We start from the raw sequence: 111,429 nt of genomic DNA on the forward strand, positions 1-111,429 counted from the left end.
CTGGCTATTGAGCAGATTTTTATAGATTTAGCAAAGGCTCTGAAATGCCGTTCGAGCATGCAGAGCTGTACACGCTGATGAACGTAGATGCGGCTATTCAAGATGCCCGCAAATTTAAGTCGGAGGCATCTTGATCATGAACGGTAGGACAGACGCAAAGCTTCAGACGCAAAGAGCGGGCAAGGCACGTCCGAAGGGCAAGGGCTATCGGATGGGGAACAAGCTCCAAGTCACGGTGCTGTTCATGCCGGATCTGGTGGACCGGCTCGATGTCGTTGCTAGAAGGTTCGGGGAGGCGCGGACAGTCGTGATCAACCGCGCGGTGCGCGAGTTTCTAGACCGGGTTGAGGCTCGGTGAGCTGCGAGTGGTCTCGGTGTGGAATGTGCGCCGAGATCAGCTCCGGCGGTTCAACTCCGATCCCTCATCCGCACGCCGGCCCCGCCGCCATTCTCCGGGATGAACTGGACGCCTGCCGTCTCGAACGCCTGACGGATCACCGTCAGAGTAGCCGGACGGGGCTCAGCGCTGGCGCCCTCGAACTGACGCACGGTTACAACCCCCACCGAAGCGGCGGCGGCCAGCTCGGCTTGGGTCCAGTTCAGGAGGCCGCGAGCGGCCCGGCATTGTGCGGCAGAAATCATGGTTTAGTGTCTCAGATCCGTCGAAAAACGACAAGTCTGACCAATAAGGCTTGAAACTTCCTAAACCGTCGTTTATCGCTCGAACGATCGAAAAACGACGGATCAAGCGATGTCCTCCCACCGCTCCCTCTCTTGGTCATCCGCCCGCCGCGACATGCGCGCCGACCGCCTTCAGGTTCCGCCCGGCTTACTCGGCGCTCGTGGTCGCATCGAGCTTGCCGCCCGTGTCGGCAAGGTCGCGTTGGTGAAGGCTGATGGCTTCTTCGATCGCGCCGGCATCATGATCGCCGCCGTCGCTACCGCGAAGGCGCATCAGCTCTCCTACGGCTCGACGTGGGCCGTCGCGATGTCCGTCTCGCTCAGAGCCGCTTGGCAGGCCGCTCGACGCGCCAGGAGCCACTGAGATGCGCCAGCAGATCGAGGACGCCATCGAACGGCTCATCGCCATGCTCGACGCGCTCGACGGCGATGCCGACCTCGAGGACGGCGCGGATTTCGAACCATCGCTCGGTGCGCCGGAGGGCCACGACAGCCAGCTCATCTGGCTGCGCGGCAGCGATACCGACCGAGAGCTAGTGAACCTCTAAGGAGCCCCGACATGACCGAGCCCAAGACCGTTGCCGACGTGCTGGACGCTCTCCTGGCGCACTATGCCGTCCCTGGTGCCTGGATCCGCGACGGCGTTGCCGAGGACGCCGCCGGGCGCTCGGTGCCGGCTGACAGCCCGGAAGCCATCGCCTGGTCATTGGAGGGCGCGCTGGAGCGCGTCATCGGCGAGTGGGAAGGCGACGCGCACCGGTCTGCGCTGCTGTGCGGTGCTTCAGAGGCGTGCGGCGTCGACTTGTCGGACTTCAACGACACGGTTCGCCGCCAGGAGGTGGTCGTCGCGGTGCTGCAAGCTGGGCGCGACAACCCATCTTCTATGACGGTCCTGCGAGCAGCCATGCTGACGTGCTCAACCTAATACGGGTACGGGGAGCACGTGTGATGGGACACCGAGCATGATCGGAACCGTTGAACTCGTTCAAAAATGGCTGCAAGGCCAGCACGATGCCCTCATATCGGATGTGTGTGTATCTAAGGAGCATCCTCGTTGAAAAGGCCTGGAAAGGGCTTCAGCGAGAGGGGACAAATGTGGTAGGCGGGACTGCCACGAGCTTTTCTTAATGATCGTATGATCAAGGTCATGCGGCTTGGCGCTGAACGAGATTATGAGTTGAAACTTCGCCGGTTCGAAATCGATGGCTTCAAATCGCTGAACGAGCTTGATGTAGCTGTTCCGCGCGATCTGATGTTTTTGATAGGGGTCAATGGAGCTGGAAAAAGCACGCTGTTGCAAGCGCTGTCTTTTACGCGATCATTTATCAACCATAGAATTGGTGAATACTACACTGAGCGTGGATGGCAACCTTCGGATACAAGGCCCCGCATAGCACTTCGTACTGTACGTGCGCCGGGCAGGTCTGCTCCGTTGCGCCTTGCCACTCCTAAAAACTTGCAAATTACTTATCATCTGTCGTGCGAACAAGCCGACATTTTTTGGGAATTTGGTTGGAGTCACACTGCCAATACTGTATTAAATGAAAAAATTTGGGCTAAGTATGCTGGTGAGGACAAGCTCACACAGATTGTAAACTATGCAAGACCTAGCCGTTCCTCTTCGAGTGATGCTGATACGCCGCTCAGGATCGAAGACTTGCGCCTGCCGGGATCGATACTGTCGATCCTTCCTGCCAATCGCTTGGCTGAAGGCAGGGATATTGAAATATTAAATGAAGTCAAGCATTGGGCGGACGGCATCGTTTCTCTTGAGCTGTTAAGTCCAGCTGCGATGCGCAGAGGGATCAGAGGCCGCCCAAAAGACATCGGTGCACGAGGTGAACGCCTCGCGAGCTTTATAGCAGCACTACCTATAGCAAAACGCGCGGAGTTGGTGAAGCGTGTTTCTCAATTTTATCCAATTGCTGATCTGGAGGCTATCCGCAAAAACGCCGGCTGGATCGACATGAGAATACTGGAAAGTTACTCGAATATTGCTCGGATAAGTCCGGTGCATATGAGTGATGGTTTTATGCGCATTTTGGCTTTGTGTGCTATTCCCGAATTCGATGAAAATGTAAGCATCGTGCTGCTCGACGAAGTTGAAGACGGGATCGAACCGCATATCCTGCCTGAACTGATAAAGTTCATATCAGGCGCATCAAAGTGCCAATTCATAATGACCTCCCATTCTCCGTACCTCGTGAATTTCTTCGACCGGGACCAGGTTTGTTTCGTTGCACGCCGCGAAGATGGTCAGACCATCGTTGCCAAGTCGGACGAGATGGATCTGTTTCTCAAAGGTGCAGACTATTTCGGTGTCGGCGAGATATGGGCTAACGCTAGCCTCGAAACTGTCTCCAAGGCAGTTCGGCAGACTTACGAGTTGAGGTCGAAGTCTGTTCGGCCTGAAGGAGAAGCGGAAAGGGTCTCTTTGTTTCTGGAGGGAAAATGACAGCCGTTTTACTGTGCGGCGAAGGTCCTCACGATATTGGAAATAAGGATTGGGACAAGAAAACAGGCGAACATACGTATGTAGAAGGATGGATGCAGCCGCTCGTCCGAAAAATTTCTGGACCCAATATTACTTTCAAAACGAAACAACTGCGGGAACTGTTTCTCACGCGGAGACCCGCCGCGTTGAAGCCAATCCCTCACGGGCACAGTGATAAGGCAGCTATTGCAAGATTGATCGCGTCAACGGAAGGATGTGATGTAGTCATATTCATGACCGACGCCGATAGTAATGATGACAAAGAGCGGAAGAAAAAAGTCAAAGAAATTGCTGACGGCTTTGGACTTATAGTCAATGAGGTTGAAGGTGTTCCGTGTGTTCCACGTAGCGCCTCCGAGAGTTGGCTTCTTAGCGATGGTGATGCATGGGCTCAGTTGGGCCTAAAAGACAAAACCATCCTCCCTACTCAAAGCCCGGAAGAGCTTTGGGGCAATCGCGACGACCCTAAAGGCAATCATCCAAAGCACGCATTTTCTCGCGTTGCGTTAAGTGCTGATGCTGAAGATGGCCGTGAAACGCGCATGCGGGTTTGTGAACTCAGCTCACTCGACAAAATGAGGAAAAGGTGTCCAGTCAGTCTTGCGGATTTTGCTGATGAACTTGAGAACTGCCTCGGCATTAAGCCCTAACTTCAAGTAATAGATGGTCGCCTAATTCTCGGCATATGCTTTAAAAATATATAGCCTTTTTCGCCTTGGACATGCGGCTGGCCAATCACAAACGTGCGCAACGTTGCCTCGTCCTGCTGGCGGTCCTGGACTGGACGAGAGCGGCATCCGAGCGCGCTGAAACGGCTGGCAGGGTGATGAGGTTGGTCGGTGAAGGAGAGCGCCGATGTCCTCAGCCTTGTCCGTCGATCTGCGAGAGCGCGTGATCCATGCCGTTGAGGCTTGGGCGTCCCGGCACCAAGCGGCTGAACGCTTGGGGTCAGTCTGGCGAGCGCCAGCCGCTGGTGTGGGCAATGCGCCCGGGAGGGCCACGTCGCGCCCAAGCCGATGGGCGGAGATCAACGCTCGCACCGGATCGAGACGCAGACCGACCTGATCCTGTCGCTCTACGAGGCGCAGCCTGGCATCTACCTGCATGAACTCCGTGCGGCCCTGGCCGAGCGCGGCGTCAGCGTGGCTCAGAGCAGCCTCTCGCGCTTCTTCAAGCGCCATGGGATCTCGCGAAAAAAAGCAGGGGCCACGCGGCCTAGCAAGACCGGCCGGACGTGAGGGCTGCGCGCGAGGCGTGGTTCGAGGGCCAGCTCGACCTCCAGCCGGATGGCCTCGTGTTCATCGATGAGACGGCCGCCAACACCGCCATGGCCCGCCGCAACGGGCGGGCTCCGCGCGGCGAGCGCTGTCGGATGAGCGTGCCCCAGGGCCACTGGAAGACCACCACCGTCACGGCGGCCTTGCGCAGCAACGGCATCACCGCACCGTGGCTGCTCGACGGTGCGATGAACGGGCAGTCCTTCCGCACCTATGTGGCCGACGTGCTCGCCCCAACCCTCAAGGCCGGCGACACCGTCGTGCTCGACAACCTGCCGGCCCACAAGGTCAGCGGCGTCCGCGAGCGCATCGAGGCCGTGGGAGCCCGGCTGCTCTACCTCCCGGCCTACAGCCCCGACTTCAACCCGATCGAGATGGCCTTCGCCAAGCTGAAGGCGCTGCTGCGCAGCGCGGCGGCGCGGACCATCCCGGACCTCTGGGACGCCATCCGACGCAAGCTGTCCCGCTTCGCGCCGGCCGAGTGCCGAGCTTACCTCGCCGCCCCTGGCTACGATGCAACCTGATCGGATGCCGCTCTAAGGAGCAGAGAAATGGAGCCGTTCTTGGGGGGACTACCTACTTTTCTCGTTCCTCACGTGTCCGGGCAAGGGTGTGGTCGGGCCGGTGCGTCCAAAGGTGATGCCGGTTTTGCTCACCAGCAACAAGGTGTGAGCTACGTGGCTGGAGGCACCCGCCGATGAGGCGATGAGGCTTCGGCGTCCGCTGCGGGATGACACGAAGAAAGAGGTAACTCGCTGCGCCCGGAGCGATGGCGGTGAAGGCTGCGCCAGTTACCCCGCGAGATCGGCTGTCTGACGCTTATATCAATCCCTAGTCACAGCCAGGGTGCTTGCGCGCCGTCAGGCCCAGCCGGCTGCGACATTTTGGAACAGGTGGTGATTTGCTGGGGTTATCAGGCGGCAAGTTGGCCAACAGTCGAAGGATACCCTGCCCTCGCTCTAACCGCTTTGCTTCTCCTCCCACCCGCCGTCCTGGCGGCCGAAGGCGGATCGGGAGCGTCAGGAACAAGCCGCTCCGGTACCGCCAACAGCACCGGTCCGAACGATGCCGGCTCGGGAGCCTCGCCGGGTGCGGCCGGAAGCGGGCCCACGACAGGCGGCGGAAGTCGTTCCGGCACCGGGAACAGCACGGGAGCGAACGACGCGGGTTCCGGTTCCTCACCGCGATCGAAGGGGGCGGGCACGAGCGCTCCAACCCGCTGATCTTCGAACCCGCGGGCGCCGCGTATAAACGCGGCGTCACGCGTCAATTCAGGACGCAGAAGCCGCTGATGATGGTGCCATCTGAGCACCAAGGCATCTTCACCCTCGGTGCGGTCGGTTGCGACAGAGAGGCCACCGTCGCGGCAGGCACGTCCAACGGATCCGCCGAGGCTACGGGCACGGAGCCCCGATAGGTGTAGCTGCTACTGCCGCCCCGGTAGGACAGATTGTTGCTGAGGATGCCGTCTGCCTTGGTGCGGTAGTGAGGCGCCACGTAGGTGCCCCGGCTGTTCACATAGCCACCGACGCGGACAACCGTCCCGACCCCGTAACCGCCGCCGCCCCGCCCTCCCCTGGCTTCGGCAGCGCTGTGCCAGCTTGCGGCTGAGAGGATCGCGATCCCAAGCACGACAGCACCACGCATGTTTCACTCCCGCGACGGTCGAGAGCAGCATGCCGAATGCCGATTAAGCGTAGGCGAAGGGGATCGTTCAAATGCTCTCTGTCTCGGGCCAGGCGCATTCCAACGACCGGACGTGCGAGCTTGGGGAGCAGCATGCGCCAGTGCACCCCCAGTGCGACCCAACTCGTTGGGCTGGGGTGCAGCGTTCTCGATTTTGGGGGCTAAGTCCCTGAAGGGAATGGTGCTGCGAGAGAGGATTGAACTCTCGACCTCCTCATTACCAATGAGGTGCTCTACCACTGAGCTACCGCAGCGCGGTGTCGGGGGGCGGTGCCGCCGCCGAACTGGACGCGGCATTAGCCGATCGGATTTGGCTTGGCAACGCTCTTCCGTCGAACAAATTGCAGGAAAGGGTCGAAGAGGCCCCGGCGTGACGATTTGTTGACGGATCAGGGGGGCATCGCTATAGAGCGGCCTCCACGTCCGGCCGCAGCATTGCGCCCGGTCGTTTCGCCTTTGCTTATCATCAGGCTGCGCTGACCGACACCGGACGCTCCGGAGCTGGGTCGTTGCCGCCACGACCAGACGAGGATGCCCCATGGCCAACACCGTGTCGGCCAAGAAGATGACCCGCAAGATCGCCAAGCGCACGGCGATCAACCGCTCGCGCCGCTCCCGGATGCGCACCTTCGTTCGCAAGGTCGAGGAGGCGATTGCCACCGGCGATCAGGGCCAGGCCCTCGCTGCCCTTCGCGTCGCCGAGCCGGAGATCATGCGCGCTGCCCAGCACGGCATCGTTCACAAGAACAACGCCTCGCGGAAGGTCTCTCGCCTGGCCGCCCGCGTGAAGGCGATCGCCGCCTGAGCGGCGCCTGACGGCTCCCCGCCTTCACAGGAAGGCGCTGGAGAGCCGATCGACATGATGACGAATCGAGCCCGGTCCTGCGACCGGGCTTTTTTCGTGTCCGATCGCTGCGCGACTCAGGGCGATCGACGACCGCGACCGTGACGCCCCGATTGCGCTGCCAGCGACCACCGCCGGCCAGAACCGCTTGCGACGGTGAGGGGCTCGACCATGCGGCTCGGTTTTGCACCGACTCGTCGTTCTTCTCCACAGATCGCGCCGCGTTATCCCGAACCGCCTCTTGCTCAGGCCCTGCGCGGCCCTGGTCGGACTTCATTAACCAAGTCTCCAGTGCTTTTCGTTGCCTGCTGCCGCCGCTCCCGTGTAGCTTAACAAAACGTTGCCGAGCGGGCGTCTCTACAAGGTCAGCACCGGCGCTGCCCGAGTCGTCCCCAAGTTGCGGGCAGCCCTTCGACTCTTTGGCCCCAGGGCGACGACTCGACGGCGGCGCAGATGTTTTCCCCGATCGTCCCGTTGTTAGGAGAACGATAGAGGATTGTTGATACACAGCCATCTTTAGCGGCGGCCGGCGGCGCTGCTCTTGACAGCGCCGGAGGCCTTCTCGGCACCGCCCGACTCGGGCGGCGCCTCTCTCGTGTGGCGTATGCGTACGCGTCCCTTCCGGTCCGCCGGGGGAGGATGCGAGGAGACACGGTGATGCACCTCGACGGCAGCATGGCGGACGGCGATGGCGGAAACGGCAGGGGGAACACCGACATCCCCGCGGCCTGGACGCGGGTGAAACGGCGGCTGCGGGCGGAGCTCGGCGAGGACGTGTTCGCGAGCTGGTTCGCCCGCCTCGAACTGGAGGATGTGGAGGGCGGCGTCGCCCGACTCACCGTGCCGACCCGATTCCTCAAGAGCTGGATCGAATCGCACTATCTCGACCGGGTTCTGACGACCTTCCGGGCCGAGGCTGACGGCGTGAGCCGCATCGAAGTCGGCGTGCGCGGTGCCTCCGCTCCGGCGCGGCCGAGCGCCGGGACGCAGACGAAACCGAATCCGACGAGCGGGCCGCTGACCCGGCTCCACGCGACGGCGACCCCCGCCGCGCTTCAGGGCCCCGGCCCGATGGTGGAGACCGAGATCGCCGCGCCGCGTGGCGAATCGGGCTCGGTCGATCTCAACGGTGCTCCGCTCGATGCGCGACTCACCTTCGCGAGCTTCGTGGTCGGCCGCTCCAACGCGCTCGCTCATGCCGCTGCCGAGCGGATCGCCCGCAGCGACGGCGATGGCGCCCTCTACAATCCGCTCTACGTCCATGCCGGCGTCGGCCTCGGCAAGACGCACCTGCTGCACGCCGCCGGCCATGCCGCCCGTGAGGCCGGGCGCCGGGTGATCTATCTCACCGCCGACCGCTTCATGTATGGCTTCGTCAACGCCCTGAAGACGCAGAGCGCTCTGGCCTTCAAGGAGCGGCTGCGGGCCATCGACCTGCTGATCCTCGACGACGTGCAGTTCATCCAGGGCAAGTCGATCCAGACCGAGTTCGGTCACACCCTCAACGCCCTGATCGATTCGGGCCGTCAGGTCGTGGTCGCCTCCGACCGTCCGCCGACGGAGCTGGAGGCGCTCGACGAGCGCGTGCGCTCGCGTCTGGCCGGTGGTCTCGTCGTCGAGATCGGCGGCCTCGACGAGGGCCTGCGCGCCTCGATCCTCTCCGCCCGCCTCGACGCCGTGCGGCAGAGCCACCCGAATTTCGAGGTTTCGCCGGCCGTCTCGGCCTACGTGGCCCGGGCGATCACCGCCAACGGCCGCGATCTCGAAGGCGCGGTGAACCGGCTGCTGGCCCATGCCACGCTGACCGGCGCGCCGGTCACCGTCGAGACCGCCGAGACCGCGATCCGCGACCTCGTGAAGAACCGCGAGCCGAAGCGGGTGAAGATCGAGGACATCCAGAAGCTGGTGGCCTCGCGCTACAACGTCTCGCGCTCCGACATCCTGTCCGAGCGTCGCACCGCCGCCGTGGTGAAGCCGCGCCAGATCGCGATGTATCTGTCGAAGGTGCTGACGCTGCGTTCGCTTCCCGAAATCGGCCGCCGCTTCGGCGGGCGCGATCACACCACGGTGCTGCACGCGGTGCGCAAGATCGAGAAGCAGATCGGCGAGGACGCGGTGCTCGGCGACGAGGTCGAGCTGCTGAAGCGCATGCTGCAGGATTGAGCGTGACGGCGGGGCCGACGCGGCTCCGCCCACCTCCCCGCTTGCGCGCGGGACAGAGCCCGCGGCGCCCTTGCCTTCGGGGGGGCGCTTCGCCAAGCTGCCCAGCCCCGTTCCGCTCCCGTGCCCGGGCCGGACCGCGAGCGGACGGGGCCTTTGTTCAAGAGACGACGGGTTTTCCGATGAGAGTCACAGTCGAGCGCGCGGCCCTCCTGAGATCGCTCGGCCACGTGCACCGGGTCGTGGAGCGGCGCAACACGATCCCGATCCTCTCCAACGTCCTGCTGCGCACGGGCGAGAACGGCCTGCAGCTGAAGGCGACCGACCTCGACATCGAGGTGACCGAGACGGTCGCCGCCGACGTGCTCGATGCCGGTGCCACCACCGTACCGGCCCACGTCATCTACGACATCGTCCGCAAGCTGCCCGAGGGCGCGCAGGTCTCCCTGGAGACCTCCGGCGAGACGGGGCAGATGACGATCCGCTCCGGCCGCTCGCGCTTCGCGCTGGGCGCCCTTCCCGAGGGCGATTTCCCCGATCTCGCCGCGGGCGAGTTGCCGCATTCGTTCTCGATCCCGGCCTCCGAGCTGAAGCAGCTGATCGAAAAGACCCAGTTCGCGATCTCGACCGAGGAGACGCGCTACTATCTCAACGGCATCTACTTCCACACCGTCGAGGTGGAGGGCGCGCTGAAGCTGCGTGCGGTGGCCACCGACGGACACCGGCTGGCACGGGTCGAGACCGACGCGCCCGAGGGAAGCCGCGGCATGCCGGGCATCATCGTGCCGCGCAAGGCGGTCGCCGAGATCCAGAAGCTCGTCGACGACGGCGGCGAGAGCGTGCAGGTCGAGCTGTCGCCGGCCAAGATCCGCCTGACCTTCGCCGGAGGCGTGACCCTGATCTCGAAGCTCATCGACGGCACCTTCCCCGACTACCAGCGGGTCATCCCGACCGGCAACGACAAGCGCCTGACGGTCGAGCGCGATGCCTTCGCCAAGGCGGTGGACCGCGTCTCGACGATCTCGTCGGAGCGTGGGCGCGCGGTGAAGCTCGCCGTGGCCGAGGGGCGGCTCGCCCTCTCGGTCACGAACCCGGATGCCGGCTCGGCGACCGAGGAGCTGGACGTCGATTACGAGGCCTCCGCCCTCGATATCGGCTTCAATGCCCGCTACCTCCTCGACATCACCGCGCAGCTCCAGGGCGACACGGCGCTGTTCAAGCTCGCCGATCCCGGCTCGCCGACGCTGATCCAGGATCGCGACGGGGCGCCGGCCCTCTACGTTCTGATGCCGATGCGCGTGTGAGTCCGCTTCCGGCTCCGGCCGGATCGGATATATCGCTCGGATGGACACCCTGCCGGGAGGCACGCGCCTCACCCGACTGATCGCCCGCGATTTTCGCAACCACGTCGATCTGGATCTGGCCACGACGCGCCGCTTCGTGGCTCTGGTCGGCGAGAACGGTGCGGGAAAGACCAACATCCTCGAGGCGGTCTCGCTGTTCTGTCCGGGTCGCGGCCTGCGCCGGGCGGATCTCGCGACCATGGCGCGGGTCGGCGGGCCCGGCGGCTTCGCCGTCTCGGCGACGTTGGAGACGGCGGAAGCCGAGCATCGGCTGGGCTCCGGCTACGAGCCGCCGGGCTATGACGGCCGCGGCACCCGGGTCTGCCGCATCGACGGAGCCCCCGCCCCCTCCCCCGTCGCCTTCTCGGAGTTCCTGCGCATCGTCTGGCTCACGCCGGATTTCGACGGGCTTTTCCGCGGCGCGGCCGGCGATCGGCGCCGCTTCCTCGACCGGCTGGTGCTGGCCGTCGATGCCGGCCACGGCGCCCGTGTCTCGGCGATGGAGCGGGCGCTGCGCTCGCGCAACCGGTTGCTGGACGAGCGGCCGGATGACGGCCGCTGGCTCGACGCGGTCGAGCGCGAGGTGGCGGAGCTCGGCGTCGCCGTGGCCCTCGCCCGCCGCGAGACCGTGGAGCGGCTCGACCGGCTGATTGCCGAGACGCGGGACGACGCTGCGCCCTTCCCCTGGGCATCCATCCGCTTGGAGGGCGATCTCGACGACCTCGTCGCGGTCTGGCCGGCCTTGGAGGCGGAGGACCGTTTTCGCCGGGCGCTGATGCAGGGCCGCCACCGGGACCGTGCGGCCGGGCGGACCCTGATCGGGCCGCAAACCACCGACCTTCTCGTGCGCCATGGCCCCAAGGACGTGCCCGCCGCCACCGCCTCGACCGGCGAGCAGAAGGCGCTGCTGATCGGCCTCGTTCTGGCCCATGCCCGCCTCGTGCGCGCGATGAGCGGGCTCACCCCCCTGATCCTCCTCGATGAAGTCGCCGCCCATCTCGATCCGCGCCGCCGTGGCGGGCTGTTCGATGCGCTCGAAGCGCTGGAGGGCCAGGTTTGGATGACGGGCGCCGATCCGGCCCTGTTCGCCGAATTGGAAGGGCGAGCCGACCTGATCGGTGTTTCTGACGGGCGGATTCTGCCCGCGTCAACCTGAGTCTCAAGCCGTCGCGGATGCGATGTCCGTTTGCGAAAAATCGTTGCCGACGAAGAGAAGTGGAATGTTGCGCGTCCTCGCGCAGGCATAGGCGAAGCAGTCGCCCATGTTCAGTTGTGCGGGATGGCCCTGGCCTTTTCCGAAACGGGCAAAGGCGATGAGCGCCGCGTGGCCGTCGCGGGGCTCGATCGCTACAATCTCGATCGACGCCGCTTTGATAAACTCGCCAATGTCCTGCTGTGCCGTCTCGATGGAAATCCGCTTCTTGCGGCACACGGCCGTCGCGGTCTCGAAAATCGCGAGGGCCGACGTGATCGGCTCGCTGGATTGCTCAATTTGCTCTGTCAGGGCCTCGAAGCCGGCCTCTCGCGTCAGGATTGCGACCAGAGCAGAGGCATCGACGAACATCACTCGTCGTTCAAGCTGTCGAAGAAGGCCTTGTCTGCCTCTAGGCCGGTGCTGGGATAGCTGTCGATGCGATCCAGAAGCGGCTTGATGCGCTCGGCCAGTGGAAGCGACGCTTCGCGCCGTTGCAGTTCGTTGGAGAGTGCCATACGCACCGCCTCCGCCTTATTGACATGCGTCACCGCCGCCAGCCTTTCGGCCAGAAGCTCGATCTCCTCGCTTTCGATTGTCAGGGACATGGCTGCATGCCTCGCGGGACTGGGCTAGGGTAGGTGCCGCCCCGCTTCGCCGCAAGCTGTCGCTCCATTCCCACCGTTCATTTCAAGCCATCAGAGATCTCATGCCCGCTCGCCTCGACGAGGCCCGTGCCGCGCTGAAGAAGACCTTCGGCTACGACGATTTCCGCCCCGGTCAGGACGAGGTGATCGGTGCCGTGCTCGACGGCGCGGACGTGTTCGCGGTGATGCCGACGGGCTCGGGCAAGTCGATGACCTACCAGCTGCCCGCCCTGGTCGATGCCGGGCTGACCGTGGTGGTCTCGCCCCTGATCGCGCTGATGCACGATCAGGTGCAGCAGATGCACGCCTTCGGTATCGAGGCCGCGACCCTCAACTCGACCGTGGCCGAAGCCACCTCCCGCGAGACGTGGCGCAAGATCCGCTCGGGCGACCTGCGCCTCCTGTTCGTCTCGCCCGAACGCCTCCTGATGGACGGCTGCATGGACGCGCTGCGCGGCGCCGGGGTACGGCGGCTCGCGGTGGACGAGGCGCATTGCGTCTCGCAATGGGGCCACGACTTCCGCCCCGAATACCGCGAGATCGCCCGCGCCCGCGAGGCGCTCGGCAATGTGCAGACGCTCGCCCTCACCGCCACCGCCGACGCGGCGACCCGGGCCGAGATCGCCGAGCGGCTGTTCCCGGCGGGGCGGCCCCCGAGAACCTTCGTCCATTCCTTCGACCGGCCGAACATCCGGCTGACCTTCCAGCCCAAGGACAACCCGACCCGCCAGCTGGAGCGCTTCCTACGCGACCGGCGGGCCGAGAGCGGCATCATCTACTGCTCGTCGCGCAAGCGCGTGGAGCAATTGGCCGACACCCTGAAGGGCGACGGCTTCAACGCCCTGCCCTACCATGCCGGGCTCGACCAGAGCACGCGGGCGAGGAACCAGGACACCTTCCTGCAGGAGGACGGCGTGGTGATGACCGCCACGATCGCCTTCGGCATGGGCATCAACAAGCCCGACGTGCGCTACGTCTGCCACGCCGACATGCCGACCAACATCGAGGGCTACTATCAGGAGATCGGTCGCGCCGGCCGCGACGGGCTGCCCTCCGACACGCTGACCCTCTACGGCCTCGACGACATGGCGCTGCGCCGCCGCCAGATCGACGAAAAGGAGATCTCGGAGGAGCGCCGCCGTGTGGAGCGGCGCAAGCTCGAGGCGATGATCGCGCTCTGCGAGGGCGCCGCTTGTCGGCGCCAGTCGCTGCTCGGCTATTTCGGCGAGGCGAGCGAGCGGTGTGGCCGCTGCGATCTCTGCCGCAGCGGCGTCTCCCTCATCGACGGCACGGTGGCGGCGCAGAAGCTGCTCTCGGCCATCGTACGCACCGGCCAGCGCTTCGGCGCCGCCTATGTCTGCGACGTCGTGCACGGCAAGGAGAGCGAACCGATCCGCCGCAACGGGCACGCCGCGCTGAAGACCTTCGGCGTCGGCGCCGACAAGCCCGTCGCGGCGTGGCGCGCCCTCCTGCGCCAGCTCTTCGCTGCGGGGGCCGTGGCCGAGAACACCGACGGCTATGGCGGCCTCGTCATGACCGAGAAGGGCGAGGCGATCCTGTTCGGGCGCGAGACCATCGAGGTCCGCCCCGATCCCGAGCCGAAGAAGGCCGAACCCAGGAGCCGTCGCCCCGTCGCCCGCGACGACGAGGCGAACGCGCTGAACGAGGCGGACGAGGCCCTGTTCCAGCACCTGCGCGGCCTGCGGGCCACCATCGCCCGGGCCGAGGGCATCGCCGCCTTCATGGTGTTTCCAGATCGGACGCTGATCGAGATGGCGCGTGCGAAGCCGGTCGATCTCTGGGCGCTCCGCACGGTCCACGGGGTCGGCGAGCGCAAGCGCGAGGCCTATGGCCAGCGTTTCACCGATGCGATCAGCGAATTTCTGGCCGACGCCAAGAAGACCGGTTGAACGGGGTGCCGCGCGATCCGAGCGGGGGCCGCGTCAGCAAGCTCGCGCGACCCAGGTGTGAGGACCGAATCCGCGACCCGGAACGGATCGACCGGATATGGTCTGAACCGTCTCGATCACACGTCCGACGACTCGCCGCGACCGCCGGCCGCAGGACCGGCGATTTGCCATGCAAGCCTTATCCACATATTGTCCACAGGAAGAACATAACAGGAACATAGGCCGCTGGTGAAGCTGGCGCGCATCCGCTCACGGGCCCTGTCCACAGCCTTGGGACGAACCATGAGAACCGCCGACAAGCAGATCGCCGACATCCTCGTGCGCTACGGTGAGCCCTTCGCGGGCAATGTCTGGCGCGTGCAGGGCACCGCCGTCATCTACCACAAGACGCTGGAGCGGATTGCCGCCCACACGAAGATCCGCTTCGACTCGCCGACCCTGCTGCGCAGCGAGCGCGACGAGGCGGTGATTCTCGTCACCGGCCGCATGCCGGGCGAGAAGGCCGGCGAGGAGCGGATCGAGTGGTCGATCGGCGAGGCGCTGGTGAACGTGAACTACCGCGTCTCCGGGCGTCAGGCGGCCTACGTCTATGCCATGGCCGAGAAGCGGGCGAAGGACCGGGTGATCCTCAAGCTGATTGAGCTGCACGGTCTCGTCTATTCGGAGGAGGAGGCGGACGAGTTCCGCCAGAACCAGCCCATGGCGATCCGTGCCGTGGACGAGGATTTCGACGCCTCGCCCGCTTTCGACGAGGTGACCGAGCAGGAGGCCGACCTCAAGCGCCTGATCGATGAGGCGGAATCGATCAACGCGGTCACCGATCTGATGCTCGATGAGCGCACGCAAGGCATCCTCAACGCCATGCCGCACGGCACCCGCGAGGAGGTGCGCGATTACGCCAAGGCGCGCCTGCGGGCGCTTGGCTGGCCGCCGGCCAAGAAGGCCGGCCGCGGCAGCCGCGCCGCGTAACGGGATCCGGAAGGGCGAGCCCTTCGGCGGGGTCTCGGGGCAGAGCGCCGGCGCTCACCAGGGCTCTGCTCTGGACCCGCGAAAGGACTTGTCCTTTCGAAACCATGATGGGGTGAGCCTATGAACGCGCCGGTGCGGCCACCCGACCTCGACGTGTTGGCGGGCTCGGTCGAGCGCGTCACTTTCCACAGCGCCGAGACGGGATTCTGCGTCCTGAAGGTCCATGCCCGCGGCCGGCGCGATCTCGTGCCGGTGGTGGGCCATGCGCCGGCCATTGCCGCGGGCGAGTGGCTGACGGCGGCGGGCCGCTGGACCACGGATCGCGAGCACGGCCTCCAGTTCCGCGCCGAGACGCTCCAGGTCACACCGCCGACCGGCATCGAGGGGATCGAACGTTATCTCGCCTCGGGGCAGATGCGCGGCATCGGCCCGATGATGGCCAAGCGCATCGTCGCCGCCTTCGGCGAAGCGGTGTTCGAGATCATCGAGGCCGAGCCCGCCCGCCTCACCGAGGTCGAGGGCATCGGCCGCAAGCGCGCCGCCCGCATCGTCAAGGGCTGGGCCGAGCAGAAGGCGGTGCGGGAGATCATGATCTTCCTGCACGCCCACGGCGTCGGCACCGCGCGAGCGACCCGCATCTTCCACACCTATGGTGGGGATTCGCTGAAGGTCATGGCGGAGGATCCGTACCGCCTCGCCCGCGACATCCGCGGCATCGGCTTCCGCACGGCGGATTCCATCGCGCTGCGCCTCGGCCTCGCCCGCGACGCGCCGCAGCGGCTCGCCGCGGGCGTATCCTACGCCCTCCAGAAGGCGATGGACGAGGGCCATTGCGGGTTGCCCGTCGAGAGGCTGGTGCGGCTCGCCGCCGATCTCCTCGAAGTGGCGCCCGACCTCGTCCGGGTTGCGGCCGCGCTCGTCCTGCGCGAGGGCCGCGAGGTCGTTGCCGATACCCTGCGCGGGGAGCCCTGCCTGTTCCTGAAGGGACTGCACGGCGCCGAGCGCGCCATCGCCATGCGGATGGCCGAGCGGGCGACGGGAGCGCCGCCCTGGCCGGAGATCGACTTCGCCCTCGCTCGCCCCTGGGTCGAGGCGAAGACCGGCAAGACGCTCTCGGCCTCGCAGGCCGAGGCGGTCGGGCTCGTGCTGCGCTCGAAGCTCTGCGTGCTCACCGGCGGGCCCGGCGTCGGAAAGACCTCCACCCTCGACGCAATCCTGCGCATTCTCACGGCCAAGGGCGTGCGCGTGCTGCTCGCCGCCCCCACCGGACGCGCCGCCAAGCGCATGGCCGAGCAGACCGGGCTGGAGGCCCGCACCCTCCACCGCCTGCTGGAGGTCGACCCGCGCAACGGCGGCTTTCAGCGCGGGGAGGACAACCCGCTCGACTGCGATCTCCTCGTCATCGACGAGACCTCGATGGTCGACGTGCCGCTGATGCATGCCGTGCTCAAGGCGGTGCCGGAGAGGGCCGGCCTGATCCTCGTCGGCGACGTCGATCAGCTGCCCTCCGTCGGCCCCGGGCAGGTGCTCGCCGACCTGATCGCGTCCGGCCGCGTTCCTGTGGCCCGCCTGACCGAGATCTTCCGCCAGGCGGCGCAGAGCCGGATCGTCGTCAATGCCCACAGCATCAACACCGGCCGCATGCCGGTCACGGCGCCGAAGGGGGAGGAGAGCGACTTCTACCTCGTGGAGATCGAGGATGCCGAGGCGGGCGTGGAGACGCTGATCGACCTCGTGACCCGCCGCATCCCGCGCCGCTTCGGCCTCGATCCGGCCCGCGACATCCAAGTGCTGACGCCGATGATCCGCGGCTCGCTCGGCAGCCGCAACCTCAACCACGCCCTCCAGCGCGTGTTGAATCCCTCCCCCCCGGCGCAGGTGGAGCGCTTCGGCTGGCGCTTCGCCCCCGGCGACCGGGTGATGGAGACCCGCAACGACTACGACCGCGACGTGTTCAACGGCGATCTCGGCACGGTGAGCGCCATCGACGCGGAGGAGGAGGCGCTCGTGGTCGATTTCGACGGTCGGCCGGTGATCTACCCGTTCGGCGAACTCGACACGCTGGTGCCGGCCTTCGCTACGACGATTCACAAGGCGCAGGGGTCGGAATACCCGGCCGTGGTGATTCCGGTGGTCACGCAGCACCGCACGATGCTCGCGCGCAACCTCCTCTATACCGGCGTGACCCGCGGGCGCCGCCTCGTCGTGCTCGTGGGTCAACGCCGGGCGGTCGGCTTGGCGATCCGCGAGGGCGCGGCGCGGCGGCGCTGGACCAAGCTGCGGGAATGGCTCGAGACCGCCTGAGCCGCGGGCCACCGTTGCGTTTTGCCCTCGCCCCGGCCCCGCCGCATCGTGTAGGCAGCGGGCGAAGGGGCGGCTTGCCGAGGCGCCCCGCCCATCGCGAGAACGGCGGCCCGCTATTTCTGACCCCGACGACACGCAGCCGGTGCGGCAGGTCTTCTACCTGCCGGGTTTCGATCCGCGCGAGCCCGAGACCTATTGGGGCCTGTTCCGCCGCGAGAGCCGCATCACGGCGGAGCGGCGCGGCATGGCCCTCACGGTCGGCGAAGCGGTCCGTTCCGCCGACGGGATCAGCCTCGATTGGGACGTCGCAAGCGAAGTCGCCGGCGTCGAGACGCGGGTACGCTACAGCCTCCTGCGCTGGGACGACATCGTCCGCGACCGCTTCCCCCGCTCGAATCTGCGCCGGCTGACGAGCCTGCCGGGCTTGTGGTGGCGGCTCTGGCGCTCCGGCTATCTGCGGACGTTCCGGCGCGAGGCGCGGCGCTTCCACCGGGTCATCGTCAGCGTGCACCAGTTCTATTGGCTCTTCGTCCTGCTGAGCCTCGGCCTCGCCGTCGCGGCGGTGACGCTGACGCCGCTCGCAGCATTGCCATGGTTCGCCGACGCGATCCTCGTCCCGGTCCTCGCCTACGCGATCCTGAGCCTCATCACGCACCTGACGCGGGGGAAGCCGCTCTACGTCGCCCATCTCGTCGACGACACCGCCTTCACCCACGACCATGCCTCCGGCCGCGAGACCGCCATGCGCGAGCGGCTCGGCCCTTGGGCGGAGCGCATCCGCGCGGCGGAGGGGCGGGCAAACGAAATCGTAGTGATCGGCCATTCGTCGTCGAGTTTCCTCGCCTTCGAGTGCCTCGACCGCATTCTGAAGGCCGATCCCGGCTTCGGCCGGCGGGGGACGCCGGTGACCCTCGTGACCATCGGCAGCGTCATCCCCTGGATCACCCTCGACCCGCTGGCAAAGGAGACGCGCGGCTCGCTCGATCGGGTCGGGCGGAACACCGCGATCGGATGGCTCGACATCCGCGCCAATTGGGACTGGCTCTCGATCCATCTGCGCGATCCTGTCAGCGCCTCGGGCTTGCCGGCGCCGCCCTCAGGCCGCTTTGCGGTGATGCGGGTCGATATCGAGGATCTGATCGAGCCCGATCTCGTGGCGCGGCGGCGCTGGAACCTGTTCCGCATGCACTTCCAGCTTCTGATGTCGAGCCGCGACCGGGACGCGTTCGATTACGTTGCCTTCGTCGCCGGGCCCGAGCCGGTCCACGCGGCGGTGGAACGCTGCCGCACGCACCGCCTTGCACCGGCCGGCGAGGAGCTGGGCTGAGGGAAACACGGGATCGAATGGTGCACAATCGGATGGCGGGAGCGTGCGCCCTTTGCAGCCGCGGCTGATCCGCACTAGAGCGATGCACAAAGTCGGTTCGCGTCGCAGCGAGTGCACACGGCTCTCCGTCGGACGGCTCCGCTGGGGCCGGAACGACCTGCGGCAATGGTTTGGGACAGGGCCTTCGGATGTTTCGCAACGATGTTCCGATCACACCCGAGCTGGTGCGCCAGCACGGCCTGACACCTGACGAGTACGAGCGCTTCCGCGCCCTCGTCGGCCGCGAACCGACCTTGACCGAACTCGGCATCGTCTCGGCGATGTGGAACGAGCACTGCTCCTACAAGTCCTCGCGCAAGCACCTGCGCGGCCTGCCGACCTCGGCGCCGTGGGTGATCCAGGGACCGGGCGAGAATGCCGGCGTGATCGACATCGGCGACGGGCTGGCCTGCGTCTTCAAGATGGAGAGCCACAACCACCCGAGCTTCATCGAGCCCTATCAGGGCGCCGCGACCGGCGTCGGCGGCATCTTGCGCGACGTGTTCACCATGGGCGCACGCCCGATCGCGGCGCTCAATGCCCTGCGCTTCGGCTCGCCGGACCATCCCCGCACCCGTCATCTCGTTTCCGGCGTCGTCGCGGGCGTGGGCGGCTACGGCAATTCCTTCGGCGTGCCGACGGTCGGCGGTCTCGTCGGCTTCCACCGGCGCTACGACGGCAACATCCTCGTCAACGCCATGGCGGTGGGCCTCGCACGGACCGATGCGATCTTTTACGCGGCGGCGACCGGCGTCGGGAATCCGATCGTCTATCTCGGCTCGAAGACCGGCCGCGACGGCATCCACGGCGCGACGATGGCCTCGGCCGAGTTCGACGATGCCAGCGAGTCGAAGCGCCCGACCGTGCAGGTCGGCGACCCCTTCGCCGAGAAGCTGCTGCTGGAGGCCTGCCTCGAGCTGATGGCCTCGGGCGCCGTCATCGCGATCCAGGACATGGGCGCGGCGGGTCTCACCTGCTCGGCGGTCGAGATGGGCGCCAAGGGCGATCTCGGCGTCGAGCTGCACCTCGAGAACGTGCCGACCCGCGAAGAGGGCATGACCCCCTACGAGATGATGCTCTCGGAGAGCCAGGAGCGCATGCTCATGGTGCTCAAGCCCGGCATGGAAGCCGAGGCCGAGGCGATCTTCGTGAAATGGGGGCTCGACTTCGCCGTCATCGGCCACACCACGGACACGCTGCGCTTCGTCATCAAGCACAACGGCGAGACCGTCGCGGACCTGCCGATCAAGGAACTCGGCGACGAGGCGCCGCTCTACGACCGGCCGCATATCGCCAACACGCACCAGCCGGTCATCGCCGCCGCGAGCGTCGAGGCCAGCCTGCCGAATGCGGAGGCGCTCAAGCGCCTGATCGGCTCGCCCGAACTCGCCTCGAAGCGCTGGGTCTACGAGCAGTACGACCACTTCATCCTCGGCAACACCGTGCAGAAGCCCGGCGGCGACGCGGCGATCGTGCGGATCGAGGACGGGCCGAAGGGCCTCGCAATCTCCACCGACGTGACGCCGCGCTATTGCGAGGCCGATCCGGTCGAGGGCGGCCGACAGGCGGTGGCGGAAGCATGGCGCAACATCACCGCGGTGGGCGGGCGCCCGCTCGCGATCACCGACAACCTCAATTTCGGCAATCCGGAAAAGCCGGAAGTGATGGGCCAGCTCGTCGGTTGCTTGAAGGGCATCGGCGAGGCCTGCCTCGCCCTCGACTTCCCCGTCGTGTCCGGTAACGTCTCGCTCTACAACGAGACCAACGGCATCGGCATCCTGCCGACCCCGACCATCGGCGGCGTCGGCGTCATGGACGATGTCGAGCGCCACGCGACGATCGCGCTCAAGCGCGAGGGCGACGTGCTGGTGCTGATCGGGCGCACCGAGGGCTGGCTCGGCCAGTCGCTCTACCTCGCCGAGATCGCCGGCCGCGAGGAGGGGGCGCCCCCGCCCGTCGACCTCGCCGTCGAGCGACGCAACGGCGACTTCGTGCGCAGCCTGATCGTCTCCGGCATCGCCGATACCGTGCACGACCTATCCGATGGCGGCCTCGCCGTCGGCCTCGCGGAAATGGCGATCGCCGGGGGAATCGGCGCGGCGCTGCCCGCGGCGCCGGACGGCGTGCCGGCCCATGCTTATCTCTTCGGCGAGGATCAGGGCCGCTACCTGATCTCGGTCCCTGCAGAGGCAGCCGCCGACCTCCTCTACAGCGCCTCGGCGCAGGGGATCGACGCGGCGACCGTCGGCATCGTCGGCGGCGACGCCCTGGTGCTGCCGGGCGAGGAGACCATATCCGTGGCCGAGTTGAAGGCCGCGCACGAGGGCTGGTTCCCCGCCTACATGGCGAGCCAGCCGGCCGCACCTGCGGCGTAACGAGACGAAAACGAGCGGAGAGCCCCCATGCCGATGGATGCGCGCGAGATCGAGTCGATGATCCGCGAGGCGCTGCCCGACGCGCAGGTCGAGATCAAGGATCTCGCCGGCGACGGCGACCACTACGCCGCGACCGTCATCTCCTCCGCTTTCAAGGGCAAGACCCGCGTCGCCCAGCACCAGATGGTCTACGGCGCGCTCCAGGGGCGGATGGGGGGCGTGCTGCACGCCCTTGCACTGACCACGGGCGTCCCGCAGGATTGAGGCAGGCTTGAAATCTGCCCGGCAGACCTGACTTCAGAAGCGATCGAACGAACGAGGACCCGCGATGACCGACGTCAACACCGCCATCAAGACCGAGATCGACTCGCAGGACGTGGTCGTGTTCATGAAGGGCACGCCGCAATTTCCGATGTGCGGCTTTTCCGGTCAGGTGGTTCAGATCCTCAACTACCTCGGCGTGCCGTTCAAGGGCGTGAACGTGCTCGACGACATGGCCGTGCGCGAGGGCATCAAGGCCTATTCCAATTGGCCGACCATTCCGCAGATCTACGTGAAGGGCGAGTTCGTCGGCGGCTGCGACATCGCCCGCGAGATGTTCCAGTCCGGCGAGCTGCAGCAGTTCCTGTCCGAGAAGGGTATCCCGGTGAAGAGCGCCGCCTGACCGGCGGCCCTTTCACGAAACTCTTTCACGATCGCACGGCTTGTCTCCCGGCGGAAACGCCGGGAGACAAGCATGCATGACGTCATCATCGTGGGCGGCGGCCCGGCCGGGCTCAACGCCGCCCTGATCCTTGGCCGGGCGCGGCGCAAGGTCCTGCTCTGCGATGCGGGCGAGCCGCGCAACGCCGCGACCCCACGCACCTGGGGTCTGTTCACCCGCGACGGAACCCCGCCCTTCGATCTGCGGGCGCAGGGCCGGGCCGATCTCGAGCGGTACGAGACCGTCGAATGCCGCGCGGTCTCGGTGACCGAAGCCGCGCGCGAGGGTGATGGCTTCGCGGTCGTCCTCGCCGATGGCCGCCGTGAGCGTTCGCGCCGCCTGATCCTCGCCACCGGCCTTGCGCAGGACATTCCCGAAATCGAAGGCTTCGACACTTATTGGGGCACGGGCGTCCATTCCTGCCCCTATTGCGACGGCTTCGAAGTCCGTGACCGGCCGCTCGTCGTCTACGGTCGTGGGCATGGCGGCAGCGGGCTCGCCCTCGAACTGACCGGCTGGAGCCGTGACGTCACGCTCTGCACCAATGGCGGCGACGACGACCTGTCCGACAAGGATCGCGAACGCCTCGCGCGCAACGGCGTGCGGGTGATCGAGACGGAGATCACCCGGCTCGAAGGCGATGGCAGCCGTCCCACCTGCCTGCGCTTCCGCGATGACGGCAGCACGCCCTGCGCGGCTTTGTTCCTGATGCCGTTTTCCTGCAGCCCCTCCCCGCTCATCGCCCAGCTCGGCTGCGAACTCGACGAGACCCGCAGCGTGGTGCCCACCCGTGAATACGAGAAGACCAACGTGCCCGGCCTCTACGTGGCGGGTGACGCTTCGCGCCGTGTCCAGTTCGCGGTCGTGGCCGCCGCCGAGGGCGCGATGGCCGCCTTCGCCATCAACGCCGAGTTTGTCGCGGAAGCGACGCGGTAGCGCCGCCGCCGGCCGACCGACCGGTCCGACGGAGAAACAGCCGGACCTCTGCGTTGTTCAGGACGCCAGGGGCGAACCGTCCCTGCCCTATCCTGCCTTCCGGAGCCGTGATGACCCCGCCCGTCCATCCCCATACGCCGCGCGTCGCGGTCGCCTGCGGCTGTGCGCTCGGCGAGGAAGTCGTGTGGGATGCCCGCGACGGCTCGCTCCTCTGGGTCGATATCGAGAACCCGGCGATCTGGCGTCACTGGCCCGCGAGCGGCGAGACCGTGCATCTGCCCCTCGACGAGAAGATCGGCTTCGCCGTCCTGACGCCGGATCCCGATCGCGTCGTCGCCGGCTTCAAATCCGGCGTTGCAGCCCTGCGGCTCTCGGACGGGACGCGCGCACCGCTGGTGCGCCCCGACGCTTACCCGGACGGCAACCGGCTCAACAGCGGAAATGCAGGCCCCGACGGATGGCTGTATTTCGGGAGCATGGATGACGGCGAGGAGGTGCCGAGCGGCCGTTACCATCGCTGGGACGGAACGCGGCTCGAAACCTTCGGCGGACGCGCCGCGGTGACCAACGGTCCGGTCGTCAGCCCGGACGGCCGGTGCCTCTACACCATCGACACCGCCAACGGCATCGTGCGGGTTCATGATCTCGACGACGGTCGGATCGGCGAGGCCCGCCCGCTGATCCGCTTCGAGGAGGGATGGGGTAAGCCCGATGGTCTCACCCTCGACGCGGAGGGACACCTTTGGATCTGCCATTACGGCGCCGGCCGCATCACCCGCTTCGCGCCGGACGGGGGCGTGGAATACGTCGTGCCGATGCCGACGCCGCTGGTAACGAAATGCGCCTTCGGCGGGGACGACCTCACGACCCTCTACGTCACGACCTGTCTTCGAGGCCGGGATCCGACAATCGAGCCGATGGCGGGCCATCTTTATCAGGTCGAGACGGACTTTCGCGGCATTCCAGCCAATCTATGGAAATTGTCGCCGAGCTGAGACCGCCGACGACTGCTATTCTCGTGTGCGTCACCGCACCGCAGTAGAGTTCGCGGCGACGCAAAGATGAATGCGCGGTTAAAAGATGCGTGGCCGGCGGAACTTATCCTCGTTACGCTGGTTTTTCACGAACGGTCGAGCTTTCGCTCGTAGACCGCGTGTCCTCGATGAGGACGGGAGCGGGTCATGCCAGTCTTCGATGGGAAGCACCTGACGGAACAGAGTGAAGGCGAGGCTATGCTTGCCATGATCCTTCACCCGACGCCGAAGGCGCGGGCCGCGGCCTGCGAGCGCGGGCGGATGCGCCTGGAGCGGGCGACCATGCTGCCCGAGTTGGCGCATTCGGTGCCCGGCACGACGCTCGCCACCCTGCGGCCCAACAAGATTCAGCCGGTGACCTGAGGGTTCTGCTCGCTCTCTACCAAGCCTGGGGCGTGATGACGCCCTGACGGGTTACGACCACCCATTGCCGGCCTCGACGCTCGATCGCCTCGACCCGGCCGATGCCAGGCACGGCATCGCCCCTCCCGACCTCGACGAGACGACGGCGGCGATCCTCAAGGATCGCGACGCCGTCATAGACGTCGCGCAACGCCCAGCCGTCGAGGGTTTCGCTTTTCGGCTTGTCCGGCAGGCTTCCGGTCTGCGTCGGTTCCGGCAGGCGCGCTTCGGGCTTCGGCTCGGGCTTCGCGGAGACCGCCTGCACCGCCGCTACCGGCTGCGGCTTCTTCTCCAGCTGGGCGATCATGCCCGCGATGCGCTCGCTCTGCTCGCGCTCGCCGCGCGTCACCGTCTCCGACAGGGCCGTCAGCCGCTTGTCGAGCGTCTGCTCCGTGCGTCCGATCCGATCCGCCAGGCTTTGCCCGAGGGCCTTGGTCTCGCTGCGCGCCGCCTCGCTCGCCTCACGCAGGGCCGTCGCCGTGCGGGCCAGACGATCGATCTCCTGCGCGAGCCGGGCGGATTCCGAGCGTCCCGCTGAAAGCTCCGCCCGCATCTGGGCGAGCGCGTCGCCGGAGCGCTCCTGCGGGGCGGCCACGAGGCCGAGGGACAATCCGCCGATCAGCGCGGCGGCGCTCGCCGCAGCGAGACGGCCGTTGGCGCCGAGACGGAACGGCTTGCGGGGACCTGCCGTCGCCTCCGCCTTCGCACCGGTGACGGCCTGTCTCAGCAGATCCTCCGGTGAGATCTTTTCGGCCGGTTGCTTCGCCGCGCCCTTGCCCGCTTCGACTGTCTCCGACATGGCACAGGTTTCCCGCTGACGAGGTTTTCAGACCTCGAACGATGAATTTCGCGTGCGAAGGATCGAGAAGCGGCCCGCTTCGACCCGTCACCGCCTTCCGCTCGACACGGCTCCCGAACAACAGCGTCGCCCGACATGGGCCGGGACGAGGCGTTCATTGCTTCGACAGCGCGTCCAATGTTCAGGAAATCTGTTAACGATGTTTGTTTACCGAAAGGTTACCGGGGCGAATGCGCTCCCGCCGCGCGTCAGGATGCACTGACGCTAACTGGATTGCCCGGCTGCGCCCGCCCGGCAAGGCCGCTTTCAGAAGACGCCGCCGAGGACTCGGCCCCGGGTGCTGCATGGCGCAGACAATGACATCGTCCGTCGGCATGCCCACCGCCGCATCCCGAGGGATGATGCGCCGTGCCTCGATGCAGTCCGGCGCCACCGGTCGCGCGGTGCGGCATCTCGGCCGTGTTTGATCTTTCTCGCGTATCGGTGGTTTGCCCGTCGTACCGGCCTCGCTTCACCCAGCCGGTCTCGAGATCCGGAAGCTGGGCGTGATGTGGGAGCAACGATGACGCGCCATCGGTGAGGTCGAGAGAGACACGGAGGAACTTGATCGACCGAGTGACGTTTCCGCCTCTTGCACGAAAGTTCGTCAGTAGAAGTCGCAACAAACTTTGTTGTCGGCTCGCTTTCGACCATCAAAAACCATCCATGTTTGGGGAATTAGTTTCGAGCGGCTTCTGAATCTCGGCCTCTTTGCTTGCTTATCGGGGCGGTATCGGTCACTCTCGCCCTGGAACAATATGAAAGTGGGCGGGCGAAAGGCGTCTCTCGCGGGATGGTGCAGATCTTTCACCCGGGAGCGGACACCGTTGCCCGTGTCGTCCTCGCGTCGATCGGCGCCGCGCCGGTTCTGGCGATGGGCCTCGCCTACACGCTGTGGCGCTCGCCCTACGTGACGGCGCAGGACGTGACCCGCGAGCAGCCCGTGCCGTTCAGTCACGAGCATCATGTCGGCGGACTGGGGATCGATTGCCGCTACTGCCACACCTCGGTGGAGAAGGCGGCCTTTGCCGGCATCCCGCCCACGGAAACCTGCATGAGTTGCCACTCGCAGGAATGGACCAACGCCCCGATGCTCGCGCCCGTGCGCCAGAGTCTCGCCGAGGGGCGTCCGCTGCACTGGAACCGCGTCCACAATCTGCCGGCCTATGTTTACTTCAACCACTCGGTCCACGTGGCCAAGGGCGTCGGCTGCTCGACCTGCCACGGCGAGGTCCAGACCATGAAGCTGATGCGGCAGGCGGCGCCGCTCACCATGGGCTGGTGCCTCGACTGCCATCGCGACCCGGCACCGAACCTCCGCCCGCACGAGGCGGTGTTCGACATGACGTGGAAGCCGCCGGCCGATCAGGCCGCCATCGGTGCCCGCTTCATCGAGGAGCGCCACATCAAATCGCCCGAGCGGCTGAGCGAGTGCTCGATATGTCACCGCTGATCCCGCCTTCCCGCCGCGAGGCGCTTCGGCTGCTCGGTGCCGGCATCACGCTCGCTGCCGGCGGCTGCTCCCGGCCGGTCGAGGAGATCGTGCCCTATGTCCGCGCCCCCGAGCAGCTTCTGCCCGGCGTTCCGGCGCGCTACGCGACGGCGCTGTCGCTGAGCGGCTGGGCCCGCGGCGTGCACGCCATCGCGGTGGACGGGCGGCCGATCAAGATCGAGGGCAATCCGCTGCATCCCGGCAGCCTCGGCGCGACCGACCTGTTCGCGGAAGCCGCGATCCTCGACCTCTACGATCCCGACCGCTCGCGGACGGTGACCGAGCGGGTCAACGGCATCGCCTCCTGGGACATGTTCGAGCGGGCCCTGAGCGGGCCGTTCGCGACCGTCCAGCGCGTGCGGGGGCGCGGCCTCCATCTCGTCACCGGCCGCATCACCTCGCCGACGCTGGCACGCCAGATCGAGGGGCTGCTGCGCGCCCTGCCGGAGGCCACCTGGCACGTGCACGAGCCCGTCAATGACGGGAATGCCGAGCACGGCGCCGAACTCGCCTTCGGCCGTCCGTTGCGCGCGCTTCCTCGCCTCGACCGGGCGGAGGTGATCCTGTGCGTCGGCGCCGATCCGCTCGGGCCGGGGCCGGACCAGATCCGGCTCTCCCGCGCCTTCATCGACCGCCGTCGCGATCCGGCCCGGTTCGGCCGCCTCTACGTGGCGGAGGCCGCGCTGACGCCGACCGGCGTCAAGGCCGATGCACGGCGTGCCGTGCATCCGCTCGACCAGCCGGCGATCCTGGCCGTGATCGCCAACGCTCTGGGAGCCGGTTTGGCCCCGCCCGACCTGTCGGACGAGGCCCGGCGCTTCGCTCTCGCGGCCGCCGACGATCTCAAGGCGCAGGAGGGCCGCGCGCTTGTCCTGGCGGGACCCGCGCTCGCGCCGGAATGGCACGCGCTCGCCCACTGGATCAACGCGCGGCTGCGGGCGCCGGTCGACTTCATCGCGCCGCCCGACCGGATCGAGGGGCGCATGCCGGCGACGCTCGCCGATCTCGCCGGCGCCCTGGACCGTGGGTCGGTGACCTGCCTCGCGATCCTCGGTTCCGATCCCGTCGCGACAGCACCCGCCGATCTCGACCTCGGCGCGCGCATCGAGCGCGCCCGCTTCAGCGTCCATGCCGGCCTGCATGGGGACGAGACCGCGGGAAAGACCCACTGGCACCTTCCGCTCACGCACGAGCTGGAGAGCTGGTCGGACCTGCGCGCCACCGACGGCACCGCCAGCCTCGTCCAGCCGCTGCTGCGCCCGCTCTACGACGGGCGTTCGCTCCACGAGATCCTGCCACTGTTTGCCGGCCGCCCGGCGACCGCCGGCCATACCCTCGTCCGAGAGACGTGGAAGGATCAGGGCGGCGCCGATTTCGAGGGCTGGTGGCGCCGCTGCCTGCATGATGGCCTCATCGAGGGGACGGCGGCGCCGATCCTCGATCCGGGCGAGCCGCGCCTGCCTGCCCTGCCGACGCTGCGCCGCGGCGAGGGCTTCGCCGTCGAGCTGCGGCCGGACCCCTGCCTCTGGGACGGGCGCTTCGCCAACAATGCGTGGCTTCAGGAATGCCCGAAGCCGATCTCGAAACAGGTCTGGGGCAATGCCCTGGCTCTGTCGCGCAACGAGGCCGGGCGCCGCGGGCTGGAGGCCGGCGATGTCGTCCAGACGGCCGTCGGGGGCCGCTCCGTCGAGGTGCCCGTCGTCATCGAATCCGGCGTGGCCGAGGGCGTCGGCGTTCTGACGCTGGGCTACGGCCGCGAGCGGGCCGGCGCGATCGGTAACGGCATTGGCGCCGACGGCTACAAATTGGCGACGCAGGCGGAACCGCGGCTCCTGACGAACGTCGCACTGACGAAGACCGGCCGGACCGAGACGATCCTGCGCACGCAGAACTACGTCGAGATCGAAGGCGAGACCAAGACGCTGTTCCGGCAGATCGACCTCGCCGCGCTGAGCGAGGCCGAGCCGAAGGGGATCGGCGCGGATCAGCCGAGCCTGCTCGCCCCCTGGACCGGCGACAAGGACGGCCATGCCTGGGCCATGGTGATCGACACCGATGCCTGCATCGGCTGCAATGCCTGCGTCGTCGCCTGCCAATCCGAGAACAACGTCCCCGTAGTAGGTCCCGAGGAGATCGCCCGGGGCCGGATGATGCACTGGCTGCGCGTCGACATCTACGACGAGGGCAGCCCGGAGGCGCCGCGGGCCGGGTTCCAGCCGGTGCCCTGCATGCATTGCGAGCACGCGCCCTGCGAGCCGGTCTGCCCCGTCGCGGCCTCGATCCATGACGGCGAGGGCCTGAACCTTCAGGTCTACAACCGCTGCGTCGGCACCCGCTTCTGCGAGGCGAACTGCCCCTACAAGGTCCGCCGCTTCAACTTCTTCGGCTACGCCGACGGCCAGCCCTACGCCAATCTCGGCGCCGAGTCGGTCAAGGCGCAGCGCAACCCCAACGTCACGGTGCGCGCCCGCGGCGTGATGGAGAAGTGCACCTACTGCATCCAGCGCATCGCCACCGAGCGGCAGGCCGCTGAGCGCGACGGGCGGCCGATGGGCGAAGTCGTCACCGCCTGCCAATCCGCCTGCCCCACGCGGGCGATCCGTTTCGGCGATCTCGCCGAGCCGGGCAGCCCCATTGCCGAGCTGCGCAAGGATCCGCGCCACTACGCGCTGATGGAGGAGCTGAACACGCGCCCGCGCACCACCTACCTCGCCAATCTCCGGTCGCCGAACCCCGCGCTGAAGGAGGACCACGCGTGAGTGGGACGGCCCAGCCGCACCGGTGGATCGACCGCGAACGCCTCGGCTATGCCGAGATCTGCGCCGCCGTGGCCGATCCGATCCAGAAGCGTGGGCCGGGCCGTGCCTGGGCCATCGCCTTCCTCGGTGCGCTGCCCTTCGTGCTGGCGACGCTCGCGGCGATCGGTGCCGTGCTCACCCTCGGCATCGGCCTCTCGGGGGTGAACACCACGGTGGTGTGGGGTTTCTCGATCGCCAACTACGTCTGGTGGATCGGCATCGGCAATGCCGGCACGCTGATCTCCTCGATGCTGCTGCTGACGCGCCAGCACTGGCGCGCCTCGATCAACCGCTTCGCCGAGGCGATGACGCTGTTCGCCGCGGCGATCGCGGGCATCTTCCCGATCATCCATCTCGGGCGGCCGCTCTACGCCTACTGGCTCGCGCCCTACCCCAACACTATGGACCTCTGGCCGCAATGGCGCTCGGCGCTGGTCTGGGATTTCTGGGCGATCCTGAGCTACCTGCTGTTCTCGCTGATCTTCTGGTTCACCGGTCTGCTGCCCGACCTCGCGACCATGCGCGACCGGGCCGAAACGCGGATCGGGCGGCGCTTTTACGGCGCGCTGGCGCTCGGCTGGCGCGGTTCGGCCCGGCACTGGGCGCTCTACGAGTCGTTTCACAAGGCGATGGCGGCGCTCGCCGTGCCGCTGGTGTGCTCGGTCCATTCCATCGTCGGCCTCGACTTTGCCGCGAGCCTGATGCCGGGTTGGCAGGAATCGATCTTCCCGCCCTACTTCGTCGTCGGCGCCATGTATTCGGGCTTCGCCATGGTGGTGGTGCTGGCCATCACCATCCGCTGGGGCCTGAACCTCCAGGCTTTGATCACCCCGGCCCATTTCGATGCCATGGCGAAGGTGATGCTGTTCGCTTCGATCGTCATGACCTTCTCCTACGCCACGGAGTGGTTCATGGGCTGGTACGGCGGCGATCACGCCGACCGCTCGGTGATCGCTTACTTCTTCACCGGCGATTATCGCTGGCTCTATTACAGCCTGTTGTTCTGCAACTGCCTCGTGCCCCAGGCGCTGTGGTTCGCCCGCGTCCGGCTCAACCTGTGGGCGCTCGCGCTCATCGCGGTCGTGATCAATCTCGGGATGTGGCTCGAGCGCATCCTGATCGTCTGGAACACGCTCTCGCACGGTCACGCCGTCAGCCTGTGGCGGACCTACCATGTCAGCTTCTACGACGTGGTGATCCTCATCGCACCGCTCGGGCTCTTCGCCTTCGGCTTTCTCGTTCTGGCCCGCATCTTTCCGATCGTCTCGATCCACGAAGTCAGCCAGATCGCCCATGACGAGGGCGCCGCTGCGGCCGGGGTGCCGAAGGGAGGGGTGGCATGAGCGCGCCGCTTCTCGCCGAGTTCGCGACCCCGGAGGCGCTGGTGCGGGCGATGCGCCTGGCTCAGGCCGACGGCCACCGCGCGCTCGACGCCTTCACGCCCTTCCCCGTGCCCGATCTCACGGACGCCTTCGCACCGTCGCGCAACCCGGTGCGGCCGATCATGGCGATGGCCGGTTTTGGGGCGGCCGCCGCGATGTATGCCCTGCAATGGTATTCGTCGGTGATCGCCTATCCGCTCAACTCCGGCGGACGGCCGCTGCATTCCTGGCCGGTCTTCCTGCTCGTGCCGTTCGAGTTCGGGGTGCTGGCGGCGGCAATCGCCGGTCTCGTGGCGATGTTCTGGGCCTGCGGCCTGCCACGCCTGCATCATCCGCTCTTCGCGATCCCGCAATTCGAGCGGGCGAGCCAGGACCGCTTCCTCCTCCTCGTCGCAGCGAAGGATGCGGATGCGACGGCTTTGCGCGAGAGTCTGGAACGGGCCGGCGCGCTGCTCGTGGCGGAGATGCATGCATGAGGCGCCTCCTCCTCCCCTTCCTCCCGATCCTCGTCGGTCTCGGGGCCTGCGAGGACCAGTCGATGAGCCGGCAGGCGCGCTACGAGGTCTACGGCAAGGCGCCGCTCTTCCCCGACCGCGCCGAGGCGCGCCGGCCGCCCGAGGGCACCGTCGAAATCGGAGCGCTCGCCCGCGCGGCATCCCTGCGCGATCCGCCGCCGGTGGATGCCGCGCTGCTGGAACGCGGACGCCAGCGCTACGAGGCCATCTGCACCCCCTGCCACGGCTATACCGGCCACGGCGACGGCATGGTGGTGCAGCGGGGCTTTCCCGCACCGCCCTCCTACCACGAGGACCGCCTGCGGGCGGCGCCCGCCGCCTATTTCGTCGACGTCATCACACGGGGCTACGGTGTGATGTACGCCTACGCCAACCGGGTCGAGCCGCGCGACCGCTGGGCGATCGCCGCCTATATCCGCGCGCTGCAGCTCTCACAGGGTGCCCGCGTGGCCGAGATGCCCGAACTCGCGGAGAAGCTGCCGTGAGCGATGCCCTGTTCCGCGGCTGGCTGCTCGCCTGGATCGTGTGGAGTGCGGTGCCGGTCGGCGCGCTCGTCCTCACCCTGATCCATGCCGTCACCGGCGGACGCTGGGGCGAGGTGCTGGCGCCCGCCTTGCGGCCGGCGATCACCCTGGTTCCCCTCGTCGCCCTCACCTTCCTCGGCGTCGTGCCCGGGCTCGAGGCCGCCTTCCCCTGGGCCGCGGGCACGGGCGCTCAACCCGACGTGCTGCGATACTACCTCGACCCGGCGCTGTTCGGCGCGCGCGCCGCCGTCACTCTGGTAGGCTGGTCGGTGCTCGCATTCCTGTGCCTGACCGGACGGTGCGGCAAGCTCGCCGCCGGCCTCGGCCTCTCCTTCTACGGCCTGACCATCAGCCTCGTGGCCGTGGACTGGATCCTCTCGGTCGAGCCCGGCTTCAATTCCTCCGCCTTCCCCGCGGACGTCGCGCTCCACCAGATCCTCGCCGCGCTGGCCTTCGCCGCCCTGGCGAGCCCGCCGAGCCTCGATGCGCGCGGGGCCTCCGACCTCGCGGGGCTGATGCTCGCGGCCCTTCTCGGCGTGATCTACCTCGAACTGATGTCCTACATCGTCGCGTGGTACGGCGACCTTCCGCCGAAGGCGGCATGGTATCTGAAGCGGGGCGAAAGCCCCTGGAGCGCCGTCCTCGTCGCCAGCCTCGTCATCGGCGGCGTGCTGCCCTTCTTCGCCTTGCTGTTCGCCACGGTTCGAAAAAGCCCTGCCCTGCTGCGCGGCGTCGGCCTGCTCGTGCTCGTCGGCATCGCCGGGCACTTCGCATGGCTCGTCCTGCCCGCCTACGGTGCCGGGGCGGGCCCGGCCGCCATGGCGGCGCTGTTCCTCCTCGCCGGTCTGACGCTGCTTTCTTCGCTCGCCGGCCGGATCCTCGCTCGCCGCACGCGGAGGCTCCGTCATGTCTGACGCCGCCCGCGGCCAGCGCCATTCGCCGGTCTACGACGATGCCGTCGGCCACGCTCCGCCCGGCACCGAAGCGCCGGATGTCCGGCTGAAGCCCCTGTTGCTGACCGGGCTGTTCATCGTCGTCTTCACCGCCGTGACCATCGGGGGCCTGCGCTTCTACTACAACCGCCAGGATCTCGGGCCTCTCGTCCAGGCCGCGCGCACCTTCCCGTCACCCCGGCTGCAACAGAACCCCGAGGCGGACCTCGCGGCGATGCTGCAGGAGCAGCGCGCGAAGCTGGACGGGTACGCCTGGATCGACCGCGACAAGGGGATCGCCCGTCTGCCCATCAGCGAGGCGATGCGGCGTCTCGCCGAGCGGGGCAACGCCGCCTACGCAGCGCCGGTCCAGCCGGAGCGGACGCCGACGCTCGGAAGCCGCGGCGGCGCGTCGAGCGCCGTGCTCTCGCCCGGAGCCGGGCCGGGCGCTGTCAACACGCCCGCCACGATCGAGCCGGGGAAAGGGTTGCCCTGATGCTCGATGCCCTCATCCCCGCCTTCCTGCGACCGGAATCCGCCTCGGTTCAGGCGGCGAAGGTCGATGCGATCTTCATCGGGCTGCTGCTGATTTCCTCGGCCATCGTCCTGCTGGTGGTCGGGTTGGTGGTCACCTTCGCGATCCGGTTCCGCCGGGGCTCGTCGGCCAAGCGCGGCGAGATGCCGAGCCTCGTCTCGCGCGAGTTCGAGATCGGCTGGACGGCGGCGACGCTGTTCATCTTCCTTTTCATCTTCTGGTGGGCGGCCTCGATCGAGATCGGCGCCTTCTCGGCCCCGAAGGACGCCATCGAGATCCACGTCGTCGGCAAGCAGTGGATGTGGAAGACGCAAGGACCGAGCGGCACGCGCGAGATCAACGAGCTGCACGTTCCCGTCGGTGCCCCGGTGCGCCTGCTCCTGACCTCGCAGGACGTGATCCACTCGTTCTACGTCCCGGCCTTCCGCCTGAAGCGCGACGCCCTGCCCTATCAGCAGACCGAAACGTGGTTCCAGGCGACCAAGACCGGGACCTACCACCTGCTCTGCACCGAATATTGCGGCACCGACCATTCGCGCATGCTCGGCCGGGTGATCGTGATGGAGCCGCAGGACTACGCGCAGTGGCTCACCAAGCAGCCGGAGCGGGACGGGCTCGCCGAACTCGGCGAGCGGCTATTCTCCGAGCGCGGCTGCTCCGGATGCCATAATGCGGGCTCGAAGGTGCACGCGCCTTCGCTCGCGGGCATCTGGGGCCAGTCGGTGCCGCTGGAGGGCGGGCGCACGGCCACCGTCGACGAGGCCTACATCCGCGACTCGATCCTCCAGCCGCAGCGCGACGTGGTGGCCGGCTACGAACCGATCATGCCGAGCTACGAGGGCAAGCTCTCCGACGGCGAGATCCAGGCGCTGACCGCCTATATCCGCCACGGCACCGACCGGTTCGACCTGATCGGCTCGCTCAACCTCGCGCCCGCGCAGAACATCTGCGCACCCGGCGAGACGACGCAGGAGAGTGCGCCGAACCAATCCCTGCGCAGCCCCGCCATGGTGCCCGGCGCGCCCGCCTCGGGAGACACGCCGCCATGACGCGCAACCCATCCGTCGCCGGGAGCCTTCGATGAGCGGCGCCTCGTCCGATGCCTCGACGCTGGCCAATCCGCGTGAGCTGGATCTGGGGCTGCCGGTCAGCTACCTCGCCGAGGGGCACAGCGTGCGCTCTTGGCTGTTCACCACCGATCACAAGCGCATCGCGATCCTCTACGCGCTGTCGATCACGTTCTTCTTCTTCATCGGCGGCGCGGCCGCCACGCTGGTGCGGCTGGAGCTGTTCACGCCGCAGGGCGACGTCGTCGGGGCGGACACCTACAACAAGCTGTTCTCGCTGCACGGCATCGTCATGGTGTGGTTCTTCCTCATCCCGTCGATTCCGACGACGATGGGGAATTTCCTGCTGCCGCTGATGATCGGCGCGCGCGACCTCGCCTTCCCCAAACTCAACCTGATTTCGTGGTATCTCAACTTGGCCGGAGGGCTCCTGACGCTCGCCGCCGTGCTGGCGGGCGGCATCGACACCGGCTGGACCTTCTACGTCCCCTACTCGACGGTGTTCTCGAACACCTTCGTCACGCTCGCCGTGCTCGGCGTCTTCGTCTCCGGCTTCTCGACCATCGCCACGGGCGTCAACTTCATCGCCACGGTGCACTACCTGCGGGCCCCCGGCATGACCTGGTTCCGCCTGCCGCTCTTCGTCTGGTCGATGTACACGACGAGCCTGATCTTCGTACTCGCCACGCCGGTGCTCGCCCTGACGCTGATCCTCGTCATCGCCGAGCGGACCTTCGGCCTGCCGATCTTCGATCCGGCCCGCGGCGGCGATCCGATCCTGTTCCAGCACCTGTTCTGGTTCTACTCGCACCCGGCCGTCTACATCATGATCCTGCCGGCCATGGGCGTGATCTCGGAGGTCATCACCTGCTACGCCCGGCGGCGGATCTTCGGCTATTCCTTCATGGTCTACGCCCTGGTGGCGATCGCGGTGATCGGCTTCTTCACCTGGGGGCACCACATGTTCACCTCAGGCATGTCGCCCTTCGCCGCACTGGTCTTCTCGTTCCTGTCGTTCATCGTTGCGGTGCCCTCGGCCATCAAGGTGTTCAACTGGACCGCCACGCTCTACCGCGGCCAGATCGGCTTCGAATCGCCGATGCTCTACGCCCTCGGCTTCCTCGGCCTCTTCACCATGGGCGGGCTCACCGGCCTATTCCTGGCCTCGGTGCCGATCGACGTGCACGTGCAGGACACCTACTTCGTCGTCGCGCATTTCCACTACATCATGGTCGGTGCCTCCGTGTCGGCCTACTTCGCCGGCCTGCACTTCTGGTGGCCTAAGGTGACGGGGCGGATGTACCCCGAGAGCTGGGCGCGCTTTGCCGCCCTGCTGATGTTCTTCGGCTTCAATCTCACCTTCTTCCCGCAATTCATCGCCGGCTATCTCGGCATGCCGCGGCGCTACTATTCCTATCCGCCGGAGTTCCAGGTCTGGAACGTGCTCTCCTCCTCGGGCGCAGCGGTGCTCGCCGTCGCCTATCTGATGCCGCTCGGCTACCTGACCTGGTCGCTGTTCTACGGCAGCCGCGCCCTCAACGACCCCTGGAACGCCTCCGGCCTCGAATGGCGCACCACCTCGCCGCCGCCGCGGCAGAACTTCTTCGGCAATCCGCAGGTTCTTGCGCCGCCCTACGACTACCACCCGGAGGCGACGCCGCCGGGTGACGAGCCGCGCATCGCCGAGGAAGGGGCGCTGACGTGAGCGCGGGCGGCGACCTCCTCGACGAGACGGCCGCGCGGCACCTGCGCGAGCCCTGGGACCAACTCCGCCTCGCGGAGGGCCGCGCCTTCGCCCTTCAGCGCGCGGGGGCAACCTTCGGTATCTGGATCTTCATCGCCAGCGAAGTGCTCTTCTTCGGCGCTCTCTTCCTGCTCTACACCGCGATGCGGCTGGAGCACGCCGCCGATTTCGCCGCCGCCGCGCGCGAGACCAACATCGTCTACGGCACGCTCAACACTGCCCTCCTCCTGACCAGCGGGCTCTGCGCCGCGATCGCCTCGCAGGCCTCGGAGCGGGAAGGTTTGCGCCGCCTGACCCTCTGGTGCCTCGCCCTCACCGCCGGGCTCGGCCTCGCCTTCATGGTGGTGAAGGGGCTGGAATACCGCGAGGACATCGAGCGGCACCTCGTGCCCGGCGCCGGCTTCGCCCTGAAGGAGCGGGCGACCCAGCTCTTCTTCGGCTTCTATTGGCTCTCGACGGCAATCCACGCCATCCACCTGTCGATCGGCATCGGCCTCGTGCTGCGCCTGATCTGGAAGGAGTGGCGGGCGCCGGGTTTCCTGTTCGAGAGCCCGCAGGTCGAGGTGGCGATGCTCTACTGGGGGTTCGTCGACATGATCTGGATCGTGCTCTACCCGATGCTCTATCTCGACGGGCGCGGCGGATGAGCGGGCGCCCTCGAAAAGCCGCCGACGGAATCTGGCTGCGCGGCCTCGTCGTCTGGGCGCTGCTGCTCGCCCTTCTGGGCGCGAGCCTCGTCGCGGCCTACGCCGTGCCCGCGCCGTGGACGGCGGCGATCAACTTCGGCATCGCCGCGACCCAGGCCGGCCTCGTGGCCCTGCTGTTCATGCGGCTCGACCGGGCCGACGCCCTGGTCCGGCTCGCCGCCGCCTGCGGCCTGTTCTGGCTCGCCATCCTCTTCGTGCTGACGCTGACCGACACCCTGAGCCGTCTCGCCAACAGTTGAGTCCGCGGTATCGCCCCAGCTCATTGAACGCGACGCGGCGGAGACGGCGACGGCGTGGAGCGGATCGACCGTGTTGAACGACAGAGCAGTCGTCGCTTGATCCGTCCGGACAGGCGAGGGCCGCGCTGACGTTCGGGCCGGGCCCGTCGGGTTTGTCCAACACCGGATTGTAAACCGTGATTGCATGAAAGCGACGGTGAACAGAGTTTTTGCCTCACCAACACAGTTAATGGTTCGTCTCCAGAGCCGGTCGATTGCGAAAACACGCAGAGCGCTGGTGTCACTGACCTGCAGGCCGATCGCTTATGCAGAATTGTCCTCGATTTCTTGTGGTCGGCGGCCACGCACCGCGGTGAATTTAACATTCTTTAAGGGGCGAAACGGATCCTCGGGTGACTATGAGGACCCTCCCGATGTTGAAGATCGTTTCGGCTGTTGCCTTCAGCGCAGCTCTCATTCAGTTCGCTGCGCCCGCGAGCGCACAGGATCTGTCCGCCCTGATGGCCCGATCCGACGCGACGATGCAGGACTTCGAGAATTCGGCCCTGCGCAACACGATGAACCGCACATCGGCCAGCCTCGACACGCCCGCTCCGACCGGCATGCAAGGCAATGCCTTCTACGGCGTGCAGGACGGCCAGTATAACCGGATCGACGCGACCCAGACCGGGACCGGCAACCTGATCCGCATCACGCAGACCGGCTTGTCGAACGCGGCGGTCATGACGCAGTCGGGATCCTTCAACCAGATCATCCTGCGGCAGAGCCGCTGACACCGGACCCCGCGCGCGATCCCGCCCCGGGATCGCGTTCCACGACCGTCTTCGGAAGACACGGCGGCGCGATGCGGAGGACGGGTCAGTACCGGCTATAGTTCAGGCAGGGCGCGGCCGGGCTGAGCAGGGCGGCGCAGGGTCCTCCCACCCCGACCCTGAGGGCGCCGCCGGCTGCGGCGCGGAGTTGCGCCGTCGATAACGGTGCGTTGGCGCCGTCCGTCGCCCGCCCCGTCTTCTTCCCCTCGGCCGGAGCCTCCGGGCGCGTCGAGATCCGGGTCGTGGCCAGATCGGGCGTGCCGCCGAACAGGGAGAGGGACGTGGTGAAGGATGCGGTCTGGAGCGGCCAGCCGCTTCCGGCCGGGCGGTAAGTCGCCGTGTTCACGCCGGTGATGCTGGCGACGTAGTCCACCGTCTCCCGCGGCAGTTCCAGACGGCCGAGCAGCCACGCATCGACCCGGCCGGGCCCGGCATTGTAGGCGGCGGCGGCCAGGGCCCAGTTGCCGTAACGGAGCCGCAGATCCCGCAGAAGCTCGGCCGCCTTCGGAATCGCCTGGAAGGGATCGAACGGATCGCCGAGGCCGCGCTCGGCCGCCGTCGCAGGCATGAACTGGGCGATACCGAGCGCGCCCTTCGGGCTCACGGCGACCGGATTGAGCCCGCTCTCGCGCTTCAGCAACCGCAGCAGAAAGTCGGCCGGAACCCCGGTGCTGGCAGCGGCCTGATCGATCAGGGTCGAGATCGCGGAGACCGGAACCGTTGCCGGGCGCATGAGCGGAACGGCGGGCTCGATCCTCTCGACGATCGCCACGCCGCCGGGGCCAGTCGGCTCGATCGCGCTTGCGACCTGCATCGTCGCGGTCAGATCCAGCACCGGCATCCGGGCGCGGAGATCGGCGCGCGCCTGAGACCCCATCAAGACGCTCGCGGCGAGGGCCGGCCCGATCCATCGGTGCGCGCCGGACATGGTCTCAGTTCTTCGCGACGACGACGGCTTCCGGGACGACTTCGGCGCTCGCGCTCGCGACCGGCAGCGGCTTGTCCCGCTCGATGTATTCTTGAAGCAGGCGCTGGCCGACATCCTGATCGCGGAACTTCCAGAGTCCCTTGCGGACGCCCTCCATCAGGGTCGCGTAGACCGCCAGTTCGATGGATTCGCGGACGGCGAACTGCGTCGGCTCGTTGCGCGTCACGCCGGCATCGAACTCGAACAGCTTGTTGACCGCGACGTAGCGGAACGTGTTGGTGGAAAGTCCGATCGAGTAGATGGTTTTCGTCGTCGTGACGCTGGTCAGCACCTCGCCCGACTGGACGGAGACGATGCGCATGCCGACCGTGACCACATCGCGCCGATAGCGGATGTCGCCGCCGATGCCGAGATAGCGGGCGCCGATGCCGCCGGTGACGAAGTTGGCGTCGTAGGCGAGGATGCCGCCCTCGACCAGCAGGCCGGCGAAGCGAATCGGCGGAAGCGGCTTGGCTTGATCCTGATCGAATTCCTGGCGGGTGGCGCGGATGAGCTGCCGCTCCTGCAGGATGTTGGCGAGGCTTCCGCGCTCCACGACCCGGAACCAGCGCCCGCCGCCGGTGCGGCGCAGGGCATCGACGAGGAAGGCAGCGCCGCCCTGCGTCACGGCGCGGGAGAACTCCGCGAAGTTGTCGCTGGGCTTATTCTGCCCGGTCAGGTCCGGGAAGCTGTAGACCGCGAGATCAACGGCCTTGGCCGGGGGCGGCAGCAGGGCGAGGTCGAGCCCCGTCGGCGACGTCTCGGTGACCGAAGGCGCCTCACTGAGCGGTTCGCGCCCACCGACCGGCACGCAGCCGCCGAGACTGAGCGCGGCGGCGACCAACAGGCCGGCAGCGAGGGGACGAAGAGGGAGGGTTTCAGCCCACATCACGATCAGGATTCCGACCAAGACCAGGCTGCTTGGCGCAGCTTCCGGTCATCCTGTTGAAAGATTTGCATCGGTCGCTCGCACGCATCGATCGGACAAGGCCGCTTCACCGCGGGGCAGGGGCGACCATCGCGACGGCGTGCCCGCGTCAGGGCCCTGCCGGGACGACGACCTCTGTGTTCGTCTGCCCGTCATTGATCGTCACTCTGACGTTCGGTCCGATGCGCTCGAAGTTGATCGTCGTTCCCTGGAAGCTGAACGTGCCGCTCGGCTGCGCATTCTCCCCGAAAATTGCGCGGGTGATCTGGTTTGCGAGCGAACTGTAGAGCTGCGACTGCAATTGCTGGGCGAAGATCTGGCTCGGCGAGAGGTCGCTGAAACGTGAAAGACTGCTATTCGTGCTGAAGAGCTGCGTCTCGCGCTGCTGGCGCGCCTGAGGGATGTTCTGCGCCGAGGCCTCCGATTGCAGCCATGCCCCGTTGAGCGGGCTGCCGCCGAAAGCCGGGTTCACCGGCTGATAGATCAGGTTTCCCGCGGCGGCTGCACCGGCTGAACTCAGCAAGACGGCGAGGGCGAGCGGTAGGCACGTCTTCATGGTCAACGTCCAACTCTTTCGGAATGGAAGTGCCCGCGTCAACGGGTGCGAACCTGCATCACGGTGATGCTCTTGGCGGCGCCGGCTTGGCTCACGTCAGCCGAGAGGCCGCTGCCGAGCTGATTGACGACGACATCGCGCCCCGCCGGGAGCGTGCCGGTCGCGACGTTGCCGTTGCCGACCTGCTGCACCGCCAGACTCGTCCCCGGTCCGGAGCTCGAGGCTCCGATGACGGTGAGATCGGCTTGGTTGGCGTTGCCGACCTGCTGGAGATCGAAACGGATGGTGTTCCCATTCAGGCTGCCCTGGGCAACATTGCCCGCACCCTGCTGGACGATCCGGCCGGTATTGTCGTTCCCGATCGCTTGCAGCGCGGCGACGTTGCTCGGTCCGGTCTGGTCGATCAGCGTCACGTTACGATCGCCGGACTGCCGGTTGACGGCGACCTGACCGTTTCCGACCGCCGTCGCGCCGTCCGGGCGCAGGACCGGAATCGAGAGGCGAACGTCTCCGATCGTCGCGTACTCCACGACAACCTGGGTGGGCACCGATCCGGTGCCGACGACCGGTGTGCTGTCGAACGGCTGCGCGAACGCCAAGTTTGCAGTTACGGTGAACAGGAGCGCCGAGAAAACACCGATGATGAAAGCGTTCCGTGCTGAATGACCCGAAGCTCTGTTCATCCTTCGATTCTCCGCAGCGGCATCAACAATCCTGCAGGAGGCGTTGACGCGTGATATGTAGTATTAGACGATCTAACAGTCCGTTAAGCCACACTCCAACGGATGGTATGAAGTTTTGAACTGATCGTGGTCAATCTTCCATAGGGATGGTCCTGTCAGAGTCAACATGCCTTCCGGAGGGTTGGGCGGCCTAACGTATGATGGCTTTCTCGGCGTGACGCGGAAGTCACAGCGGCACCGGAGATCCCTCGACGTCGCCGACGCGGGTCACCTGGGACGCCCGGAGCCTCGGCATCACAATGGATCCGCAGCCTCGGGGCCGCTGCGCTCGCAGCGATAGGTGGCTTGGTCGCCGGCCTCGACGATGAGAATGGCGCGGTAGCGAGCCTGGGGCTCCATCGAAAGCGACACTCCATGCATTCGTGCGACGGCACCCGGTTCGAGGGAGAAGGCCGCCTGTTGGCTGACCTGGGTCCTCCCAGATGGGCCGTCCTTCATCACCCTGAGGCGGTAGAGGCCCCGCTGCACGCTGTTGGCCCGGATCTCGGCCAGGATCTCGACCTGCATGCCGGCGCGGTGTTCCGACAGGCTGCAGGCGAGAGGCGGCGGTGGAAGGTCGGCCGGCATCGTTCCGCCCTGCTGCGTCAGCCCATCTCCTCCTCGCGTGAGGCGGAAATGGAGAAAGGTGCAGCCCCTCGCCGAGGCGAGAGGCTGCATTCGTCTGCCTGACGGCGATTCAGCGCTGGCGGATGGTCGCGCTGTTCGAGTTGCCGGTCTGCGTGCTCAGGATGTTGCTCAGGTTGGCAGCCTGCGTCGCCGTGATCTGGTTGTAATCACCGACCTGGGCGACGGTCATGGTGCTCGCCGGGGCATTGTTCTGGGTCAGATTGGCCTTGTTCACGTTGCCGACCTGACCGAGGTAGATCCCGGAGCCGCTGGCGTTGGCCTGAAGCAGGGTCGCCACGTTGCCGGTTCCGTCAAGCTGCGTCACCTGGGCGGTCGCATAGTCGGAAGAGCGCTGCGTCACGGTTGCGGTGTCGCCGCTGCTTGCCTGCTCGACGAAGATGGTGCTGCCCGTGAGATTGCTCTGCTTCAACGTTGCGGAGTTGTTGTCTCCCCACTGGATCGCAAGGATATTGCTGCCATGCGCCTTGTTCTGCTCGCTGAACAGATCGTTGGCGTTGCCGAACTGATACGTCAGGCTCGACGAACCGGTCGAAGCGTTCTGGTTGATCCGAGCCCGGGAGTCATACCCGGTCTGCGCGATCCCGGCATACGAGTAATCCGATCCATTGGTTTGCAGGATCGAGGCTTCCGAAACCGTGCCGGTCTGCACGATGGCAGCCAGGGCACCCGCGCTGTTGATCTGCGCGACGCCGGCGAGGTTGTTGTCGCCCAGCTGTCCGATCTCGATGGCCGCACCCTTGGTCGTTCCCGACTGATAGGCTGAAGCGATTTGGAAGCTTACACCCTGCTGCCCAATGAAGATCGACGAATCGACCGCATTCCGCTGCTCCGCCAGGGCATCGAGCCTCAAGGAAGCGCCGTCCTGCTCGATCTTCACCGTGCTGAAGCGGCTATCGACCTGCTGAGAGGCTGCATAGTTATTGTCGTTGGACTGCTTGATGTCGATGCTGCTGTACTCGCCACGAGTCTGATCGGTCGCGAAGTTGTTCGTATTGCCGATCTGCTCGATGGTAAGGCTGTTGGCGTTGCCGGACTGCTTGGCCTGCGCGATGACGATATCACCCGTGCCGTTGCCGTTGTTGTTGCCTTCCTGGGTGATGTTGGCCGAGCCGTTCGTGCCCGACTGGGTCAGATCGAGGACGTTGCCCTCGCCGCTCTGGTTCGTGGTCGCGGTGTTCCACTCGGCTGCCAGAACCGGCGAGGCGATCAGGAGGGCCAGCGCGCTGACGGTCGCGATCGAAAGATGCTTCATAACGGATCCCCTTTGGTTGGTCTTCGAACCAAGAACCGGGCGGCTGCTTTTACCGGTCATCAACCGGTTCGGCCGCTTTGCCGGCTGCGTCGAGCTGTTGTTAACGAGGCGTTAAATACGAGAGGCGCGATCGAGCCGCATCCTTCATTCGAAGGATAAGATGCCGTTTTGAATGGAAACGGATCGTTTACGTTAATGTGATGGCAAAATTTGCGTCGATCCCTGCCTTTACTTCTTTAGATCCGTCCTCGATTGGCGATAGATTTGAAGCGATATCGAGCCGCACCGCATAGCATCTATTGGCTATTCATGGTGGTTTGTTCCACCTGAAGTGGTGTCACCTAAAATATCAAATGTTGCGAATTGCTTCCGTTTCACCGTCTTTGGCCGCGATTTGCTGGAAAAGACCTCATACGGTCGTTGATTGTTTTACAAACATAGAAGCCCATCGATTGCAGGTCTGCGATTTTATGCAAATCCCCATCACAGCTGCGCTTGTCGATGCGTAGTTTTCCGTTATGCGAAACCGCACTTCCGCTGTCATGGCAGAGAGTGGCGCCGGGGCATCACTGGATCTATATCGCAAATGCCACGGCTGATTGCGCTTGAAGGCTCCCATCTCGGACAGATATTGAGTATGGAGAATCGGGTTGCAGATATGCTCAGTCGAAAGAGTGAAGCCTGCATAATATGCCAGATAAGTATGCTCTGCTTGATGTTCTCGATAGAGTCGGTTCTGCCGCCGTACTGATACATTGCCGTGGGAGGACGACGGATTTCAACGTGCTCGCGCGGCGGATCATTTCGGAAGCCCCCCATGACCCGGCAGTTCCTGTTGCGGAGCCGTTCACAAGCCGGATGATCCAGAACGCACTGACGGAGCCGTTCGGCACGGTCGAACTCGAGCGTCCGCGGAGCGACCAGCGGCTGGTCTTCCAGGCGATGGACATCACGGCGATGGGTGAGCCCCATCGCCTGCTGATCCTAATCGATCTGGCGATCCGGACCGACGTCTATGCCCCCGCGCTCGAGAAGATCTTCGGGCTCACGGCGGCGGAAGGACGCTTGGCGGCGGAACTCAGCCGGGGCATCCCCCTGGCTACGATCGCGCAGAGCCGCAATGTGAGCATCACCACGCTCCGCACGCAGCTCGCGTCGATCTTTGGCAAGACCGGAACCTCGCGCCAGCCCGAGTTGGTGGCGCTGCTCTCGCGCGTCTGTCAGTTTTCGGCTGTGGCGGATGTGGTGCGATGAGGTGAACCGACCGGTGCTCACTTGCATTGCGCGCGGGTTCGTCCATCTACGGCCGCCTCGCAGTGACGGTTCGGCCGGCAAGACACCCATCGCAAGGCTTCCCGCGAGCATTTTTCGGTGCAAGGGCCTCGTCTCTCTTCGATGGGGCTTCGATCACCGCCGCTGCATTCGCATTTCGGCAACGGAGTCTGAAAATGCGCGGGACCATCCAGAAAAATGGCCGGGTACGACTGTCCGATAGTGGTTGAGGCGGAAAAACCCGGCTATGTCGGCGCTCCGCATCCCGTCTCCGGTTCGATCCGGGGAACGGGACACGGGCGGGTAAGGGGAGAGTTCGACGGATGACGCGGATTGTGGCGGGGCCTGCGGCGCACTCGGCCGTTCCCGGAGTTGGGCTCTCCTACGCCCTGGCCTGTCTCGGCTGGGCCGGGCTGTTTCTCTCCGCCGCGTCCGCCCAGGAGGCGAAGCCGGCTCCGGGAGAAGCGGCCAAGGCCGGGTGCGACGCCAACTGCGCCCGTCAGGCCATTCCGGCGGCGATCCAAGCCTGCGTGCCGGGGATCGAGCGCCAAGCGCCGACGGACTTCGAGTGGATGAACCGGCCGACCGGTACCATCTTCCAGGAAGCGGAGCCGCCGTCCGGCGCCGAAACCGTCGTGAAGTACCGCGGCGACTCGGTGCGCTTCCTCAATCCGCAGGGCCAATGGGTCCGCATCACCTATGAGTGCGAATACGACACGGCCGGAAAATCCGTCCGTGGCGTGAAGGTTCGCCTCGGGCGCATCGACGGGAAGGGCGCGAACACGGCCGCCGCCGCGCTGCCCGCCGGCTCGTCCGCTGCCGCCGCACGCCCTCCCGCTGCGACGACGTCGCCACCGCAGGTACAGGTCAAGCGGCCGCGCCCAAGCGAGCCGAGCGAGGTTGAAATTCGCCAAGTCGCGCCGTCAGCCGGGCGCTGAGTGAGATCCGGCTCGCTCGGATCGGTATCGCGGATCGGGAGGCCATCGATGCGACGAACCTTGACTGCTCTCGCCGCCCTGTCCGCGGTGGCGCCCGTGACGGCGATGGCGCAAGCCATCACCAATGTGAACGACTGCACCTTCATCACGGATCCGATCGCGGTCAGGCGCTGCATCGACGGGTTTCAGCTCCGCGGGCCGGCGGCGCAATACCCGCAATCGGCACCGATTCCGCCGATCGAAACGCCGGCCCAGGCGGAGCGCAACCAGCTCGACAGCCGAACCCCGCCGAATGCGAGCTACAAGGACTCGCCCGGATGGTTGGGGGAGAGCGGTACCCCGCCGGGCCCGCCCGCCAAGGCCTCACCCTCGAAGAGCAATGCCGCCAAGAGTTCGGCGCACGAGAACCCCGCGGCGAAGACCAACGTCATCGATCTGAACCAGTGATACGGCTCGCGCTCGATCGGAGCGGAAGCCGTAACGGCCAGCCCGCGCGGCGCTCGAGCGGAGACCCGATCTGCCACCCCGAACGGATCGATCGGTTTGAGTATGAGGACGGCTCAGACCCTCTCGCCGCCGAGTACCAACCGCAGTGAGCGGGCCAGCTCGTCGCGCCGATAGGGCTTGTTGAGCACCGGAAGTTCGCCGCGGCCGAGGACCTGGCCCTCGTCGAGATTCGCCACATAGCCCGAGGTCAGCAGGATCTTGATGTCCGGGCGCACCCGCCGCGCCTCGACGGCGAGTTGCGAGCCGTTCATCCCGCCGGGCATGACGACATCCGAGAACAGGATGTCGATGCGTTCGACGCCGTGCAGATGCTCCAGCGCCTCCGCGGCGTTGCGTGTGACGATGACCCGGTAGCGCAGTTCCTCCAGGCTCTCCACGGCCATGCCGAGAACCTGCTCGTCATCCTCGACGAGCAGCACCGTCTCGCCTTCGCCGGCCCGGCGCAGCGGGATGGCGCCGACCGGCCCTGTCCCGACCTCCTCGCCGGCCGGATCGGTCGAGCGCGGGAAGTACAGGCTCACCGTCGTGCCCCTGCCGACCTCCGTTTCGATCTGCGCGAAGCCCTTGGCGCTGCGGGTGAAGCCGTAGACCTGGCTGAGCCCGAGTCCGGTGCCCTTGCCGACCTCCTTGGTGGTGAAGAAGGGCTCGAAGACCCGCTGGAGCTTGTCCGGCGGGATCCCGCTCCCGGTATCGGCCACCGAGACGACGACGTAGGGACCCGGCGGCACGCCCCTGTCGGCGACCGTGGCGGTCCCGAGCCGGACGTTGCGGCTCGTCACCACGATCCGCGCAGGCCCGTCGCTGCCTTCCAGAGCGTCGCGCGCGTTGACGATCAGGTTCAGCACAGCCGATTCGAACTGCGCCGGGTCGATGCGAATCGGGTCCAGCGCCGGATCGAGATCGAAGGTCAGTTCGACGGCCCCCGTCGCCGCGCGCTCGGCGAGCGGGCGGAAGTCCAAGAGCAGGCGGTTCGGGTTGAGCGTCTGCGGCCGCAGCATCTGGCGGCGCGAGAAGGCGAGGAGCTGCTGGGTGAGCTGCTCGCCGCGGCGTGCCGCTCCCATCGCCGCCTCAGCCAACCGCTTCACCCGGTCGGTCTGCTCGGGGCGGCGCAGCATCATGTCGAGGCCGCCAACGATGACGGTGAGCAGGTTGTTGAAATCGTGGGCTACGCCGCCGGTGAGCTGGCCGATCGCCTCCATCTTCTGCGCTTGGCGCAGGGCCTCCTCGGTGATGTGCTGCTCGGTGCGGTCCATCAGGATGCCGGCGATGCGCAGCGGCCGGCCGTCGGCGTCGCGCTTGACCTGCCCGCGCATGGCGATCCAGCGGATCGCTCCGTCCACGCGCCGGATGCGGCATTCGAAGTCGAGCTTGCTCGTCTCAGCCACGCTCGCGAACGCCTCCGCGACGGTGTCGCGATCCTCCTCGACGACGTGATCGAGGAACGACTCGCGATCCCAGGCACGCCCGCTGCCCTCGTAGCCGAACACGGCGTCGAAGCCTGGCGAGCGGCGGTGGATGCCGGTTTCCGTATCGATGTCCCACGAACTCATGCCAGCGGCGTCGAGGGCGAAGGCCAGGGTCTCGTGGGCGGCTTCGACCTCGCGGGTCCGTTCGGCCACGCGCCGCTCGAGTTCCTCGTTGGCACGCCGAAGCTGATCCTGAGCCCGCTCCCGCTCCAGAAGGTGTTCCCGGGCTTGGTACTGGCGGCGGCGCGCGCGCAGCGACGAGACGACGGCGCTGGTCAGCGTCTCCGCGTTGATCGGACGCTCCAGCAGGACCACGTTGCCGAGCCGCTTCAGCGAATCCGCCGCGCGTTGGGTGCGCGGACCGGCCTGACGGGTCGCCAGAACGATGAAGGGAAAGTCCGACCAGGGTGGTTGCGCGTCGAGCCAACCCGAGAGGGGCTGCATGTCGCTGTCGGCCAGGGCCTCCTCGGTGACGATCGCGGACCCGGCGCCGGCCCGGAGGCAAGACACCCATTCCGTGACATCCGCGCAGACGGCGGCGGCGAGCCCGGCGCGGTCCAGCACCTGTTCGATCACCGCGGCGTCGCGTCCGCGGGGAGCCAGGATCAGAACCCGCTCCTCGGGCGACGGCATCAGGCGTCGTCCCCCGGCGCGTCCGGTCCGCGCAGCATCGCCACCCGGCCGCGATAGGCCGGCAGCCCGGTGAGCACGCCCTCGAAATCGGTCAGCGCCTCGCCGACGCGAAGCCCCTCCGCGGAGATCCGCAACTCGCGGATCGTCCGCTCGTGAACGTTGACGCGGCTCTTCACCACTGAGAGCGCGGTGCGGATCTCGCCGGCGGCCTCGAAGAAGCGGAACAGCAGGATGCAGTCGCTGAGATAGCTCAGGTCGATATCGGTGCGGACCTCGCCGACGACGCCGTGCTGGCCGAGAACCAGGAGCGTCGTCACGCCGGTCTGGTTCAGGTAGCTCAGAAGTTCGTGCATCTGCAGGACGAGATGTTCCTCGCCCGGCATCGCATGCAGGTAGGCGTTCAGGCTATCGATGGCCACGAAGGTCGAGCCGCGTTCCTCGACCGCCTCCCGGACCAGCGCCGCGAACTCGCCGGGTGACAGCTCGGCGGGGTCGATCTGCGTGAGCGTGAGCCGCCCGGCCTCGATATGCGGCGCGAGATCCATGCCGAGCATCGTGGAGCGCGCCAACACGGTCGCGAGCCCCTCATCGAAGAGGTAGTAGGTCGCCGTCTCGCCGCGTTCCAGGGCGGCCAGCATGCAGCGCACGCCTGTCGTCGTCTTGCCGACGCCGGAGGGGCCGAGCAGGAGCGTGTTGGTGCCGGGCACGAGGCCGCCGCCCAGCAACAGGTCCAGCTCGGCCGTGCCCGTGGAGCGCGCTCCGGGATCGAAGGCCGCGTGATGCTCGGCGGCGATGAGGCGCGGGAAGACCAGGATGCCGCCGGTCTCGACGACGAAATCGTGGTAGCCGCCACGGAATTTGATGCCGCGCATCTTCACGATGCGCAGGCGCCGACGTTCGGAGCCGAACTCGCGCGGCGCCTGGTCGAGAGAGATCACGCCGTGGGCGATGCTGTGAAGCTGGAGGTCGCCCGCTTCCGAGGTGCGGTCGTCGAGCATCAGCACGGTGCAGGATCGCCGGGAGAAGAATTGCTTCAGCGCCAGGATCTGGCGCCGGTAGCGCAGCGGGTTCTGCGCCAGCAGGCGCAGCTCCGAGAGGCTGTCGAACACCACGCGGTCGGGCTTGAGGCTCTCGACCCGGGCGATGACTTCGCGGACCGTCTCGCCGAGTTCGATCTCGGAAGGATGCAGGATGGATTGCTCGCTGTCCGGGTCGAGGCCCATCTCGTTGACGAGTTCGTAGAGTTCGACGCCGTCGAGCGACCAGCCATGGCTGGCGGCCGCCGCGCGCAGCTCGTCGGCCGTCTCCGACAACGTGACGTAGAGGCTGCGTTCGCCGCGTGCCGCGCCGTCGAGCAGGAACTGCAGGGCGAGTGTGGTCTTCCCGGTGCCCGGCGTCCCCTCCAGCAGATAGAGCCGGTCCGGCGTCAGGCCGCCGCAGAGAACTTCGTCCAGGCCTCTGAGGCCGGTTGAAATTCGGGTCTTCGAACCCGGTCGGGTCCCTACTCCCTCACTCATCGGCTCCGACGAAGCTCCTCTACCGTCTCGGCTTTCCCGCCGGGGGGCCGCAGCCGTCCATGCATGCTGGCGATAACACACGGCCGAAGCGGTCGCCCCATCGCCAGAAGGACATCTCTTTAACGAGGCAGTTTGCTCCCGGCTCCGCGGTCGTGGCGCGTCGGGCGGACCAGACCGGCGGCTTAGGCGCCGTCGCCCGTTCGCCCGGCCCGTCCGTGCCGCGGACTGATTGCCTTGCACAGCGCCTGCGAGACCTGCTCGGCCGAGTATGGCTTCTGCACGAGTTCGAAGCCGTGCGCGCCTTCAAGAGCGAGGACGTGGCTGTATCCGGAGGTCAGGATCACGGGCAGGTTCGGATGCGTGCGGCGCAGCCGCTTGGCCAGCTCGATCCCGCCCATGCCCGGCATCACGACGTCGGAGAACACCGCCTCGAACGCCGCCCCTTCCGTTCCGAGCGCGTCCAGGGCCTCCTCGGCATTCGCCGCCCAGCGCGTTTCGAATCCGAGATCCTGGAGGATCTGCGTCGCAAATCGGCCGACCTCGACATTGTCCTCGACGACCAGGATCCGCTGGCCCGCTCCGATCGGCGGCGCATCGCCCTCGCTCCCGGTCACCTCCCGATCCTGCACGGCCTCCGTCTCGGGCAGGTAGAGGGTGAAGGTGGTGCCGCGTCCCACGGCGCTCTCGACCGAGACATCGCCGCCGGACTGCTTGGCGAAGCCGAAGACCTGGCTGAGCCCGAGGCCGGTCCCGCGGCCCACCTCCTTGGTCGTGAAGAAGGGCTCGAAGATGCGGCCGATCCGGTCGGGCGGGATGCCCGAGCCGGTATCCGCCAGCGCGATCGCGGCGAACGGCCCGGGCCCACCCGCATGCCCGCGGATCGGCGGCATCGACACCGAGCAGGCGAGCCGCAGCGTCAGGGTCCCCTCCCCCTCCATGGCGTCGCGGGCATTCACCGCCATGTTGATGAGCGCCGTCTCGAACTGGCTGATATCCGCACGCACGAAGCAGAGCGTTTCGAGCCCCTCCGTCACCACCCGGATGCGGGCGCCGGTCACCGTATCGATCATGTCGGCGACGGCACGCAGCCGCGCGGCGACCTCGAACACCTCGGGCTTGAGCGTCTGGCGGCGGGCGAAGGCGAGGAGCTGCCCCGTCAGCTTGGCGGCACGGTCGACCGTCTCGGAGACGGCGTCGAGATAGCGCGCCTTGCGCGCCTCCGGCAGTTCCGGCCGGCGCAGGAAGTCGATGGACGAGCGGATGATGGTGAGCAGGTTGTTGAAGTCGTGGGCCACACCCCCGGTGAGTTGGCCCACCGCCTCCAGCTTCTGCGACTGGCGCAGGGCTTCCTCGGCCTGCCGCTGCTCGGTGATGTCGCGGCCGAAGCCGAAGAGCAGATCCTCCCCCGGCACGACGGTCCAGGAAACGTGGCGCGGCCCGCTTCCCTTGGTGAGGAGGGTCAGCTCGACATCGCCGGAGAGCGGCGTGGCGGCGCGCAGCATCAGGTCGGAGGCGGCCTGCTCCCGCTGCTCCGGGGCGACGAAGTCGAGCAGGTTGCGCCCGACGGTCTCCTGGTCCGTCCAGCCCAGCGAGCGGGTCCAGGACGGATTGACGGACCGGATCTCGCCGTCGTGGCGCGCGACGAACTTCAGGACCGGCGAGAGGTTCCAGATGCGGTCGCGGGCCTTCTCCTGCTCGGCGACCTGCGCCTCGAGCTGCTGCGCCCGCGAGGCGAGCAATTCCTCGGCGTGCTTGCGGCCGGTGATGTCCTGCACGAACACGTAGAGGCCGACGACCTCTCCGGCCTGGTTGCGGCTCGGCATGTAGCGCAGGTCGGCTTCGCGCGGCTGCCCATCCGGCCGCGGCCAGCTTCGCTCGAACTGCACGTCCGATCCGGCCAGGGCCCGTTCGATGTACGGGCGGCGAGCCTCGAACTCTTCGGTGCCGAGAAGGTCGGCGATGGTGCGGCCGACGACCTGCTCGGGCTTGCAGCCGAACCATGTCTGGTAGGCGGCATTGGCGAAGCGATAAGTGAAGCTGCGATCGACGAAGGCGATCAGCCCCGGCATCGCGTCGGCGATCAGGCGGAGCTCCGCCTCCCGTTCGGCGAGTTCGGCTTCCGTCTGCTTCCGGTCGGTGATGTCGATGACGAACTCGAAGCCCCGGCCATCCTCCAGGAGCGTGGCGCCGAACAGGGCCCAGAAGCGCGAGCCGTCCTTGCGGAAATACTGTTTCTCGTAAGGGCTGGTCCGCCCCGTCCGCTTCAGGTCCTCGAAGGCGCGCCAGGATACGTCGAGCCATTCGGGCGGCGTGAGCGCCTGCCAACTGAGCTGCCCGGCCTCCAGATCGCTGCGGCTGTAGCCGCACATGGTCAGGAAGGCATCGTTGGCGTCGAGAAGCCGGCCCTCCAAGTCGAAATAGATGCCGCCCACCATGGCGATGGTGAGCGCTTCCCGCAGACGAGCTTGGCTCGCCGCAAGGGGAGAGGCCGGCAGCGCGCTCGTATCGTGTGGCCGACCGTCCTTTCCCCCGAGTGCCGCGCGCAGGCGCGCATTTTCGGCTTCCAGCGTGGAGACGTGCTGGCGGAGCGCCTCGGCCTCGGCGTCGGTCACGCGCGGCGATCCTGGCTTGAGGGGGCGACGTGGATACGGGCGCCGCTGGCCACGTCGGATTCGGCTGACAAGCGCGGGTCGTCTTGATGCGCCGCGGCGTCGATCTGAGCGTGAATGGGGACGCTCCGATAGCGAGAGGACGGCTCCCAAACCGCTCTTGAAAAAAATTTGACGGCGATAGGCGGGCGCATTGCGTTCCGTCACATAGCAGCGCCGAAGATGTCAATCACGGCCAACCGTTGCGATCAAGACAGAGAGCCGTTGCGACGGGGGAAATCCGAGCTGCGTCTAGACTAACCTAGGTCACGGATCTCGCCGGATGCTGGGCGCCGGTGGTGAAAAGTCTTGAGATACAATCAAATCGCCAGCCTTCGTTGCCCGGTGGGAGTTCGGACCGGCACGAGGCCACCGCCAGCCGCTCGGCGCGGAAGGGCGATGAACGGTCGAAACCAAGGCGGGACCGCCGGGCTCAGCGACGGCCCGCGTCCTGCACGCCGCTCCGCGTTAACCCCGATTCCCGGCACGTCTTCAGCGTCGATTTAATCCCCTTCAGGGACGATGAGCCGCGCCCCCGGCACGCATCGACGCGCGTTTTTGCTGAGAGCCGCGGCGAGCGTCGGGCCATCGAGTGAAGGTGTGTTGATGCGCGTGAACCGAACCTATGGTCCCGAGGAGCGCGCGCTGGTGCTGGAGCGGCAGCGCACGCTCAAAATGGCACGGTCGGCCCACGCCTATGTCCGTGGCAATACGTTGAAGTTCTACGAGTGGCTGGACGGCCTCCCCCGCGGCACCCTGCCGGAGGGGCCGCCGGTCTGGATCTGTGGCGACTGCCATCTCGGCAATCTCGGCCCCCTCGCCGACGCCGACGGTCGCGTCGAGATCCAGATCCGCGATCTCGACCAGACCGTCATCGGCAATCCGACGCACGACCTCGTCCGCCTCGGGCTCTCGCTCGCGAGCGCCGCCCGCGGCTCGGACCTGCCCGGCGTCGTCACGGCGCGGATGCTGGAGGAGATGCTGCTCGGCTACGCCTCCGGCCTCGAAGAGCGGGACACGAACCGGCCGCCCGCCGAGCCGGACGTCGTGCGCTCGGTGCGCCGCCGTGCGCTCGGCCGGCATTGGAAGCATCTCGCGCGGGAGCGCCTCAAGGGCGAGGAGCCCGCCATTCCGCTCGGCCGCAAGTTCTGGGCGCTCGATGCCGAGGAGCGCGAGGCCCTCGATGCCCTCTTCCGGGAAGAGGCGGTGCGCCGCCTCGTGCTGGCGCTGAACGGGCGCAGCGAGGAGGCGGAGATCCGCCTCATCGACGCGGCCTACTGGATGAAGGGCTGCAGCTCGCTCGGCTTCCTTCGCTACGCCACCCTCGTCGGCGTCACCGAGCCCGGGACCAAGCAGCGGCTGGCCCTGGTGGATCTGAAGGAGGCGGTGGAGCCTGCCGCGCCGGCGGCGCCCGATGCGCGGATGCCCTCGGATCCGGCGGAGCGGGTGGTGGAGGGTGCGCGGGCCCTGTCGCCGAATCTCGGCGAACGCATGATGCCGCTGCACCTGCTCGGCAAGTCGGTCGTCATGCGCGAACTCGCGCCCCAGGACCTGAAGCTCGACGTCGATCAGTTCGGCCGTGAAGAGGCGGTGCGGGCGGCGCACTACCTCGCCTACGTGGTCGGCAAGGCGCATGGCCGGCAGATGGACGCGCCGGCCCGACGGGCGTGGCGGGCCGACGTAACCCGCGGCAGTGCGGCGGGCGATGGGACGCCCTCCTGGCTCTGGTCCAGCGTGGTCGAACTCGCCGGCCGCCACGAGGTCGGCTACCTTCAGCATTGCCGCCGCTATGCGGGGCAGCAGGCCGCCTGAAGCCGGGAGGACGCGGCGTCAGAATCGCCGCGTCACCCGTCCGCCGCCGAGGATCAGAGCGGCCGTCGCGGCAACCCCGATCGCGACTCCTGCCGTCGCGAGTGGATGCAGGGTCGCGCGCGTGTAGGCGCTCGTGCGCATCACCGGGACCGGCGGGTCGCCCCGTTCCCGGCCGGCGGACCGCGGCGCGTGCAGGGCGCCCTCCGGGTTCCGCGGCGGCTCCGACCGCTTCTGCAGAGCGATGATGGCCGGCGCGAGTTCGTCGTAGGCCCCCGGTGCGAACTCCTTGCCCATGACGAACAGCTTGCCGCCGCCGCCGACGAAGATGTCCCGTTGCGGGTGAACGGCGGCGCGCAGGATCGCGTTGGCGACCTCCTGCGGCGGGTAGATCGGCGGCGGCAGGGTCGGCTCGCGGTCCATGTAGTTGCGGGCTCTGGCCGGCAGCGGCGTGTCGATGGAGGCGGGTTTCACCAGCGTCACGGAGACCGGCGCCCCCTCTGCCTTCAACTCCATGCGCAGCGTATCGGTGAAGCCCTTCACCGCGTGTTTGGAGGTGGCGTAGAGGCCCTGGAACGGAAAGGCGAGGTCGGAGGCGATGCTACCGACATTGATGATGGCGCCGCCGTGCCGACGCAGGTGCTCGGCGGCGATGAGCGATCCGTAGACCGTGCCCCAGAGGTTGGTGCGGATCAGCCGCTCATGGTCCTCGGGATCGATCTCGCGCAAGGGGCCGTAGACGGTCAGGCCGGCCACGTTCACCCAGGTGTCGAAGCCGCCGAAGGTCGCGACGGCGTGGTCGGCGATCGCCTGGACATCCTCCCGTCGGCCGACATCGGCGGCCACGAACGTGGCACGAGGGCCGAACTCGGCCGCGATCCCGGCGAGCACGTCTCCGCTGCGGGCGGCAAGCACGACCCGGGCGCCGCGCCGCGCCGCCATCCGGGCGGTCGCCAGTCCGATGCCGCTGGACGCTCCCGTGATGACGATGACCTGCTCGCGCAGAGGCTTGTGTCCCATCGTCGGCCCTCTCCTTCCCCGCCGCTCCGATGCGGTGGCGATGGGGGTACGCGCGAGGAGCCGAACTGTTTCGGCCCGCGCTCAAACCGCGCAGGCTAGCCGTTTCACGTCACGTGCTGGCATGGTCCGCGACGTAGCGGCCGAGCGCGCTCGCGGCATTGAGCATGTGCGCGCGCATCCGACGCGCCGCGATGTCGCCGTCGCCCTCGGCGATCGCCTGGAGGATCTCGCCGTGCTCGGCACGCGAGCGCAGGATGCGCTCGCCCTGGCGCAGCTGCGTCCGGCGAAAGGCCGAGAGGCGGGAGCGGATCGCCAGCGCCTGCTCGGCCATGAAGCCGTTATGGGTCGCGCGGTACAGAGCCTCGTGGAAGGCGCGGTTGAGGGCGTCGTAGGTATCGTAGTCCTGCGCCGCGACCGGCACCGCCGATTGCTCGTGAAGGTCCATCAAGGCGCTGAGTTCGAGCGGCGTCATCCGGTAGGTCGCGAGCCGGACGCAAAGGGCCTCGAACTCGGCGGTCGTCTCGAACATCTCCATGATCCGTTCGGGCGTGGTGCGGGCGACGACGACCCCGCGCCGGGGCCGCATCTCGACGAGGCCGTTGGCCGCGAGCTGGCGCAGGGCTTCGCGGACGGGGGTGCGCGAAGCGCCGAAGCGGTCGGCGAGATCCTGCTCGTCGAGGGCGATGCCCGCGGCGAGGACGCCGGCGGCGATCTCGTCCGTCAGTGCGTTGCGGATCTGATCGGAGAGAAGGCCGCGCCCCTCCGGCGTGCCGTCCCTGTCGCCACCATCGCCCACACGCATCATCCCACCAAAGCCCGCACGGCCAGGAACAGAAGCGAAGGGCCGACGAGGCAGCCGATGCCGGTGTGGAAGGTCGCGGTCAACGCCCCGTAGGGAACGAGCTTGGGATCGGTGGCGGCGAGCCCGCCCGCAACGCCGCTGACCGTGCCCATCAGCCCGCCATAGGCCATCGCCGAGCGCGGATTGTCGAGACCGATCAGCCGGGCGACCAGCGGCGTGCCCACCATCACCATCACCGCCTTGGTGACGCCGGTGGCGATGGAAAGCGCCATCACGGTCGAGTCGGCGCCGAGCGCCGCGCCGGTCACGGGGCCGACGATGTAGGTGATGGCCCCCGCGCCGATCGTCGTGATCGACACCGCGTCGTGGTATCCGAAGGCGACCGCCGTCAGGGTTCCGACGAGGAACGGCAGCACCGTGCCGAGCGCCAGCGCCACGACGCCGAGGAGGCCGGCGCGACGCGCCTCGATCACATCCACCTCGAAGGCGGTGGCGACGATGGCGAAGTCGCGCAGCATCGCTCCGCCCATCAGGCCAATGCCGGCCAACGCCGGGATGTCGGCGAGCCCGTGTTTGCCGCCGGTGGCGAGCCCGCCGAGATAGGCCAACACGAGGCCGAGCACGATGGCGATGGCCGAGCCGTGGACCCGGCCGCCGGTGAGGCGCTTGCCGATGACGTTCGACACCAGCATCAGGCCGCCGATGACCGCGAAGGCGGCGACCAGGCTCTGCTCGACGAAGACGTGTTCCAGCATGTGCAGCATGGTCTACCTCCCGCCCGCGGTCGTGGGCCGCACGGGCGATGGCGCTTCGACGTCTCCGGCGATGACGGTAGCCGCCGGCTCGGCCTCGGCACCGTCCCGAGCCGGCCGCCCACCGATGCGTCCGAGCAGGGCGGTCGCGGCGAAGCACAGGAGCACGCTGCCCACGGCCGCGATGATCACGATCGGACCGCCGCTCACCGCCGCGACGACGTTCTGCTGCGCGGCCATGGCCACCACGATCGGGATGTACATGCTCGCCCAGAACTCGACTCCGAGCTTGGTCGCGTGACCGAGCCGGTCGTGCCGCATGAGCCAGATCCGGGCGGCGATCAGCAGCATCATGGCGATGCCGACGCCGCCGACATTGGCCTTCACGCCGAGCAGGATCCCGAGCAGGTCGCCGAGGAACACGCCGACCAGGGTGCAGAGCGCGAGGAGCGCGACACCCAAAACCGTCATCGGACGTCTCCTCGGTGCGAACCCGGCGAACGCGCGGTCGCGCGTTCGTCAATCCGGCGGCCTTCCGTGAGCCGTTTGCATGCAGCGCCCATCGCGCGCCTCCTGCCCGTATTCAGTGATTCGTTTTTGTAGGGCCATCGTATGCAAGATATTGACTTCGACGCAAGAAGGAATACAAAAACCGGAATTAGAACGCCGCATGGCATACGGTGCCGGCCAAGCGGCCGAGGCGTGTATGCGCAGCGAGGCCATCACAGGGAGCGGACCGGATGAGCGGCTGGCGTCGGGAACGGGAAGCCCGCGATGCGCGGATCGAGGCAGGCCGGGCCCATGCCGCGGGCAAGGTCGTGGCGGCCGCGGCCGTGGTCGATCTGCTGGAAGCGATCCTCCGGCCCGGCGACCGAGTCTGCCTCGAGGGCGACAACCAGAAGCAGGCGGATTGCCTCGCGCGGGGCTTGAGCCAGTGCGACCCCGGCCGGGTGCACGACCTGCACATGGTCCAATCCGGCATCGTGCTCCCCGAGCATCTCGACATCTTCGAGCAAGGGATCGCGCGTCGGCTCGACTATTCCTATTCGGGGCCGCAGGGCGGGCGCATCGCCCGGATGCTCTATGGCGGGCAGATCGAGCTCGGGGCGGTGCACACCTATCTCGAGCTGTTCGCCCGCTACTTCGTCGATCTCACGCCGAACGTGGCGCTGATCGCGGGCGTGTCGGCCGATCGCGAGGGCAACCTCTATACCGGGCCGAACACCGAGGACACGCCCACGGTCGTGGAGGCCACCGCCTTCAAGAACGGCATCGTGGTGGCGCAGGTCAACGAGATCGTCGATCGTGTGCCCCGCGTCGACATCCCCGGCGACCGGATCGACTTCGTGGTCGAGGCCGACAAGCCGTTCTACGTCGAGCCGCTCTTCACCCGCGATCCGGCGGCGATGACCGAGACGCAGATCCTGATGGCCATGATGGCGATCAAGGGGATCTACGCCGAGTACGGCATCCGCCGGCTCAATCACGGCATCGGCTTCGGCACGGCGGCGATCGAACTGCTGCTGCCGACCTATGCCGAGCGCCTCGGGCTGAAGGGCGAGATCGCCACCCATTGGGCGCTCAACCCGCACCCGACCCTGATTCCGGCGATCGAGTCGGGCTGGGTGAAACAGGTCCACTGCTTCGGCTCGGAAGTCGGCATGGACCGCTACATCCGCGAGCGCTCCGACATCTTCTTCACCGGTGCCGACGGCTCGCTCCGCTCCAACCGCGCCTTCTGCCAGACCGCCGGCCTCTACGCCTGCGACCTGTTCATCGGCTCGACCCTGCAGATCGACCTGAGCGGTCATTCCTCGACGGTGACGCAGAACCGCGTGGCGGGTTTCGGCGGCGCTCCCAACATGGGCTCGGACCCGCACGGCCGGCGCCATCCCTCCGACACCTGGATGAAGGCGGGCCGCGAGGCGCAGGTGACCGGCGACCCCGCCCTGATGCGCGGGCGCAAGCTCGTGGTGCAGATCGTCGAGACCTTCGGCGAGGGACTGGTGCCGGCCTTCGTCGAGCGGCTCGACGCGCTGGAACTGGCCAAGAAGATCGGCCTCGAACTCGCACCGGTGATGGTCTACGCCGACGACGTCACCCACATCGTCACCGAGGAAGGCATCGCCAACCTTCTCCTGTGCCGCACCGCCGACGAGCGTGAACAGGCGATCCGAGGGGTGGCCGGCTACACCGAGATCGGCCGCGGACGCGACCGGGCCATGGTCGAGCAACTGCGCCAGCGCGGCATCGTGCGCCGCCCGGAGGATCTCGGCATCGAACCCCTCGACGCCGACCGCTCCCTGCTCGCGGCGAAGTCGATCAAGGATCTCGTGCACTGGTCGGGCGGGCTCTACGAGCCGCCGGCCAAGTTCCGGAACTGGTGAGGCCGCGATGGAAAAGCTCAGCTTCCGACACACGACGCAAAAAGCCCTGCCCGGTGCGAAGGCGCAGGCCATCACCGGCGTCGTCGCCTCCGGCAACCTCGAAGTGCTGCTGGAGCGCGCGCTGCCAGCGACCGAATGCACGGTCGAGATCGAGACGCCGATCCGCGGCTACGGCGACGTGTGGGCGGCGGTGGTGGCCGACTTCGTCGCCCGCGCCCAGCCCGGGGGCCTGCGCATCACGGTCAACGATGGCGGCGCCCGCCCCGACACCGTGTCCCTGCGCCTGCTCCAGGGCGCCCGGCTGATGGAGGTCTGAGGATGAGCGAACGGATCATCGACCCCGCCGCCAGGGGCTGGGCCACCAGTTGGTACGAGGCGAGCGCCCGCGCCCGCATCGACGGCTTCCTCGACGCCGGATCGTTCCGCGAGATCATCGGCCCCGAGCAGCGCCGGATGAGTCCGCACCTGCCGCTGTTCGACCTGCCGCGTGCCTTCGACGACGGCATGATCATCGGATCGGGCCGCCTCGACGGCAAGCCGGTGCTCGTCGCCGCGCAGGAGGGCCGCTTCATGGGCGGCGCCTTCGGCGAGGTGCACGGCGCCAAGCTCGTCGGCCTGCTCCGCGCCGCCCTGCCGCTGAATCCTGACGCGGTGCTGATCCTTTTCGATACCGGCGGCGTGCGTCTCCAGGAAGCCAATGCCGGTGAGACCGCCATCGCCGAGGTGATGCGGGCGATCACGCAGGTGCGCGCGGCCGGCGTACCGGTGATCGGACTGATCGGCGGGCGGGCCGGCGCCTATGGCGGCGGCGGGCTGATCGCCGGCACCTGCTCGCGGCTCGTGGTCTCCGAGAGCGGGCGCATCTCCGTCTCGGGGCCGGAGGTGATCGAGACCAACAAGGGCGCCGAGGAGTTCGACTCCCGCGACCGCGCCCTGGTCTGGCGCACCATGGGCGGCAAGCACCGCCGGCTCACCGGAGGCGCCGACGCCTTCGCCGACGACACGGTCGAGGCGTTCCGGCAGGCAGCGCTCGACGCGATCGCGCGCGCGCCCGCCTTCGACCTGACCACCCTTGAGGCCGAGCAGAGGCGGCTCGAAGAGCGCCTCGCCCGCTTCGGCGATTGCCGCGACGCCACCGAGATCTGGACGCGGCTCGGCGTGAACGACCCGGAGGCGGTGCCGGCGCTGAGCACGGCCGACTTCGACGCCCTGCTCGCCAATCTCGGGGAGACGACCCATGACGCTCGTTGAGATCCTCGCTGCGCTGTTTCCCGAGGGCCATTCCGTCACCGTCACGGACGGTCTCGTCAGCGGCGAGGGCCCGTTCCGGGGCGGCCGGCTCGCGGTGATCGGCATCGACGGCGACACGGCGCTCGGCGTCGACGGCGCCTGCCGCCTCGCGCGCGACGTCCTCGATGTGGTGCGCCGGGGCGATCGAACGCCGATCCTCGTGGCGATCGATTCCGACAGCCAGCGCATGAGCCGGCGCGACGAGTTGCTCGGCCTCAACGAATATCTCGCCCACCTCGCCAAGACGCTGCTGCTCGCCGATGCGAAGGGCCATCCCACGCTCGGCCTGATCTACGGCCACTCGGCGGCGGGCGCCTTCATCGCCACGGCGCTGGCGACGCGCGCCCTCGTCGGCCTGCCGGGGGCGAACCCCAGCGTGATGGACCTGCCGTCGGTCGCCCGCGTCACCAAGCTGCCGCTCGACCGGCTCGAGGCGATGGCCAAGGACACGCCGGTCTTCGCGCCGGGCCTCGACAACATGGTGCGCACCGGCGCGGTGCAGGCGGTGCTCGACCCCGACCGGCCGCTCGCGGAGCAGATCGCCGCCGTGATCGACGCGCTCCCGGCGGACGACATCCGCGATCAGGCCGGACGCGCGCGCGGCGGACGCCCCGTCGCGGAGGAGATCGCAGCGCAGGTGGTACGGGACGCGCGCCTTGGCTGAGGCCTACCGGCGCCACGACCTCCTCGACGTGGAGCCGGGCGCTTGGGGAGCGGCTTTGTCCGAACGGCCGGACCTTGCCGAGGCGCCGCATGTGGCGGCCTGGGTGGAGGACGGGCGCCCGGTCATCCTGCGCCGCTCGTATCCGGGTGAGGCGCCACGGCTCGTACCGGTCGGCCTGCCCCTGCCGCCCCGCGACGGCAAGCGCCGCATCGGCCTCACGCTTCCGCCCGAGGCGGTCCGCCCGCGTCGTCCCCTGGACTTGTCGGACACGCGCCATGCCTGCCCGCCAGCCTGGAGCGAGACGGTGGAGGCGGCCATCGCGCTCGGCGAACGCCTCGGCCTCGCGCCGCGCCCCTTCGGCAGCCTGCTCTGGCAGAGCCTGACCGGCCTGCCTTATCTGTCGGACCGCTCGGATCTCGACCTGCTCTGGCCGATCGCCGGGGCGGTGCCGCCTGCGCTCCTCGACGGCCTCGCCGCGATCGGGGCGCGGGCACCGATGCGCCTCGACGGTGAGATTCTCCTCGCCAACGGCGGCGGCGTGAACTGGCGCGAACTCGACACCGCCGGTCCGCGCGGCACGGTCCTCGTCAAGCACCGCGATCGCCTTGCCCTGCGCGAGGCCGCTGCCATCCTCGCGGGAGATCCGGAATGAGCCCGCTCTCCGCGCGCCTTGTGCGTTCGCCCGAGGACGATCCCTGCCCGAGGGAGGCGGTGATCGCCCGGATCGCCGCCCGTGCCCTGCGGCTCGAACTCGAGACCTATCCGAAGCCCGGCCTCGTCAGCCACGTCGATGCGGGCAGTCACACCGACATGGATGCGGGCACCTTCCGCGCGAGCACCGCGGCGGTCGCGCCCTTCTTCCGCGCGCTCGTGGGTGCCGGGGCGGCGGGTGCGGCGATGCCGGCCCTGCGCCGCATCGGTCTCGATGCGGAGGTGGCGATGCGGGTGGCGACCGGTGGCGTGAACACCCATCGCGGCGCGATCTTCGGGCTCGGTCTCCTCTGCGCCGCCGCGGGCGCCCTGCCCAGGCCCGCGGCCGGGGCGCTCGGCGGCTTCGTGCGTGAACGCTACGGCGCGGCGATCCTCGACGGTCCGGTTCTGCTGCACGCCGCGGGCGCGCGGGTACGCCGCCGCCACGGCGTCGGCGGCGCCCCGGCCGAGGCCGCTGCGGGCTTCCCGAGCGTCTACCGCATCGGCCTGCCGGCCCTGCGCCGCGGCCGCGCGGCCCAACCCTGCGACGAGGAGGCCGCCCGCGTCGAAACCTGCCTCGCCCTGATCGCCCATGTCGAGGACACGAACCTTCTGCACCGGGGCGGCCCCGACGGTCTTGCCTTCGCGCGGGACGAGGCCGCCCGCTTCATCGGCGAGGGCGGCGTGGCGCAGCCGGATTGGCGTGACCGCGCCGAGGCGCTGCACCGCGCCTTCGTCGCCCGCCGTCTCAGCCCCGGCGGCAGCGCCGACCTGCTCGCCATGACGGTGTTCGTGGATGCCATCGAGGCGGCGCCGTGACGCTGGCGGTCCTCCTGTCCGGCCAGGGCGGCCAGCATCCGGGCATGTTCGACCTCACGGCCGACAGGCCCGCGGCCGCACCGGTCTTCGCGGCGGCCGAGCGCATCCTCGGCCGCGACCCGCGCAACCTCGTGCGCGAGCCGGGGGCGGACCTGCACGGCAACCGCACCGGGCAGATCCTCTGCTGCGTCGCCGCGCTTGCCGGCTGGACCATTGTTGAGGCGGCGGGCGCCGTCCGCACCGTCGTCGCCGGCTACAGCATCGGCGACCTCGCCGCCTGGGGCTGCGCCGGCCGCTTCGACGCGGCGGCGATCCTGCGCCTGGCCGCCGCCCGCGCCGAGGCCATGGACGCGGCCGCGGGCGATGGTGCCGGGCTCGCCGGCATCCGCGGGATCCGCCTCGCGGAGATCGAGGCCATCGCCGGGCGTTACGGCGCCCATCTCGCGATCCGCAACGCCGACGACAGCGCCGTCGTCGGCGGTCCGCGCCCGGCCCTGGAGGACATCTGCGCGGCCGCCCGCGCGGCCGGCGCGCAACGGGCCGTGATCCTGTCGGTGCGGACGCCCTCGCACACGCCGCTCCTGCGCGAAGCGAGCCGGCACTTCGCCGACGCGCTCGCCGCGGAGCACCCGCAGCGCCCTCCCCGCGGGGCACCGCGGCTCCTCAGCGGGCTCGACGGCGCGCCCGTCTTCGATGCCGGGGCCGGCCTCTCGAAGCTCGCGGACCAGATCTCGCAGACCATCGACTGGGCCGCATGCCTGACCGCCTGCCGGGAATATGGCTGCGACACTGTGCTGGAACTCGGCCCCGGTCACGCCCTCGCCACCATGGCCCGGAACGCCCTCCCCGGCGCGCGGGTCCATGCGCTCGAAGAGTTCCGCTCCGCCATCGGCGTCGCGCAATGGATCGGCGCCACCTGATCGAAATCGGATCGCCGAACAGACGCCACCCGGCATCCGACCGACCCACACTGTTCCATCTACCGCCCATCCCGCCCCTGCCGGTGAGCGTCGTTTCGACGCCTGCCGGGAGACTGATGCGGGCGAGACTCGTTGCCACTCGTTCGAGAGGCACGTTGCGCGACCGGACGGGCATGGCACCGCCGGAAACGCATCGGATGCGCGGAGACGATCGCAATGGATCAGGCCGGCGTCGCGAAGGACGGCATCATCGGGCATCCGCATGTCCGGATCGAGGGCCGTGCCAAGGTCACGGGAGCCGCGCTCTACGCATCCGATCGCCGGGGTGAAGGCGGGTCTGAGCCTGATGCGGCCCATGCCGCACTCGTCACCAGCACGATCGCACGCGGCCGGATCCTCGGCTTCGATCTCCCCACGGCGGCGCAGGCGCCGGATCTCCTGGCGATCTTCACGCATCGTGATTTCGGCGGCGAGATCGCGTCGGTCCCGCACCTGATGGCGGGCGGCTACGCCAATTCCTCGCATCTCCCGCTCGGGTCTGACCGCGTCGCCTATACGGGTCAGATCGTGGCCCTCGTCGTCGGTCGGACGCCGGAGGCGGCGGCTCAGGCGGCCGCACTGGTCCGCGTGCGCTACGCACCGGAGCCCGCTGCCGCGAGCTTCGACGATCCCGGCTCCGAGACCGTGCGGCTCGCCGATCTCAAGGCTCATCACGAGGATATCGCTGTCGGCGATACCGAGATCGGCTGGAGGGAGGCCCCGGCACGGATCGAGGCGCGTTACACGACGCCGATCCAGCACCACAATCCGATCGAGCTGTTCACCACCCGGTGCGCCTGGGACGGCGGCCGCCTCACCGTGCACGAGCCGAGCCGCTACATCGGCGCGGTTCGTCACGGGCTCGCAGCACAGCTCGGCCTTGACCCGGCCCAGATCCGGGTCGTCTCCGGATTGATCGGCGGGCATTTCGGTTCGAAGTTCGCGCTCTCGCAGCACACCGCCCCCGTGGCGCTCGCCGCCAAGCGTCTCGGTTGTCCGGTCTCGCTGGTGCCGACGCGGCGGCAATGCTTCACCATCGCCAACTACCGTCCCGAGACGCGCCACGACATCCGACTCGCCGCCGACCGCGACGGACGGTTCACGAGCCTCGTGCACGAGGCTGAGGTCATCGCCTCACGCTTCGATCCCTTCGCGATGGAGGGCGCGGACGTGACCGCGAGCCTTTATGCCTGCCCGGCGATCCGCACGGAGGAGCGGGCGGTGCGGGTGGATCGCAACACGCCCGGTCCGATGCGGGCGCCGCCCGAGGTGCCGTATCTGTTCGCGTTGGAGAGCGCGGTCGATGAGCTGGCGTGGCGGCTCGGCCTCGATCCGATCGAACTGCGCCGCCGCAACGACACCGCCCGCGATCCGGTCTCGGGCAAGCCGTTCTCCAGCCGGCCTCTGATGGCCTGCTTCGATGCCGGGGCCGCTGCCTTCGACTGGAAGCGACGTGCGCCGCAACCCGGGACGATGCGGGAGGGCGCGTGGCGCGTCGGCCTCGGCTGCGCCGCATCGGTCCGGCCCGTGAAGATCGCCGCGGCGACCCTGCGGCTGCGGCTCTTCGCGGATGGTTCGGCGGAGATCGGATGCGCCCATCACGAGATCGGCAACGGCATCACCACCCTGTTGGCGATGGGGGCGGCCGAACGGCTCGGCCTGCCGGTGGAGCGGGTGCGGGTGCAACTCGGCGACACCGATCTGCCTGCGGCCGGCCTTTCGGGGGGATCGAGTACGACGACGAGCCTGATGAACGCCCTCGCCCTCGCCTGCGAGCAGGTGCGGGCGCGGTTAGCGCAAACGGCCGTCGCGCCGGACCGTCCGTTCGCCGGGAGGGATCCGGCCGGCTTTCGTCTGGCCGACGGCCGGCTCGCCGCATCCGACGGGCGCGGGCTTTCCCTTGCCGATGCGGTCCGCTTCATCGACCCGATCCGCGTCGAGACGCTCGCCGAGTTCGTCCCGCCGGACAGCCTGCCGGACGCGCTGGAAACCCTGCGCGCCGGTCGTATCGGCCTGACGACCGGGGGCGATGCGCTGAATTGGGCGTTCGGGGCGCAGTTCGCCGAGGTGCATATCCATGCCGAGACCGGTGAGATCCGGGTGCCGCGGCTCACCGGCGCCTTCGCGGCCGGGCGCATCCTCAATCCGCTGACCGCGCGCAGCCAGCTTGTCGGCGGCATGATCTGGGGCCTGGGTTCGGCCCTGCTGGAGGAAACCGTCCTCGACGGCCCCGCCTACCGCAATCCCGACCTCGCCGAGTATCTCGTGCCGACCGCCATGGATGTCGGGGCGATCGAGGCCGTCCTCGTGCCCGATCTCGACGAGACCGTGAATCCGCTCGGGATTAAGGGGCTGGGCGAACTCGGCATCATCGGCGTCAACGCGGCGATCGCGAATGCGGTCTACCATGCCGCCGGCCGGCGCATCCGCGAGCTTCCGATCCGCATCGACGATATGATTTAGTCTTGCTCGCACACCGTTCCGGGCGCGGTCGCCCGTGTTGATCGAGCAACCCCTAAGGCGTCACGTGCCAGCTTGGCCCCGGCGCGGACACGCGGCCGGGACGCTCGCCCTCAGATGTAGGTCGATGCCAGGGCCGGCGAGCCTTCGAGGGCATGGGCGAGCACTTCCAGGCCGTGCGTGATCTGCTGCCGGGTCGAGGGGCCGCCGAGGCAGAGCCGCACGGCCTCCGGCGGCGTCCCGGCCACGCAGAAGGGATCGCTGCCGACCACGCCGAGCCCGGCCGAACGGCCCTGGCTGGCGAAGGCCGCGCGCGTCCATCCCTCCGGCAGGGTGATCCAGACATGGAAGCCGTGCGGATCGGCGGTGTAGGTCCCGGCCGGAAGGAGCGAGGCCGCAATGCGCTGGCGGGCGGCCGATTCCTCGCGGACGAACTGCACCACCGCGTCCGCCGTGCCATCCATGATCCAGCGCGTCGCCAGCGCGGTGGCGATCGGCGAGGCCATGACGGTCGCGGTCCGCAGCGCGCCCGCGAGCGGCAGAACGGACCGGGCGCTCGGGGCGACGAGGAAGGCCAGACGAAGCCCGGCGCCGAGGCATTTGGCCAAGCCTGCCACGTAGTACGTGATCTCGGGAGCGAGTTCGGCGAAGCTCGGTGGCGGAGCCGGGCAGAGGCGGGCGTAGGCGTCGTCCTCGATGATGCTGACGGCATAGCGCCGCGCCACCGCGATGACCGCCTGCCGCCGCGCGAGCGACAAGGTGGCGGTGGTCGGGTTCTGCAGCAGCGGGTTCAGATAGATGGCTCTCGGGGCGACCTTGGTGCAGACCGCCGCGAATGCATCGGGATCGACCCCGTGGCGGTCCATGGGCAGGTCGACGAGGCGCAATCCGAGATGGGCCGCGAGCGCGCGGATACCGGGATAGGTGATCCGCTCGGCGCAGATCGTGTCCCCCGGCCGGGCTACCTGACCCAGCACGCTGAACAGGGCGCTGTGCGCACCGGGGCAGATCAGCAGGCGCTCCCGCGTCGTGTCGATCCCGCGGCCGTTCAGCCAGCGCAGGGCCGCTTCCTTGTCCTCGTCGGTCCCGCCGAAGCCCTGATAGCGCAGCAGGTTGATGAGGTCGCCGGAGAGATCGGCGAGCGAGGCCTGCATGCGCGCCCGCAGGGCGGGTGCATCGGGCTCCGGAGGCAGGTTCATGGTGAAGTCGACCGGCCCGATCCGCGCCGCGCCGACGGGGCTGCCCGGACGGGTGGAGCGGGCGGGGTCGACCACGAAGGTCCCCTGGCCGACGCGCCCCTCGATGAGGCCGCGCTTGTGCGCGGCGACGTAGCCGCGGGAAACCGTGGTGAAGTTCAGGTCGAGCGCCTCGGCCAGCGCCCGCTGGGTCGGCAGGCGCGTGCCCGGCGTCAACCGGCCGGTCCGGATGTCGTCGGCCAGGGCCTCCGCAATGGCGAGGTAGTGCGGCTTGCCCCACCGTTTGAGGTCCGGTCTCCAGGCGCCGCTCATCCCGACCTGAGGGCCGGGGCGCCCATCGTACTCCGTCGCCGCCATCCGCTCCGCGTCCGCTCCATCAACATGCGATCAATACGCGATTGTATGGCTAGCAAGCGTCGTACCGACGTGTCCCCTGAAGCAAGCAGGCCCTCGACATCCATACAATGCCAGCAATTATCGCGCAGAGAACGTGCATCGGATGATTACGGAATACGCACGATATGCTTCGTGATGGATCTGCGTTTAGGAAAAAGGTTATAAGCATGCCGATTAGCTTGATCGGATAATTGTATGCATCATACTCTAGCGTATTGATGGCACCATTGATCGTCGGAGCATTGGCACACCGCTTGCCATGAAGGACCCGTGACCGTTCGCAGCCCCACCTGTCGCGGTCTCATCCTTCAAGGAGCGAGAGACATGCCTGCCGTGAACCGCGAGCCCCACAAGAAGGGCGATTTCCTGGTCGATTACGAGGAGAAGGTCTTCGAGGATGTGAAGGCGGAGCCGGGCCAGAAGGCGCTGGTCACCTTCCACACCGTCGCCTTCGAGGGCTCCATCGGCCTCGTGAACCTGCTCCAGGCGACCCGACTCCAGCGGAAGGGCTTCGACACCTCCATCCTGCTCTACGGCCCCGGCATCACGCTCGGCGTCCAGCGCGGCTTCCCGCGTCTCGGCGACGAGGCCTTCCCGGGGCACCTGAACTTCAACAACCAGCTCGAGAAGTTCATGGCCGAGGGGGGCAAGGTCTATGCCTGCCGGTTCTCGACCCAGGCCCTCTACGGCCACGGCGAAGCGGCCTTCATCGAGGGGATCCGCATGATCAACCCCCTCGACGTCCTCGACTGCATCCTCCTGCACAAGCGCGACAACGCGGTGATCATCGACACCTGGACGGTCTGACGCCCGCGCCTCGCATCCGGCGGCGGCCCGATGCCGCCGCCACAGCCGGAGGATCATCCATGTCGGACAACCGGATCGTGCGGGCTGCCGCCGTCCAGATCGCGCCGGACCTCGACCGGCCGGACGGCACTCTGGAGCGCGTGCTCAATGCCATCGCCGAGGCGGCTGCCAAGGGTGCGCGGTTCATGGTCTTCCCCGAGACCTTCGTGCCCTACTACCCCTATTTCTCGTTCGTCCTTCCCCCCGCGATGCAGGGCGCGGAGCATCTGAAGCTCTACGAGCGGGCGCCCACCGTCCCGGGCCCGCTGACGCAGGCGGTCGCCGCGGCCGCCCGCCGTCACGGCGCCGTGGTGGTGCTGGGCGTGAACGAGCGCGATCACGGTTCGCTCTACAACACGCAGCTCGTCTTCGACGCCGACGGCAGCCTCAAGCTCAAGCGCCGCAAGATCACCCCGACCTATCACGAGCGCATGATCTGGGGTCAGGGCGACGGCGCCGGCCTCGACGTGGTCGAGACGGCGGTCGGCCGCGTCGGCGCGCTGGCCTGCTGGGAGCACTACAACCCACTGGCCCGCTACGCCCTCATGGCGCGCCACGAGGAGATCCACGCCGCCCAGTTTCCCGGTTCGCTGGTGGGTCAGATCTTCGCCGACCAGATGGAGGTGACGATCCGCCACCACGCCCTGGAGGCGGCCTGCTTCGTGGTCAACGCCACCGGCTGGCTGACCGACGCGCAGGTGGCGCAGGTCTGTCCCGACGAGCGCCTGCGCGGCGCCTGCCGCGGCGGCAACTGCACCGCCATCGTCACGCCGGAGGGCCGGCATCTCGCCGATCCCCTCGGCCCCGGCGAGGGCATCCTGATCGCCGATATGGATCTCGCGCTCGTGACCAAGCGCAAGCGCATGATGGATTCGGTCGGCCACTACGCGCGCCCCGAACTCCTCAGTCTCGTCCACGACGACCGCCCGGCCTCGTTCGTGCACCGGCCGATCCGTTCTCAGTCCGCTTCCCGGAGCCTCGACCATGAGCAGTTCTCCGCTTCCGACGAGCCATCCGCCGGCGGCGTCGGTCCCGACGGGTTTGATCGGGATGCCGACGGAGCGCCTGATCAACGCGTTGCAGTCCTACGGCGTTAGGCTGGCCGACAGCCGCGCCGGCGCGCCGAGCCGCCGCGGCGGGGCCGGACCCTCGGACCACAAGGCGATGACCATCGCCGGCCGCACCGTGATGGTCCCGGTCCATACCGAGAGCGCCTTCGACTCGCCCTTCCTCGTGCGCCGCCCGGACGCGAACGGTGTCGCGGTGATCGAGCATGACGGCGTGGTGATCGGGCGGGCCACCTTTCCGGGCAAGCCGCGCTTCTACGCGCTCTCGACCTTCGACGGGGTGCCCTATTCCAAGATCGCCGTGCTGCACGGGCGCGACGTGCTCGCCACCACCGTGCTGCAGACCTGCATCCGCTACCAGAGCCGCACCAAGACCTGCCAGTTCTGCTCCATCGGTCAGTCGCTGGCGGCCGGCCGCACCGTGGCCCACAAGAGCCCGGAGCAACTCGCCGAGGTGGCCCGCGCCGCGGTGCTCCTCGACGGCGTCAAGCACATGGTGATGACCACGGGCACGCCGAACGCCACCGACCGGGGCGCCGCCGTGCTGTGCGAGAGCGCCTTCGCGGTGAAGGCGGCGGTCGATCTGCCGATCCAGGCGCAGTGCGAGCCGCCGGACGACGACCGCTGGTTCGGGCGCATGAAGGCGTCCGGCATCGACGCCCTCGGCATGCATCTCGAAGCTGTCACCCCGGAGGTCCGCGCCCGGATCATGCCCGGCAAGGCGAGCGTCCCGCTGGAGCGCTACCAAGCGGCCTTCGAGGCCGCCGTGCCGGTCTTCGGGCGGGGCCAGGTCTCGACCTACATCCTAGCCGGTCTCGGCGACACGCCCGAGGCCATCCTGGCGATGGCCGAGCGCTTGATCGCAATCGGCGTCTATCCCTTCGTGGTGCCCTTCGTGCCGATCTCGGGCACGCCGCTGGAGAGCCACCCGACGCCTTCACCGGCCTTCATGCATGCCATCCTCGAGCCGCTCGCGGCCATGCTGGCCGGCGCGGATCTGCGCTCGACCGACATCAAGGCCGGCTGCGGACGCTGCGGCGCCTGTTCGGCGCTCTCCACCTACGAGCGTGCGGGGGGCGCGGCCTGATGTTCGATCCCGTCCCGCCGTATCGGCCGAGCCATTTCCGCGTGAAGTTCGCGGTCGCACCATGGGAGCGACGGGCCTGCGCCGCCCTGCGTCGCCACGTCTTCTGCGCGGAGCAGGGTCTCTTCGAGGGCGACGATCGGGACGCCATCGACGCGCAGGCCATTCCGATCTGCGCCCTCTCGACGCTCGGCGGCGATACCGACGCCGTCGTCGGCACCGTGCGCATCCACGCGGTCGCGGAACGCCCCGGCGAGTGGTGGGGCTCACGCCTCGCCGTCGAGCGGTCCTTCCGCGGCACGGCCGCGCTCGGCGCCGGGCTGATCCAGGTCGCCGTCGCCTCGGCCCATGCCCGCGGCTGCACGCGATTCCTGGCCCACGTCCAGGCGCAGAACGCGCCGCTGTTCCGGACCCTGCACTGGGCGAGCCTTGCCGAACTGGACCTGCACGGACGCCCGCATCACCTGATGCAGGCGGATCTTGCGGCCTATCCGCCGATGCACGATCCCGAGCACGGGCTCGTCACCCTCGCCAAGGCCGCGTGATGACGGTCGCCCTCGACATCCCGGCGCTCGCCCGTCAGATCCGCGACGCCCGCGGCCTCGCGCACAAGCGCGACATCGACGCCGTGATCGCACGGCTCGGGCTCGGCAGCCGCCGGAGCACCGTGCCGGTCGGGGACGACTGCGCCGCGATCCCCGACGGTGACGGCCACCTGCTCTTCGCCATCGAAGGCTTCCTCGACAGCTTCGTCGCCGCCGACCCGTATTTCGCCGGCTATTGCGGGATCATGGTCAACCTCAGCGACGTCGCCGCCATGGGCGGGCGCCCGCTCGCGGTGGTCGATGCCCTCTGGAGCCGGGACCCGGCTTCGGCCGATCCGATCCTGGCGGGCCTGTCCGATGCCGCCGCGCTTTACGGTGTCCCGGTCGTCGGCGGCCACACCAACACCCGCGCCGAGACCGGCAATCTCGCCGTCGCCGTGCTCGGCCGCGCGGGCCCCCGCCTTCTGACGAGCTTCGACGCCGCGCCGGGCGACGACCTCGTCGCCGCCATCGACCTGCGCGGGCGCTTCCGCGATCCGCATCCCTACTGGGACGCCTCGACCGGCGCGCCGGGGGAGCGCCTGCGCGGCGACCTCGCACTGCTGCCGGGACTGGCCGAGGACGGCTTGGTCCGCGCTGCCAAGGACATCAGCATGGCCGGCGTCGTCGGAACGGCATTGATGCTGCTCGAATGCTCCAAGGTCGGCGGCCTCATCGACCTCGACGCCATTCCGAGGCCGGACCATGCTCCGCTCGCACGTTGGCTGACCGCCTTCCCGAGCTTCGGCTATCTCCTCAGCGTGCGTCCCGACCGGACGGCGGCGGTCTGCGCGCGCTTTTCCGAGCGTGGCATCGCGGCATCCCGGATCGGCAGCCTCGATGCCGGCCGGGTCGCTCGGGTCCGGGGCGGCGCGGGCGTTGAGGCCGTGGTCTGGGACTTTGCAGCCGGCCCGCTCATCGGCTGCGGCCGGGACGACGCGGGGACGAGCGCGTGACAGCTCTGCGCATCGCCATCCTGACCCACTCCACCAATCCGCGCGGCGGCGTCGCCCATTGCCTCGCCCTGGCCGAGGCCTTGTGCACCCTCGGCCACGAGGCGGTGGTCCACGCGCCCGATCCCACCGGCGCCGGCTTCTTCCGGGATGCGGCCTGTCCGACGGTCCCGGTGGCCGCCCGGTCGGTCGGCGGCACCACGGTCGACCTCGTGCGAACGCGCATCAACGACTACCTGCGCCATTTCGCGACGCCGGCCGCCTGCGACTTCGACCTGTTCCATGCCCATGACGGGATCGGTGGCAACGCGCTGGCGACCTTGAAACACCGGCGGCTGATCCCGGGCTTCGTGCGCACGGTCCACCACGTCGACCGCTTCGCCGAACCATTGCTTGCCGAGTGGCAGGACCGCTCGATCCGCGAGGCCGCGCGCCTGCTCTGCGTCAGCCGTTCCTGGGCCGATTGGATCGCGGACGACCTCGGGACGCGGGCCGACATCGTGGGGAACGGGGTCGACCTGTCGGTCTATCGCTGGGAGCCGACCGAGGCGGATGCGGTCCTGCGGGCACGGTGGGGCCTCGGCGCGGGGCCGGTGATCCTCTGCGTCGGCGGCTTCGAAGCGCGCAAGAACACCCTCGGCATCGTCCAGGCGTTCGCGCGCCTACGGGCGTACCACCCGGCGGCGCAGTTGGTCGTCGCCGGCGGCGCCTCGCTGCTCGACCACAGCGCGTACCGCGCCCGCTGCCGGGCCGCCCTCGCGGCGCACGGTCTCGCCGTCGGGGCCGGCGAGGCCGTGATCGAGACCGGTCCCGTTCCCCAGGGCGACATGCCGGCGCTCTACCGGATCGCGGATGTCCTGGCCTTCCCTTCGTGGACGGAGGGTTTCGGCTTGTGCGTGCTGGAGGCGATGGCCTGCGGCACGCCCACGATCGTCTCCCGGCAACCGCCCTTTACCGAGTACCTGGAGGACTCCGACGCCCTGTTCGTCGATCCGGCCGACCCCGACGCCATCGCCGGGTCCATGGCCGCGGCCCTGGCGGCGGACACCCGCGCCCGACTGCGGGCAGCCGGTCGCGTGCGGGCCGCCGCCCATTCCTGGCGCGCCTGCGCCGCGCGCCACCTCGATGCCTACGCGGCCTGTGCCCGCACCCGACAGGAGTCGATCCATGCCTGAAATGCGCTTCCATGTCCGCTGGCCCGACGGCCGGCGCGAAGCCTGCTACTCGCCCTCTCTCGTCGTGAAGGACTACCTCACCCCCGGCGCGAGCTACGCCGTCGACGAGTTCGTCGAAAAGACCCGCACGGCCCTGCACATCGCGAGCGAGCGGGTGCGCGAGAAGTACGGCTTCGCCTGCTCTTCGGCCCTCGATCAGCTCGCCCGGATCGAGGCCGCGGCCGAGAGGCAGGCGCCCGGCGGCCGGGTCACCGTCGAGACCTTCGAGCCCTGAGCCCGCACGCCTTCCCGCAGTATCACGGAGTGAGCGCCATGACGTCCGAGCCCCGTCACGTTCCGGTTGCCGTCGTGGGCGGCGGCCAAGCCGGCCTCTCGGTCAGTTACCACCTCAAGCAGCGCGGCATCGATCATCTCGTCTTCGAGAAGCGGTCCGCCGCGCATAGCTGGGAGACACAGCGCTGGGACACGTTCTGCCTCGTCACCCCCAATTGGCAGTGCGACCTGCCGGGCCATCCGTATGACGGGCCGGAGCCCGACGGCTTCATGCAGAAGGATGAGATCGTCGCCTATCTCAAGGCGTTCGTGACCAAGGTGAATCCGCCGATCCGCGAGGGCGTCGCGGTGACGCGGGTCGCACGACGCGACGACGGCCTGTTCTCAGTCGAGACCTCGGAGGGCGACTACACCGCCGACGAGATCGTCGTCGCCTCCGGCGGCTATCACACCCCGATCATCCCGCGCATGGCCGAGAGGCTGCCGGGGTCGATCACGCAGATCCATTCGAACCAGTACCGTAACCCGGCCCAATTGCCCGCGGGCGAGGTGCTGGTGGTCGGCTCCGGCCAGTCCGGCGCGCAGATCGCCGAGGACCTGCACTTGGCCGGCCGCCCGGTGCACCTCGCGGTGGGCGATGCGCCCCGCTGCGCCCGGTTCTACCGCGGCCGCGACGTCGTCACGTGGCTGGCCGACATGGGCTATTACGAGATGACGGTCGATGACCATCCGCTGCGCGACGGTGTCCGCGACAACACCAATCATTACGTGACGGGCCGCGACGGCGGACGCGACATCGACCTGCGCCGTTTCGCGAGCGAGGGCATGAGGCTCTACGGCGTTCTGGAGGATTACCGGGACGGCTCGCTGCACTTCCGCGACGGCCTGAAGCGCTCGCTCGATCAAGCCGATCGGACCTACAACGGCATCAACGCGGCCATCGACAAATACATTGCCGAGAACGGCATCGATGCCCCGGCGCAGGCGCATTATACGCCCGTCTGGGAGCCCGGCGAGCCGGTCACCCGCCTCGCCCTCGCGGAGACCGGCATCACCAGCGTCGTCTGGTGCATCGGTTTCACGCCCGATTTCCGCTGGCTCGACGCCTCCGTCTTCAACGGCGCGGGGAGCCCGAAGCACAGGCGGGGCGTCACGAGCGAGGAAGGCGTCTACTTCATCGGTTTGCCCTGGCTGAACACCTGGGGATCCGGCCGGTTCGGAGCGGTCGGACGCGATGCCGAATACGTCGTGCAGGTGATTCAGAAACGCCTCAGCGCCGAGCGGTTCGTGCTGAAGCGCGCGGTCTGACCCGGCCGACGCTCGGCCACGGATGCCGAAGGTCCTGTCCGGCCGTTCGGCTCCGTCGAGGCTCGGGACGAAGCCGCTCGGAGCCTGCGCATCCGTTGCATCGGAAAGACCGCAGGCGTGGTGCAAGCCGTTTGAATCGCTCCGGCCAATGAGACACCCGCCTTGTCATGGAAAGGGCGGGTGGAACTGACCGTGGCGAGGGATGAAATTCATTACCCGAAATGGGGACTCTCATCCCTCTCGCAGCCGGCGCTGTGCTTCAGGCGGGACACGGTCTGCACAGGTGCCGCTTCGTTCCCATCGGTCCGCCCTCGTCCTGGCACGAAAGCCACACCTCGGGGCCGACCACCTCAATGGGGGAGAGTCGATCGCAGTGATGGCCGCTCTTGCCGCCACTTCAGATAGGCCTGGTAGATCTCATCCTTCCCGGCCGGTCGCTGGGGTTGTGACTGGAAGAACCGGTCCAGATCCGGCTGGGCCTCGGCCTCCTGCTCCTTGTGGCGGTCGAGCCATTCCTGCGCCGGCCGGAAGCGCCGCCAGCCCTTCACCGAGGCCGCGAGATTGACCTCCCGCCATTTCGGGTGCCGCGGCGGAGCCAGGAACTTGTCGAACTTGCCGAAGAAGGCGTCGACGAACCGGACCAGCTTCTCATAGCGCGGAGACCCCTTCGGACTGTTGTAGACCCCGAGGACCGTGCCGACCGCGACCGTCTCCACCGCCTCGTCGCCGACAAACTTCGGATAATCGTTCCGTGTCAGGGTCGCCGGGACATAGGCTTCGTTCATCGTGTCCGGGTACGGCGCCGCCACGAAGTGGAAGCGCTCACCCGGATCGAAGCTCGCGATGAAAGCCACCGGCTTGGCCGCCACCGAGACGACAGCCTCGATCTCGCCGTTGCGCAGCATCTCGAGGGCGGTGGGCTGATCGACGTTGATCCCCTCCACAGCGACGCCGAGTTCGCGGAACATGGCCCGGCCGCTGTAATCGGTGCCGCTGCCCTTGACGTCGAAGCTGATCCGCTTGCCCGCGAGATCGCTGATGGTCCGGACCGATTTCGGCGCGATGATATGCATCTCATCGTTGAACAGCTTGGCGATGTAATGGATCTGCTGTTCGATGTTCTTCAGGCGCTTGTCTTGCCGCAACTGATCCAGGGTATCGGTGCGAACGAAACCCAGATCGACACCCTTCAGGAAACGGATGTCGTAGGCGTTCTCGCCCGCTCCCTTGCCGAGAATCGGCAGGATCCGAAGGCGATCGCCGTCATCCAGTACGAAGGCGAACTCGGCACCGACGCGGAAGTAGGTTCCGCCGGGCGTACCGGTCACCACCGTGACGGTGTTGGCGTTCATGCGCTCGCCGAGCGCGGCTTCCGTGGCGGGGCCGGTTTCAACTGGTGCGGAGTCTGGCGCGCCCGCAACTGGGTCGCTCGCGCATGCCATCAAGGCGATCCCGAGAAAGGCAGCGTATTGGGCAAGCCTCGACATGTGCGTGTCCCCCGGTGGTCGTCGGACCTTCTTCAAGGCGTCCCGTCAGCGGCCCGACGTGGCGAGCAGCCGCTCATCCGTCCGGTTCTGACCCGCGGCCTTCGCGTACAGGCTTCTGGCGAGATCCGGATCGGCCCGCAGGCCCCGCACATTCCAGCGCCGCAGCATGTCCGGATCCCAGGTCTGTGCGAGGAGGAAGGTCGCGTTCGATGCGTTGCGCGCCTGTGCACGCTCCAGCAGAAGTCGAGCCCCGCTGATATCGCCGAGCCGTATCAGGCCCCTGGCGCGCTCCACCAGAGGGTCCACCCGAGGCGTCGGCCGTGCTGTATCCGCGGAACGTGGGAGCCGCGCGGACGCGTTTTCAGCGGCCAGCTTTTCCTCTGTGAGCACGGGCGATGCCGGGCGATCGATCTCCGCCGTGTTCGTGAGAGCTGTGCCAGGGGCCGACGGCACCACGACAGCCTCGACCGTGGCGGATGTATCGGGCGTCGCAGCGTCGGCGACGATCTGACGGGGCGACGCTGTTCCGGGGATGGCAACTGCAGGGTTTTCGGGGCTGGGCGGCTTCTCGCCCGCGGCAATGGTCCGCTCAGGAGCCTCGGAGCGGAAACTCACATTGACAAGGCTCGTCGCGACATTGGTCTTCCCAGCGGACGCCGCAGTCCAGATCGCCGCAATGGCGAGGGAGAAGCGGTTCTCGCGCTCGTCGCTCTGCGAGATCTTGATGTTCGGGAGATCCCACGCCTTGATGTCGACGTCCCCGGTGTCGTCCAATGGCGAGAACGTGTTGTTCGAGTCGCTGATCGTCACACCTCGAGGCAGGCCGAGAAGGAGGATGGACTCGACAGAAATTGCGCCTGTACGGACAAGCTTTATTTCCAGGGGAAGCGGGGTGCCGAGCTTCCCCGAGACATCGTGCGTCGAAAAGAAGAGATCAGATGTCTCGCCTTGACCGGGATCCGCATCGCTTCTGCTGCCGGGCGTAGCAGTGTCGGCCAGAGGCTGACCGTCCGCGACTTGTGCAGTTGCCGGCAGTGAAAGACAGCTCAACGCAACAAGTGCTGCTAGCGCCAGCGTGTTGCCAAGCCTATTCGTGCGATGCGCTTCCATCGGATGCAATCCTTGTCAGGCGCGTTTCCGCTAGAGAGCAGCTTCGTATGCAGTACTCCGGCGTTTCTGTCAATTAATCTCGCTTAATCTGTGCCCAAAACGTGTCGGCAATTTTGACGAATTCATGCACATCCCGAGCGATGTCGATGCGGGATGTCATGATGCGGCCGGAATGCGTTCCGGTTCACCGCTGCTGCCGGTCACTTCTCTGCCCGTTCGCACCGTTCGACCCAACGGGTGCAATCGAGCCGGCCTTCGCATCGGAGGTACCCCGCCCGGCTCAGCCGCGGCGGGGCTTCTCGCGCATGCGAGGTATTGCTTGAAGTGGTGCCGGCGCCATGCATCGAGCGCCCAGGGCTGCCTGCGCCGTAATCGAGAGCGATCACCGAGACCGCATCGACCGATCACAGACGGACCGCATCAGCCCCCGCCCTGATGTCGGACGAGGCAACGCCGACGACGGACACGGTCACTGCGCAGGCGGCGTCCGTGCGGTCAGCTTGTTCCCGGTCGGGTCGCGGAGATAAGCGACGAATGAGCCGTTCGGACGCTCAACGGGCGGGCTCTCGATCGCGGTGCCCCCATGCGCAAGTCCGGCTCGATGCCAAGCGAGAACATGCTCGCGGCTCGCTGCTGCGATACCGATCGTCCCGCCGTTGGCCGCGGTCGCCGGCTTGCCGTCGATGGGCTTCGTGATCATCAGCCGGCCGCCTTCGTGGGAGTAGATCAGCCGGCCTCGGGCATCCATCTCACCGGGCTGGCCTCCCAGAGCGGCAAATGTGGCATCGTAGAAGCTCCGAGCCTGCTCCAAGTCGTTGCTGCCGATCATGATGTGCGTGAACATCGTCGCTCTCCTAAGAACAGGCCACACAAACAAATCGTGGCGTAGCGTCGGACCGGGCTGGTGCTGTTTGCATACGCGTATCTCAGGGTCCACCAGACGACTGCGTCCGCTACGAACGTCGCGGCGGGAAACGTCTAGCCTCGGAACGGTGCCGACGGGCGGCTGAAGGGATTTGAGCGACGTGTGGCCTCCGGGAGCGCGACCGCTTCCTGCGCAAGCCCGCTGTGCCGGCTGGCGACGATGCCGCGACCTGAGCCCTGATCGCTTTGGCAGCCGCGTAGGGGTCTACGGCTATCGCCGTGTCGCTGCGTGTTCGTAAGCTCGCGGGTGGGCGAGGACCGGTGCCAGCGCGTCTTGCGGCGTGAGGCGTCCAAGGTCCGACAGACGCATCGGCAGCGGCGATGCTCGGCGTCCTTACGCCGGTCTCGGCGTGGTGCTTCGTGTGGTGGGCGGATAGGGTTCGGACGAGCGGTGCCATCGCAACGAGGCCGGAAACGGCCGGCACCGCGAGCCACCACTGTGCTCCGTCCCTGTCGCACGGAGCAGCCAATGCCGGGTCATTACCCGCGGTGACACCACCGGACGCGCCGCAGCGTACCGCAGAGCACGCCGATAGGGATTTCGGGCATAGAAAAACCCGCCAAGTCATGGACCGAGCGGGTGAAATAAGTGGTAGCGAGGGAGGGATTTGAACCCCCGACACAAGGATTATGATTCCTCTGCTCTAACCAGCTGAGCTACCCCGCCACGCTCGCCGACGACGCCGTGGCGTCGTCCGCTGGGCGGCGATATAGGGAGAAGGGCGCGGGGGTGTCAACGGTCTGTTGCGATCCCCCGCACAGGTTCTCCGGCTCAGAGCGTCTGACCGAAGATCTGGGCCACCTGCGGGATGTCCTTGTCGCCGCGGCCGGACAGATTCATCACCATCAGGTGCTCCGCCGGCTTGGTGGGTGCGAGCTCCAGCACCTTCGACAGCGCGTGGGCGGGCTCCAGGGCCGGAATGATGCCCTCCAGCATCGAGCAGAGCTTGAACGCCCCCAGCGTCTCCGAATCGGTCGCCGACAGGTAGGTGACGCGGCCCATCTCGTGCAGCCACGCATGCTCGGGGCCGATGCCGGGATAATCGAGGCCCGCCGAGATCGAGTGGGCATCCGCGATCTGGCCGTCCTCGTTCATCAGGAGGTAGGTGCGGTTGCCGTGCAGCACGCCCGGGCGGCCGCCGGTGAGCGAGGCGGCATGCAGGCCGCTCTGCACGCCGTGGCCGGCCGCCTCGACGCCGTAGATCTCGACCTCGCGGTCATCGAGGAAGGGGTGGAACAGCCCCATGGCATTGGAGCCGCCGCCGATGCAGGCCACGAGCGAATCCGGCAGCCGGCCCTCCAGCGCCAGCATCTGCTGCTTCGTCTCGATGCCGATCACCGACTGGAAGTCGCGCACCATCGCCGGGTAGGGATGCGGGCCGGCCACCGTACCGATGCAGTAGAAGGTGTCGGCGACGTTCGTGACCCAGTCGCGCAAAGCCTCGTTCATCGCATCCTTGAGGGTGCGGGTGCCCGATTGCACCGGCACCACCTCGGCGCCCAGCATCTTCATGCGGAACACGTTCGGCGCCTGCCGCTCGACATCGACGGCGCCCATATAGACCACGCATTTCAGGCCGAACCGGGCGCAGAGCGTCGCCGTGGCGACGCCATGCTGGCCGGCGCCGGTCTCGGCGATGATCCGCGGCTTGCCCATGCGGCGGGCGAGCAGGATCTGGCCGAGCACGTTGTTCACCTTGTGCGAGCCGGTGTGGTTCAGCTCCTCGCGCTTGAAATAGATCTTCGCTCCTTGCCCGGCCGGAGCGCCGGCGCGCAGATGCTCGGTGAGGCGCTCGGCGTAATAGAGCGGGCTCGGCCGGCCGATATAGTGGGTGCCGTAGGACTCCATATCCGCCTTGAACGACGGGTCGGCCTTGGCCTCGGCATACGCCTTCTCGAGGTCGAGGATCAGCGGCATCAGCGTCTCGGCCACGAAGCGGCCGCCGAAGATGCCGAAGCGGCCGCGCTCGTCCGGCCCGGTGCGGAAGGAATTGGGAGCGGGGTTCAGCGTCACGGGGACGGTCCTTCGCGAAAACAGTTGTTGTTTGGCGTGCTAGACCCATGGAACGACGGCCGCAATGCGGCACAGCCGGACAAACCGACTGGATCGGCCGCTCGACGGGATCAGACGAGGATCGCGGGCGTTCAGGCTTGGCGGCGGGCGGCCGTCACGAAGGCCACGATCTTGGCCGGATCTTTCTCGCCCGGCCGCACCTCGACGCCCGAAGAGACGTCGACGGCGGAAAGACCCGTGCGGGCCAGCGCCGCCGCGACGTTGCCGGCGTCGAGGCCGCCCGACAGCATCGTGGCGCGGGGCAGCACCGCATTCGTCAGGATGCCCCAGTCGAAGCTGCGTCCATTGCCGCCGGGGAGATCGGCCCCGGGGGGCGGCTTCGCGTCGAGCAGAAGCCGGTCGGCGACGGCGGCATAGGCCGGGAGCGCACGCAGATCCTCGGCCGAGGCGATGCCGACCGCCTTCATGACCGGCCGGCCGGTGCGGGCGCGGACCTCCGCCACACGCTCCGGCGTCTCCCTGCCGTGCAACTGGATCAGATCGGGATCGAGCGCCGCGACGGCATCGCGAAGCAGAGTATCGTCCGGATCGACCAGCAGTACGACGCGCTCTGCCCTCCCCCGCGCCCGTCCGGCGAGGCGGCCGCCCCGGTCCAAAGCGACGTGTCGCGGACTCCGGGGGAAGTGGACGAAGCCGACGAGATCCGCCCCCGCATCGAGGGCGGCGTCCAGCGTCGCCTCGGTGCTGAGGCCGCAGATCTTGACGCGGACATCCGCCATCGGCCCGAGCGCTCCTGTCAGCGCGCCGCCGCCGGAGCCGGAAGCGCCGTATGAGTCGCGGCGCTGCCGTAACCCGGCTCGACGCCCGGGGTCCCGAAGGTCTTCAGCTCTGCCGCTTCCTTGGCAAGGCGGTCGGCCTCGCGGCGGTGGTAGCGCGCCCGCTGGCGGGTTCCGCTCTGTCCGAGCCAGCTCCCGATGCCGCCGACCAAGATCCCGAGGGCGACTGCGCCGAAGATCACGGCGTAGAGTGGCAGGACGACGGCGAAGACCGGCTCGGGCGAGAACGGATCGAAGGAGAGGGTCACGGCCTCGCGGTTGGCCACCGCGAGGAGGACGACCACAATTGCGACCGGCAGCAGAACCAGCGCCTTCAAAAAACGGATCATGCAAAGGGTCTCCGACGGACGGCAACGGCCTGGAACCGGCCCGGCCGTTTGCCGCTAGGGGCTTTCGAGCGACGGGCTTCTCGAGGCTCAGATCGCAGAACTAGAGCGCTCCCCGTCGAAGTGGATGGCGGCCGGGCTAAGAGGAGCACCGAAACGCAAGCCGGTGACTTCCCCGTGTCGGGGCGGCTGCCGATCAAGCGCTCGGCTGCTCGTCGCCGATGCCGGCGCGGTTGAGACGCAGGCGCATCTCCTTGCCGGTCTTGAAGACGGGGATCGCCTTCTCGGACACGGACACCGACTCGCCGGTGCGGGGGTTGCGCCCGCGCCGGGCCTCGCGGCGCTTGACCGAGAAGGCGCCGAAGCCGCGCAGCTCGACGCGGTCGCCCTGGGCCAGGGCATCGGCGATCGTGTCGAGGATCGCGTTGACGAGGGTCTCGACGTCGCGCTGGTAGAGATGGGGGTTCTGCTCGGCAATTTTGAGCACGAGTTCCGACTTGATCATGCGGCTCTCTTCCGGATGCAGGGCAGGCGCGGGCGGAGGGGGTGCCTCAGGGGGCCGGACGCCAGACGGCCAGGAGCCCGCCGCCCGCAAGCCCCGCGGTCTCGGCTTCGACCGCCCGCAGGCGGCCAGCCAGCCCATCGAGACCGAGAAGGTCCGCGCCGAGCCCGAGGGCCGACCAAAGCTTGAGCCCGCCCTCGGCCTTCGGCTTCCAATCCTTCACCGGAAGGTTGGCCGGAACCTTCCGCTCCTTCTCCAGCCATGCGACGGCTTGGCGCTCACCGCCGAGTTCGTCGACGAGCTTCAGGGGCAGGCTCTGGCGTCCGCTGAACACCCGTCCGTCGGCGACGGCGGAGAGCTGGCTGTCATCCATGCCGCGGCGCTCGGCCACCAAGCCCTTGAACCAGCCATAGGTGTCGAGCACGATCGAGGACAGGGCCGCGCGGGCCTCCGGCGAGGTCGGGCTGAAGCCCGAGGGCTCCGCCTTCAGCGGCGAGGATTTGACCGACTCGACCTTCACGCCGACCTTGTCGAGCAGGCCGGAGACATCCGGATACTGGAACAGCACACCGATGGAGCCGACCAGCGCGGTCTCGCGGGCGACGATGTGGTCGGCGGCGATGGCGGTGATGTAGGCGCCCGAGGCGGCGGTCCCGTCCACGAAGGCGACGATCGGCTTCTTCGCCGCCAGGGCGCGCAGGTTCCGGTAGAGTTCCTCCGATCCGGTCGTCGTGCCGCCCGGCGAGGAGATCGAGATCACGACGCCTTTCACGGCGTTCGATTCCCCCACGCGTTCGATCAGCTTGCGGGTCGATTCGCTGCCGGCGATGAAGCCGCCGATGGAGATCCGGGCGATCTGGTTCTCGGTGGCCGGGAACAGGCGTCCCTCGCCGACCCGCGCGCGGTAGCCCAAGGCGCCCACGGCAAGGATGGCGGCACCGATGCCGAGCACCCGCCACAGCGTCAGCTTGCGGCGCAGACGGCGGCGGTCGATGAGAAACTCGGCGTCTGCGGCCATCCGACGATGTACTCCTCTCCAAGCGGCGCTTCGCGGCCGTTGTTCTGTTGGGATCGTGCACGCCGCGCCGGGTCTCGCCGGGACGGGTGCATCCCGCAAGGTGTTGCGGCGCCGGTTCAGCCCGCCGATCCGGATGCCGGTCAAGTCCTTGATGGGCTTGGGTTCGATCGGGGCTGTCGAGTCCGGGACCGTGTTTAACGCCGCCCGAGGCAGGCCGGCAAGAGCCTGCTCCATTCGCGCCGGTACAACCCGCACCCGTCGTTGCCGAGCGCGAGGGTCTCCGGCGCCGGCCGGTTCAGCGCCGAGCGTAGATTTCCTCGACGTAGCCGTCGCGCATCCAGAACAGATTCCGACTCAGCCGCCGATAGCCGCCGTCCCGCGCCACGAGATCCGGCACGACGACCTGTCGGAAGGCATCGGTGTTCGGTGCCGCGGCCTCCTGGTTGATCGAACAGAACAGCGGGGCGATGGCGCGGATACGTGCGATGTACATGGCGGCCGTTTCCGGCGGCATCTCGGGCAGCGAATCCTGGTTGATCGCCAAGTCGTAAGTCTCGTCCCGCTCGATCTCCCACCACGGCAGAACCCGGACCGCGGCCTCGGGCTCGCCGGCCAGGGACACGTCGAGGCCGGCCTTCAGCAGGAACCAGCCCTGAAGGACGTTGGTGAAGGGCAAATCGAGGATCGTGTAGCGGCGGCCGGGGCGCCGCAGGAACCATGCGAGACCGCCGAAGCCGCCGCCGATCTCGACCACCCGCTCGAAGCTTCCCAGTTGCCCGATTCGCCACGCGGCGTAGGCATGGCTGAAGGCGTGTTCGGGCAGGATGCCGGCGCCGTAACGCACGCCGAAGGGCGCGCCGACATCGGGGAAGGCCAGAGGAAACCCGAGTTCGGCCTCGATACGCGCTGGCTCTCCATGATGGGCCAGCGTTCCGGCCAGCGGGGCGGCGAACTCGCCCTGCTCCGGCGAGCGGATCGGGGCCAGGCCAAGGGCTTCGGAGAGGCGCAGCAGCCGGTCGCACCAGCTTGCGGCGAACGGGTCCGGAGCGTGCCGGGCCAGCGTCGCCATCGTACGTCCCATGGCGATGCCGTGCGCGAGATGGGACTGGAAGAGATTGTTCAGCAGGTCGGCAAGGACCCCGGCATCGCCGTGCCGCAACGCGCCGTGAAAGGCGGAAAATCCCTGCGTCCGCGCCGCCCACATGCCCTCGCTGTCCGCCTGGACCGGCGAGCGTCCGGCGCCGGAGCGCCACGCCGCGATGAGACGGTGCGCGATGCGCGCGTCCTCCGGGCCGGGCCGGGGCGCCGCGAAGGCGATCGGCGGTAGATCCGGCCACGTGCCGTACGGGTAGCGGTAGGTTCCCGGCCCCGCGATGCCGCCGCCGAGTGCGGCGCTGGCCGCCGGCGGTCGATAGGGGCGGCCCTCACGGCGGCCGAAGAGGCGGTAATGCTCTTGTGCCGAGGCGATGGCGCCGGCCTCGATCGCCATCGCCACGTCGGCGTTCAGATCGAGGTACAGCGCAGGCTCGAAATCCGGGGGAAGCGGGTCGGGGCGCCGTCCTGCGGACTTTCCCCTCAACCATCTCAGGCCGGTGCCTAAGCTCGGGCGGCGGTACTCCATCGCGCGAACCTCGGGACGCTTCGAAATCGGGATCAAAACAAGTTCGGGGCCGGCAGAGCCGGCCCCGAGGCATCGTCGAACAGCGGCGAGGCTTACTCCTCGTCGCCGGTCTTCTTCTTGTTGAAGGCGGCACCCAGGATGTCGCCGAGCGAGGCACCCGAATCGGCGGAGCCGAACTGGGCCATCGCCTCACGCTCCTCGGCGACTTCCAGCGCCTTGATCGAGACCTGCACGCGGCGGGCCTTGCGGTCGAACTGGATGACGCGGGCGTCGAACTTCTCGCCGGCGGCGAAACGCTCGGGACGCTGGTCGCCGCGGTCACGGGCGAGTTCGGCGCGGCGGATGAAGGTCTGCATGTCGGTGTCGACGAGCTTCACCTCGAGGCCGGAATCCTTCACCTCGACGACTTCGCAGGTGACGACCTGACCCTTCTTGATCTCGCCGGCTTCCGCGAAGGGATCGCCGCCGAGCTGCTTCACGCCGAGCGAGATGCGCTCCTTCTCGACATCGACGTCGAGAACCTGGGCGCGGACCATGTCGCCCTTCTTGAACTCCTCGATGACCTGCTCGCCGGGACGGTTCCAGTCGAGATCCGACAGGTGAACCATGCCGTCGACGTCGCCCTCGAGGCCGATGAACAGGCCGAACTCGGTCTTGTTCTTGACCTCGCCCTCGACCTCGGAACCGACCGGGTGCTTCTCGGCGAAGGCCTCCCACGGGTTCTGCAGGGTCTGCTTGAGGCCGAGCGAGATGCGGCGCTTGACCGAATCGACCTCCAGGATCTGCACCTCGACCTCCTGGGAGGTGGAGACGATCTTGCCCGGATGGACGTTCTTTTTGGTCCAGCTCATCTCGGAGACGTGGATCAGGCCCTCGATCCCCGGCTCCAGCTCCACGAAGGCGCCGTAATCGGTGATGTTGGTCACGCGGCCCTTGAGCTTGGCGCCCTCGGGGTAGCGGGCGGCGATGCCCTCCCACGGATCGGCGAGGAGCTGCTTGATGCCGAGCGAGATGCGGTGCGTCTCGTGGTTGATCTTGATGATCTTGACCTTCACCGTCTGGCCGATGGTCACGACCTCGGACGGGTGGTTCACGCGGCGCCACGCCATGTCGGTGACGTGCAGCAGGCCGTCGATGCCGCCGAGATCGACGAAGGCGCCGTACTCGGTGATGTTCTTGACGACGCCGTCGATGACCTGACCTTCCTCAAGGTTGGCCACCAGCTCCGAGCGCTGCTCGGCGCGGCTCTCCTCGAGCACGGTACGGCGCGACACGACGATGTTGCCGCGGCGGCGATCCATCTTGAGGATCTGGAACGGCTGCGGCGTGCCGAGAAGCGGGGTCACGTCGCGCACCGGACGGATATCGACCTGCGAGCGCGGCAGGAACGCCACGGCGCCGTCGAGATCGACGGTGTAGCCGCCCTTGACCTGGTTGAAGATCGTGCCGGTGACGCGCTCGTTGGCCTCGAAGGCCTTCTCGAGCTTGACCCAGCTCTCCTCGCGACGCGCCTTGTCGCGCGAGATGACGGCTTCGCCCAGCGCGTTCTCGATGCGGTCGACATAGACCTCGACCTCATCGCCGACCTTGAGCTCGCCCTCGCGGCCCGGGCCGGTGAATTCCTTGAGGGGGACGCGCCCCTCGGTCTTGGCACCGATATCGATGACGGCGACATCCTTCTCGATGCCGACGACGGTGCCCTTGACGACCGAGCCCTCGGTGATCTCGTGCTGGAGGAAGGATTCCTCGAGCAGGGCCGCGAAATCTTCGCGAGCCGAGGGGCTTACGTTCAGACCAGCAGACATTCTCTCTCCTGAATGGCCTCATCGCGTGAGGCCGGCGTCGGCGGCTCGTGTTGCGAAATACCCCCGTCACCGCCGCCCGCCGGATGGACGATCCGGCCGGGCTCGCCTCCTTTCGGAGGGCCGACGCATGCTTGAAGCGATGGTCGAGGGCCGATTGCCCCGGCGATGCGTCCGCCGGGCAGAACACCCGGATCCTGACGGTATCGATGAGGAAATCGGTGCGAGCGATATCGGAATTGCGTCTCCGACGCAATGTCTTGGAGCGTCTCAAGTTCGGTCGCCCCGAACGCCGCCGACCGAGCGGCGTGCGCTCGGACGAATTCGATGCGCCGCAGCCAATCGAGAACGGCTCGAACTCAGTCCTGACCGCCGGATGGCCGGGTCAGGGCATAGAGTGTGATCGCCGCCGCGTTCGAGACGTTGAGGCTGCGGATGGCCCCCGTCGCGTCGATGCGCACGAGCAGGTCGCAGCATTCGGTGGTGCGCTGGCGCAGGCCCTTGCCCTCGGCGCCGAGCACCAGCACCGCCGGCCGGCGGGGGCCGACCGCATCGAGCGACGTGCCGGCGTCCGAATCGAGTCCGATCCGGGTGAATCCCCGCTCGCCGAGGGTGATGAGCGCCTCGGCGAGGTTGCGCACGATCACCAGGGGCACGTGTTCCAGGCCGCCGGAGGCGGACTTTGCTAGAACGCCGGTGGCGTTGGGCGAGTGGCGCGCGGTCGTGACGATGGCGGTGACGCCGAAGGCGGCCGCGGTTCGCACGATGGCGCCGACATTGTGGGGATCGGTGATCTGGTCGAGCGCGAGCAGCAGCGCATCGTCCGGCATGGCGTCGAGCGCCGGGGCGGCGAGCGGTTCGGCCTCCGCGTAGAGACCCTGGTGCACGGCATCGGGCCCGAGCAGCTTGTCGATGGCGCTCGGGCGGACCAGTTCCGGCTCGATCGGCAGCTCGATCCCGGCTTCCTTGAGTCGGGCCAGCGCGTTCTCGGTGGCCAGCAGCCGATGGAAGTGGCGGCCGGCATTGGCCAGCGCCTGCGACACGGGATGCCAGCCGTAGAGCACGACATGGTCCCGGCCCTCGCGGGCGGCGGGTCCCGGCGGCTGCTGCGGTCGCGGGCGGGGCCGGAAGCCGTACGGCTTGGCCGGGCGGTCGCGCGGCGGGGTCATGGGCTGGTCTTTCAGGGGAGGAAGCGGGGAGGTGTCTCGGATTTCCGAGAAACCGACGGGATCGTCCCGCGTCAAGCGTCGGATCGTTGCGTCGGATTCCTGCGGCATAGCCGTTGCCGTCGGCTGCGAACCCGACTATAGACCGGGCGCCGACGGACAGCGCCCTTCGTCTATCGGTTAGGACGTCAGCCTTTCACGCTGAAAAGGCGGGTTCGATTCCCGCAGGGCGCGCCATTCCACCTGATCGCTGAAGCCCGGCACAAGCGGCGATCGAGAACGTCATTCCAGCGAGCGCGAGCTGCGGCCCCCTGCGCAGGTGCGCCCGGCAAGACTTCCGTCCGGGCGCCTCAAAGCAGTCGACGGCCCCGACCGTCCGGTCATCGAGCCGGATCGGCAGTGCCGGGAACGAGCCTACCCGGCTTCTCCCCTCCATCCCACGGCGTAACTGAGGCTCCTGATCGGCACTTCGAAGGCCTGCGATCCTCGCGCAGAAGTCGGCGGAGGACCGAAGCGTGCTCGTTGCCGAAGACGCGACCAGAAAGATGCGCGGGACGCGCGCAGACCCCCCTCCCCAGCGGCGTCAGGCCAGCCGCATCTCGGAGGGCTGCACGGGGACGGCGAGAGGGCGTTCGGGTCCGGCTGCCTTGTGCGGCGCGACGACCCGAGCTGCGGCGGCGAGGCGCTTCTCGATGCGCGTGACCTGCATCGGGTACCAGCGGCTTCCCCGCGCCGAGGGGATGCCGAGGGCGTTGAGGGCGTTGGCGACCTGCTCCAGGGTGAGCGCGCCCGCGGCGCGGATTTCGCTGAGGATCGGCGCCACCTCCTCGGCTCGCTCCCGGCTCTTCGACGTGGTTTCTCCGCGCTCCAGGCTCTCCGCCAGGGGGCGCGGAGCGGCCGCGGCGGTGCCGAGCGCATCGGCGGTGGGCATTGCCCGTCGCTCGGCGGTGAAGCGGGCGTAGAATTCGCGCCGCCGCGCCATCGTCTCCGAGGTGCGTTGTACGCCCAGTCGATCCTCGGCTTCGGCCACCGCCGCCATGATGCAGAGGGTGCGCTCGCTGACCTCCGGCCGATCGGCGGCCGAGAATCGCAGTTCGCGGGCGTGCAGGTCGCGGCTGAGGCGCCGCAAGAAACCGGGATTCTCCGCGAGCGCTCCGAGCTCGGCCATGAGCAGCGTCGCGCCGTGGCGGCGGCACAGGGTGAGAGCCATTTGCAGACGAGGCCGCTGCGGATCGCCGACGCTCTCGATCATCTCACCGACCAGCCGACCGCGTCGGCCGAGATGACGCGAGACCGCCTCGCGCTGAGACGCTACGGTTCCGAAAGTTCCCTGCCCCACCAGGGCGGGACAAAGGTAGGAAACGAAGAAGTCTGAAGACATCTGCGGTGGGCCGCCCATGCGTCCTTGAGTGGGTCTCGGGCCGGCCGTGTTCCGGGGATCGTCATCTCAGGCCGGACCATGGCCCCGCGCCGGGCCGCTCTGCGGAAGATCATGTTGTGAACGACACCTTATCCACCCTCAATATGACGTCTACATCCGTTGAGGTCGCCCTTGGCCTTGGTGGTACGATCCGCCTCGAGGGAGGTGCCGTGGCGGTGTCCGACCTCATGGTGGTGTTCGAGGCGATCACGCGGACCGGATCGGTGCAGGGCTTCGCCGACGCGCTCGGCCTGTCGTACCGGGCCGCCTGGGCTCGCCTTCAGGTCTACGAGACCGCCCTCGGCCGGCCGTTGGTGCACAAGACGCGGGGCCACGGCACCGCCCTGACCCCGTTCGGAGCGTCCCTGGCGGAGGCCTTCGCTGCCGCCGCAGCCGGGCTGGAGGCCGGATTCGGCCGCGAAACCCGCGCCGTCGAGCGCCGTCTGCGCGAACTTCTAACCGGCCGGACCGGCGTCCTGACCTTAGCCGCCAGCCACGACCCGCTGCTGGTCGACGTGTTGGCCGAGGTCGGTGGCGTCGAGCTCACGGTGACGGGCAGTCGCGCGGCGGTGGAGCGGTTGCTCGAAGGTGGCGTCGATGCGGCCGGCTTCCATTGCGGCGCGCGCGGGCCCGCCGCCGCCGGTCCGCCGTTCTCGTCGATCGACCCGGCGGCCGGGCTCGCACTCTACCCGCTGTTCGAGCGCGAACAGGGGCTGCTGCTCGCCCCCGGCAACCCGCACGGCATCCGCAGCCTGAACGACCTGACCGTCGAGGGCGTGCGCTACGTCAATCGCCAGAAGGGATCGGGCACGCGCGACTGGTTCGACCGCATGCTCGCGGAAGCCGACCTGCCCGCCTCGGCCATCCACGGCTACGCGGTCGAGGAATTCACGCATCAGGCGGTGGCCGCCGTCATCGCCTGCGGTGCGGCGGATGCCGGGCTGGGAGCGCGGGCCGCGGCCGAACGGCTGGGCCTCGATTTCCTCCCGGTCGGCTGGGAGACCTACTACCTCGCCGCGAGCCGTTCCCTCGCCGCATCCGGGATCGATGAACTCGTCGCCGAGGCGCGAGCGCGGGCCGGCGGCCTATCCGGATACCGCCCGGTGGCCTCCGAAGCGAAATAGCCGGCGGCAGCTTGCTTCGGAAGCGCGGTTCAAAAACTGCGCCCGTTTTGGTGCATCCTGTCACGGTGCGGACCGGCCAACCCCGTGCTACAGGCGGCCTCAAAGGCGAACGGAGTCTGGTGGCCCTTCCAGTCTCCAAAACCGTTGCTACGCCAACAGCGTAGAGTGGGCTCGTGTCCGATCCGCTTCCGCCAGTCAGCCGCCAGTCCTGCATCAATTCCCGTCCATAGGGAGTGACGGCTCCGTCCCGCCGGCGCCCTGCACGGCGCGTCAGGCGTGAGCCATCGGGCATGAGGGCTTTTTGCGTCCCAGGACGGGTGTGGCGAGGCAAACCATGGGAACTCATCTCGGCCTCGCCTTTCTTGCCGGCGTCCTCTCGGTGCTTTCGCCTTGCGTCGTGCCGCTGCTGCCGCTGGTGCTCGGTGCGGCCACCGCGGAGCACCGGCTCGGTCCCGCGGCGCTCGCCGCCGGCTTGGCGCTCGCCTTCGTCGCGATCGGCCTGTTCGTCGCCACGCTCGGTTTCGCGATCGGTCTCGACGGCGACGTGTTCCGCAAGGCCGCGGCGCTGCTCATGGGGCTGTTCGGTCTCGTTCTGCTCGTGCCGGCGGCCCAAGACCGCTTCGCCGTGGCGGCGGGCCCGGTGGGCGACTGGACGCAGAGGCGGTTCGGCGGATTCGAGACCGGAGGGCTGGCGGGCCAATTCGGCGTCGGCCTCCTCCTCGGCGCGGTCTGGAGCCCCTGCGTCGGTCCGACCCTCGGTGCGGCCTCCCTGCTGGCCGCTCAAGGGCGCGATCTCGGCGGCGTCGCCGTCACCATGCTGCTGTTCGGTCTCGGCGCCGCCCTCCCCCTCGTCGTTCTCGGGATGCTGTCGCGCGGGATTCTGGTGCGCTGGCGCGAGCGGATGCTCGGGCTCGGAAAGAGCCTGAAGGTGACGCTGGGCGTGATCTTCGTCGCCCTCGGCGCGCTGATCCTCTCCGGCTACGACCGGCCACTGGAAACCGCGCTGGTCGAGGCCTCGCCGTATTGGCTGACCGCGCTCACGACCCGCTTCTGAACGGCGATCCGGCTAACGGCCGCCCGCGCTGCGGGCGCCCTCGCAGGTGTGGAGAGAAATAATCTCTCAGGATGGGGTGCTTGCAGAACAAGGATCTATCGGCGCCCGGTAATACAGAAAACACGTTCATGGCGGCCGGTTTATGCTGGGCATGATCCCATGCCGTCCGTTTGCGCCGCCCCTCTCGTCATGCGTCCTGTCCAGTACGATTCTTTCGGCGAGCCCATCGCTCAGCCCGTCCGGGACGAGCGCGTCGTGTCACGGATCGCGCTCCGCACCGGGGTCGGCCTGTTCTGGACATTGGTGGTCGTGATCGTCGCCGCGCGCGCCGCCTACTTCCATCCGCACTTCGCGGAACAGTTCGGCCACGTCGCCGCGCTGATGGATCGGTTGAGGGCGGTTCTCGGCGCCTGACGCGTCGTCCTCGCCGAGCGTGCATCGTGAGAACGGTTTGCTATGAGGGAGCCGCTACGGCGACCCTCGGCCTCGGGCCGGAACGTTCCCGCGGAAGAACCGAGACTTGAGGCGACTGCATCTCCCGCACCGGATATCGCCGCTCGCGGCGCTGGGTCCCGGCATTGCGCTCTGCCTCGCGCTGACGCTCGTTTCGATCGGCCTTCAGCATCTCGAAGAGGACGTCTTCGGGCATCCCTATGTCGAGGCGCTGGTGATCGCCATCCTGCTCGGCATGGCGATGCGCACGCTCTGGCAACCAGGCCCGCTCTGGCGCTCGGGCATCGCCTTCAGCGCCAAGCAACTCCTCGAAGTCGCGGTGATGCTGCTCGGCGCATCGATCAGCTTCGCGGCGATCCTCGCCTCCGGCCCGGTGCTGCTCGCGGCCATCGTCGCGACGGTCGCCGTCACGATCGCCGCGAGCTTCGCCATCAGCCGCCTGCTCGGGCTCGCCGTGCGGATGTCGATCCTGATCGCCTGCGGCAACGCGATCTGCGGCAACTCGGCGATCGCCGCGGTCGCCCCCGTCATCGGTGCCGGCAGCGACGACATCGCCTCCTCGATCTCCTTCACGGCGATCCTCGGCGTGCTGATGGTGCTCGGCCTGCCGCTGCTGATTCCGCTGCTCGGTCTCGGTGCCGGCCAGTACGGCATTCTCGCCGGGCTGACGGTCTACGCCGTGCCGCAGGTTCTCGCCGCCACCGTCCCGGCCGGCCTCGTCGCCACCCAGATCGGCACCGTGGTCAAGCTCGTGCGCGTGCTGATGCTCGGCCCCGTCGTCGTTGGGCTTTCCCTGCTGGCGCCCCGCTTCGGCGAGGCCGTCGCCGGGCCGAACCCGGCGGGGCGGCTGCGTCTGTTCAAGCTCGTTCCGTGGTTCATCCTCGGCTTCCTCGTGCTGGCCGCCTGCCGCTCGCTCGGGCTGGTGCCGGATCCCGCCATCGCGCCGATCACCCGGGTGGCCGGCATCCTCACCGTGGTCTCGATGGCCGCCCTCGGGCTCGGCGTCGATCTGCGGGTGATCGGGCGGGTCGGCAGCCGCGTCACCGCCGCCGTGACCCTGTCGCTCGTGCTGCTGCTCCTCGTCAGCCTGGGTCTGATCTACGCGCTTCGCCTCGGGTGAGGCCGCGACCGCCGCGGCGCATCGCTCCGTCCGGGCTCAACGCGGTGCCCGTTCGGCCCATGCCCGGTCGAGCCGGGCGGAACGATAGGCATCCGGGATCGACAGCGCCCAGACGAAGAAGCCACCCGCATGGCGCCCGATCAAACTCGCCTCGGGCGCGGCAAAGCGAGCGGTGAGCCAGCCGCCGATAAGGGCGAACAGGGCAAAGCCGAGCCCGCGGGCCGCGCGGCCCGTCCAGACATGGCCCATGCCGGGCAGCAGCGCCGCGACCAGCAGCACGCGGGTGGGATCAGGCAGCGCGCGCATGCCGGGTCTCCGGGTCGGTCTCGGACAGGACGAGCAGGAGGCGCCGAGCGGCGTCGAGGATGCCGTCGAACAGCTCCGGCGGGACCCGTTCGATCGGGAAACGACTGCCGCGCAGGAGCAGGTAGGTGCCCCGTGTCCCCTGGCTCGCCTGCAGCGTGAGGCGCAGGCCGTCGGGGGTGAAGAGCACCTCCTTCACCCGCGGATCCGCGAGGATCGGGGCGAGGACGGGCGCGAGGCGGGCATGCAGGCTGTCGGCGCCGGCCGTTCCGCGCACGAGGGTATCGGGCGGCCATGCCTCCGGAACGGCGTAGCAGTTCGGCAGGTGATCGGGCGCGTAGAACTCGGCGCCTGCCGGGCGCCGCAGGACGTCGAGGACACACCCTGTCGACAGCGGCGTCCGCAGGGTCACCTGGAGCCAGAGCTGCGGCAGCCGGCGATGCACCAGCGTGTCCGGTACGAGGCGGACATCGACGGCGGTGCCCGCGTATCGGCCGCGCAGGGTCGCGAAGCCGGCCCGGTCGCGCCCGAGCCGCGACGCCGCGAGCCGGCCGGCGCAATCGGACAGGAGGTCCGCCCGCCAGCGCCCTTCGCGCCGGCGCAGAATCGCGCCGAACGCGCCGCTCATTAGGACGAACACGGCGGCGAGGGCGACGAGCATCGCCGCGCCTCAATAGCCGCGGGGCTTCGGCCAGGGCATCGTGAACTGCTCGCCTCGCCGGACATACTTGTAGCGGTGCAGCACGAACCAGGCCGAGGCGGCGATGTAGAAGGCCATCATCGCCAGGAGCTGCGTGCCATAGCCGAGGAACACGGCAAGATAGGTGACGACGCACAGGACGAGCAGCAGCGCCGCCGGCAGCGGGTGGAGCGGGTGCACATAGCCGCGCTGGATCGAGCCGAGCGGCCATTTGCGACGGAACAGCACGATCGAGAGCGCCATCAGCGTGTAGCCGAGCAGCCCCGACAGGATCGAGAAGGTGATGGTCTGGTCGAGCGGCGTCGAGACCGCGAACAGGATCGCGATCGGCACGAAGAAGACGACGGCGCGGTAGGGCGTGCGGTAGGTGGGATGCACGGCGCCGAACCAGACCGGCATGTAGCGGTCACGCCCCATGGCGAACCATGCCCGCGAGGCGTCGTTGATGCAGCCGTTGGCCGAGGCCACCGTGGCGAACAGGGTACCGAGGAACAGGAACAGCTCGAGCCAGCGGCTGCCGGTGAGCCGGGCCGCGTCGTAGAGCGGCGTTACCGCCTGGCCGAGATATTCCCAGGGCATCAGGCCGGAGCACACGTACCACGTTAGCGTGGCGGCGATGAGCAGGGTCATCATGCCCGTCATCGTGCCGAGCGGCAGGGCGCGGGCGGGCGAGCGCACCTCCTCGGCGGCCTGGGTGGTGCCCTCGATGCCGAGATAGAACCACAGCCCGAAATGCATCGCCGCGAGGATGCCGAGCGCGCCGTAGGGCAGGCCGCCGAGCAGTGCCTCGTGCTTCAGCACCGTGCCGGGCGCCCAGGGCTGGGTGGCGACGAACAGCACGACGATCGCGGCGAAGGCGGCAGCGGTGATGACGAGGTTGAGCGTCAGGGTGGCGAGCACGCCGCGATAGTTGAGGAAGGCGAGCGCCACCACGGTGAGCACCATGAAGGCGCGCTTGTCGATCGCGCCTTCCAGGCCGAGGCTCTGCGCGAAGGCCTCGATCAGGTCGCCGGCGACGATGGCGTTCGAGACCTCCAGCATGGTGTAGGCCATGACGAGGTAGAGGCCGACATTGAAGGCCGCGAGCGGACCGATGATGTGCTTGGCCTGGGCGTACTGGCCGCCGGCCGCGGCGACCGTCGAGGTGATCTCGGAATCGATCATCGCGACGCAGGTATAGAGGATGCCGGCGAGCCAGCAGGCCGCCAGCGCGGCCACGGCGCCGCCCTTCCCGACCGCGAAGTTCCAGCCCATGAACTCACCGACGAGGACGATACCGACGCCGAGGGCCCAGACATGGCCCGGCCCGAGCACGCGAAGGAGCGCGACCTTCCGGCCCGCACTCGGCGGCGGCGCCGCGGCCTCTGCCCCGGCGGCCAGCTGAACGGAGGCGCGCTCCGCGATCGGTTGCACCGTCGTCATCACGACCTCGCCGCCGTCTCGCCGACCTCGGAGTCGACGATCTCACCCTCCTCGGACGAGAGGAGATAGCCCTCGTCGTAGGTCCGGTTGGTGCGCAGGAGGTCGAACCCCATCCACAGGGCGAGAGCGGTCGCAGCCGCCCAGGCGCCCCAGTTCATCACGGACACCATGATGTGCTCTCCCGACAGTGTTGGAAGACCCGAGATCCTCATCTCGGTGGCGGGACCGGCCCGGCCGCACGGGGCGGGGCGCGAGACCTCAGCCCTTCGACGAACCGTCGAAGTGCTCGGCGATGACCTCGCGGTACTGGCGGTCCGAGTACCGGAACATGACGATGAAGTAGCCGACGATGATCGCGGCGGTGAGCGCCACGAGGCCCCAGTTGAAGCTGTAATCGAAGCGCGTGCCGATGATCCCGGCCGCCTTCTCCGGCGTGAAGCCCAGCTTCTCCCACTGCCCGGCCATGGTCGCGTTCTGACCGAGCGAGTCCCAGGTCGGGTTCGGGAGTTCGGTGGTGCTGGTACCGCCGCCCGCGAGCTTGAACAGCAGCGGCAGGTAGAGCGTGATGAAGACCAGCACCAGCATCAACACGGCATCGACGATCTGGCCGAGGACGGACTGGATCGGCGGTTCGTAAGGGGGGCGCCCGGCCATCTCAGGCGTTCCCCCGCCGACGCATCGCCCGCGCCTGATCGAGGTAGTAGAGGTCCGTGCCGTAGATCGCGTCACGATCCTCGCGGTAATGCCGGATCATCGCCGCGATCGCGGCGGTGTTGAGCAGCACGACGCAGGCGCCGACGCCGAGCACGAGCAGCGTGACGCCGCATGTGTCGCAGGCCTGTCGCATGGTCCAGAAGGTGAAGGCGTAGACGAGCCAGACCAGTCCGACCGCGAGAATGGCGGCCGCTCGATCACGGCCGAACATGGCTGCGACGCGTGCATCCTGCATGGCACATCTCCTCCCGGGAGATCATTCTTGGAAGGAATTCTGGCTTCCTTTCGAGAAATATCCTGCCGTTTATGGTGCGGGTCAAGCCGGATTCGGCGCCGCATTGCACCATATCGCATCATCTTTCTTTCAAAGGGACGATCCGGGAGCGACGGACGGCGCCGGGCGTTTCCCAGTCCGCACCGTTTCGATCCAGGGAGTGAGATGCTCGACGCCGCCCTGTACGACCGTCTGCTCGGCGTGGCCGCTGAGGTCTCGGAGCCGTTGCGGACCGCCATCGCGGCAATCGGTGTCATTGAGATTGCACCGCCGCCTCATGCCAGCCTCGCCGAGCGGCTGTTCGTCGAGGTGGTGAACCAGCAGCTCTCCACCAAGGCTGCCCTCTCGATCTGGACGCGGATCGAGGCGGCCGCTGCGGCGCAGGTCGTGACACCGCGCGATCTGTTCGTTCCCGGTCACGAGGCGGTGCTGCGCGGCTGCGGCGTCTCGGCAAACAAGGTGCGCGCGCTTCACGCCATCCGCGAGGCCGAGGAAGCCGGCCTGCTCGGACCGGATCTCGCCGCGCTGCCGCACGCGGAGCGCTCGGCCGTGCTCTGCCGCATCCGTGGCGTCGGTCCATGGACGGCCGACATGGCCGGCATCTTCCATTTCCTCGATCCCGACATCTGGCCGGCCGGCGACGTGGCCGCGGTCGGCGTGCTGCGCCGGCTGACAGGCATCGAGGACACGGTCGCCGTCGCCGCGCGCTTCGCGCCGTACCGCTCGATTCTTGCCCGCTACATGTGGCGCAGCCGGGACGCCGCTCCGGTCGCGGCCTGACGACGATCAGCGCCTCGCTTCGAAGAAAGGCCGGAAATTTTCGAGCCATTCGCGCAGCCAGACTTCGGCAGCCTGCTTGGCTCCGTCGGCGTCCTGGGCGTGGCCCCAGATGTCCTCCGAGAGCGGGCTCCACCACGTCCAGAGCCGGTTCGAGCCGTCATACTCGACGGTGGCGACCTCGATGGCGCCGACCCGGCCGGAAAATCGCTGCAAGGGCACCTCGGAGATGCCGCCCTGGGTCCAGGTGATCGTATCCGTCGACATGGGTTCACAACGCGAGCGGCGCCGCCCGCGTTCGCCGGCGCCTGAGCGGAGCGTCGGCAGATGCACGGTTGCCGCGCTCCAAGCCATTCCCGTCGCGCATCCGGCTTCGGACTTGACGGAATCGAACCGTTCCGGCATGCGCGCGTTGTCTGCCCATCGTCGCCGTGCGTCCGATGTGCGGCTCCACAGGAACTCTCTACCCCCATGCCCGACGACAGTAGTCGATCGACCACGCCGCCTTCGGCCCTTCGCGTGATCTGCGCCTGATCGTCTGATCCGGCTCACCCGCGACCGGCCTTTGGCGGCTGGTCCGACAAGAGGTGAGCCATGACTGACTCCAACGTCATTTCCCGGCGTGCCCGCTCCCGCGCGGCGAAGTCCGGCCGCAACGGCAGCGTCGTGCTCGTCGTCGCGCTCATGATGGCACTGGTCTTCGTACCGGTGCTCGCCCTGCATGCTGCCGCACTCTCCGGCGCCGTCGCCGTCGGCGACGAAGCGCGTCCGGACGAAGTCGCCACGGCCCTGACCCACAAGAAGGTGCCGGGGTAGGATCCCTCCCCCGGTGGTCGCCGATCGTCGACGACCACCGCCTCGGGCTCACCTTCGGCGGACGAAAAAAAAGGGGGCACCCTCGGGGTGCCCCCTTTCTTATGGCAGGTCCGCCCGGCTCAGGCCGCGCGCACCGTCGCGAGGAAGCGGGCGACTTCCGACCGCAGATGCTCGGATTGGCGCGACAGTTCGGAGGCGGAGGCCAGCACCTGAGTGGCGGCGGCGCCCGTCTCCTCGGAGGCCTGCGCCACGCCGGCGATGTTGCTCGTCACCTCGCCCGCGCCGACCGCCGCCTGGGACACGTTGCGCACGATCTCCTGGGTTGCCGCGCCCTGCTCCTCGACCGCCGCCGCGATCGTCGCCGTCACGGCGTTGATCTCGCGGATCCGTCCGGTGATGCCGCCGATCGCCGTCACCGCCTGCCCGGTCGCCCCCTGGATCTGAGCGATCTGCCCGGAGATCTCCTCGGTCGCCCGCGAGGTCTGCGCCGCAAGCTCCTTCACCTCGCTCGCGACGACGGCGAAGCCCCGTCCTGCTTCCCCTGCCCGCGCGGCCTCGATGGTGGCGTTGAGGGCGAGCAGGTTGGTCTGGCTGGCGATGTTGGCGATGAGGTTCACGACATCGCCGATCCGGGCGGCGGCCTGACTCAGATCGTGGACGAGAACGGCGCTCTGGTCCGCCTCGCCCACCGCGAGTTGGGCCATGCCCGACGAAGTTCCGACCTGTCGGCCGATCTCGTGCACCGAGGCCCCGAGTTCCTCCGCGGCAGCGGCGACGGTGCTGACGTTCGAGGCCGCCTCCTCCGCGGCAGCCGCGACGGTGGTCGATTGGCTGGCGGTCTCGGTTGCCGTCGCGGTCATCTGCTGGGCGGTGGCCTGCAGCTCGGTCGCTGAGGACGACACCATGCCGACGACGCCGCCGACGGCGCGCTCGAACCCGTCCGCCAGCTCGATCATGGTGCGGCGGCGCTCGACGGCGGCGGCTTCGTCGGACACGCGCTTGAGTTCTGCCTGCTCGGCCGCCTTGCGCGCCACCAGGGCCTTGATGCCCTCGACGGCGCGGGCGACGGCGCCGATTTCGTCGCCGCGGCGCGCCTCAGTGATCTCGGCCTCGATCTCGCCATCGGCCATCCGCTCGAGCACGCGCACGAGCCGGCCGATGGGGCGGACGACGCCGGCCACGGTGATCAGGCCCAGCAGGCCGAAGGCGACGAGGAGCCCGGTCGCCGCGATGAGGGTCAGCGCCAGGGCGGCGGAGTTGCCGACCGCCACGGCCTGTTGCTTGGCCTCTTCGAGATCGCTGATGTTGGCCGCGACGCGCTTCTGGATCGCATCGATCGCCTTGATCCGGACCGGACGCACCTCCTCGGCGGAAACTCGCGCTGCCTGCTCGTTCTGGTTCTTCAGCCCCAGGGCGACCGAGCGCTCGGCGGTCGAGAAGAAGCCTGCGACGGTGGTCTTGACCCCCGTCAGCATCGCCCGGCGCGCATCGGTGTCCGCCATTGCGATCAGGCGGTCGACGCCGCCGAGGGCGCGATCATGCGCCTCGACGAAGCGCCGGTGCTGAGCCGAGAGGACCGCCGCGTCGGTTTCGAGGATGACGTTCTTCTCGCTGATGACGGCCTCGTCGATGGCGAGCGCGATCTGAAGGGCGGTGATGACCCGTGCGGCGCGCACATCGACGACGTCCTGGGTCGTCCGCTGCAACTGGTCGAGTGTGTCGCGCGCCAGGACGACGACGCCCGCGGCCACCAGAGCGACCAAGGCCGCCGGAATGGCAAGCTTCCCGAGGAGTCTGAGATTTGTGAACCAGCGCATCTGTCTGCGTCACGGGGACAGTGTCGAAGCATCCACGAGCCGCCCCGGCCACCGCGGATCACAATTCTGTGAGGAAGAGACAGTTAATAAGATGCAACCGAGTGAATAAATTTCGAGTTGTATCATTATAAACATATGTTGCTTGGCTATTGGGTACGAATAGCCACAAGGCGCACCGGTTAGCTTGCTGCGAAAAAGTGTTGTTCGATATTTTTCAGCGTAACGTGGTTTGTCAGCAGCCGCGGGTCGCCCTCGCCTGCGCTCATGGGGCGGATCTGACCTGAGGCAGCCCTGCTTCCGCTCGCGCCGGCCTTCGCGTAAGGCCCCGACTGAGTTCACGGCATACCCGCCCTACCCCACTCCCATTCGGGCCTCGCGGACGCATGATTCGCCTCGACAAGATCGGCAAGCAGAACGGTCGCCAGATCGTCTTCATCGAGGCGTCGGCCGCCCTGCAGAAGGGCGAGAAGGCCGGCCTCGTCGGCCCGAACGGCGCCGGCAAGACCACGCTCTTCCGCCTGCTCACCGGCCAGGAACAGCCGGACGAGGGACAGGTCTCGTCGGAGCGCGGCATCACCATCGGCTATTTCAGCCAGGATGTCGGCGAGATGGCCGGCCGCTCCGTGGTCGCCGAGGTGATGGACGGCGCAGGCCCGGTCAGTTCCGTGGCGGCCGAACTTAAGGAGCTCGAGGCGGGATTGGCCGATCCCGACCGAGCCGACGAGATGGATGCCCTGGTCGAACGCTACGGCGAGGTGCAGGCCCGCTTCGAGGAACTCGACGGCTACGCGCTCGAGGGCCGCGCCTACGAGGTTCTGGCCGGCCTCGGCTTCTCCCAGGAGATGATGGACGGGGATGTCGGACGCTTGTCGGGCGGCTGGAAGATGCGCGTGGCGCTCGCCCGCATCCTGCTGATGCGCCCCGACGTGATGCTGCTCGACGAGCCGAGCAATCACCTCGACCTGGAGAGCCTGATCTGGCTCGAATCCTTCCTCAAGGGCTACGACGGCGCACTGATGATGACCTCGCACGACCGCGAGTTCATGAACCGCATCGTCTCCAAGGTCATCGAGATCGACGGCGGCACCCTCACCACCTATTCCGGCGATTACGCCTTCTATGAGCAGCAGCGTGCGCTGAACGAGGCGCACCAGCAGGCGCAGTTCGAGCGCCAGCAGGCGATGCTTGCCAAGGAGATCAAGTTCATCGAGCGCTTCAAGGCGCGGGCCAGCCACGCCGCCCAGGTCCAGAGCCGGGTGAAGAAGCTCGACAAGATCGAGCGGGTCGAGCCGCCGCGCCGCCGCCAGACCGTCGCCTTCGAGTTCCAGCCGGCGCCGCGCTCGGGCGACGACGTCGCGATGCTGAAGGGCGTGCACAAGCGCTACGGCAGCCGGATCATCTACGAGGGGCTCGACTTCTCGATCCGCCGCAAGGAGCGCTGGTGCGTGATGGGCGTCAACGGCGCCGGAAAGTCGACCTTGCTGAAACTCATTACCGGCACGGCACAGCCCGACACCGGGACGGTGACCGTCGGCGGCAGCGTCAAGCTCGGCTACTTCGCCCAGCACGCCATGGATCTGCTCGACGGCGACCTCACCGTGTTCGAGGATCTGGAGAGCAGCTTTCCCCAGGCCGGCCAGGGCTCGCTGCGGGCGCTCGCCGGCTGCTTCGGCTTCTCCGGCGACGATGTCGAAAAGCCGTGCCGGGTGCTGTCGGGCGGCGAGAAGGCGCGGCTGGTGATGGCCAAGATGCTCTACGACCCGCCGAACTTCCTCGTCCTCGACGAGCCGACCAACCACCTCGACATCGCCACCAAGGAAATGCTGATCAACGCGCTGGCGGGCTTCGAGGGAACGATGCTGTTCGTCAGCCACGACCGGCACTTTCTCGCCGCGCTGTCGAACCGGGTGCTCGAAGTGACTGGTGACGGAATCCGGCAGTACGGCGGCGGCTACTCGGAATACGTGGCGAGCACCGGCCAGGAAGCCCCGGGGCTGCGCAGCTGATCGCCCCTCAGGGATCGAGCGCGAGATCGTCGTAACGGGCGACGAGGCCGGGCGGCGCGACGATCCGCCAAGCCGTCAGAAGCGACGCGCGAAGCATCTCCTCTTCGGCTGCGTCGAGATCGAGGCTCGTCCAGCCGCGCACACCCCATGTGCCGGGCACGGGCTCGTACGCGTCCGGCTCGTCCTCCAGCACCCGTGCCTGTGCCTCGGGCGTCAGCCGCACCACCACGCGCGCCTCGTCGGTCCAGAGCGTGGCGAAGATCCGTCCGCCGACCCGGAAGTCGGGGTGGCCCTGATGCGCGCCCTCGATCGTCTCGGGCAGCAACAGCGCAAGGGCCCGCACGTCCTCGGGCAGGCAAGACATGGCGGCGCGCTAGGCCCGGCTCGTCGGAGCCTGCCACGTGGTGCCCGGATGCTCACGCACGTCGCCGTTCCGGGTGCCGGTGTCGCTGTCGCTCACCCACTCGCCGGGTTCGGCGATCTCCACCACCTCGTCCTCCGGATAGGCCGCCTCCACGAACAGGCGGGCCTCGCCCTCGGCTGCTGCCCGCACCGTGATCATCGGGCGCTCGCCGCCCGCGCCGCGCACCCGCGCGATGAAGAGCTTCGTCATGGTTCGGTGTCCTCCGCCTCGGCCGTAAGAACCGGTCAACGTCCGCGCGGCGGAAGGGATCATCGAAAAACGTGAGGACGAGATTGCGGCGGTCCGCGCGGGAGCAAAGTCGGGCACGCGGTCGTGTCGTTGCCCCTTCCGTCGAGCGCCTCACGTGGATGAGGAACGGGGCCGCCTGCCAGCGTTGATACAGACCCTTACCGGCGGCGCGCCACTTCGCGTGATTCCGAGGCCGTCGGGGATTTGCCGCGATCGTTCGCCGAAGCTCCTCAGGCAACGTCGTCGCGTTCGGCCTGTGCGCTCCGATCGGAGGCTCTCGCGCGACCACGAGCCTCAGTTTGTGGTTCGGAAACGAGAAATCCAAGCATCCAAGAAAATCCCTGCAAGAAAACACAGTGTCATCGAAGATTACGAGGAGCATGTCCGAGGATCCATCCTCCGACGGCAAACTGATCGTTCACCGGATAGATCTCGTCGCAAGCGCCTCGCCCGGCCGATCGTCCTGTCGGGGGCGGTGGGATCGCAATTGACAGCCCCTGCTGAAGCCGAATAGCTAAGCTTCGACGGTTCCCCTCGGGATCAAAAGGGAACGCGGTGAGGGGGAACCCGATGCCGCGGCTGCCCCCGCAACTGTAAGCGGCGAGCCTTCCGCCACCATGTCACTGGGCAACTGCCTGGGAAGACGGTGAGAGGGCCGTGACCCGCGAGCCAGGAGACCTGCCGTCAGTCGTGGTCACACGCGAAACGCGTCGGGCGGGGTGTCCTGGCGGGTGTCGAAGGTCCGCCGATCCTGCGAGGAGGCGGCTCCCGAGGCTTCGTTCGCGGTGACGTGCCACTGACGTTGCCCGAGGCGCCTCGCTTCATGTCATCCGCTGATCGCACCCGCTCGCTTGCCGGGCGCATGCCTGCTGCCCTGTTGTTCTCCACCGGCGCACTGGCCCTTACCACGTTCCCGTCGGCGGCCCAGGAGGGTGCCGAGACGACCACCGGCCCCCACGCCATTGCGCTCGAGGAACTGGCTGTACAGGGGGCGGGGTCCGGCACACGGCTCCTGGCACAGACCCCCTACACGGCGGCGGCGACCGGCCTCAATCTCACCACGCCGAACCGCAGCGGCAGCCGCCTCGACCTGTCACCGCTGCAGACGCCTGCCAGCATCGAGGTCATTTCCGGCCAGAAGATCCGTGAGCGCGGCCAGCAGACGGTGCAGGAGGCCATCACCCAGAACGCCGCCGGCATCACGACCATCGGCTCACCCGGCAACGGGTTCGGTGCCTACACGTCCCGGGGCTTCGCTGGCGTGAACTCGGTGATGCAACTCTACGACGGCACCCGCCTCTTCGTCGGCGTCAACACCACGACCTATCCGTTCGACACCTGGAACGTGGACCGAATCGAAGTGCTGCGTGGGCCGGCTTCCGTGCTGTATGGCGACGGCGCGATCGGCGGCGTCATCAACGTCGTGCCCAAGAAGCCGGTCGCGGTTCCGGTCAACGCCGCCCGCGCCGCCCTCGGATCCGATGGCGTCAAGCGCCTCGCGGTCGACAGCGGCGGACCGGTCGGCGAGAACCTGTTCTACCGCCTCAACGTCAGCGGAAACCAAGTCGACGGCTGGCTGAACCAGAACGGAAACTTCGCCAATCTCGCCGTCTCCGGCTCGCTGCTGTACCAGGCGACACCGGATCTCGCGGTGACGCTCTCGCACGATTACGGCTATCAGGAGCCCCTGCGCTACTTCGGAACGCCTCTGATCGGCGGGCGCATCGATCCGCGCCTCCGCTTCCAGAACTACAACATCGACGGCAGCCGCATCGTCTTCGAGGATAACTGGACGCAGTTGAAGGTCGAATGGTCGCCGAGCGACGACATCGTCATCCGCAACACCGCCTACCGCCTGCTCTCGGACCGCCACTGGCGCAATCTCGAAAGCTACGCCTTCGTTCCGAGCACGGGCCTCATCCGGCGGACCAGCCCGATCGAGATCTTTCATCACCAGGAGCAGATCGGCAATCGCTTCGACGCAACGGTCAAGGGCACGCTCTTCGGCTTCCGCAACGAGTTCGTCGCCGGCTTCGAGGTCAACCACATCGATTTCGGCGTGCGGAACAACTCGCCCTATCGCGGCGAGAACAGCGTCGATCCGTTCTTCTTCAATCCGGGCTTCTTCAGCAGCCCCGACAGCGTCCGCCCGCTCTACAGGTCGAGTACGGATCAGTATTCGCTCTTCGCGGAGGACCGGCTGATCCTGACTGATCAGCTCTCGCTGATCGCCGGTCTGCGCTACGACGCGCCGACGGTGCGGCGCGAGGATCTGGTCACGCCGTCGCAGAGCTTCACCAAGGCGTTCAACGCGCTGAGCTACCGCGTCGGTGCCGTCTTCAACCCGACGCCGGACAGCTCGCTCTACGCGAGCTACGCGACCGCGGTCGATCCGGTGACATCGTTGATCACGATCCCGATCACCCAGAAGGACTTCAAGCTTTCCGCGGGCGAGCAGGTCGAGATCGGTTACAAGCAGGTGTTCTGGGACGGGCGCGGCGAATTCACCCTCGCGGGCTACCGCATCAACAAGCGCGATCTGCTGACCGTGGATCCGCTGCGGCCGCAGGTCCCCGTCCAGGTCGGCAGCCAGTCGTCGCACGGCGTCGAGGCGTTCCTGTCGCTCGGCCTGTGGGAGAACTGGCGCGCGGAGGGCAATCTCGCCCTGCTGCACGCGCAGTACGACGACTTCCAGCAAGCCGTCGGCGGCATGGCCGTCAACTTCGCCGGCAATCAGCCGGTCAACGTGCCGGAGCGCATCGCCAATCTCTGGCTGTCCTGGGCCTTCGCGCCGCGCTGGGAGGCGCGGGCCGGCGTTCAATTCGTCGGAGAGACGTTCAGCGACTTCGCCAACACGGTGCGGCGCCCAAGCTACGAGGTCGTCAACGGCAGCCTCGACTACCGTGTCAGCGACACGTCCCGCTTCAGCGTCCGGGTCTACAATCTGCTCGACACCATTTACCCGGTGACCGGCAGCGCCAACACTTGGCTGCTGGGCCGCCCGCACTCAGTCGAAGTCGCCTACAACCTGACCTTCTGAGGGCGTCCGCAGATGCAAGACGAGCAGGGCGCACGATTCCAGCCGCAGGCGAACCATGCGGGAGCGGCCAGCCACGGGGTGGCAAGGCGCGCCCGCGCGTGCAACCCTGTCGATGACCGCCGCCCGCGCACGCCGATCGGACCCGCGACCGGCCCTGCAGGGTGCCATCGATGATGCGCCCGCTGATCAAGCGCGGGAAGCGCTGGCTCTATCTCGCCCATCGCTGGCTCGGCATCGTGACCTGCCTGCTGTTCGTGACGTGGTTCGCGTCGGGCCTCGTTATGATGTATGTCGGCTTCCCCAGCCTGACGGAGGCGGAGCGCCGGGGTGGCCTGCCGCTCCTGGCCTGGGATCAGGTGACGGTGACGCCGCGCGAGGCGCTCGAAGCCGGCGGGCAGACCCGGTTCCCGCGCGACCTGCGCCTGACGATGCTCGACCGGGAACCGGTCTACCGCATGGTCGGCTGGGACGGCCGGCAGGCCACCGTCTCCGCTGTCGCGCCTCGTCCGATCACCGGCATCGAGGCCGGTCAGGCCCTCGCCATTGCGGAACATGATCGGCGCGCGGTCCGGACCCGGCTCCTCGGCACGGTCGATCGCGACCAGTGGTCGGTGACCGCGCGCTACGATCCCCTGCGGCCGTTCCATCTCGTCGCCCTGGGTGATCCGGACGACACCCAGCTCTACGTCTCGGCCCGCACGGGTCAGATCGCCCTCAACACGACGGGGCGGGAGCGGTTGTGGAATTGGTTCGGCGCCATCCCGCACTGGATCTACCTGACGCCGCTGCGGGCGCAGGCCGCGTTGTGGCGGGACGTGGTCCTGTGGGTCTCGGGCGTCGCGATCGTCGGTGCGGTCACCGGCCTTTGGGTCGGCCTGCTCCGCGTGCGGCTACGCCGCCGCTACGCGTCGGGCTCGGTCTCGCCCTATCGCGGCTGGGCGGCGTGGCACCATATCGGCGGCCTGATCGGCGGCCTGACCCTGCTGACCTTCGTTGCCAGCGGCTGGCTGTCGATGAATCCGAACCACTGGTTCGGTCCTCGTACTCCGAGCCAGGCCATGCTCGAACGCTATGCCGGCATGACAGAAGCCCGCTGGGACCTCGACCTCGCGGCCCTCCGCGCCGCGGCCTGTCCCGACGCGGTCGAGGCGCGGCTCGGCTGGCTGGGCGGCCGAGCGCAGGCGGTCTTGGTCTGCCGGGATGGCGCGGTGTCGGTTTGCTGTGCCGCGGTGTCCGCTGCTCCGACGATGTCCGACCTCGTTACGGCCGCCCGGCGCCTGCTCCCCGACGCCTCGCTCCGCGAAGCCACGCTGCTGACCGAGGAGGACGCCTACTGGTACGCTCACCACGGGTTGCGCCGCCTGCCGGTGCTGCGGGTGGCGTTCGACGATCCGGATGCAACTTGGTTCCATCTTGATCCGGCCACGGGCGAGGTGCTCACCCGTGCCGACCGATCCTCCCGCACCTATCGCTGGCTGTTCAACGCTCCGCACAGTTTCGACTTCCGCTTCCTGCTGCAGCGGCGCCCAGCCTGGGACGCCGTGCTCTGGCTGCTCTCGGCCGCCGGCCTGATCATCTCGATCTCCGGCGTGGTGATCGGCTGGCGCCGCCTCAGGTGACGTTCCGGGCGCCGTCGGTCCGCGGCCGACGCGACGCGGCCGAATGCCGTGCGGATCGGATTGACGAGGCTGCGTGTAATCGAAATCGGCAGCACATCTTTGTCGCGCAACATCATCGATGCTCGCGCCTTGTCCGATGTCAGAATTACGTCTAACCCTTGCTGGCCTGGACCCATAAACGGGTCCTTAGTTCAAAATCGTGATAGTTAGAACGAACGTTTCTATCGGCTCATGCCCGAGACGGCGAGCCCATCCCGATGCCTCCTCTTCGGACAGCCGGGACGATGATTGCCTCGGACGTGTTGATGCAGGGGCGACGCGCGGTCGTGATCGTCCATGACGGCGCGACTTATCGCCTTCGCGTCACGAGCAACAACATGCTGATCCTGATGAAATGATCCCCACCGTCTCTTCGCCGCGCCTGTCCCGCCGGGCGATGCTCGCTACCCTGCTCGGCGTCACCGCCGACATCGAGATGACCTCGATCGAGCAGTGCGAAACGGCGTACAGCCGCATGCTGAAGAGCGACGTGAAGGACCGCTTCGTCATCGACATGGCGAGCCTGCCCAGGGCCGCCTGATCCATTCCCCTCGTTCGACACAGGATCTGCCCTGCATGGCCAAGCTCACCCGCACCCGTTTCCTGGCCGGTCTCGTTGCCATCACCCTGGCTGGCACACTCCCCGCACCGGCGGCGGACGCGCCGACGGTCTTTGCCGCTGCCAGCTTGAAGAACGCCCTCGACGACATCGCCGGAAGCTACGCCAAGGACGGCAAGCCGGCCCCGAAAGTTTCGTACGCGGCCTCGAACACGCTGGCCAAGCAGATCGAGCAGGGCGCGCCCGCCGACCTGTTCTTCTCCGCCGATCTCGACTGGATGGACTATCTTGCCACGAAGGATCTCATCCAGCCCGGCACGCGGGTGAGCCTTCTGGCCAACACCATCGTGCTGATCGCCCCGAAGGAGTCGAAGGCCGAGGTGAGGATGGGCCCCGGCCTCGACCTTACCGCGGCCCTCGGTTCCGGAAAGCTCGCCATGGGTAATGTCGATGCGGTACCCGCCGGCAAATACGGCAAGGCGGCCCTGGAGAAGCTCGGTGGCTGGGCGGGTGTGAAGGACAGGATCGCGCAGGCCGAGAGCGTGCGCGCGGCCCTGCTCCTCGTCTCGCGCGGCGAGGCGCCGCTCGGCATCGTCTACGCCACCGACGCGGCGGCGGATGCGAATGTGAGAATCGTCGCCACCTTTCCGGCCGACAGCCATCCGGCGATCATCTACCCGGTCGCGATCATCAAGGATTCGCGCAATCCGGACGCAGCGGCGCTGCTGAGCTATCTGCGCGGCCCCGCCGCCAAGGCCGCCTTCGAGAAACAAGGTTTCACCGTGCTGAACCGCTCGACTGCCGCCGCGCAGTGACGCACTGGCCTGCTGCCGGTTCGGTGCACACCGTCCCGCGCTCATCGAAGTGGCTTTCCGCATCGGACCGGGGCGGAATAGCCCCGGGGATCGAGTACCGCTGCCGCAACTCGTTGATCTCGGCCAATCTAGAGAAGGCACACCTTCAGGGCACGAAACCTTTGTAAAGCTCGGACAACGGAATGTGCCGGTCAACCGTCGGCAGATCGGCCGGGTGAATATAAGTCTCTCCGAAGAAGGGATAGAGTCCCGCATCGAAGGAGGACTTGATCCAGTTGATCGTCTGGCGCACCCGCGGGATCACCTCGACTTCCGGATGGTACGTCAGCCAGACGTCGAAGCGAAAGTTGAGGCCGCAATCGACGGGCAATAGACCCGTTTGGAGTGAACTGACGTATGTCGGGAGCCAGCCGATGCCCGCTCCGTTCGCGATCGCCAGGGCAAGCGCGCTGCTGGTGTTCGTGGTGATCGGGACGGTGGGTGGGTAGGGGAACCGGGGCAGCATGTCCCCGAAGATCGATAACTGCGAGGTCTGCTCGGCGATCTGCAGGATGAGACGATGCTCGATGAGCTCGTCCACGTTCGTCGGAAGGCCGTTGCGAGCCGCATAGGCCCGCGACGCGAACGGCATGGTGTGGAGGTAGCCGAGCCGGACGAGCTTCACGTCGGCCGCCTCTGGGCGTGTCAGCTGCACGGCGATGTCGGCTTCCATGCGGAGGACGTCGGCCGAGTTCATGGCGCAGTTCAACGCCACCCGGAGGTTCGGGAAGGCATTCTGAAACTCGACGAGTCGCGGCGTCAGCCACGCCGTGCCCAGACCCTCCGTCACGGCGATCCGCACCTCCCCCTCGATGTCGTTCGAAACGCTTCCTCGGGCTCGCAGGACCCGGAAGGCGGCCTGCTCCATCGCCTCGGCGGCCGCCAGGATGTGCTCGCCGCCGGCCGTCGGTCGGATCCCGTCAACGGTGCGGAAGAACAATGGGAGCTGAAGCGCAGCCTCGAGCGCCTCGATCCTCCGCCGCAGCGAATTCACCGAGATATCCAGGGAAGCAGCGCAGGCTCGGAAGCTACCGGCCCGGTACAACTGAAGGAAGAGCCGGAGGCTGTGCCAGTCGAGGTCGTCGGCGGCCCGGTCTACAGGCAGGCGTTCCGCCCGTGGAACGCGGCGTTCGCGGCGTGTCGGCATACATCAGCCTCGGGCGATGGCAATTGCTTTGCAGTAAGTTTTCATCTTGACGTGGAAAACTCGTCAATGACGCGGCACGAAACCAACTTCACCAACGCAGCCCCCTTCAACAGCCTTGTTTCGGTCAGGCGGCATCCCCTCGACGAGCAAGCCTCCCATAAACTGTCGACCCGCGTCGTCGCCTACACCCCCGGCTTCGAGGAGGTCGCCCGCCTCTTCGAGCGGGCCAGCAACGATCTCGGCACGGAAACCAACCTCGGCGTGATCCGCCGCATCATGTCAAACAATCCGGCCAGTGTCCTGGCCTTCGCTCGTCGCGAGGGGTTCGACTGCGCCGCCCCCCATGCGGAGGGCATCATCGCATGGCTTCCGCTCACGGCGGCCGGTCACGCAGCGCTCCTCAACGGCACGTTCAACGTGCAAGACCCGGATCCTTTCCATCTCACCGCTCAGCACGAGCCCTCGACGGCCATCTATGTCTGGGCGATCTACGCGCCCGGCTTGGCGGGCGGGGTCGGGATCGCGTTCGACCAGATGTCGAGCCCGCTCCACCGTCACGCGGACCTTTATGCCCGCGCCGCGTCGACAAGCGGACGACGGCTCATCACAACGCTGGGATTCGAGCCGCTCGACACGATCCAGCCGACCGCCCCCTCCGGCTTGTACGTGTTCCGCAAGCCCGGCTCGCCTCTCGGTCGGCCGCTGTACGACAGCTATCCGACGCCGGGTCAGCACTACACCGTCACGGTCGTGCGCACCCATGATGACCTCGCCAAGGTGATGGCGATCCGCAGCGCGGTCTACATCGGTGAGCAAGCCTGCCCGTTCGAGGAGGAGTTCGATGGCAACGACTTCTCCTCGACGCATCTCATCGGCTACGCCGGTGACGAGCCGGCGGCCTCGCTGCGCGTCCGCTGCTTCGCGACCTTCGCCAAGGTCGAGCGGCTCGCCGTGCGACAAGAATACCGGCGGTCCCGCTTGGCCCCGCTCATCGTCAAGGCCGCGCACGAACTCTGCCGGATGAAGGGCTATGCGCGCGTCTACGGGCACGCGCAGAAGGGGCTGGTGAATTTCTGGCGGCGCGCCGGCGCACGTCCCTTCCCGGGCGCCCGCGAATTCGCCTTCTCGGACTACGACTACGTCGAGATGCTGGCGGAGATCGAGCCACACCCCAACGCCATCGCGGTCGGTGCCGACCCCTATGTTATCATCCGCCCGGAAGGCCGTTGGCACACCACCGGCGTCTTGGAGCGTTCCGGCGATCGTGCCGCCAAACGGCCGAAGGAAGGCCGGTGATCCGGCCCACGGCCACCGACTCCCTCAAGACATCGTCACGGATAGGCGCCTCCATGGCTACAGAACTCATCCAGACCGCGGACCTGCATTTCAGGAGCTACATCCACACGGTCATGCCTCTCCACGAAAGCTTGGTGGCGGAGATGTGCGCTCAACCCAAGCCTCCCCTGGAGCTGGCGACGATCCTCGAGGACATCGGGCAGCAATACATGGCACTCGCCGACCGGCTCGCCCGGGCACTGATCGAGAAGGACCACCTCGTCGAGGAGGCCGACACCGATGCCGCGACGGAAGCGCAACTCGATCGGTTCGTCGAGGCCGTGATCGCGAAGGCTGACGTCGTGAGCTTTCGAGACGGAACCACCGTCACCGGCAGCGAAGCTTTGAACGCCTTTCCCTTCGTCGCCGGGGCGATCCGCACAGCCGTCCTCCTGGCCCGATCCGGTAAAACCAAATCAACCGCCTGAGGCGCAGGTTGGCGGACCCCGTCTCGATCGAAGGGACGGGATCCCTCGCCTCTCGGTCGTCTGAACGGTCTTCCGAAAAGAAGCCGGCGAGGCCCGAGAGCGCTGCCCTATGGCGTGCGTCCGGGCGGTAGGATCATCGCCGTATCGGGATCTGAGACATCGCCTTCCTGCTGCTGCTCGACGGTCAGCTTCGCGGCCAACTCCGGTGTCCCTCCGTCCCGCAATTCCCGAGCCGCGGCGATCTGTTTCTCGCGCGCCTGCTCGGGGGTCAGCTCGCCCCGCACCACCGCGCGGGCGAGGTTCAGGCTCAGGACGTTCTCGGCTTCACTCCCGCCATAGGCCGTGAGCGTGCCCCGCGTCCGGTCCGGGATCACGCTCCCGTTGAAGGTCGCGACCGCATTGTAGAGATTGAGCGGCACCTTGTAGGGCAGGCTCTGCTCCACCACGTCGCTGT

108 protein-coding genes, 3 tRNA genes, 2 pseudogenes and 1 riboswitch (1 of these 114 only partly in view) are annotated in these 111,429 nt (G+C 67.9%); of the genes and pseudogenes, 68 read left to right on the top strand and 45 right to left on the bottom strand.

Annotation, left to right across the window (positions count from 1 at the left end; translation table 11 throughout):
- Positions 1-408: 408 nt before the first annotated feature.
- Positions 409-642, bottom strand: a complete 234-nt coding sequence (locus tag HNR51_RS06675) for a helix-turn-helix domain-containing protein (protein WP_182554392.1) — start codon at positions 640-642, stop codon at positions 409-411.
- 154 nt (positions 643-796) lie between these two features.
- Here HNR51_RS06675 and HNR51_RS06680 point away from each other — a divergent pair, with 154 nt between their 5' ends.
- The 7 genes and pseudogenes from HNR51_RS06680 to HNR51_RS26930 all read left to right on the top strand — a co-directional run bounded on the left by HNR51_RS06680 (position 797) and on the right by HNR51_RS26930 (position 5,675).
- On the top strand, positions 797-1,045 hold the full coding sequence (locus tag HNR51_RS06680; protein WP_239681530.1) for a hypothetical protein: 249 nt from the start codon (positions 797-799) through the stop codon (positions 1,043-1,045).
- 1 nt (position 1,046) lies between these two features.
- Complete coding sequence (locus HNR51_RS06685) at positions 1,047-1,229, top strand: hypothetical protein (RefSeq protein WP_210279858.1); 183 nt, start codon at positions 1,047-1,049, stop codon at positions 1,227-1,229.
- Positions 1,230-1,240: 11 nt separating this feature from the next.
- Positions 1,241-1,606 (top strand): hypothetical protein, encoded by a 366-nt coding sequence (locus HNR51_RS06690; protein ID WP_182554394.1) that lies wholly within the window; start codon positions 1,241-1,243, stop codon positions 1,604-1,606.
- A 210-nt stretch (positions 1,607-1,816) separates the two neighbouring features.
- The gene (locus tag HNR51_RS06695) at positions 1,817-3,136 is read left to right on the top strand and encodes an AAA family ATPase (RefSeq protein ID WP_182554395.1); all 1,320 of its coding nucleotides are present in this window, start codon (positions 1,817-1,819) and stop codon (positions 3,134-3,136) included.
- Positions 3,133-3,825: a hypothetical protein gene (locus tag HNR51_RS06700; RefSeq protein WP_182554396.1), complete on the top strand. Its 693-nt coding sequence runs from the start codon at positions 3,133-3,135 to the stop codon at positions 3,823-3,825. Before HNR51_RS06695 ends, HNR51_RS06700 begins: the two co-directional genes overlap by 4 nt.
- Before the next feature lie 205 nt (positions 3,826-4,030).
- A pseudogene (locus tag HNR51_RS06705) lies at positions 4,031-4,976 on the top strand (IS630 family transposase).
- 375 nt (positions 4,977-5,351) lie between these two features.
- Positions 5,352-5,675, top strand: coding sequence for a hypothetical protein (locus HNR51_RS26930; protein ID WP_373325210.1), 324 nt, complete (start codon positions 5,352-5,354; stop codon positions 5,673-5,675).
- Positions 5,676-5,718: 43 nt separating this feature from the next.
- Here HNR51_RS26930 and HNR51_RS06710 read toward each other — a convergent pair whose 3' ends face one another.
- On the bottom strand, positions 5,719-6,099 hold the full coding sequence (locus HNR51_RS06710; protein ID WP_182554397.1) for a hypothetical protein: 381 nt from the start codon (positions 6,097-6,099) through the stop codon (positions 5,719-5,721).
- A 218-nt stretch (positions 6,100-6,317) separates the two neighbouring features.
- Positions 6,318-6,392: transfer RNA gene (locus HNR51_RS06715), tRNA-Thr, on the bottom strand.
- 284 nt (positions 6,393-6,676) lie between these two features.
- On the opposite strand from HNR51_RS06715, the gene rpsT reads away from it, so the two are divergent.
- The 4 genes from rpsT to recF all read left to right on the top strand — a co-directional run bounded on the left by rpsT (position 6,677) and on the right by recF (position 11,641).
- Positions 6,677-6,943, top strand: a complete 267-nt coding sequence (gene rpsT / locus HNR51_RS06720) for a 30S ribosomal protein S20 (RefSeq protein ID WP_012451962.1) — start codon at positions 6,677-6,679, stop codon at positions 6,941-6,943.
- Between the two features lie 696 nt (positions 6,944-7,639).
- A complete protein-coding gene (dnaA, locus tag HNR51_RS06725) occupies positions 7,640-9,145 on the top strand; it encodes a chromosomal replication initiator protein DnaA (protein WP_012451963.1) in 1,506 nt (501 codons plus the stop codon).
- Positions 9,146-9,324: 179 nt separating this feature from the next.
- Positions 9,325-10,446, top strand: a complete 1,122-nt coding sequence (gene dnaN, locus HNR51_RS06730) for a DNA polymerase III subunit beta (RefSeq protein WP_141949593.1) — start codon at positions 9,325-9,327, stop codon at positions 10,444-10,446.
- Between the two features lie 40 nt (positions 10,447-10,486).
- The gene (gene recF / locus HNR51_RS06735; protein WP_182554398.1) at positions 10,487-11,641 is read left to right on the top strand and encodes a DNA replication/repair protein RecF; all 1,155 of its coding nucleotides are present in this window, start codon (positions 10,487-10,489) and stop codon (positions 11,639-11,641) included.
- Positions 11,642-11,644: 3 nt separating this feature from the next.
- On the opposite strand, the gene HNR51_RS06740 is transcribed toward recF, so the two are convergent.
- The gene (locus HNR51_RS06740) at positions 11,645-12,049 is read right to left on the bottom strand and encodes a type II toxin-antitoxin system VapC family toxin (protein WP_182554399.1); all 405 of its coding nucleotides are present in this window, start codon (positions 12,047-12,049) and stop codon (positions 11,645-11,647) included.
- Entirely contained in the window at positions 12,049-12,285 is a 237-nt protein-coding gene (locus HNR51_RS06745; RefSeq protein ID WP_152278985.1) for a type II toxin-antitoxin system VapB family antitoxin, read from the bottom strand. The genes HNR51_RS06740 and HNR51_RS06745 overlap by 1 nt, the downstream gene beginning before the upstream one ends.
- A gap of 101 nt (positions 12,286-12,386) precedes the next feature.
- Here HNR51_RS06745 and recQ point away from each other — a divergent pair, with 101 nt between their 5' ends.
- The 10 genes from recQ to HNR51_RS06795 all read left to right on the top strand — a co-directional run bounded on the left by recQ (position 12,387) and on the right by HNR51_RS06795 (position 24,284).
- Positions 12,387-14,234, top strand: a complete 1,848-nt coding sequence (gene recQ, locus HNR51_RS06750; protein WP_182554400.1) for a DNA helicase RecQ — start codon at positions 12,387-12,389, stop codon at positions 14,232-14,234.
- A 282-nt stretch (positions 14,235-14,516) separates the two neighbouring features.
- Positions 14,517-15,203 carry a trna delta -isopentenylpyrophosphate transferase gene (locus HNR51_RS06755; protein WP_182554401.1) on the top strand — a complete coding sequence of 229 codons (687 nt, stop codon included), beginning with the start codon at positions 14,517-14,519 and terminating at the stop codon, positions 15,201-15,203.
- Positions 15,204-15,323: 120 nt separating this feature from the next.
- The gene (gene recD2, locus HNR51_RS06760) at positions 15,324-17,507 is read left to right on the top strand and encodes an SF1B family DNA helicase RecD2 (protein WP_182554402.1); all 2,184 of its coding nucleotides are present in this window, start codon (positions 15,324-15,326) and stop codon (positions 17,505-17,507) included.
- A gap of 142 nt (positions 17,508-17,649) precedes the next feature.
- Positions 17,650-18,834: a hydrolase gene (locus HNR51_RS06765; RefSeq protein ID WP_182554403.1), complete on the top strand. Its 1,185-nt coding sequence runs from the start codon at positions 17,650-17,652 to the stop codon at positions 18,832-18,834.
- A gap of 188 nt (positions 18,835-19,022) precedes the next feature.
- Positions 19,023-21,248: a phosphoribosylformylglycinamidine synthase subunit PurL gene (purL, locus tag HNR51_RS06770; RefSeq protein WP_182554404.1), complete on the top strand. Its 2,226-nt coding sequence runs from the start codon at positions 19,023-19,025 to the stop codon at positions 21,246-21,248.
- 27 nt (positions 21,249-21,275) lie between these two features.
- The gene (locus tag HNR51_RS06775) at positions 21,276-21,512 is read left to right on the top strand and encodes a BolA family protein (RefSeq protein WP_012451972.1); all 237 of its coding nucleotides are present in this window, start codon (positions 21,276-21,278) and stop codon (positions 21,510-21,512) included.
- A gap of 64 nt (positions 21,513-21,576) precedes the next feature.
- Positions 21,577-21,912, top strand: coding sequence for a Grx4 family monothiol glutaredoxin (gene grxD / locus HNR51_RS06780; protein WP_012451973.1), 336 nt, complete (start codon positions 21,577-21,579; stop codon positions 21,910-21,912).
- 72 nt (positions 21,913-21,984) lie between these two features.
- On the top strand, positions 21,985-22,887 hold the full coding sequence (locus HNR51_RS06785) for an NAD(P)/FAD-dependent oxidoreductase (protein ID WP_182554405.1): 903 nt from the start codon (positions 21,985-21,987) through the stop codon (positions 22,885-22,887).
- Between the two features lie 110 nt (positions 22,888-22,997).
- Entirely contained in the window at positions 22,998-23,882 is an 885-nt protein-coding gene (locus HNR51_RS06790; protein WP_182554406.1) for an SMP-30/gluconolactonase/LRE family protein, read from the top strand.
- A gap of 246 nt (positions 23,883-24,128) precedes the next feature.
- Positions 24,129-24,284, top strand: a complete 156-nt coding sequence (locus tag HNR51_RS06795; RefSeq protein WP_239681531.1) for a hypothetical protein — start codon at positions 24,129-24,131, stop codon at positions 24,282-24,284.
- Between the two features lie 16 nt (positions 24,285-24,300).
- Here HNR51_RS06795 and HNR51_RS06800 read toward each other — a convergent pair whose 3' ends face one another.
- The gene (locus HNR51_RS06800; protein ID WP_182554408.1) at positions 24,301-25,122 is read right to left on the bottom strand and encodes a hypothetical protein; all 822 of its coding nucleotides are present in this window, start codon (positions 25,120-25,122) and stop codon (positions 24,301-24,303) included.
- A gap of 832 nt (positions 25,123-25,954) precedes the next feature.
- Here HNR51_RS06800 and HNR51_RS06805 point away from each other — a divergent pair.
- From HNR51_RS06805 to HNR51_RS06860, 12 genes are all read left to right on the top strand, one after another.
- Entirely contained in the window at positions 25,955-26,614 is a 660-nt protein-coding gene (locus HNR51_RS06805) for a cytochrome c3 family protein (RefSeq protein WP_182554409.1), read from the top strand.
- Complete coding sequence (locus tag HNR51_RS06810; RefSeq protein ID WP_182554410.1) at positions 26,602-29,412, top strand: 4Fe-4S dicluster domain-containing protein; 2,811 nt, start codon at positions 26,602-26,604, stop codon at positions 29,410-29,412. The genes HNR51_RS06805 and HNR51_RS06810 overlap by 13 nt, the downstream gene beginning before the upstream one ends.
- On the top strand, positions 29,409-30,794 hold the full coding sequence (nrfD, locus tag HNR51_RS06815; protein WP_182554411.1) for an NrfD/PsrC family molybdoenzyme membrane anchor subunit: 1,386 nt from the start codon (positions 29,409-29,411) through the stop codon (positions 30,792-30,794). The genes HNR51_RS06810 and nrfD overlap by 4 nt, the downstream gene beginning before the upstream one ends.
- Positions 30,791-31,309, top strand: coding sequence for a DUF3341 domain-containing protein (locus HNR51_RS06820; RefSeq protein ID WP_182554412.1), 519 nt, complete (start codon positions 30,791-30,793; stop codon positions 31,307-31,309). The genes nrfD and HNR51_RS06820 overlap by 4 nt, the downstream gene beginning before the upstream one ends.
- Positions 31,306-31,833 (top strand): c-type cytochrome, encoded by a 528-nt coding sequence (locus HNR51_RS06825; RefSeq protein WP_012451982.1) that lies wholly within the window; start codon positions 31,306-31,308, stop codon positions 31,831-31,833. Before HNR51_RS06820 ends, HNR51_RS06825 begins: the two co-directional genes overlap by 4 nt.
- Positions 31,830-32,786: a hypothetical protein gene (locus tag HNR51_RS06830; protein WP_182554413.1), complete on the top strand. Its 957-nt coding sequence runs from the start codon at positions 31,830-31,832 to the stop codon at positions 32,784-32,786. The genes HNR51_RS06825 and HNR51_RS06830 overlap by 4 nt, the downstream gene beginning before the upstream one ends.
- The gene (locus tag HNR51_RS06835; RefSeq protein WP_182554414.1) at positions 32,779-33,300 is read left to right on the top strand and encodes a hypothetical protein; all 522 of its coding nucleotides are present in this window, start codon (positions 32,779-32,781) and stop codon (positions 33,298-33,300) included. The genes HNR51_RS06830 and HNR51_RS06835 overlap by 8 nt, the downstream gene beginning before the upstream one ends.
- Positions 33,300-34,388: a cytochrome c oxidase subunit II gene (coxB, locus tag HNR51_RS06840; RefSeq protein ID WP_152279001.1), complete on the top strand. Its 1,089-nt coding sequence runs from the start codon at positions 33,300-33,302 to the stop codon at positions 34,386-34,388. The genes HNR51_RS06835 and coxB overlap by 1 nt, the downstream gene beginning before the upstream one ends.
- Before the next feature lie 31 nt (positions 34,389-34,419).
- Positions 34,420-36,111, top strand: coding sequence for a cytochrome c oxidase subunit I (gene ctaD, locus HNR51_RS06845; protein WP_012451986.1), 1,692 nt, complete (start codon positions 34,420-34,422; stop codon positions 36,109-36,111).
- The gene (locus tag HNR51_RS06850; RefSeq protein ID WP_182554415.1) at positions 36,108-36,797 is read left to right on the top strand and encodes a cytochrome c oxidase subunit 3; all 690 of its coding nucleotides are present in this window, start codon (positions 36,108-36,110) and stop codon (positions 36,795-36,797) included. The genes ctaD and HNR51_RS06850 overlap by 4 nt, the downstream gene beginning before the upstream one ends.
- The gene (locus HNR51_RS06855) at positions 36,794-37,096 is read left to right on the top strand and encodes a cytochrome C oxidase subunit IV family protein (protein WP_182554416.1); all 303 of its coding nucleotides are present in this window, start codon (positions 36,794-36,796) and stop codon (positions 37,094-37,096) included. The genes HNR51_RS06850 and HNR51_RS06855 overlap by 4 nt, the downstream gene beginning before the upstream one ends.
- Positions 37,097-37,596: 500 nt before the next feature.
- A complete protein-coding gene (locus tag HNR51_RS06860) occupies positions 37,597-37,869 on the top strand; it encodes a curlin repeat-containing protein (RefSeq protein ID WP_182554417.1) in 273 nt (90 codons plus the stop codon).
- 85 nt (positions 37,870-37,954) lie between these two features.
- Here the strand turns inward: HNR51_RS06860 and HNR51_RS06865 are convergent, their stop codons facing one another.
- The 6 genes from HNR51_RS06865 to HNR51_RS06890 all read right to left on the bottom strand — a co-directional run bounded on the left by HNR51_RS06865 (position 37,955) and on the right by HNR51_RS06890 (position 43,041).
- Positions 37,955-38,785, bottom strand: coding sequence for a lytic transglycosylase domain-containing protein (locus tag HNR51_RS06865; RefSeq protein WP_239681532.1), 831 nt, complete (start codon positions 38,783-38,785; stop codon positions 37,955-37,957).
- A gap of 55 nt (positions 38,786-38,840) precedes the next feature.
- Positions 38,841-39,764: a CsgG/HfaB family protein gene (locus HNR51_RS06870; RefSeq protein ID WP_182554533.1), complete on the bottom strand. Its 924-nt coding sequence runs from the start codon at positions 39,762-39,764 to the stop codon at positions 38,841-38,843.
- A 148-nt stretch (positions 39,765-39,912) separates the two neighbouring features.
- A complete protein-coding gene (locus HNR51_RS06875; RefSeq protein ID WP_012451992.1) occupies positions 39,913-40,359 on the bottom strand; it encodes a curli assembly protein CsgF in 447 nt (148 codons plus the stop codon).
- 38 nt (positions 40,360-40,397) lie between these two features.
- The gene (locus HNR51_RS06880; RefSeq protein ID WP_182554418.1) at positions 40,398-41,042 is read right to left on the bottom strand and encodes a hypothetical protein; all 645 of its coding nucleotides are present in this window, start codon (positions 41,040-41,042) and stop codon (positions 40,398-40,400) included.
- 294 nt (positions 41,043-41,336) lie between these two features.
- Positions 41,337-41,759: a curli-like amyloid fiber formation chaperone CsgH gene (gene csgH, locus HNR51_RS06885; RefSeq protein WP_306424258.1), complete on the bottom strand. Its 423-nt coding sequence runs from the start codon at positions 41,757-41,759 to the stop codon at positions 41,337-41,339.
- 19 nt (positions 41,760-41,778) lie between these two features.
- Complete coding sequence (locus tag HNR51_RS06890) at positions 41,779-43,041, bottom strand: hypothetical protein (RefSeq protein ID WP_182554420.1); 1,263 nt, start codon at positions 43,039-43,041, stop codon at positions 41,779-41,781.
- A 723-nt stretch (positions 43,042-43,764) separates the two neighbouring features.
- On the opposite strand from HNR51_RS06890, the gene HNR51_RS06895 reads away from it, so the two are divergent.
- From HNR51_RS06895 to HNR51_RS06905, 3 genes are all read left to right on the top strand, one after another.
- Positions 43,765-44,235, top strand: a complete 471-nt coding sequence (locus tag HNR51_RS06895; protein WP_182554421.1) for a helix-turn-helix transcriptional regulator — start codon at positions 43,765-43,767, stop codon at positions 44,233-44,235.
- 353 nt (positions 44,236-44,588) lie between these two features.
- Positions 44,589-45,191 carry a hypothetical protein gene (locus HNR51_RS06900; protein WP_182554422.1) on the top strand — a complete coding sequence of 201 codons (603 nt, stop codon included), beginning with the start codon at positions 44,589-44,591 and terminating at the stop codon, positions 45,189-45,191.
- Positions 45,192-45,239: 48 nt separating this feature from the next.
- Complete coding sequence (locus tag HNR51_RS06905; protein WP_182554423.1) at positions 45,240-45,638, top strand: hypothetical protein; 399 nt, start codon at positions 45,240-45,242, stop codon at positions 45,636-45,638.
- A gap of 113 nt (positions 45,639-45,751) precedes the next feature.
- Here HNR51_RS06905 and HNR51_RS06910 read toward each other — a convergent pair whose 3' ends face one another.
- From HNR51_RS06910 to HNR51_RS06920, 3 genes are all read right to left on the bottom strand, one after another.
- A complete protein-coding gene (locus HNR51_RS06910; RefSeq protein ID WP_182554424.1) occupies positions 45,752-47,797 on the bottom strand; it encodes an ATP-binding protein in 2,046 nt (681 codons plus the stop codon).
- Positions 47,797-49,314, bottom strand: a complete 1,518-nt coding sequence (locus HNR51_RS06915; protein WP_182554425.1) for an ATPase domain-containing protein — start codon at positions 49,312-49,314, stop codon at positions 47,797-47,799. The genes HNR51_RS06910 and HNR51_RS06915 overlap by 1 nt, the downstream gene beginning before the upstream one ends.
- A 182-nt stretch (positions 49,315-49,496) precedes the next feature.
- Positions 49,497-51,926, bottom strand: coding sequence for a hybrid sensor histidine kinase/response regulator (locus HNR51_RS06920; protein ID WP_182554426.1), 2,430 nt, complete (start codon positions 51,924-51,926; stop codon positions 49,497-49,499).
- Positions 51,927-52,568: 642 nt separating this feature from the next.
- Between HNR51_RS06920 and HNR51_RS06925 the strand changes: the two genes are divergently transcribed.
- Positions 52,569-53,774, top strand: coding sequence for a DUF2252 family protein (locus tag HNR51_RS06925; protein WP_182554427.1), 1,206 nt, complete (start codon positions 52,569-52,571; stop codon positions 53,772-53,774).
- Positions 53,775-53,792: 18 nt separating this feature from the next.
- Here the strand turns inward: HNR51_RS06925 and HNR51_RS06930 are convergent, their stop codons facing one another.
- The 4 genes from HNR51_RS06930 to madL form a co-directional block, all read right to left on the bottom strand.
- Positions 53,793-54,791, bottom strand: a complete 999-nt coding sequence (locus HNR51_RS06930) for an SDR family oxidoreductase (protein ID WP_182554428.1) — start codon at positions 54,789-54,791, stop codon at positions 53,793-53,795.
- 109 nt (positions 54,792-54,900) lie between these two features.
- The gene (locus HNR51_RS06935; RefSeq protein WP_041370909.1) at positions 54,901-55,593 is read right to left on the bottom strand and encodes a GntR family transcriptional regulator; all 693 of its coding nucleotides are present in this window, start codon (positions 55,591-55,593) and stop codon (positions 54,901-54,903) included.
- Positions 55,593-56,357, bottom strand: a complete 765-nt coding sequence (gene madM, locus HNR51_RS06940; RefSeq protein WP_141949660.1) for a malonate transporter subunit MadM — start codon at positions 56,355-56,357, stop codon at positions 55,593-55,595. The genes HNR51_RS06935 and madM overlap by 1 nt, the downstream gene beginning before the upstream one ends.
- Positions 56,358-56,360: 3 nt before the next feature.
- On the bottom strand, positions 56,361-56,816 hold the full coding sequence (madL, locus tag HNR51_RS06945; protein ID WP_182554429.1) for a malonate transporter subunit MadL: 456 nt from the start codon (positions 56,814-56,816) through the stop codon (positions 56,361-56,363).
- A gap of 269 nt (positions 56,817-57,085) precedes the next feature.
- Here madL and mdcA point away from each other — a divergent pair, with 269 nt between their 5' ends.
- From mdcA to HNR51_RS06985, 8 genes are all read left to right on the top strand, one after another.
- Positions 57,086-58,732, top strand: coding sequence for a malonate decarboxylase subunit alpha (gene mdcA / locus HNR51_RS06950; RefSeq protein ID WP_182554430.1), 1,647 nt, complete (start codon positions 57,086-57,088; stop codon positions 58,730-58,732).
- A 7-nt stretch (positions 58,733-58,739) separates the two neighbouring features.
- Positions 58,740-59,048 (top strand): malonate decarboxylase acyl carrier protein, encoded by a 309-nt coding sequence (gene mdcC, locus HNR51_RS06955; RefSeq protein WP_012452008.1) that lies wholly within the window; start codon positions 58,740-58,742, stop codon positions 59,046-59,048.
- Positions 59,049-59,050: 2 nt separating this feature from the next.
- On the top strand, positions 59,051-59,983 hold the full coding sequence (locus tag HNR51_RS06960; RefSeq protein ID WP_182554431.1) for a biotin-independent malonate decarboxylase subunit beta: 933 nt from the start codon (positions 59,051-59,053) through the stop codon (positions 59,981-59,983).
- Complete coding sequence (mdcE, locus tag HNR51_RS06965) at positions 59,970-60,686, top strand: biotin-independent malonate decarboxylase subunit gamma (protein ID WP_182554432.1); 717 nt, start codon at positions 59,970-59,972, stop codon at positions 60,684-60,686. Before HNR51_RS06960 ends, mdcE begins: the two co-directional genes overlap by 14 nt.
- Complete coding sequence (gene mdcG, locus HNR51_RS06970) at positions 60,679-61,338, top strand: malonate decarboxylase holo-[acyl-carrier-protein] synthase (RefSeq protein WP_182554433.1); 660 nt, start codon at positions 60,679-60,681, stop codon at positions 61,336-61,338. The genes mdcE and mdcG overlap by 8 nt, the downstream gene beginning before the upstream one ends.
- Positions 61,335-62,195 carry a triphosphoribosyl-dephospho-CoA synthase MdcB gene (mdcB, locus tag HNR51_RS06975; RefSeq protein ID WP_182554434.1) on the top strand — a complete coding sequence of 287 codons (861 nt, stop codon included), beginning with the start codon at positions 61,335-61,337 and terminating at the stop codon, positions 62,193-62,195. The genes mdcG and mdcB overlap by 4 nt, the downstream gene beginning before the upstream one ends.
- Positions 62,192-63,115 (top strand): acyltransferase domain-containing protein, encoded by a 924-nt coding sequence (locus HNR51_RS06980; protein WP_182554435.1) that lies wholly within the window; start codon positions 62,192-62,194, stop codon positions 63,113-63,115. The genes mdcB and HNR51_RS06980 overlap by 4 nt, the downstream gene beginning before the upstream one ends.
- A 216-nt stretch (positions 63,116-63,331) precedes the next feature.
- Positions 63,332-65,617: a xanthine dehydrogenase family protein molybdopterin-binding subunit gene (locus tag HNR51_RS06985; RefSeq protein WP_182554436.1), complete on the top strand. Its 2,286-nt coding sequence runs from the start codon at positions 63,332-63,334 to the stop codon at positions 65,615-65,617.
- 110 nt (positions 65,618-65,727) lie between these two features.
- On the opposite strand, the gene HNR51_RS06990 is transcribed toward HNR51_RS06985, so the two are convergent.
- On the bottom strand, positions 65,728-67,167 hold the full coding sequence (locus HNR51_RS06990) for an aminotransferase-like domain-containing protein (RefSeq protein ID WP_373325208.1): 1,440 nt from the start codon (positions 67,165-67,167) through the stop codon (positions 65,728-65,730).
- 363 nt (positions 67,168-67,530) lie between these two features.
- Here HNR51_RS06990 and HNR51_RS06995 point away from each other — a divergent pair, with 363 nt between their 5' ends.
- From HNR51_RS06995 to HNR51_RS07030, 8 genes are read left to right on the top strand one after another with little or no spacing between them, the layout of a single operon-like run.
- Entirely contained in the window at positions 67,531-68,013 is a 483-nt protein-coding gene (locus HNR51_RS06995) for an MSMEG_0572/Sll0783 family nitrogen starvation response protein (RefSeq protein WP_012452016.1), read from the top strand.
- A gap of 59 nt (positions 68,014-68,072) precedes the next feature.
- Entirely contained in the window at positions 68,073-69,149 is a 1,077-nt protein-coding gene (locus HNR51_RS07000; protein WP_182554437.1) for a Nit6803 family nitrilase, read from the top strand.
- The gene (locus tag HNR51_RS07005; RefSeq protein WP_182554438.1) at positions 69,103-70,206 is read left to right on the top strand and encodes an MSMEG_0568 family radical SAM protein; all 1,104 of its coding nucleotides are present in this window, start codon (positions 69,103-69,105) and stop codon (positions 70,204-70,206) included. Before HNR51_RS07000 ends, HNR51_RS07005 begins: the two co-directional genes overlap by 47 nt.
- Complete coding sequence (locus HNR51_RS07010) at positions 70,206-70,748, top strand: MSMEG_0567/Sll0786 family nitrogen starvation N-acetyltransferase (protein WP_373325209.1); 543 nt, start codon at positions 70,206-70,208, stop codon at positions 70,746-70,748. The genes HNR51_RS07005 and HNR51_RS07010 overlap by 1 nt, the downstream gene beginning before the upstream one ends.
- On the top strand, positions 70,748-71,743 hold the full coding sequence (locus HNR51_RS07015) for a sll0787 family AIR synthase-like protein (protein ID WP_182554439.1): 996 nt from the start codon (positions 70,748-70,750) through the stop codon (positions 71,741-71,743). The genes HNR51_RS07010 and HNR51_RS07015 overlap by 1 nt, the downstream gene beginning before the upstream one ends.
- On the top strand, positions 71,740-72,915 hold the full coding sequence (locus HNR51_RS07020) for an MSMEG_0565 family glycosyltransferase (RefSeq protein ID WP_182554440.1): 1,176 nt from the start codon (positions 71,740-71,742) through the stop codon (positions 72,913-72,915). The genes HNR51_RS07015 and HNR51_RS07020 overlap by 4 nt, the downstream gene beginning before the upstream one ends.
- A complete protein-coding gene (locus HNR51_RS07025; RefSeq protein ID WP_182554441.1) occupies positions 72,908-73,189 on the top strand; it encodes an MSMEG_0570 family nitrogen starvation response protein in 282 nt (93 codons plus the stop codon). Before HNR51_RS07020 ends, HNR51_RS07025 begins: the two co-directional genes overlap by 8 nt.
- 38 nt (positions 73,190-73,227) lie before the next feature.
- Positions 73,228-74,496, top strand: coding sequence for an MSMEG_0569 family flavin-dependent oxidoreductase (locus tag HNR51_RS07030; RefSeq protein WP_182554442.1), 1,269 nt, complete (start codon positions 73,228-73,230; stop codon positions 74,494-74,496).
- A 350-nt stretch (positions 74,497-74,846) separates the two neighbouring features.
- Here the strand turns inward: HNR51_RS07030 and HNR51_RS07035 are convergent, their stop codons facing one another.
- The 12 genes from HNR51_RS07035 to rlmB form a co-directional block, all read right to left on the bottom strand.
- Positions 74,847-75,983 (bottom strand): TAXI family TRAP transporter solute-binding subunit, encoded by a 1,137-nt coding sequence (locus HNR51_RS07035; protein ID WP_182554443.1) that lies wholly within the window; start codon positions 75,981-75,983, stop codon positions 74,847-74,849.
- 45 nt (positions 75,984-76,028) lie between these two features.
- Entirely contained in the window at positions 76,029-77,093 is a 1,065-nt protein-coding gene (locus tag HNR51_RS07040; protein WP_182554444.1) for a hypothetical protein, read from the bottom strand.
- Positions 77,094-77,562: 469 nt separating this feature from the next.
- Positions 77,563-77,937 (bottom strand): VOC family protein, encoded by a 375-nt coding sequence (locus HNR51_RS07045; RefSeq protein ID WP_182554445.1) that lies wholly within the window; start codon positions 77,935-77,937, stop codon positions 77,563-77,565.
- Between the two features lie 670 nt (positions 77,938-78,607).
- Positions 78,608-78,684 (bottom strand) — tRNA-Met (locus tag HNR51_RS07050).
- 105 nt (positions 78,685-78,789) lie between these two features.
- Positions 78,790-80,031 (bottom strand): tryptophan synthase subunit beta, encoded by a 1,242-nt coding sequence (trpB, locus tag HNR51_RS07055; RefSeq protein ID WP_182554446.1) that lies wholly within the window; start codon positions 80,029-80,031, stop codon positions 78,790-78,792.
- Between the two features lie 131 nt (positions 80,032-80,162).
- Positions 80,163-80,810, bottom strand: a complete 648-nt coding sequence (locus tag HNR51_RS07060) for a phosphoribosylanthranilate isomerase (protein ID WP_182554447.1) — start codon at positions 80,808-80,810, stop codon at positions 80,163-80,165.
- Between the two features lie 17 nt (positions 80,811-80,827).
- On the bottom strand, positions 80,828-81,196 hold the full coding sequence (locus HNR51_RS07065; protein ID WP_141949913.1) for a LapA family protein: 369 nt from the start codon (positions 81,194-81,196) through the stop codon (positions 80,828-80,830).
- Between the two features lie 193 nt (positions 81,197-81,389).
- Positions 81,390-81,698 (bottom strand): integration host factor subunit beta, encoded by a 309-nt coding sequence (locus tag HNR51_RS07070; protein ID WP_012452156.1) that lies wholly within the window; start codon positions 81,696-81,698, stop codon positions 81,390-81,392.
- Positions 81,699-81,744: 46 nt separating this feature from the next.
- Complete coding sequence (sppA, locus tag HNR51_RS07075; protein WP_012452157.1) at positions 81,745-82,713, bottom strand: signal peptide peptidase SppA; 969 nt, start codon at positions 82,711-82,713, stop codon at positions 81,745-81,747.
- A gap of 295 nt (positions 82,714-83,008) precedes the next feature.
- Positions 83,009-84,292, bottom strand: a complete 1,284-nt coding sequence (locus HNR51_RS07080) for a putative sugar O-methyltransferase (RefSeq protein ID WP_239681534.1) — start codon at positions 84,290-84,292, stop codon at positions 83,009-83,011.
- A 134-nt stretch (positions 84,293-84,426) separates the two neighbouring features.
- A complete protein-coding gene (gene rpsA / locus HNR51_RS07085; protein WP_012452159.1) occupies positions 84,427-86,139 on the bottom strand; it encodes a 30S ribosomal protein S1 in 1,713 nt (570 codons plus the stop codon).
- 356 nt (positions 86,140-86,495) lie between these two features.
- On the bottom strand, positions 86,496-87,305 hold the full coding sequence (gene rlmB, locus HNR51_RS07090; RefSeq protein ID WP_182554449.1) for a 23S rRNA (guanosine(2251)-2'-O)-methyltransferase RlmB: 810 nt from the start codon (positions 87,303-87,305) through the stop codon (positions 86,496-86,498).
- Between the two features lie 159 nt (positions 87,306-87,464).
- Between rlmB and HNR51_RS07095 the strand changes: the two genes are divergently transcribed.
- A tRNA-Glu gene (locus HNR51_RS07095) sits at positions 87,465-87,539 on the top strand.
- Between the two features lie 346 nt (positions 87,540-87,885).
- On the opposite strand, the gene HNR51_RS07100 is transcribed toward HNR51_RS07095, so the two are convergent.
- Positions 87,886-88,701, bottom strand: coding sequence for a recombinase family protein (locus HNR51_RS07100; RefSeq protein ID WP_306424262.1), 816 nt, complete (start codon positions 88,699-88,701; stop codon positions 87,886-87,888).
- Positions 88,702-88,826: 125 nt separating this feature from the next.
- Between HNR51_RS07100 and HNR51_RS07105 the strand changes: the two genes are divergently transcribed.
- From HNR51_RS07105 to HNR51_RS07120, 4 genes are all read left to right on the top strand, one after another.
- Positions 88,827-89,846 (top strand): substrate-binding domain-containing protein, encoded by a 1,020-nt coding sequence (locus tag HNR51_RS07105; protein WP_182554535.1) that lies wholly within the window; start codon positions 88,827-88,829, stop codon positions 89,844-89,846.
- A 334-nt stretch (positions 89,847-90,180) separates the two neighbouring features.
- Positions 90,181-90,900: a cytochrome c biogenesis CcdA family protein gene (locus HNR51_RS07110; protein WP_182554451.1), complete on the top strand. Its 720-nt coding sequence runs from the start codon at positions 90,181-90,183 to the stop codon at positions 90,898-90,900.
- Positions 90,901-91,155: 255 nt separating this feature from the next.
- Complete coding sequence (locus tag HNR51_RS07115) at positions 91,156-91,314, top strand: hypothetical protein (protein ID WP_239681535.1); 159 nt, start codon at positions 91,156-91,158, stop codon at positions 91,312-91,314.
- A gap of 106 nt (positions 91,315-91,420) precedes the next feature.
- Positions 91,421-92,473 carry a YeiH family protein gene (locus tag HNR51_RS07120; RefSeq protein WP_182554452.1) on the top strand — a complete coding sequence of 351 codons (1,053 nt, stop codon included), beginning with the start codon at positions 91,421-91,423 and terminating at the stop codon, positions 92,471-92,473.
- Between the two features lie 36 nt (positions 92,474-92,509).
- Here HNR51_RS07120 and HNR51_RS07125 read toward each other — a convergent pair whose 3' ends face one another.
- From HNR51_RS07125 to HNR51_RS07150, 6 genes are all read right to left on the bottom strand, one after another.
- The gene (locus HNR51_RS07125) at positions 92,510-92,779 is read right to left on the bottom strand and encodes a hypothetical protein (protein ID WP_182554453.1); all 270 of its coding nucleotides are present in this window, start codon (positions 92,777-92,779) and stop codon (positions 92,510-92,512) included.
- Positions 92,763-93,437, bottom strand: a complete 675-nt coding sequence (locus tag HNR51_RS07130) for a hypothetical protein (protein WP_182554454.1) — start codon at positions 93,435-93,437, stop codon at positions 92,763-92,765. The genes HNR51_RS07125 and HNR51_RS07130 overlap by 17 nt, the downstream gene beginning before the upstream one ends.
- A 9-nt stretch (positions 93,438-93,446) precedes the next feature.
- Positions 93,447-94,898: an APC family permease gene (locus HNR51_RS07135; RefSeq protein WP_182554455.1), complete on the bottom strand. Its 1,452-nt coding sequence runs from the start codon at positions 94,896-94,898 to the stop codon at positions 93,447-93,449.
- Positions 94,898-95,068, bottom strand: a complete 171-nt coding sequence (locus HNR51_RS07140) for a hypothetical protein (protein WP_182554456.1) — start codon at positions 95,066-95,068, stop codon at positions 94,898-94,900. The genes HNR51_RS07135 and HNR51_RS07140 overlap by 1 nt, the downstream gene beginning before the upstream one ends.
- An 88-nt stretch (positions 95,069-95,156) precedes the next feature.
- Positions 95,157-95,552, bottom strand: coding sequence for a hypothetical protein (locus HNR51_RS07145; protein ID WP_182554457.1), 396 nt, complete (start codon positions 95,550-95,552; stop codon positions 95,157-95,159).
- Between the two features lies 1 nt (position 95,553).
- Positions 95,554-95,847, bottom strand: a complete 294-nt coding sequence (locus HNR51_RS07150) for a hypothetical protein (protein ID WP_141949938.1) — start codon at positions 95,845-95,847, stop codon at positions 95,554-95,556.
- A 204-nt stretch (positions 95,848-96,051) separates the two neighbouring features.
- Here HNR51_RS07150 and HNR51_RS07155 point away from each other — a divergent pair, with 204 nt between their 5' ends.
- Positions 96,052-96,666 (top strand): DNA-3-methyladenine glycosylase family protein, encoded by a 615-nt coding sequence (locus HNR51_RS07155; RefSeq protein WP_141949939.1) that lies wholly within the window; start codon positions 96,052-96,054, stop codon positions 96,664-96,666.
- Positions 96,667-96,672: 6 nt separating this feature from the next.
- Here HNR51_RS07155 and HNR51_RS07160 read toward each other — a convergent pair whose 3' ends face one another.
- Complete coding sequence (locus tag HNR51_RS07160; RefSeq protein ID WP_141949941.1) at positions 96,673-96,930, bottom strand: hypothetical protein; 258 nt, start codon at positions 96,928-96,930, stop codon at positions 96,673-96,675.
- A gap of 327 nt (positions 96,931-97,257) precedes the next feature.
- On the opposite strand from HNR51_RS07160, the gene HNR51_RS07165 reads away from it, so the two are divergent.
- Entirely contained in the window at positions 97,258-97,479 is a 222-nt protein-coding gene (locus HNR51_RS07165) for a hypothetical protein (RefSeq protein WP_012452174.1), read from the top strand.
- 119 nt (positions 97,480-97,598) lie between these two features.
- Here the strand turns inward: HNR51_RS07165 and HNR51_RS07170 are convergent, their stop codons facing one another.
- Complete coding sequence (locus tag HNR51_RS07170; protein WP_182554458.1) at positions 97,599-99,296, bottom strand: methyl-accepting chemotaxis protein; 1,698 nt, start codon at positions 99,294-99,296, stop codon at positions 97,599-97,601.
- Between the two features lie 383 nt (positions 99,297-99,679).
- On the opposite strand from HNR51_RS07170, the gene HNR51_RS07175 reads away from it, so the two are divergent.
- Positions 99,680-101,302 (top strand): ABC-F family ATP-binding cassette domain-containing protein, encoded by a 1,623-nt coding sequence (locus HNR51_RS07175; RefSeq protein ID WP_141949944.1) that lies wholly within the window; start codon positions 99,680-99,682, stop codon positions 101,300-101,302.
- 7 nt (positions 101,303-101,309) lie between these two features.
- On the opposite strand, the gene HNR51_RS07180 is transcribed toward HNR51_RS07175, so the two are convergent.
- Complete coding sequence (locus tag HNR51_RS07180; RefSeq protein WP_182554459.1) at positions 101,310-101,666, bottom strand: MmcQ/YjbR family DNA-binding protein; 357 nt, start codon at positions 101,664-101,666, stop codon at positions 101,310-101,312.
- Between the two features lie 9 nt (positions 101,667-101,675).
- Positions 101,676-101,915 (bottom strand): hypothetical protein, encoded by a 240-nt coding sequence (locus tag HNR51_RS07185; protein WP_012452178.1) that lies wholly within the window; start codon positions 101,913-101,915, stop codon positions 101,676-101,678.
- A gap of 547 nt (positions 101,916-102,462) precedes the next feature.
- Positions 102,463-102,654, top strand: a riboswitch (cobalamin riboswitch).
- A 123-nt stretch (positions 102,655-102,777) separates the two neighbouring features.
- On the opposite strand from HNR51_RS07185, the gene HNR51_RS07190 reads away from it, so the two are divergent.
- The 5 genes and pseudogenes from HNR51_RS07190 to modA all read left to right on the top strand — a co-directional run bounded on the left by HNR51_RS07190 (position 102,778) and on the right by modA (position 108,026).
- Positions 102,778-104,994: a TonB-dependent receptor gene (locus HNR51_RS07190; protein ID WP_182554460.1), complete on the top strand. Its 2,217-nt coding sequence runs from the start codon at positions 102,778-102,780 to the stop codon at positions 104,992-104,994.
- 173 nt (positions 104,995-105,167) lie between these two features.
- Positions 105,168-106,613, top strand: a complete 1,446-nt coding sequence (locus tag HNR51_RS07195) for a PepSY domain-containing protein (protein WP_182554536.1) — start codon at positions 105,168-105,170, stop codon at positions 106,611-106,613.
- 284 nt (positions 106,614-106,897) lie between these two features.
- On the top strand, positions 106,898-107,011 hold the full coding sequence (hemP, locus tag HNR51_RS07200; RefSeq protein ID WP_210279859.1) for a hemin uptake protein HemP: 114 nt from the start codon (positions 106,898-106,900) through the stop codon (positions 107,009-107,011).
- 56 nt (positions 107,012-107,067) lie between these two features.
- A pseudogene (locus tag HNR51_RS07205) lies at positions 107,068-107,193 on the top strand (NAD(P)-dependent alcohol dehydrogenase); the annotation flags it as partial.
- A gap of 35 nt (positions 107,194-107,228) precedes the next feature.
- Positions 107,229-108,026 (top strand): molybdate ABC transporter substrate-binding protein, encoded by a 798-nt coding sequence (modA, locus tag HNR51_RS07210; protein WP_182554462.1) that lies wholly within the window; start codon positions 107,229-107,231, stop codon positions 108,024-108,026.
- Between the two features lie 145 nt (positions 108,027-108,171).
- On the opposite strand, the gene HNR51_RS07215 is transcribed toward modA, so the two are convergent.
- Positions 108,172-109,212 (bottom strand): LysR family transcriptional regulator, encoded by a 1,041-nt coding sequence (locus tag HNR51_RS07215; protein WP_182554463.1) that lies wholly within the window; start codon positions 109,210-109,212, stop codon positions 108,172-108,174.
- On the opposite strand from HNR51_RS07215, the gene HNR51_RS26655 reads away from it, so the two are divergent.
- Together HNR51_RS26655 and HNR51_RS07225 are read left to right on the top strand one after the other, a co-directional pair.
- Positions 109,132-110,508: a GNAT family N-acetyltransferase gene (locus tag HNR51_RS26655; RefSeq protein ID WP_239681537.1), complete on the top strand. Its 1,377-nt coding sequence runs from the start codon at positions 109,132-109,134 to the stop codon at positions 110,506-110,508. The two genes, HNR51_RS07215 and HNR51_RS26655, sit on opposite strands and share 81 nt — an antisense overlap.
- The gene (locus HNR51_RS07225) at positions 110,505-110,975 is read left to right on the top strand and encodes a hypothetical protein (protein WP_182554464.1); all 471 of its coding nucleotides are present in this window, start codon (positions 110,505-110,507) and stop codon (positions 110,973-110,975) included. Before HNR51_RS26655 ends, HNR51_RS07225 begins: the two co-directional genes overlap by 4 nt.
- Before the next feature lie 107 nt (positions 110,976-111,082).
- Here HNR51_RS07225 and HNR51_RS07230 read toward each other — a convergent pair whose 3' ends face one another.
- On the bottom strand, positions 111,083-111,429 hold the 3' portion of the coding sequence (locus HNR51_RS07230) for a hypothetical protein (RefSeq protein ID WP_182554465.1). The gene runs 244 nt beyond the window's last position; only the last 347 of its 591 coding nucleotides appear in the window; its start codon lies off the right edge, out of view; its stop codon occupies positions 111,083-111,085.

This window comes from Methylorubrum thiocyanatum (assembly GCA_014138645.1).
In the GTDB taxonomy this organism is placed as follows: Bacteria; Pseudomonadota; Alphaproteobacteria; order Rhizobiales; family Beijerinckiaceae; genus Methylobacterium; species Methylobacterium thiocyanatum.

Excerpts from the sequence above, each read along its gene's own strand:
- HNR51_RS06675 (WP_182554392.1), bottom strand. The coding sequence starts at position 642 with ATGATTTCTGCCGCACAATGCCGGGCCGCTCGCGGCCTCCTGAACTGG.
- HNR51_RS06680 (WP_239681530.1), top strand. The coding sequence starts at position 797 with ATGCGCGCCGACCGCCTTCAGGTTCCGCCCGGCTTACTCGGCGCTCGT.
- HNR51_RS06685 (WP_210279858.1), top strand. The coding sequence starts at position 1,047 with ATGCGCCAGCAGATCGAGGACGCCATCGAACGGCTCATCGCCATGCTC.
- HNR51_RS06690 (WP_182554394.1), top strand. The coding sequence starts at position 1,241 with ATGACCGAGCCCAAGACCGTTGCCGACGTGCTGGACGCTCTCCTGGCG.
- HNR51_RS06695 (WP_182554395.1), top strand. The coding sequence starts at position 1,817 with ATGATCAAGGTCATGCGGCTTGGCGCTGAACGAGATTATGAGTTGAAA.
- HNR51_RS06700 (WP_182554396.1), top strand. The coding sequence starts at position 3,133 with ATGACAGCCGTTTTACTGTGCGGCGAAGGTCCTCACGATATTGGAAAT.
- HNR51_RS06710 (WP_182554397.1), bottom strand. The coding sequence starts at position 6,099 with ATGCGTGGTGCTGTCGTGCTTGGGATCGCGATCCTCTCAGCCGCAAGC.
- rpsT (WP_012451962.1), top strand. The coding sequence starts at position 6,677 with ATGGCCAACACCGTGTCGGCCAAGAAGATGACCCGCAAGATCGCCAAG.
- dnaA (WP_012451963.1), top strand. The coding sequence starts at position 7,640 with ATGCACCTCGACGGCAGCATGGCGGACGGCGATGGCGGAAACGGCAGG.
- dnaN (WP_141949593.1), top strand. The coding sequence starts at position 9,325 with ATGAGAGTCACAGTCGAGCGCGCGGCCCTCCTGAGATCGCTCGGCCAC.
- recF (WP_182554398.1), top strand. The coding sequence starts at position 10,487 with ATGGACACCCTGCCGGGAGGCACGCGCCTCACCCGACTGATCGCCCGC.
- HNR51_RS06740 (WP_182554399.1), bottom strand. The coding sequence starts at position 12,049 with ATGTTCGTCGATGCCTCTGCTCTGGTCGCAATCCTGACGCGAGAGGCC.
- HNR51_RS06745 (WP_152278985.1), bottom strand. The coding sequence starts at position 12,285 with ATGTCCCTGACAATCGAAAGCGAGGAGATCGAGCTTCTGGCCGAAAGG.
- recQ (WP_182554400.1), top strand. The coding sequence starts at position 12,387 with ATGCCCGCTCGCCTCGACGAGGCCCGTGCCGCGCTGAAGAAGACCTTC.
- HNR51_RS06755 (WP_182554401.1), top strand. The coding sequence starts at position 14,517 with ATGAGAACCGCCGACAAGCAGATCGCCGACATCCTCGTGCGCTACGGT.
- recD2 (WP_182554402.1), top strand. The coding sequence starts at position 15,324 with ATGAACGCGCCGGTGCGGCCACCCGACCTCGACGTGTTGGCGGGCTCG.
- purL (WP_182554404.1), top strand. The coding sequence starts at position 19,023 with ATGTTTCGCAACGATGTTCCGATCACACCCGAGCTGGTGCGCCAGCAC.
- HNR51_RS06775 (WP_012451972.1), top strand. The coding sequence starts at position 21,276 with ATGCCGATGGATGCGCGCGAGATCGAGTCGATGATCCGCGAGGCGCTG.
- grxD (WP_012451973.1), top strand. The coding sequence starts at position 21,577 with ATGACCGACGTCAACACCGCCATCAAGACCGAGATCGACTCGCAGGAC.
- HNR51_RS06785 (WP_182554405.1), top strand. The coding sequence starts at position 21,985 with ATGCATGACGTCATCATCGTGGGCGGCGGCCCGGCCGGGCTCAACGCC.
- HNR51_RS06790 (WP_182554406.1), top strand. The coding sequence starts at position 22,998 with ATGACCCCGCCCGTCCATCCCCATACGCCGCGCGTCGCGGTCGCCTGC.
- HNR51_RS06795 (WP_239681531.1), top strand. The coding sequence starts at position 24,129 with ATGATCCTTCACCCGACGCCGAAGGCGCGGGCCGCGGCCTGCGAGCGC.
- HNR51_RS06800 (WP_182554408.1), bottom strand. The coding sequence starts at position 25,122 with ATGTCGGAGACAGTCGAAGCGGGCAAGGGCGCGGCGAAGCAACCGGCC.
- HNR51_RS06805 (WP_182554409.1), top strand. The coding sequence starts at position 25,955 with ATGGTGCAGATCTTTCACCCGGGAGCGGACACCGTTGCCCGTGTCGTC.
- HNR51_RS06810 (WP_182554410.1), top strand. The coding sequence starts at position 26,602 with ATGTCACCGCTGATCCCGCCTTCCCGCCGCGAGGCGCTTCGGCTGCTC.
- HNR51_RS06820 (WP_182554412.1), top strand. The coding sequence starts at position 30,791 with ATGAGCGCGCCGCTTCTCGCCGAGTTCGCGACCCCGGAGGCGCTGGTG.
- HNR51_RS06825 (WP_012451982.1), top strand. The coding sequence starts at position 31,306 with ATGAGGCGCCTCCTCCTCCCCTTCCTCCCGATCCTCGTCGGTCTCGGG.
- HNR51_RS06835 (WP_182554414.1), top strand. The coding sequence starts at position 32,779 with ATGTCTGACGCCGCCCGCGGCCAGCGCCATTCGCCGGTCTACGACGAT.
- coxB (WP_152279001.1), top strand. The coding sequence starts at position 33,300 with ATGCTCGATGCCCTCATCCCCGCCTTCCTGCGACCGGAATCCGCCTCG.
- ctaD (WP_012451986.1), top strand. The coding sequence starts at position 34,420 with ATGAGCGGCGCCTCGTCCGATGCCTCGACGCTGGCCAATCCGCGTGAG.
- HNR51_RS06855 (WP_182554416.1), top strand. The coding sequence starts at position 36,794 with ATGAGCGGGCGCCCTCGAAAAGCCGCCGACGGAATCTGGCTGCGCGGC.
- HNR51_RS06860 (WP_182554417.1), top strand. The coding sequence starts at position 37,597 with ATGGCCCGATCCGACGCGACGATGCAGGACTTCGAGAATTCGGCCCTG.
- HNR51_RS06865 (WP_239681532.1), bottom strand. The coding sequence starts at position 38,785 with ATGGGGTCTCAGGCGCGCGCCGATCTCCGCGCCCGGATGCCGGTGCTG.
- HNR51_RS06870 (WP_182554533.1), bottom strand. The coding sequence starts at position 39,764 with ATGTGGGCTGAAACCCTCCCTCTTCGTCCCCTCGCTGCCGGCCTGTTG.
- HNR51_RS06875 (WP_012451992.1), bottom strand. The coding sequence starts at position 40,359 with ATGAAGACGTGCCTACCGCTCGCCCTCGCCGTCTTGCTGAGTTCAGCC.
- HNR51_RS06880 (WP_182554418.1), bottom strand. The coding sequence starts at position 41,042 with ATGAACAGAGCTTCGGGTCATTCAGCACGGAACGCTTTCATCATCGGT.
- csgH (WP_306424258.1), bottom strand. The coding sequence starts at position 41,759 with ATGCAGCCTCTCGCCTCGGCGAGGGGCTGCACCTTTCTCCATTTCCGC.
- HNR51_RS06890 (WP_182554420.1), bottom strand. The coding sequence starts at position 43,041 with ATGACCGGTAAAAGCAGCCGCCCGGTTCTTGGTTCGAAGACCAACCAA.
- HNR51_RS06905 (WP_182554423.1), top strand. The coding sequence starts at position 45,240 with ATGCGACGAACCTTGACTGCTCTCGCCGCCCTGTCCGCGGTGGCGCCC.
- HNR51_RS06910 (WP_182554424.1), bottom strand. The coding sequence starts at position 47,797 with ATGCCGTCGCCCGAGGAGCGGGTTCTGATCCTGGCTCCCCGCGGACGC.
- HNR51_RS06915 (WP_182554425.1), bottom strand. The coding sequence starts at position 49,314 with ATGAGTGAGGGAGTAGGGACCCGACCGGGTTCGAAGACCCGAATTTCA.
- HNR51_RS06925 (WP_182554427.1), top strand. The coding sequence starts at position 52,569 with ATGCGCGTGAACCGAACCTATGGTCCCGAGGAGCGCGCGCTGGTGCTG.
- HNR51_RS06930 (WP_182554428.1), bottom strand. The coding sequence starts at position 54,791 with ATGGGACACAAGCCTCTGCGCGAGCAGGTCATCGTCATCACGGGAGCG.
- HNR51_RS06935 (WP_041370909.1), bottom strand. The coding sequence starts at position 55,593 with ATGCGTGTGGGCGATGGTGGCGACAGGGACGGCACGCCGGAGGGGCGC.
- madM (WP_141949660.1), bottom strand. The coding sequence starts at position 56,357 with ATGCTGCACATGCTGGAACACGTCTTCGTCGAGCAGAGCCTGGTCGCC.
- madL (WP_182554429.1), bottom strand. The coding sequence starts at position 56,816 with ATGACGGTTTTGGGTGTCGCGCTCCTCGCGCTCTGCACCCTGGTCGGC.
- mdcA (WP_182554430.1), top strand. The coding sequence starts at position 57,086 with ATGAGCGGCTGGCGTCGGGAACGGGAAGCCCGCGATGCGCGGATCGAG.
- mdcC (WP_012452008.1), top strand. The coding sequence starts at position 58,740 with ATGGAAAAGCTCAGCTTCCGACACACGACGCAAAAAGCCCTGCCCGGT.
- HNR51_RS06960 (WP_182554431.1), top strand. The coding sequence starts at position 59,051 with ATGAGCGAACGGATCATCGACCCCGCCGCCAGGGGCTGGGCCACCAGT.
- mdcE (WP_182554432.1), top strand. The coding sequence starts at position 59,970 with ATGACGCTCGTTGAGATCCTCGCTGCGCTGTTTCCCGAGGGCCATTCC.
- mdcB (WP_182554434.1), top strand. The coding sequence starts at position 61,335 with ATGAGCCCGCTCTCCGCGCGCCTTGTGCGTTCGCCCGAGGACGATCCC.
- HNR51_RS06985 (WP_182554436.1), top strand. The coding sequence starts at position 63,332 with ATGGATCAGGCCGGCGTCGCGAAGGACGGCATCATCGGGCATCCGCAT.
- HNR51_RS06990 (WP_373325208.1), bottom strand. The coding sequence starts at position 67,167 with ATGGCGGCGACGGAGTACGATGGGCGCCCCGGCCCTCAGGTCGGGATG.
- HNR51_RS06995 (WP_012452016.1), top strand. The coding sequence starts at position 67,531 with ATGCCTGCCGTGAACCGCGAGCCCCACAAGAAGGGCGATTTCCTGGTC.
- HNR51_RS07000 (WP_182554437.1), top strand. The coding sequence starts at position 68,073 with ATGTCGGACAACCGGATCGTGCGGGCTGCCGCCGTCCAGATCGCGCCG.
- HNR51_RS07005 (WP_182554438.1), top strand. The coding sequence starts at position 69,103 with ATGCCGACGGAGCGCCTGATCAACGCGTTGCAGTCCTACGGCGTTAGG.
- HNR51_RS07010 (WP_373325209.1), top strand. The coding sequence starts at position 70,206 with ATGTTCGATCCCGTCCCGCCGTATCGGCCGAGCCATTTCCGCGTGAAG.
- HNR51_RS07015 (WP_182554439.1), top strand. The coding sequence starts at position 70,748 with ATGACGGTCGCCCTCGACATCCCGGCGCTCGCCCGTCAGATCCGCGAC.
- HNR51_RS07025 (WP_182554441.1), top strand. The coding sequence starts at position 72,908 with ATGCCTGAAATGCGCTTCCATGTCCGCTGGCCCGACGGCCGGCGCGAA.
- HNR51_RS07030 (WP_182554442.1), top strand. The coding sequence starts at position 73,228 with ATGACGTCCGAGCCCCGTCACGTTCCGGTTGCCGTCGTGGGCGGCGGC.
- HNR51_RS07035 (WP_182554443.1), bottom strand. The coding sequence starts at position 75,983 with ATGTCGAGGCTTGCCCAATACGCTGCCTTTCTCGGGATCGCCTTGATG.
- HNR51_RS07040 (WP_182554444.1), bottom strand. The coding sequence starts at position 77,093 with ATGGAAGCGCATCGCACGAATAGGCTTGGCAACACGCTGGCGCTAGCA.
- HNR51_RS07045 (WP_182554445.1), bottom strand. The coding sequence starts at position 77,937 with ATGTTCACGCACATCATGATCGGCAGCAACGACTTGGAGCAGGCTCGG.
- HNR51_RS07060 (WP_182554447.1), bottom strand. The coding sequence starts at position 80,810 with ATGGCGGATGTCCGCGTCAAGATCTGCGGCCTCAGCACCGAGGCGACG.
- HNR51_RS07065 (WP_141949913.1), bottom strand. The coding sequence starts at position 81,196 with ATGATCCGTTTTTTGAAGGCGCTGGTTCTGCTGCCGGTCGCAATTGTG.
- HNR51_RS07070 (WP_012452156.1), bottom strand. The coding sequence starts at position 81,698 with ATGATCAAGTCGGAACTCGTGCTCAAAATTGCCGAGCAGAACCCCCAT.
- sppA (WP_012452157.1), bottom strand. The coding sequence starts at position 82,713 with ATGGCCGCAGACGCCGAGTTTCTCATCGACCGCCGCCGTCTGCGCCGC.
- rpsA (WP_012452159.1), bottom strand. The coding sequence starts at position 86,139 with ATGTCTGCTGGTCTGAACGTAAGCCCCTCGGCTCGCGAAGATTTCGCG.
- rlmB (WP_182554449.1), bottom strand. The coding sequence starts at position 87,305 with ATGACCCCGCCGCGCGACCGCCCGGCCAAGCCGTACGGCTTCCGGCCC.
- HNR51_RS07100 (WP_306424262.1), bottom strand. The coding sequence starts at position 88,701 with ATGGGCGGCCCACCGCAGATGTCTTCAGACTTCTTCGTTTCCTACCTT.
- HNR51_RS07105 (WP_182554535.1), top strand. The coding sequence starts at position 88,827 with ATGACGTCTACATCCGTTGAGGTCGCCCTTGGCCTTGGTGGTACGATC.
- HNR51_RS07110 (WP_182554451.1), top strand. The coding sequence starts at position 90,181 with ATGGGAACTCATCTCGGCCTCGCCTTTCTTGCCGGCGTCCTCTCGGTG.
- HNR51_RS07125 (WP_182554453.1), bottom strand. The coding sequence starts at position 92,779 with ATGCGCGCGCTGCCTGATCCCACCCGCGTGCTGCTGGTCGCGGCGCTG.
- HNR51_RS07130 (WP_182554454.1), bottom strand. The coding sequence starts at position 93,437 with ATGCTCGTCGCCCTCGCCGCCGTGTTCGTCCTAATGAGCGGCGCGTTC.
- HNR51_RS07135 (WP_182554455.1), bottom strand. The coding sequence starts at position 94,898 with ATGACGACGGTGCAACCGATCGCGGAGCGCGCCTCCGTTCAGCTGGCC.
- HNR51_RS07140 (WP_182554456.1), bottom strand. The coding sequence starts at position 95,068 with ATGGTGTCCGTGATGAACTGGGGCGCCTGGGCGGCTGCGACCGCTCTC.
- HNR51_RS07145 (WP_182554457.1), bottom strand. The coding sequence starts at position 95,552 with ATGGCCGGGCGCCCCCCTTACGAACCGCCGATCCAGTCCGTCCTCGGC.
- HNR51_RS07150 (WP_141949938.1), bottom strand. The coding sequence starts at position 95,847 with ATGCAGGATGCACGCGTCGCAGCCATGTTCGGCCGTGATCGAGCGGCC.
- HNR51_RS07155 (WP_141949939.1), top strand. The coding sequence starts at position 96,052 with ATGCTCGACGCCGCCCTGTACGACCGTCTGCTCGGCGTGGCCGCTGAG.
- HNR51_RS07160 (WP_141949941.1), bottom strand. The coding sequence starts at position 96,930 with ATGTCGACGGATACGATCACCTGGACCCAGGGCGGCATCTCCGAGGTG.
- HNR51_RS07165 (WP_012452174.1), top strand. The coding sequence starts at position 97,258 with ATGACTGACTCCAACGTCATTTCCCGGCGTGCCCGCTCCCGCGCGGCG.
- HNR51_RS07170 (WP_182554458.1), bottom strand. The coding sequence starts at position 99,296 with ATGCGCTGGTTCACAAATCTCAGACTCCTCGGGAAGCTTGCCATTCCG.
- HNR51_RS07175 (WP_141949944.1), top strand. The coding sequence starts at position 99,680 with ATGATTCGCCTCGACAAGATCGGCAAGCAGAACGGTCGCCAGATCGTC.
- HNR51_RS07180 (WP_182554459.1), bottom strand. The coding sequence starts at position 101,666 with ATGTCTTGCCTGCCCGAGGACGTGCGGGCCCTTGCGCTGTTGCTGCCC.
- HNR51_RS07185 (WP_012452178.1), bottom strand. The coding sequence starts at position 101,915 with ATGACGAAGCTCTTCATCGCGCGGGTGCGCGGCGCGGGCGGCGAGCGC.
- HNR51_RS07190 (WP_182554460.1), top strand. The coding sequence starts at position 102,778 with ATGTCATCCGCTGATCGCACCCGCTCGCTTGCCGGGCGCATGCCTGCT.
- HNR51_RS07195 (WP_182554536.1), top strand. The coding sequence starts at position 105,168 with ATGCGCCCGCTGATCAAGCGCGGGAAGCGCTGGCTCTATCTCGCCCAT.
- hemP (WP_210279859.1), top strand. The coding sequence starts at position 106,898 with ATGATTGCCTCGGACGTGTTGATGCAGGGGCGACGCGCGGTCGTGATC.
- modA (WP_182554462.1), top strand. The coding sequence starts at position 107,229 with ATGGCCAAGCTCACCCGCACCCGTTTCCTGGCCGGTCTCGTTGCCATC.
- HNR51_RS07215 (WP_182554463.1), bottom strand. The coding sequence starts at position 109,212 with ATGCCGACACGCCGCGAACGCCGCGTTCCACGGGCGGAACGCCTGCCT.